Genomic DNA, 112,341 nt, shown 5'->3' with positions numbered 1-112,341 from the left:
CGAACATCGGCGTGCTCATCGCGGCTCGACTCCTGCAGGGCCTGGGCGGTGCGGCCGGCATGGTGATCAGCCGTGCGGTCATCTCCGATCTCGCGACCGGCAAGCCCGCAGCCCGCGCGTTCTCGCTCATGATGATCGTCGGCGGGGTCGCCCCCGTCGTCGCTCCGCTGCTCGGTGGCCTGCTCACCGGTCCGATCGGCTGGCGCGGCCTGCTGTCGATCGTGCTCGGTCTGTCCGTGGTCATGCTCGTCGCGGTGCTCGCCGTCATCCGTGAGACCCACCTGAAGGCGCACCGCGACGTGCTGCGCGAGGAGCGGAAGGGCTCCGGTTCGCCGCCCGCGCGCTGCGCTCCCGCACCTTCCTCGGCTACATCGCCGTGTTCGGCTTCGCGTTCGCCGTGATGATGGCGTACATCTCCGCCTCGCCGTTCCTGTACCAGGACATGATCGGGCTCGGCACCGTCGGCTACGGCCTGGCGTTCGGGCTGAACGCGCTGGCCCTGATGGGTGTGAGCATCGTGTCCGCCAAGCTCACCGAGACGCGTTCGGTCACCGGGGTGCTGTCGCTCGGCATCGCCCTGGTGTTCGCCTCGACGGTCGCGTTCGCGCTGCTCGTCGTCTTCGCGGCGCCCGTGTTCTGGCTCGCGGTCCCGCTGTTCACCGCGGTCGGGTCGCTCGGACTGGTGCTCGGCAACGCCACGGCACTGGCCCTCGGCGCGGTCCCCGCCGCTGCCGGCAGCGCGTCGGCCGTACTCGGTGCGCTGCAGTTCGGGCTCGCGGCGCTGGTGTCCCCGCTCGTCAGCATCGGCGGCTCGGTGACGGCGGCACCGCTGGCGATCGTGATGCTCGCGTCCGCCGTGGTGGCCGTCGTGGCGCTGCTCGTCGCCCGGGGACGCACCCGCCTGGCCTGACCCGGTACGACGTCCTCGACGTCGTACGACATCGAGGACGTCGTACCGAGTCGGTCACCGACCCCGCAGGAACGGGATCCGCGGCATGAGCCAGTCGACCCACACCACCCGCACCCCCGGGGCCACGGCGAGCGCCCACAGGATCGAGGCCACCGCGTCGGTCGGGTAGTGCACCGCGTCGATCGACACCGAGAAGAACACCACCACGATCGCGACGACCCCGAGCGTCCGTGCGAGTCGGTGCCACCGGGTCTCGCGCAGCAGCCAGATCAGCGCGATCACGAACGCCGTGATGTAGACGGTGTGCCCGCTCGGGTACCCGGGGTCGGGCTGCACCGGGAACGGGTGCGGCAGCACCGCGACGTCGGGCCTGGCGCGGTGGACGATCTCCTTCACGACCGCGGACGGCACCCACGTGATGGCGATCGTGCCGCCGAAGGCCAGGGCCGGGCGGAGACTCCGGGTGCGCCACCAGATCACGGCCACGACGACGACGGTGATCCCGATCGCCGGGCCCGGACTGATGACGTGGTAGACGGCGGTGGTGAACGCCCCGATCGCGCCGGTGTGCAGGGCGTTCAGGGCCTTCGACAGTCCGAGGTCGACCGTGCCGAGGGCGAACCCGACGAGCGTGATGACGACCACGGCGATGACCGCGATCGCGACGGAGACGAGCGGGTAGGGCGACGGCTCGAGGATCCCGGTGCCGTCGGACTCCGGTCGGCGGGGGCGGAGCAGCGGCGCGTCGGTCATCCGACCATCGTCCCAGCCCCGACTCCGACCACGGGCCCGGCGAGCCTCTGAAAGCACTCAGCGCAGCCGCCCGCGAGTAGACAGGAAGCATGCCAACCGTTGCCGAGAACATCGTCGCCACCCTCCGCAAGAACGACGTCGCCCGCGTCTACGGCCTGCCGGGGGACTCCCTCAACGGCTTCACCGACGCCCTGCGCAAGGACGGCACGATCCGGTGGGAGCACGTCCGCCACGAGGAGGCCGCTGCGTTCGCCGCGAGCGCCGAGGCCGAACTGACCGGCGAGCTCGCGGTCTGCGCCGGCAGCTGCGGTCCCGGCAACCTGCACCTCATCAACGGGCTGTTCGACGCCAACCGGTCGCGCGTCCCGGTCCTCGCGATCGCCGCGCACATCCCCACCGCCGAGATCGGCTCCGGCTACTTCCAGGAGACCCACCCGCAGGAGCTGTTCCGCGAGTGCTCGGTCTACGTCGAGTACGTCGCCGACCCGACCCAGATGCCCCGCCTGCTCGAGATCGCGATGCGCGAAGCCGTCGAGAAGCGCGGGGTCGCGGTGCTCGTGATCCCCGGCGACGTCCTGCTCGCCGAGGCGAAGGACGACCGCACCACCCGCATCGAGCGCACGACGCCGCGCATCGTGCCGAGCGAGGCCGAGCTGCTCCGCACCGCCGAGCTGCTGAACGGCGCCGACAAGGTCACAATCCTGGCCGGCGCCGGTGTCGCCGGGGCCCACGACGAGGTCATCGCGCTGGCCGAGCGCCTGCAGGCCCCGATCGTGCACGCCCTGCGCGGCAAGGAGCACATCGAGTGGGACAACCCCTACGACGTCGGCATGACGGGTCTGCTCGGCTTCGCGTCCGGGTACCGCGCGATGGAGGACGCCGACGTCGTGCTCATGCTCGGCACCGACTTCCCGTACCAGCAGTTCTTCCCCGCCAAGGCGAAGCACGTGCAGGTCGACATCCGCGGGTCGCAGCTCGGCCGGCGACACCCCGTCGACATCGGCCTGGTCGGCACCGTCAAGGACACCGCCCTCGCGCTCATCCCGCTGCTGACCGGTTCGCACCCGACGAAGCACCTCGAGGAATCGCTGAAGCGCTACCGGAAGACCCGCGAGAAGCTCGACGACCTGGCCGTCCCCGCCGGCAAGAAGAAGCCGCTGCACCCGCAGTACGTCGCCCGGGTGCTCGACCGGATCGCCGCGCAGGACGCCGTGTTCATCCCGGACGTCGGCTCCCCCGTGGTGTGGGCGTCGCGCTACCTCACGATGAACGGCAAGCGTCGTCTGATCGGCTCGTTCGTGCACGGCACGATGGCGAACGCCGTCCCGCAGGCGATCGGTGCGCAGACGGCGTTCCCGGACCGCCAGGTGATCGCCCTCGCGGGTGACGGCGGGCTGACGATGCTGCTCGGCGAGCTCATCACGATCGTGCAGAACAAGCTGCCCGTGAAGATCGTCGTGTTCGACAACTCGTCGCTGAACTTCGTGGAGCTCGAGATGAAGGCCGCCGGGTTCGTGAACTACGGCACCGAGCTGCAGAACCCGGACTTCGCCGCGGTCGCCGAGGCGATCGGCATCAAGGGCTTCAAGGTCGACGTGTCCGACGACTTCGAGGACGCGATGGCCGCCGCGCTCGCGCACGACGGCCCCGCGCTCGTGTCCGTCCGCGCGAACCGGCAGGAGCTCTCGATGCCCCCGGCGGTCACGCTCGAGCAGGCGAAGGGCTTCACGCTCTACGCCATCCGCACGGTGCTGTCCGGTCGCGGCGACGAGCTGCTGGACCTCGCGTCGACCAACGCGCGCCAGCTGCTGTAGACGCGACCGCACGGCGGACGGGAGGCACGGTGCCAGCTGGCACCGTGCCTCCCGTCCGTCACGACGTCACCACCCGAGCGGCTGTCCGTCCTCCAGGAACACGCCGGTCGGGCCCTCCGGGCCCACGCTCGCCGCAGCCGCGACGGTCGCGGCGCTCACCTCGACGGGGCGACCGTGCGGGTTCGGCACCCCGCCGAGCTCGGTCGCCGTGTAGCCGGGCTCGAGGACGACGAAGCGCACCTCGGGTGCGATGCGGGCGTACTGCACCGTGAGCATCGAGACGGCCGATTTGCTCGCGCCGTAGACCGCGGCCTGCACGGTCGACGCCGCGCTGTCCGGGTCGTGGACCGCCGTGAACGAGCCGAGCGCGCTGCCGACGTTGACGACGAGGGGGCTGGTCGATCGGCGCAGGATCGGCAGCGCGGCCTCGGTCGTGCGGACGATGCCGACGGCGTTCGTGTCGAAGACGGCGAGCGCGTCCGGTCCGTTCAGACCCCACATCGCGATGCCGGCGTTGTTGACCAGGACGTCCAGGCCGCCGTTCGCGGCGATGTGCGTGAAGGCTGCGGCGACCGAGTCGTCGTCGCGGACGTCGAGCTGCACGGAGCGTGCGCCGATCTCGGCGGCGACGGCCGCGCCCTGGTCGGCGTCGCGAGCGCCGATCCAGACGGTGTGGCCGGCTGCGACGAGCTGGCGGGCGGTTTCCTTGCCGAGGCCACGGGTGGCGCCGGTGATGAGTGTCGTTGTCATGGGTCCAGCGTCGCGCTCGACGCGGGTCGGCAGGGAGTCGCCCGGTTGTCGTAGGACTGGTGGGGCCAGGACGGGGCCGCGACGTGCGCGCAGACTGGTGGCATGGCGGACACGGACTTCGGGCACACCCTGCGACGGCTCCGCGACCACGTCACCCCCGCGGCCGCCGGCATGACCGTCGGGCCGCGGCGTCGCGCGGCGGGGCTGCGGCGTGAGGAACTCGCGGGCCTCGCGGGGATCTCCGCCGACTACCTGACGCGCTTGGAACAGGGTCGCGCGACGTCGCCGTCCGCCCAGGTGGTCGAGGCGCTGACGCGTGCCCTCAGGGTTCCGGACGCCGAACGGGAGCTGCTGTACCGGCTCGCCGGGCACGCGACGCCGGGCGCGGACGTCGTACCGTCGCGGATCCCGCCGAGCGTGCAGCGGTTGCTCGACCGGCTCGCCGACACCCCCGTCGCGGTGCTCGACGCCGCCGGCAACCTGCTCGTCGCAAACGCTCCGCACGAAGCCCTGATGGGGCCGATCGGCGGGATGCGCGGGAACGAGCGGAACACCGCATGGCGGCACCTGGTCGGCTCCGGCAGCCGCGCCGTGCACACACCCGCGGAACAGGCGGCGTTCGAGGAGAACCTGGTCGCCGGACTCCGCATGACCGCGGCCCGCTACCCGCTCGACCGGCAGTTGCAGCGGCTCGTGCAGGACCTCCGGGCGGCGAGCCCGCGGTTCGTCGAGCTGTGGGACTCGGGTGCGACGACCCTGGGCGAGACGGCCCGCCGCAAGGTGATCGACCACCCCGACGTCGGGCTCGTCACGCTCGACTGCGACACCCTGGTGGTCGGGCCCGAGGACCTGCGGATCCTGGCGTACACGGCCGTGCCGGGGTCGGTGGACGCCGAGCGGTTGGCGCTGGCGATCGTGCTGGGGACGCAGTCGTTGGTGGAGTGACCGCTCGCCCCCAATTCGTGGGGGATGCTCGCGACGTGGCCCTCAGCCCGTTCCAAGGTTGGCTACGATCCGAGAGCGCCGGCTTCCGGCGATCTCAGACGTCCGGTCTCCTGCCGGACTGCACACCCGAGGGGACCCACCCGTGCAGCACAGCACTGCAACACTTCGACGCGCCTGCGCGATCGCCGCAACCATCGCCGTGATCGGCCTGAGCACCGGCTTCGGCGCGTTGACGGCCACGACCGCCTTCGCCGACGAGCAGCCCGTCGCACCGACGACGACCGCGACCGCGTCCCCGGCGCAGGGCACTGACAGCACGGCCGACGGCGCTGACGAGTCGGCTCCGCCGGTTCCCGGGGCGACGTCCACGCCGACGGCCGAGGCGACAGCTGATCCCACCGCGGAATCGTCCCTGCCGGTCAGCACGTCGGCCGCGACTGCGACTCCCGATCCCACCGCGCCCGTCGCAGCCGAACCGGCCGCTTCGCCGACCGCGACGATCACCGGGGACGCGACCGTCGGCAGCACCCTGACCGCGATCGGGCACGACTTCACCGGCGACCTGGCCTACGCGTGGACCAGCGGTGACACGTCCTTGCCGGTCACCGCCGACTCGTACGTCGTCGCTGCCTCGGACGCCGGCAAGACCATCCGCGTCACGATCACCAGCGACACCGACGAGTCCGCGACGACCACGACGGCCGTCGTCACGCAGGAGGCGACCTTCCCGGAGGCCTCGACCGAAGACGACCCGATCACGTTCTCCGCGGTCGCCGGTGAACGCTTCACCCACACGTTCGCCGCCGAGGGCTTCCCCACACCGACGTACTCGGCTGCGTACTACTCGCTCGACGATCCGTACGCGAGCGAGGACGACGGTGACGAGTCCGGGTACCTGCCGTACGGCCTGTCCCTGGACCACGCCACCGGCGCGCTCTCCGGGACGCCCCGCTACTCCGGCACGTACGCGTTCCGCATCGTCGCGACGAGCGGCACCACGACCGCGTCGCAGTACGTCAACATCACGATCGACGCCGCCGCACCGCTCGGCGTGGAGGTCAACGCCGAGGACAAGGACACCTTCCTCACCGCGCACTCCACCAGCTGGGTCATCGAACGCGACGGCACCGTCTGGACGTTCGAGAACGAGACCACCCGTCAGCCCGACGGTGGGTACATCGGGTTCGGGGTCGGGTTCGAGGGCGGCCAGCCCACCATCGACCAGGGCGGGACCCTGCTCGTCAGCGGCCACCTGGTCGACCGCTTCGGCAACGAGGTCGACGACGCCGACGGCTACCCGGTGCCGTTCACGGTGACCTCGGATCACCCTTCCGACGTCATCACGCCGAGCCGCGATCCGTGGGTCGCGACCGACGTCACGTTCCCCGAGGCGTCGACGCACTCCTCGAGGTCGCCTCGAGCGGGTTCGCGACCGCCTTCACGGTCGTGGTCCAGCCCACCGCCGCTCTGGCTGTCTCCCCCACGGGCACGGTCGCCACCCCGACCGCCACCACCGGCGAGCTCGCCTACACGGGCTCCGACGCGATGCACCTGCTCCCCTGGGCCGGCGGGCTCGCCGTCACCGGAGCAGCGGTCATCGCGCTGCAGGCCTCCCGCCGCCGGAAGCAGCACTGACGTGGGCGCGAAGAACCTCATCCCCGAAGCCACGCTCGTCGCCTACCTGGTCGGCGTGCCCCTGGCCGTGATGGGTGCGATCGCGGCGTTGATCCTCGGTGGCGTCGAAGGTGCCGTGGTCGGAGCGTCGGCGTTCGTCGGCGGCATCCTGTTCGTGTGCACCGGCATGATCGTCAGCACGATCGACCGGCGCTGATCCGTCGTCCGGCGCTGCCGGCTACGCGGCGTCCTCGACGTCGAAGACCACGACCCGGGCACTCGCCCCGCCGATGAACTCGGCTACCGGCCGGTGCTCCGGGTGCGGCAGGTACCCGGCGAGCGCCTCGCGGTCGCGGAACCGGACCACGAGCATCCAGTGGAACCCGCCCTCCAGCCCCTCGGTGCTCACGCTCGTGCCCGACTGCACGGACTCGACACCGTCGATCCGTGGCAGGTGCTCACGCGAAAGCGCCGAAGCGTCGGAGGACCGGTCGGCCCCGTCCCACGCCACCAGCACGGTGTGCGTCACTGCGGACATGTCAGTACCTCCGAATCTCAGAACGCGGGCGTTCCGCCGGCGATCGTGATCGTGGACCCCGACTGGTAGCTCGACTCCGGGCTCACCAGGTGCACGTACGCGGCACCGAGCTCGGCGGGCTGACCGGGCCGGCCGAACGGCGAGGTCTCGCCGAAGTGCGACACCGTCTCGGCATCGTCAGAGCCCGGCTGCAGCGGCGTCCACACCGGCCCCGGTGCGACGGAGTTCACGCGGATGCCCTTCGGCGCGAGCTGCTGGGCGACGGCCTCGGTGAAGAGCTTGATCGCGCCCTTCGACACGGCGTAGTCGATCTTGTCGGCCGACGGCGTCGACGCCTGGATCGAACCGGTCGTCACGATGGTGGAGCCCGGCTCGAGGTGCGGCACCGCTGCCTTGGTCAGCCAGAACAGCGAGTAGATGTTGGTCTTGAACGTCGAGTCGAACATCGACGTGTCGAGGGTCAGGATGTCCTCGTTGCTGTCCATGCGGCCGGCGACCATGACCAGGGTGTCGAGACCGCCGAACTCGTCGACGCCCTTCTGCACCAGGTCGATGCAGTACTGCTCGTCGGAGATGTCCCCGGGGAAGAGCAAGGCGCGACGTCCCTCGGATCTCGAGCAGGTCGCGGACCTCTTCGGCGTCCTCCTGCTCGTCCGGCAGGTAGGACAGCACCAGGTCGGCTCCCTCACGCGAGAGGGCGATGGCGGCGGCGCGACCGATGCCGGAGTCGGCGCCGGTGATGATGCCGCGGTATCCGGTCAGCCGCTCCCGGCCGACGTAGCTCTCCTCGCCGTGGTCGGGCTTCGGGTCCATCTTCCACGCGGCACCGGGCAGCGACTGCTCCTGCTTCGGGTACGGCGGGGCCGGGTAGAGGGTGTTCGGATCGCGCTTGTCGTACTGACTCATGCGTTCCACTGTCGTCGTCGCGCGTGGACGCGCGTTCAGCCGCTGCGGTCCTGGGACACGGCTGATGACGGACGGGAGGCCCGTGGCGGCGTCGCCACGGGCCTCCCGTCCGTCACGTGGTTCAGACGCCGGCCGTGGTCCGGATCCAGGACGAGGCCTGCGACAGCAGGGCGTAGTTCGAGCCGGCCTTGGTGTCGGCGCCGGGGTCGGCGCTGTCACCGGTGGAGCAGACGGCGACGACCTTGCCGTTCACGAGCAGCGGGCCGCCGGAGTCGCCGTGGTTCGAGGCACCGGTCACGCCAGTGAGGTGCTGAGCACGACCGCTGTACGCGTCGGTGCTCGCACCGGTGAGCGAGACGGTGGCCTGGTAGAGCCCGTCGGACTGGGTCGCGTTCGCGCGCAGGCCGTAGCCCTGGATGGTGCCGGTCCCGCTCGACTTGGCGGTCGCGGTGAGGTCGAGGGGCGCGTAGGTGGACAGCGAGTAGGCGGTCCGCAGGTGCACGAGTGCGATGTCGCCCGCGGGCGAGGCGCTGACGCGGTCGACGGCGACGGCGGTGCCCCGGTTGGTCGTGGAGTTGGAGTGGTAGACGTTCATCGCACCGATGCCGTCGATGCAGTGACGGGCGGTGAGGATCCACGAGGCGTTGATCTGCTCGCCGGTGCAGTTGCTGACGTAGCCCGACGGGATGGAGCCGCCCGACGCTTCGAGCTGGACCGCCCACGAGGTGGTGGGGGCCTTCTCGCCACCGACGACCTTCGTGCTGGCCGGCAGTGCCGAGGCGGGTGACGCGGCGAACACGCCCGCGGTGATGACGGCCGCGGCGGCGAACGCGGCTGCGATGGACTTCTTCATGACGACTCCTCTGTCGGGGAAGCACCTGACCCGTTGCGCTGTGCAACTAGGCAGCATCCTGACCCTCGTTCGAGGGCCGCACCAGTCCGCACTTCGACGGACCCGGTCGCCCTAGGATCGTGTCGACCGGGAAACCGAAGGGGCGACATGAGCACGAACACCGCGCGGAAGACGCGCCCGACCGTCGTCACCATCGCGTCCGGCATCTGGTGCGCCGTGGTGCTCGTCCGCCTCGGGTTCCTGGTCGTCGCGGTGGTGCACACCGACGGTGGGCTCGCCGTCGCACTGGTCGGCTCCTTCATCGGCCTCGCCTTCGCGGCCTTGTTCGTCTGGCTGGCGATCCGGATGGCCCGCGGATCGGCGTCCGCACGGCTCTGGCTCGCGATCGTCGCCGGCTTCGCCGTGGTGAACACCGTGGTCGGGCTCGTGCTCGGCGCGGGGGCCGCAGGCTTCCTCTACCCGACCGCCCTCGTCGCCGCGACGGTCCTGAGCTACCTGCCGTCCACGCGAGGGTTCTTCCCGAAGACCGAGCGCCGCGATCGCCCCGCCGAACCCCGCACGATCGGGTGGGACCCGGCGACCGGTGAGCGGATCACCGAGCCGGCACCCACCGACGGACCCGCCGGCTGACGGATCAGCGGTCCCGTCAGCGGGTGCTCCAGAACGAGATCGACCGACTCTCGTCGCGGATGACGATCGTGTGCGACGCCGCACGGTCCGCGACGGGCCGGTTGCCCTCGCCGCCGTACCAGTACGAGACGTACCGGCGCTGGCTCGGCGACCAGCCGACGACCTCGACCTTGTAGCGTCCGGGGCTCAGCACCGCGCCGAAGGTCCCGCCCCGACCGGGTGACCAGTAGCTCAGGTGTGTGTCGAACGTGCTGCCGATCGACTCGCCGTACACGTGGACCGTGGCGCCGGTGAAGTCGGTGTCGAGCTGTGGGTTGAGGATCCCGGTGAGGGTCACGCCCCGGGTCGAACTCGCATCGATGCCGTCCACGACCGTCTCGGTGCGAACCCCGGCCTGGTGCGCGACCCGGACGTACGAGCGCTCCGCGGTGGAGCCGGGTTCGCGGTGGAAGCTTCGACAGCGACAGCGGGGTGGCGGACGGGCGGGGACGGTAGGCCTCGTCGTACGTGAAGGTGGTGTTGCCGGTGGCGTTCATCTCGAAGGCACCGACCGGCTCGCCGTCGAGGAACGCGCGGAGCTCACTCATCCGCAGCCGCAGCCTCTGCGTCGAGGACCAAGCCGAGCACGGTGAGCGCATCGAGAGCGAGTCGGAGCTGCGCGGTGCCCTTGCCGTTCTCGAACTCGTTCACCCACCGGCGACTCACACCCATGCGCTGCGCCAGCTCCCCCTGGGACCACCCGAGCTCCACCCGGCGCTCGTGGACGGCATCGCCCAGCGCCAGGACACTGTCTACACGCACGGGGCACCTCCGGAGCAACTGATCGCGGCAACTCAACTGTAACCGATCGATTACACAGTCGCACTGTAACCGATCGATTACAACTGACTCGTGTAACCGATCGGTGACAGCCTCCACTCGGAGATCACACGCACGAAGCCCTAGACCGACTCGGCCTCCGGCACCAACGCCCGCACCTGCGACGCAGCACCGAGCGCCACGGCGTCCGACCCGAGGGTGGACTGCGCCAGCCGGATCGTCGCGCCGCTCACCGGGGGCTCGGCCGCGATCGCCGCGGTGATGGCCGGTTCGAGCAGATCCCACGACCGCGCGATGCCGCCGCCGATCACGATCGTCGTGACGTCGAGGATCCCCGCGGTGAGCAGGGCGGCGCGCGCCAGTCCCCAGCCCGCGGCCTCGAAGACGGCAGCGGCGTCCGTGTCACCGGCACGCGCGGCGACCGCGACGTCGCGCGCCGACAGCCGCCGGCCGGACCGTTCGGCGTACCGGTCGGCGATGCCCCGCGCGCCCGCGATGGTCTCGAGGTGCCCGATCTGTCCGCAGGTGCACAGCGCGTCACCGAAGCCCGGCACGTGGCCGATCTCACCGGCGGCCCCGCGCGGCCCCGCGAACAGCCGTCCGCCGAGCACGAACGCACCGCCGACCCCGGTGCCGAGGGTCATCCCGAGCACGTCGGACTCCCCCGCGACGGCACCCGTGGCGATCTCGCCGAGCAGGAACGCGTTCACGTCGTTGTCGAGCGTCGCCGGCACGCCGAGGGCGTCGTTGACCGCGCGGGTCACGCCGTAACCGGCCCAGCCGGTGAACGAGTTGCCCGTCACCAGGACGGTGCCCGTGGCCGCGTCGACCACGCCGGCCGCGCCCACCCCGACACCCGTCAAGGAGGCCCGGTGCCGGACGAGCAGGCCCGTCACCGCCCCGACGGCGGCCGTCACGATCGCCGCCCCGCCCGCGTGGGCGGGCGTCGGCAGGTCGACGCGGTCGATGACCTCGAGGTCCGGGGTCGTCAGCACGACCTTGGTGTTCGTGCCGCCGACGTCGACGCCGGCGATCACCCGGTTCACGCGGTCACCGCCGCGAGCGAGGCGAGACGCTCCGTCCGACGCTGCCGTTGCAGGACGGGGTCCGGCACGGGTACGGCGGCGAGCAGGCGTCGCGTGTAGTCGGTGGTGGGGTGGAGCAGCGTCGTGCCGGTGGTGCCCTGTTCCTCGACGACGCCCTGGCGCATCACGACGACGCGCTCGGCGAAGTGCTGCACCACGGCCAGGTCGTGCGAGACGAACAGGCACGCGAAGCCCAGGTCGTCCTGCAGTTCGCCGAGGACCTCGAGGACGGTCTCCTGCACGCTGACGTCGAGCGCCGAGGTCGGTTCGTCGGCGACGAGCAACCGCGGCTCGAGCACCAGGGCGCGGGCGAGTGACACCCGCTGGCGCTGGCCGCCGGAGAGCTCACGGGGTGCACGCGAGGCGAGCGACCGCGGCAACCGGACGGCGTCGAGCACCTCGTCGATCCGCCGACGACGGTCCGCCGACGACATCCCACGGCGGTGCACGGCGAGCGGTTCGGCGATGCACTCCGCCACGGACATCCGGGCGTCGAGCGAGGCCACCGGGTCCTGCAGCACGACGCCGATGCCGGACCGGAGCGCCCGACGATCACGGCCACGGGCGCTGCGCAGGTCCTGCCCGAACAGCGACACGGTGCCGGACGTCGGCGTGATGAGCCCGAGCGCCACCCGGGCAGCGGTGGACTTGCCGGAGCCGGACTCGCCGACCAGGCCGACCGTCTCGCCCGCGTGCACGGCGATGTCGATCCCCTGCAACGCGTGGACGGCGCGCGCCCCGCGCCCGAACGTCACCGTGACGTTCCGCAGGTCGACCACCGGGGCTGCACCGGGCCTCCCGGCCGCCGCGTCAGCGGACCCCGCGTCGACCGCAGCGGCGGGACGGTCGCCCGCCACGTCGAGCCGCGGCACCGCGGCGAGCAGCCGCTTCGTGTACTCGTGCTCCGGACGGAGCAGGACGTCCTCGACGCTGCCGGTCTCGACGATCTCGCCCTGCAGCATGACCGCGACGCGGTCTGCGAAGTCCGCGACGACGCCCATGTTGTGCGTCACGAGCAGCACGCCCGTGCCGGTGTCGACAGCGAGCTTCCGGAGCAGTTCCAGGATCTCGGCCTGCACGGTCACGTCGAGGGCGGTCGTCGGCTCGTCCGCGATGAGCAGCTTCGGCGAGTTCGCGATCGCCATCGCGATCACCACGCGCTGGCGTTGCCCACCCGAGAGCTGGAACGGGAACGACCGGCCCGCTGCTCCGGCGACGGGATCCCGACGCGACGGAGCAGGTCGACGGCCTCGGCCGCGGCCTGCGCGGCGGTGACCGTTCGGTGGTTCCGGATCACCTCGGCGATCTGCGCGCCGACCCGGGTGAGCGGGTCGAGGGCCGTCGCGGGCTCCTGGAAGACCATCGACACCGTCGAGCCCCGCAGGGCACGGAGCGACGGTTCGGGAGCGCCCACCACCTGGTGCCCGGCGACGAGCGCGCTGCCCGTCGCGGTCGCGTTGCCGGAGAGCAGCCCCATCGCGGCGAGCGCCACCGTGGACTTGCCGGAGCCGGACTCGCCGACCAGGGCGAGCGTCTCGCCCGGCGCGACCGAGAGGGACACGCCCCGGACGGCCGACACGGTGCCGGACTCGGTGCTGAACGAGACGCCGAGGTCGGTCGTCCGCAGGATCGGTTCGGTGGTCATCAGCGGCCCCTCACGTCGAAGGCGTCCCGGAGTCCGTCGCCCACGGCGTTGAACGCGCAGACGATCAGGATCACGGCCAGACCCGGCGGCACGATGAGCCACCAGTGTCCGGAGTACGCGGCGGTGAGTCCCGCCGAGAGCATGCCGCCCCAGTCCGTCGCGGGCGGCTGCACGCCGAGCCCGAGGTACGAGACGTAGGCGACGAGCAGGATCGCGTCGGCGACCTGGAAGGTCGCGGCGACGACGATCGTGGACACCGAGTTCGGCAGCAGGTGCTTGCCGATGGCGCGGGCGTGCGAGCCACCGATCGCGCGCAGGGTGAGCACGTAGTCGCGGTTCTTCAGCGTCAGGGTCTCGGCGCGGATCAGGCGGGACGGCACCAGCCACGACACCAGCCCGAGGATCAGGATGAGCCCGGCGACACCAGGGTCGTGATGGCCGAGATGACGAGCAGGATGAACAGCGCCGGGATCGCGATGCCCGCGTCGACGACGCGCATCATCAGCGCGTCGACCCAGCCGCCGACGTAGCCCGCGACGGAACCCCACAGGGTGCCGACGACGGTGGCCAGGACCCCGGCGGCGATGCCGACCATGAGCGAGACCTTGCCGCCGTACATCAGCCGGCCGAGCACGTCGTGGCCGACGGCGTCGGTGCCGAGCCAGTGCGCCGCGCTCGGACCCTGGTTGGCCTGCTCGAGCAGGGTGTGGGTCTGGTCGGTCGGGTACAGGAACGGCCCGACGAAGCAGAACAGGACGATGACGACGATCACGGCCAGGCCGATCACGGCGAGCGTGTTGCCGCGGAACCGGCGGGCGGCGAGTCGGAACCCGGTGGCCGCGACGGTGACGGGGGCGCCCGGGGCCTCGGGTGCCAGTTGTACGGCGCTCATGCGCGGCTCGCCTTCACTCGCGGATCGATGAGGGACTGGGCGACGTCGGCGAGCAGGGTGCCGATGACGGTCGCGATGGAGATGACGAGGACGCAGCCGAGCAGCGTCGGGTAGTCCGACGACTGCGCCGCGTTCCAGAACAGGAGCCCCATGCCGGGGTAGTTGAACAGCTGCTCCGTGACGAGGGCGCCGCCGAACAGCACGGGCAGGTAGTAGCCGAGCATCGCGACGACGGGCGTCAGCGAGTTCCGGAACACGTGCCGGCGCAGGATCGTCATCGTCGAGGCGCCACCGGCGCGGGCGGTGCGGACGTAGTCCTCCTGCAGGTTCTCGAGGGTCGAGGCCCGCATGTAGCGGCTGAACACGGCGATCATCGCGAGCGCTCCGGTGACGACCGGCAGGACGAGCCCGGCGGGGTCCTGGAACACCTCGGCGAGCGTGGTGCCGCTCGGCGCCTGCGACGGCAGCCACGGCAGCTGCTGGCTGAACACGATGATCAGGATGAGGCCGAGGAAGAAGGCCGGCGTCGAGTAGAAGACGAAGGCCAGCGCGGTGGCGGCGTAGTCGACCGCGCCGTTGCGGCGGGCGGCCTGGAGCATGCCGACCGGGATCGCGACGACGAGGCCGAGGACGGCGGAGATGCCGGTGAGGACGAGGGTCTTCGGCAGGCGCTCGGCGATGAGCTGCGACACCGGCTCGTTGAGCGTGTACGAGGTGCCGAGGTCACCGGTGAGCAGGCGGCCGAGGAACCGCAGGTACTGCACCGGCAGGGCCTGGTCGAGTCCCTGCGCCTGGTTGAACGCGGTGATCTGCGCGGGCGTCGCGGAGACGCCGAGGACACCGCGGGCGGGCCCGCCGGGCAGCGCGTGCAGCAGGCAGAACACCACGATCGTGACGATGAGGATCACCGCGAGCGCCTGCAGGACGCGCCTGGTGAGGTAGAGAGCTGTGGTCATGCGGCTTCCGATGGTCGGATTGGAGACGTGCGAGGGACGGGAGGCGCGGTGCGCGTCGGACGCGCACCGCGCCTCCCGTCCGTGGTCACGGTCTTACTTGTTCCACTTCCACTGGGCCGGGTGGAAGTTGGCGAGCGAGTCCTGGTCGAACCCGGACAGGCCCTTCTTGACGACCGAGATCTGGTAGTCGGGGCTCGGCAGCCAGATCACCGGCAGGTCCTTCGCGACCGCGGCGCTGTAGTCCTGCACGGCGGTGGCGTCGGTCGAGGTGGTGGTCGCGTCGATGAGGTCGTCGACCTGCTTGTTCGAGTAGCTGCCGAAGTTCGCCGAACCACCGGTCTGGAAGAGCGACTCACCGGTCGGGTAGGCCGGGAAGTACCAGCTGCCCGCGGTGCCGAAGAACGACAGGTCCCAGTCACAGCTGGCCTCGTCGCTCGTGCAGGTCGGGGTCTGCGACAGCACGCTCGACACCGGCGCGGTCTTGATCGTGAAGCCGATGCCGGTCTTCGCGAGCGAGGACTGGATCGCGCTCATCATGTTGTCGGTCACGGTCGAACCGGACTGCGACAGCACACCCATGGTGAACTTCGTGCCGTCCCGCACACCCTCGCCGCACTGATCCGCCGACGTGCCGGGGTCGGTGCAGACCATCGTGCCGCCCTGCTCCTCCCAGCCGTGGCTGGTCAGCAGGTCCTTGGCCTTCGACGTGCTGAACGGGTACGGGTTGTCCTGCTGCACGTCGGAGACGTAGTCGGACTCCTGCGCCTGCGGGATCGGGCCGTAGGTCGAGGTGGCGGTGCCGTTGAAGACGACCTTCGACAGGGACTTCTGGTCGATCGACATCTGCACGGCCTGGCGGGCGTACAGCTGCTTGAAGACGGCGCCCATGTCCGGGTTGTTGAAGTTGTACGGCATGTAGGTGATGGCCCAGCCGGTCCACGGCTCGACCTCGTAGCCCTTCGCCGTGAACGAGGACTCCTGGTCCATGTCCGTGGCGTTGATGTAGCCGTAGTCGACCTCGCCGGAGCGGACCGCGTTCACCTCGGCGTCGGCCGTCGTGAACGGCAGCAGGTTGACGGTCGTGATCGAGGGCTTCTCGCCACCGTCGTACTTCGTGTTCGCCGTGAGGGTGACCTTGCCGGCGGTGGTGAACGCCTTGACGCCGTACGGACCGGAGATGGTCTTCCACAGGTCGTCGGTGGCGTAGTCCGAGATCTTGCCCGCCGCGGTGTTCAGGTACTTCCAGACCTGCTTCGCGCCGGCGGTGGTCTCGTCGGCGTCGGTGACCTTCGCGCTCGCGCTCGTCTTGTCCCAGGCGTGCTGCGGCAGCGGGATGATGTGGCTCAGCTGGTTGGCGAGCATCCAGTCCGAGTTGTACGCCTTGTCGAACGTGATCGTGAAGTGGGTGTCGTCGACCGCCTTGAACGACGTCCAGTTGTCCGGCGCCTTGCCCTTCGAGTACGAGCCCCACTGGTCCTTGTTCGCCTTGATCAGGTTGAACCAGAACTCGACGTCGCGGCTCGTGATCGCCTCGCCGTCGGACCAGTGCCGGTCACCGAGGGTGATCTCGACGCTCTTGCCGTCGTCGGCGAACTCCGCGTCCGTGGCGACGGACCCGTCCTTGTTCCACGCGATCTTGCCGGTGGAGCCGTCGTACGCGACGAGCGGCTCGTACAGCGACTGCGCGATGGAGCCGTTGTTCGTGTTGAGGTGCGCGGCGGTGCCGATCGGCAGGATCCAGTTGGGCGTGAAGTTCGCAGGAAGGGCGTAGTCGATCTCGTCCGGATTCGCGTTCGAGGTGGCGGAACCGCCCCCGGAACATCCGGCGAGCAGGGCGCTCACGGCGATCGCTGCTCCGGTGAGGAGCGCCCAGCGGCGGGGCTTGGTCATGTGTGTCTCCTGGTGCGTGGGAGTTCTGGGGAGGTGGAGCACGCGTGCCGAGCGGCACGGACACAGTCAATGGCCAAAGCCGTTGGAAAAACAAACATCTTCGTGTAAAAACTGCGTTTCTGCCGTTTGGACGAAAGGGTGAACGGGCCGTTCCGCCGGTTAGGCTCCGGGTGTTCGGTCGGTTCGGCCGTCGTTTCCCCCGGATTGGAGAAAGTCGTGACGGACCTCTCTGCTCGCGTCCTCGAACTCGTCGCGTCGGGTCAGGCCGCGAGTCGCACCGAGATCGCCACACTGCTCGGCGCCGCTCCGTCGACGGTGTCGCACGTGGTCACCCAGCTGCTGTCGCACGGGCTGCTCGCGGAAGAGGGCACCGACGTCTCGACCGGCGGCCGTCCCCGCAAGGTGCTCCGCATCGGCGGCGTCGACGAGTACGCGGTCGCCGCCGACGTCGGCGGTGGGCACGCGCGGGTCGGGATCGTGCTGCCGGGAGGCGCGCTCGAGTCCGTCGCGAACGTCCCGTTCGCGCTCTCCGACGGTCCGACCGCCGGCCTGCAGCGGTTGGCCGGCCTGCTCGAGCGGCTCGCCGACGACCGGGGCCGCGCCGGTCTGCGCGGGGTCGGTCTCAGTCTGCCCGGACCCGTCGACGTCGAGGCCGGTGTCGTCGACCTGCCGAGTCGGATGCCGGGCTGGAACGGGTTCCCGGTGGCCGCCTGGTTGTCCGACCGCTTCGGCCTGCCGGCGATCGTCGACAACGACGCGAACTGCATGGCCGCCGGCGAGCAGAGCGTGCAGCCTCCAGGACGCCGGCAGACCATCACGATCAAGGCCGGGTCGGCGATCGGCGCGGGCATCGTCATCGACGGCCGCCTGTACCGCGGGTCCACGGGCTCGGCCGGGGACATCACCCACGTGCGGATCGACGCCGCCGGTGACACCCCGTGCTCGTGCGGGAACACTGGGTGCCTCGAGACCGTCGCGTCCGGAGCTGCCCTGGTGCGGATCCTGTCGGGCGCCGGGGTCGACGTCTCCTCGACCGCCGACGTCGTCCGACTCGCCTCGGACGCCCACCCCGAGGCCACCCGTGCCGTGCGCCTGGCCGGTCGGTACCTCGGCGAGGTGCTCGCGGCCAACGTGAACTTCTTCAACCCGGACGCCGTCTACCTGGGCGGCATCCTCTCCACCCTCGACCCGTTCATCGCGGCCGTGCGCAGTCAGCTCTACGAGAGCTGCCACCCGCTCATGACGCAGCACCTGGCCATCGAGCCGGTGTCGCTCGGTGCCGATGCCGGGCTCGTCGGTGCCGGCCAGTTCGCACTGCAGCGGGGCCTCGCCGCCTCGCTCGAGGAGCTGTCCACCCCCATCCCGCAGTCCACCACCAGGAACAGGAGCGTCCGTGTCTGAGACCGTGTCCGCCACCCCCGCCGTCCCCGCCGGTGCCCGTCGTCCGGTCGTCGCCATCGCCGGGCTGGCGATCGAGACGTCGACCTTCACCCCCACCCGCACCCACGCGCCGGCGTTCCACCCGGACCGTGGCGACGAGGTCGTGGCGCGGTACCCGTTCCTGTCCGCGATGTCGGACACGGCGGACTTCCGCGGGGCGCTCATCGGGCACGCGCTGCCCGGCGGCATCGTGGACCGCGACTCGTACGAGGAACTCGCGTCGGAGATCGTCACGCGACTGCGCGCGATCGTCGACGCCGAGCACGTGGACGGCCTCTGGTACGACATCCACGGCGCGATGGTCGTCGAGGGGCTCGACGACGCCGAGGCGGACCTGCTCGGCCGGATCCGTGCGGTGATCGGCCCGGACGTCATCGTGTCGGCGTCGATGGACCTGCACGGCAACGTCACGCGCGAGCTCGCCCACCAGGTCGACCTCGTCACCTGCTACCGGATGGCCCCGCACGAGGACGCCATGGAGACCAAGGAACGTGCCGTCCGGAACCTGGTCGACGTGCTCACCACGCGTCCTGCCGGAGCGCAGCGCCCCGTGAAGGCCTGGATCCCGATCCCCGTCCTGCTGCCCGGGGAGCAGACCTCGACCCGCCTCGAACCCGCCGCCTCGCTGTACGCCCAGGTGCCGCTCGTCGAGCAGACCGACGGCGTGCTCGACGCCGCGATCTGGGTCGGCTACGCCTGGGCGGACCAGCCCCGCGACCAGGCCGTCACCGTCGTCACCGGGTGGGACGAAGCCGCCGTCGCCGCCGGGGCCGAGCGCCTCGCCCGTGCCTTCTGGGACGTCCGTGAGGACTTCGTCTTCGTCGCCCCCACCGGCACGTTCGACGAATGCCTGGCCGCCGCGCTCACGCCCGGCGCCGCACACCCGTACTTCGTGTCCGACTCCGGCGACAACCCCACCGCGGGCGGCTCCGGCGACATGACCTGGGGGCTGACCCAGGTGCTCGCGAACCCGGCCTTCGCGAGCGCCGACGGCCCCACCCTGATCTACGCGAGTGTCCCCGGCGCCGCCGCCGTGGCGACCGCAGTCGAGGCCGGTGTGGGTGCGACCGTCACGGTGACCGCCGGTGCGTCGGTCGATGCCGTGCACGCCGGACCGATCACCATGACCGGCCGGGTCCACGCGATCAAGCACGGCGACCGCGACGCCGAGACCGAGGTCGTGCTGCAGGTCGGCAGCGTCTTCGCGATCCTGACGAAGCTGCGCAAGCCGTACCACCACGAGCACGACTTCACCGACCTCGACCTGGCACCACGGCAGGCCGACGTCGTCGTGGTGAAGATCGGGTACCTCGAGCCGGAGCTGTTCGACATGGCCGCCGACTGGATGCTCGCGCTCACCCCGGGCGGTGTCGACCAGGACCTGCTGCGCCTCGGGCACCACAGGATCGAGCGGCCGATGTTCCCCTACGATCGAGTGTTCCCCGAGGCCCCGGACCTGACCGCCAGGATCATCCCGGCCTCGGACCAGCCACTCGGAGCCTCTGCATGACCCCTTCGCCCGTTGCACTCGAGATCGCGGTCACGTCGCCGCAGGGTGCGGTCGTCGCACGGGACGGCGGGGCCGACCGGGTCGAGCTCTGCGTCGGGCTCGAGCTCGGCGGGCTGACTCCGTCGCAGGCCCTGGTCGAGACGACCCACGAGACCGGGATCCCGGCGCACGCGCTGATCCGGTGCCGCCCCGGCGGGTTCGTGCACACCCCCGACGAGGTCGAGCTCATGGTGCGCGAGGTCCGGACGGTCCTGCGCTCCGGTGCCGCCGGCGTCGTCGTCGGTGCGCTGCGCCCGGACCGGACCCTCGACGAGGACGCCCTGCGCCGCTTCGTCGACGCCGCCCGCTCGGTCAGCACGACCGCCGAGATCACCCTGCACCGGGCGATCGACCACGCGGTGGACCCCGTCGCGGCAGCAGCCACGCTCGCGGCGCTCGGCTTCACCCGCGTGCTGACCTCCGGCGGCGCTCCCACCGCAGGAGCCGGCGCTGCCACGATCGCGCGGATGGTCGACGCCGCCGGGCCGGTGCAGGTCATGGCCGGTGCCGGTGTCACCCCGGCCGACGTCCCGGCGTTGGTCGCGACGGGTGCCGCCGCCGTGCACCTGTCGGCCAAGCGTGCCGCGCCGGACAGCGCGCACGCCGGGGTCCCGATGGGCGGGGCCGACGACGGTTCCGCGCACTTCGTGACCGATGCCGAGGTCGTCGCGGCCGCCCGACGCGCCCTCGACGCCTGACACCGAGCCCGCGTCAGCCGCGACGCCCCGCTCGGTAGCATGGCGTCGTCCCCGTCACCGTCGACCGGTCCACCCCGCGAAGGAGCCCCCGATGCCCCCGACCCCTCCCCGGATCGGCCTCGTCGGCGCCGGCGGCATCGCCCACGCGCACATGCCCGGCCTGCTCCGCCTCGGCCCGGTCGTCGTGTACGCGCAGGACGGTGCGCAAGACCTGGCCGCCGCGTTCGCCCCGGCCGCAGCCGCCGCGGGCTCGTCGATCACCGTCGTCGACTCGCTCGACGACCTGTTCGCGGTCGTCGACGTCGTGGAGGTGGTGACGCCGACCTTCGCCCACGCCGAGGTCGTGCGCGCCGCCCTCGCCGCCGGCAAGGACGTCGTGTCGGAGAAGCCGCTCGCCCGGACCGACGCCGACGCTGCCGACCTGGTGGCCCGTGCGCAGGACGCCGGCCGACAGCTCTTCCCGGCCCACGTGGTGCGCTTCTTCCCCGCCTACGTGCGCCTGCACGACGCCGTCACCACGGGCCTCCTGGGCGACCTGGCCGTCCTGCGGTTCGTGCGCTCCGGGGCCTTCCCGACCCGCACCGCGTGGTTCGCCGACCGGGCGCTGTCCGGCGGCATCGTGATGGACCAGATGATCCACGACCTCGACATCGCGCGGTGGGTCGCCGGACCCGTCACCACGGTGTCGGCGGTCGGCGTCCGTGCCGGCACCGAGGCCGAGCCGGTGGAGGCAGCACACGTCCTGCTCACGCACGAGTCCGGGGCGATCAGCCACGTCGCCGGGATCTGGGGACCGCAGCACCTCGCGTTCTCGACCGAGTACTCGGTGACGGGCACGCACGGCAGCCTGGCGCACCGGTCGCTCGACGAACAGGACTACGTCGCCGACCTCGCGGTGCCCGACGCCGCGGACGGCTTCCTGCCCGAGGTCGACCCCGCCGACGACCCGTACGGGCTCGAGCTCGCCGAGTTCCTCGGGGCGTTCGCCGGCGGTTCCGCTCCGCGGGTGACGGCTGCGGACGGCGCCGAGGCGGTCCGGATCGCGAACGCGGCACTCGAGTCGATGGACACCGGGCAGCCGGTGTCCCTGACGACGGGGGCTCGCGCGTGACCGCCCTGAAGATCGCCGTGATGTCGTTCGCCCACACCCACGCGATCGGCTACCTCACCGCCCTCACCGCGATGCCCGGGGTCGAGGTCCGCGGTGCCGACCCGGGCGGCGTCAGCACGGGCGAGACGATCGTCGAGCTGCGCGGCCGCGACCTGGCCGACGAGCTCGGGGTCGACTACGCGGAGACGTACGACGAGCTGCTCGCCTGGGGCCCGGACGCCGTCGTCGTCACGAGCGAGAACGCCCGGCACCGCGAGCTCGTCGAGGCCGCCGCCACCGCCGGTGCACACGTCCTGTGCGAGAAGCCGCTCGCGACCACGTGGGAGGACGGCCTCGCGATCCGCGACGCCGTCGAGGCAGCGGGCGTCGTGCTCATGGTGGCGTTCCCGGTGCGGTTCACCTCGGCGTTCGACAAGCTCCGTGCGGCGCACGACTCCGGAGCGCTCGGGCAGCTGTTCTCGGTCCGTGGCGCGAACAACGGCATGCTCCCCCTGACCCGGTCGTGGTTCACCGAGCCGGAGCTGTCCGGCGGCGGCGCGATCGTCGACCACGTCGTGCACATCGCGGACCTGCTCGAGGGCCTGATGGGGTCGGCACCCGTCACCGTGACCGCGGTGGCGAACCGCACGCTGCACGCGGCCCGGGCGCAGGCGGAGACCGCCGGACTCGTCACGATCACGTACGCGAACGGCGTCGTCGCCGCGATCGACTGCTCGTGGAGCAAGCCGGACACCTCAGCGGTGTGGGGTGGGCTGACGCTCGACGTCGCCGGGACGGGCGGCACGGTGTCGCTCGACTTCTTCGGGGCGGCTGCTCGCGGGATCGTCGCGGAGACCGGGCTGCCGATCGAGTCCCGCACCGGTGCCGACCCCGACGCGGCGATGCTCCGGACGTTCGTCGACGCCGTCCGGGCGGGCGTGCAGCCGCAGCCGGACGTGCACGTCGGGCTGCGGACCCTGTCGATCGTGCTCGCCGCGCAGGAGTCGGTGGTGTCGGGCCGCACCGTGTCGGTAGCCAGCGAGTAGCGACACGACTCGCGGGAATGGCCCGCGACCGGCGCTGCTTGACGACCCCATGACCTCGTCAGCAGAGCGCCGCGGGTGGCTCGGTGTCACGTCCGTCGCACTCGGATCCTTCGTCCTCGTGCTCTCCGAGTTCCTGCCGATCGGGCTCCTGCCCGCCATCGCCGCCGACCTCGACGTCGGGATCGGCGCGGCCGGGCTCATGGTCGTCGCCACCGGGCTGGTCGGTGCCGTCGCGGCGCCGGTCGTCACGGTCCTGACCTCGCGGGTGGACCGCCGTGTCGTGCTCGTCTCGCTGACCGTGCTGCTCGTGGTGGCGGACGGGCTCGCAGCCATCGCGCCCTCGTTCGGTGTGCTGCTCGTGGCCCGGATGCTCCTGGGCGTCGGCATCGGCGGGTTCTGGGCGATCGGCGCCGGCATCGCCGGTCGACTGGTCCGGCCGGCCGCCACGATCCGGGCGACCTCGCTCATCACCGCCGGCGTCTCGGTCGCGACGGTCGTGAGCCTGCCGCTCGGCGCCCTCGTCTCGTCGCTTGCCACCTGGCGGCTCGCGTTCGTCATCGGCGGTGTGCTCGGTCTGGTCGCGCTCGTCCTGCAGCTCGCGATGCTGCCGCGCATCCCCGCGCAGCAGCAGGTCCGGTTCGCGACGCTCGCCTCGCTGCTCCGCGTCCCCCGCGCCCGTGTCGGTCTGATCGCCGCCGCGTTCCTGTTCGCCGCACAGTTCGCCGCGTACACGTACATCGCCCCGTACCTGCAGGACCTGGTCGGGGTCGGACCGGACACCGTCACGCTCGCGCTCCTGGTGTTCGGCGTCGCGGGGATCGTCGGGAACTTCGCCGCCGGCTTCACCCTGGGACGGAGCGTGCTCGGGACCATCAGCGTGTCCAAGGTCGCCCTCGCGGTCGCCGTGGTCCTGCTCCCCCTGCTCGCGCACTCCGTCGTCGGGGTGTTCGTGCTGCTCGTGGTGTGGGGGCTGGTCTGGGGCGCGTTGCCGCTCGGCATGCAGACGTGGATGTCCACGGCCTCGCCCGCCGGGTCCGAGACCGGGCTCGCGCTGTTCGTCACGACCATCCAGCTCGCGATCGCCGCGGGGTCGGTGCTCGGCGGCGCAGCGGTGTCGTCGTTCGGTCTCGCTGCGGACTTCTGGTTGTCCGGAGGGGTCGCCGTCGTGGGTGCGATCGTGCTCGTCTCCCTCAGGCTGCGCCGCTCGAGCGCAGCGCCGGTCGCCGACGAGGCTCCGGCACCGGTGCCGGTGACGACCTCGACGGGTTCCGTCGCCGTCGCCTGCCCCTGACCGCCACCCGCGCCGTCAGGGCGCGGGGAGCGTGACCACGGCGTCGGCTGCGGTGATCGCCACCGGATCGTGTGCGGCGTGCACGACCACGACGCCGTCGGCGGCCTCGGCGGCGAGCGCCGCCACCACGAGCGCAGCGGATGCCGAGTCGACGCCGGCCGTCGGTTCGTCGACGAGCAGCACGCGCGCCCGCTGCGCCAGCCCGAGTGCCACGAGGGTGCGCTGCCGCTGGCCGCCGGACAACGCGTCGAGCGGGCGGTCGGCCAGTTCGGTGATCGCCATCCGCTCGAGCTGCGCGTCGACGACGGCGCGGTCGTCGCGTCCGAGCGGTCGCCACCAGGCCCGGTGACGCCACCGGCCCATCGTGACGGCCGCGCGGACCGTGAGCGGGAGCGTGGTCGGCGGGACGGACTGGCTCACGTGGGCGACGCCGCCTGACGGGAGGCCCGTGATGCGCCCGGCGGTCGGCCGCAGCACGCCCGCCACCACGTTGAGCAGCGTCGACTTGCCGGACCCGTTGGGTCCGGTCAGCGCGGTGACCCGGCCGGCCGGGAAGGCCGCGTCGAGGCCGTCGAGGACGGTCCGCTCCCCGCGGACGGCGGTCACCTGCTCAAGGCGGACGGCGGGCATCGGATCGGTCGTGGGCACCTGAGCACGCTATCAGTATCGATACTCGTTTTCATGTAGCGTCTCGGATCGTGACCTGGCTGACCGATCCCTTCACCGTCGACTTCATGGTGCGTGCCCTGACCGGTGGCGCCCTGGCCGCGGTGCTGTGCGCCGTCGTCGGGACGTGGGTGCTCGTGCGTGGGATGGCGTTCCTGGGCGAGGCGCTGTCGCACGGCATGCTGCCCGGCGTCGCGATCGCAGCGCTCACCGGCGTGCCCGCAGTGCTCGGCGCCGCCGTGAGCGCCGGCGTGATGGTGTTCGGCGTCGGGGCGCTCCGACGACGCGGTGGCTTGTCCTACGACACCTCGATCGGGCTGCTCTTCGTCGGGATGCTCGCCCTCGGGGTCATCATCGTGTCGGCATCACGGTCCTTCGCCACCGACGTCACCGCGATCCTGTTCGGCGACGTGCTGGCCGTGACCCGCACCGACCTCGTCGGCCTGGCGATCGCGGTCGCCGTCGCCCTGCTCGTCGCAGCCGTGTTCCACCGACCGTTCACGGCACTGGCCTTCGACGTCCGCAAGGCCGCGACGCTCGGCCTGCATCCCCGGCTCGCCGAGGTGGTCCTCATCGGCCTGGTCACGCTCGCCGTCGTCGCCTCGTACCGCGCGGTGGGGACCCTGCTGGTCGTCGGACTGCTGCTCGCGCCCGCCGCCGCGGCCCGCGCCTGGACGAAGCACGTGGCCTCGACGATGCTCCTCGGCGCGGTGCTCGGTGTCGTCGCCGTCCTGGTCGGCCTGCTCGTCTCGTGGCACGCCGGCACCGCCGCCGGCGCCAGCATCGCGGCCGTCGCCGTCGCCGGGGTCGCCCTGTCCCACGGGCTGGCAGCCATCGCACGCAGCACCGCGCGCGCGACCACCAGGCCCGTCGAACACCCTGTCCGAGCACCAGCACGAGAGGCACCATGAACCACGACCCGACCACCGACCGCCCCCACGCACGCGCACGACGCACGCGACTCCTGGGTGCCCTGGGCCTGACGACCAGCCTCGCGCTCACCGTCACGGCGTGCTCCACCGCGTCGACACCGCCGGCCGACGACGCCAGCGCGACCACGGCCCCGCACGGCTACGTCGCGGGCGCGACCGAGTCCCAGGAACCACAGCTGGGCCTCCTGGCCGTCTCCGCGACCGGCGAGACGGCGCTGCACGACCTGCTCACCGGCGAGACGACCGACCTGGACCGCATCGGCGCAGCCGAGCACTCCGCGACCGACGGTCGGTTCCTGGTGACGAGCGACGGCGACCGCACCACGGTCGTCGACGGGGGATCCTGGACCGTCGACCACGGCGACCACACGCACTACTACGCCGCCGAGCCGCGCGTCGTCGGGACGCTCGAGGGCGGCGGTCCGGTCCAGGTGCACTCGTCGGAGACGATGACCACGATCGCCTGGCCGGAGCGCGGCGAAGCGGTGGTGCTCGACCGCGCGGCACTCGGGCAGGGCGAGCTCGACGAGACCGCACGACTCGACGCGACCGTGCTGCTCCCGCTCGGCGAGCACCTGGTCGCCGCCGAGGGCGACACCGTCCGCGTCCTCGACACCGACGGAGAACAGACCGAGTCGGCCGGGTCGACCAGCGCCGGACAGGCCTGCACCGACCCCGCTGGTGGCATCGTCACCCGCGCGGGCGCCGTGGTGGGCTGCGCCGACGGAGCGGTCGTCGTCGACGATGCCGGTGCGACCTCGTTCGTCGCACTGCCGGACGACGCCGAGCGTCCGACCGCCTTCGCCGCGCGGGCCGGCCGCCCCACGGTCGCCGGACTCGCGGGCGACAGCGGCTTCTGGTTGCTCGACGTCCGACAGGGCTCCTGGCGGCACGTGCCGACCGAACGGCCGCTGCGTGCGGTGGTCGCCGTCGACGACCAGGACGAGCACGTGGTCGGGGTCGACGACGCGGGTCGGGTGGTCGTGGTGACCGCCTCGACCGGGAAGGTCGCGACGACTGATCCCCTGGTCGACGGCGACACCGACACCGACACCGCGCCGCTGCTGCAGCTCGACGCGCAGCGCGCCTACGTGGCCGACCCCACGGCCGCCGTCGTGCACGAGGTCGACTTCGCGGACGGCGCCCGCGTGGCCCGGACCATCGAGCTCCTGTTCGCGCCCGTCGCGTTCGCCGAGGTGGGACGGTGAGCGGAACCTTGCCGGTCGGGCGCACCGCGCGTGCGGTGGCAGCGGCCCTCGTCGTCGCAGCCGTTGCCGTCACGACAGCCGGCTGCAACACGACCGGGTCGGACCGTCCGCTCGTCGCCGTGACGACGAACATCCTGGGCGACGTCGTGACCGAGGTCGTCGGCGACGACGTCGACGTCATGGTGCTCATGCCCCTGGCGGCGACCCGCACTCGTTCGAGGTCTCCGCGCAGCAGGCGGCGCGACTCCGGAGCGCGGACCTGGTGGTCGAGAACGGCCTCGGGCTCGAGGAAGGCGTGGCCCACCACGTCCGCGCCGCGGCCGACGACGGCGTGGCCGTCTTCACCGCGGGTGACGCGATCGACGCCCTGGAGTGGACCACCGACGACGACAGCGGCCCGGACCCGCACTTCTGGACGGACCCGGCGCGCATGGTCGACGTGGTCGAGGCCCTCGACGAGGAGCTGGACGCCGTCGGCATCGACACTCCCGGCGCCGAGGCCTACACCGACCGGCTCGATGCCCTCGACGACGACCTGACCGCCGCGTTCGACACCATCCCCGCCGATCGCAAGGCCCTGGTGACGAACCACCACGTGTTCGGCTACCTCGCCGACCGCTACGGCTTCCGGGTGGTGGGTGCCGTGATCCCGAGCGGCACGACGCTGGCGTCCCTGAGTGCCGCCGACCTGCGTGACCTGGCGAACGCGATCGAGCAGGCCGGCGTCCCGACGATCTTCGCCGACGCCTCGCAACCCGCACGCCTGGCCGAGGTCCTGGCGGACGAGGTCGACGTGCAGGTGTCGATCCGCTCGCTGGCGACCGAGTCCCTGACCGAGGACGGCGCCGCGTCGACCTACCTCGGGATGATGCGCTCGAACACCGAGTCGATCGTCGACGGCCTGACGGCTCCGATTTCTTGATGAGAATGAGAATCAGTACAGTGTTGCCCATGACCAGAACCAAGACCCTCCGCGCCGCGGCACTGCCGGCCGCGCTGCTCGGCACCGTTGCCCTGGCCCTGACCGGGTGCGCCACGAACGCCGCCGATGCCGAGAGCACCTCGGCCCCGAAGGCCGACAGCACCCGCATCACGCTGACCTACGACGGCGGCCTGCTCGTGCTCGACCAGGATCTGCAGGTCGTGGCCGACGACGCCGTCGACGGCTTCACCCGCGTGAACCCCGCCGGCGACGGCCGCCACGTGCTCGTCACGGTGCCCGAGGGCTTCCGGGTGCTCGACACCGCAGCGGACCCGGCCCTCACCGCCGCGGTCTTCCCGGCCGACACCGGTGGGCACGCCGTCGTGCACGGCGACCGCACCGCCCTGTTCGCCGACGGCACCGGCGACGTGACGACCTTCGACAACACCGACCTCGACGGCGACGCCCTGCCCGACGCCCGGACCACCGAGTCCGAGGCGGCGCACCACGGCGTCGCGATCGAGCTCGAGGACGGCACGCTCCTGACCACCATCGGCACCGAGGAGAGCCGGAGTGGCGTCCGAGCCCTGGACGCCGACGGCGAGGAACTCACCTGCTCCGAATCGTGCCCGGACGTGCACGGCGAAGGTGCGGTCCAGGACGAGGTCGCGGTCTTCGGCTGCACCGACGGCGCGCTCGTCTACGCCGACGGCGCGTTCGAGAAGCTCGACGCCCCGACCGAGTACGGCCGCACCGGCAACCTGTTCACCACGGACACGTCGTCGGTCGCGGTCGGTGACTACAACGACGACCCGGACAGCGAGGGCTACCTGCTCGACCAGATCGCGCTGATCGACGCGGCTTCGGGGAAGTACACCGTCGCGGACCTGCCCGACGGCGTCGGCTTCACGTTCCGCGACCTCGCACGCGGCCCTGGCGACGAAGCGGTGGTCCTCGGTGACGACGGCGCCCTGCACACCTTCGACGAGACCAGCGGGGAGCAGCTCGACTCGTTCCCCGTGCTCGACGCGTGGGAGGGCCCGGCCGAGTGGCAGGACGCCCACCCCGCCGTGAAGGTCTCCGGCGACATCGCCTACGTCACCGACCCCGCCGAGCGGAAGGTCCACGCCGTCGACCTGACCACCGGGAAGGTCGTCGCCTCCAGCGACGCACTGCCGGGCGTGCCCAACGAGATCGCGGTCGCGTAGCGCTCTGCAGGCGACCACGCGCAGACGGGCGCGCCCCGCTCAGCGGCAACGCGAAGCGTTGCGCGGGGCGCGCCGACCGAGCCTGCGAGGGAGGCGTGGCGACACCGCACCGGGCCTCCCGTCCGTCCTGGGGTCGCGTCAGCCCTGCGGCGGCGCGTAGAACTGCAGGTCGTTGCCCTCGCTGTCCTTGAACGGCACGATCTTGCCCCACGGGTGCTCACTGATCTCGCCCTGCACGTCCGCACCACGCTCGCGGATGCTGGCCAACTCGTCCTCGATCGACCCGTCCGGCTGGAACGTGATGACCGCTCCCCGCCGCTCGACGAGCTCGCCGACTCACGGCCGTTCAGGCCGATCATCAGGCCGTTCGCGTCGATCTCGCTCCAGTCGTCGGACTCGTCCGTGACCGTCAGGCCGAGGGTGTCGCGGTAGAACGCGACCGCCCGCTGCATGTCGGTGACCGGGACCCATACCGCTGCGACTCCGCTTGCCATGGTGCTGCCTTCCGTCGGTGTTGCCGTGCTGCGGAGCGTAGGCAGCACGCGATGCGCACCGACTCAGCGGTCCCTCGTGCGTTCGGAAATCGGATGACACCTGCAATCCGACTGCGCATCGGCCTCGAATGCCCTGTGCGTCACATCCGCGACGCGCACGAAATGAGAGGTCCCACCATGACCAGCAACGCAGCAACCGCTCGCAACCGCACCGGCTCGACGTGGACCCAGAAGGGTGCGCTCCTCTTCGGTGTCGTCTTCCTGATCGTCGGCATCGCCGGCTTCATCCCCGGACTCACGATGGACATGGGGTCGATGTCGATGGCCGGCCACGGTTCCATGGCCCTGCTCCTGGGCCTGTTCCAGGTGTCCGTCCTGCACAACATCGTGCACCTGCTCTTCGGCATCGTCGGACTCATCGCAGCCCGTTCGGCATCCGGCGCTCGCCTCTACCTGGTCGTCGGCGGCATCGTCTACGCGGTCCTGTTCGTCTACGGTCTGTTCACGGCCGGCATGGCGGACCCCGCGAACTTCGTCCCCCTGAACAGCGCGGACAACGTGCTGCACGCGTTCCTCGCCGTCGCGATGATCGTCCTCGGCTTCGTGCTGCCGCGCATCGGCGCTCGCACGCGCTGACAGTCGCCCGTCGTCTGACGCGTTCGCGCCCCCTGGCGGGCATCGCGCCCATGTGAGTCGGGGCGCGATGCCCGTTCCGGGGCGCGGTACGCGGCGGCGGCGCTCCACACGTCCACCAACCCGCGGCGTACTGTCCGACGCATGCCCGCTCTCACCGACACGTTCACCCTGTCCAACGGCCTGCACATCCCGAAGATCGGCTTCGGCACCTGGCAGATCCCGTCCGGCGACGACGCCTACGACGCCACGAAGACCGCCCTGGACGCCGGCTACCGCCACATCGACACCGCCCTGGCCTACGGCAACGAGGCCAGCGTCGGCCAGGCCATCCGTGACAGCGCCGTCCCCCGCGACGAGGTCTTCGTCACGACGAAGCTGCCCGCCGAGATCAAGACCGCCGACGGCGCCCGTGAGGCCTTCGAGACCTCGAGCCGCAACCTCGACGTCGGCGTCATCGACCTGTACCTCGTGCACGCACCGTGGCCCTGGGACGCCATCGGCTCCGACCACCGCGACGGCAACGTCGAGGTGTGGAAGGTGCTGGAAGAGGTCTACGACGCCGGCAGGACCCGCTCGATCGGTGTCTCGAACTTCGCCGTCGCCGACCTCGAGGACCTGCTCGGCCGCACCGACGTCGTCCCGCACGCCAACCAGATCCGCTGGTTCATCGGCAACACCCAGGACGAGACCACCGCGTTCGACCGCGAGCACGACATCCTGACCGAGGGCTACTCGCCGCTCGCCACCGGTGGCCTGCTCGAGAACACGCAGATCGCCGAGATCGCGGCGAAGTACGACAAGACCGTCGCCCAGGTCGCGATCCGCTACCTGCTCGAGAAGGACGTCCTGCCCCTGCCGAAGTCCACGACCCCGTCGCGCATCGCCGCGAACGCCGACGTCGACTTCGTGCTGTCGGCCGACGACGTGGCCGCGCTCGACGCGCTCGAGGACACCACGAACTGACGCGATCGGACATCGGGCGACGCGGGAACACCGCAGCCCCGTTGCCGGTTGCACCACACGGTGCCGCAGCCAGCGGCACGACAACCTCAGGAGGCCACCATGACCACCACCGAAACCGCCATCCTCGCCGGCGGCTGCTTCTGGGGAGCGCAGCAGCTCCTCCGCCGCCGACCCGGCATCATCAGCACCCGCGTCGGCTACTCGGGTGGCGACACCCCGAACGCGACGTACCGCAACCACGGTGACCACGCCGAGGCGGTCGAGATCGTCTTCGACCCGTCGGTGATCTCGTACCGTGACCTGCTCGAGTTCTTCTTCCAGATCCACGACCCGTCGACGAAGGACCGCCAGGGCAACGACGTCGGACGCGCCTACCGTTCGGCGATCTTCTTCACCTCGCCGGAGCAGGAACAGGTCGCGCGCGACACCATCGCCGACGTGGACGCCTCCGGCATCTGGCCCGGCAAGGTCGTCACCGAGGTCGAGCCCGCGGGCGACTTCTGGCAGGCCGAAGAGGAGCACCAGGACTACCTGGAGAAGTACCCGGCCGGGTACACGTGCCACTTCGTGCGCCCGGGGTGGAAGCTCCCGCACCGCGACGAGGCGACCGCGGCGGTCTAGGGCAACCCACCAAGCGACGGGAGGCACGGTGCCAGCTGGCACCGTGCCTCCCGTCCGTCCAGGGTCACGCCCACTGCATCCGGCGTGCGTCAGCCGCGTGGCACCAGTGCGTCGATCGCCGCGAGCTCCTCGTCAGTGAGCGGGGCACCCGCGAGGGAGTCGAGCGTGCCGTCCAGCTGACGAACGCTCGATGCCCCGACCAGCGCCGACGTGACGGCGGGCTGCCGGAGCACCCACGTGATCGCGAGCTGCGCGAGCGTCTGCCCGCGGGCAGCCGCGATGTCGTTGAGTGCGCGCGCTGTGGTCAGGTACTCGTCGTCGATGCGGTCCGCACCGAACCAGCGGCCCTCGGCCGCACGCGACCCGACCGGCACCGAACCGTCCAGGTAGCGGTCCGTCAACAGCCCACCGGCCAACGGCGAGAACACGATCGCACCGGTGCCGAGACGCGTGAGCTCGTCGAAGAGCCCGTCCTCGGGGACCCGGTCGAACATGTTGTAGCGCGGCTGGTGGATGAGCAGGTGCATGTTCTCGGCGGCGAGCGCCTCGGCTGCCGCGGCGGTCTGCGCCGGGTCGTAGTTCGAGATGCCCGCGTAGAGCGCCTTGCCCGAACGGACCGCGGTCACGAGCGCGCTGACCGTCTCCTCGATGGGGGTCTCGGGGTCGGGACGGTGCGAGTAGAAGACGTCGACGTAGTCCAGCCCGAGGCGCCCGAGCGACTGGTCGAGCGACGCGAGCATGTACTTGCGCGAGCCCCGGTCGCCGTACGGGCCCGGCCACATGTCGTAGCCGGCCTTCGTCGACACCACGATCTCGTCACGGTACGGACGCAGGTCCGACTCGAGGATGCGGCCGAACTGCTCCTCGGCCGACCCGGCAGGCGGACCGTAGTTGTTCGCCAGGTCGAAGTGGGTGATCCCGCGGTCGAAGGCGTGCAGCACGACGTCGCGCTGCGTGGCGAGTGCGCGGTCGGCGCCGAAGTTGTTCCACAGGCCGAGGGAGATGCGCGGCAGCATGAGGCCGCTCCTCCCCACGCGCTGGTACGGGAGCTGCTCGTAGCGGTCGGCGGCAGGCAGGTGGACGTCAGGCATCGTTGCTCGATCCGGGGTCGGGGACAGGCCATCGAGAACGCTACCGCTTCGGATCACGCAGCCGCTTGGTCACCTGAGGGACACGTCCGGTTGGGCAGTTGTCGGGTCACACAGGACAGGATGGGACCAGCCGACCGATCGGCGGGCAGAGGAGACACCGTGGACACAGCGCCGTACTCGCAACCACTCCGGGAGTACATCGAGCAGCTCCGGACCGAGGGCTACAGCGTCGCCGACGGGCACACTGCTGACCCGGACCTCATCGACCCGCACGGCAACCCCGTCCTGACGTGGCGCGACGACTACCCGTACGACGAGCGGCTGCCGCGCGAGGAGTACGAGTACGCGAAGTACCAGCTGCAGATCGAGCTCCTGAAGTGCCAGTACTGGCTCGAGGACACCGGGCAGAAGGTCGTCGTGCTGTTCGAGGGCCGTGACGCCGCGGGCAAGGGCGGCACCATCAAGCGGTTCACGGAGCACCTCAACCCCCGCACCTCGCGCGTGGTGGCGCTCAGCAAGCCGAGCGAGCGGGAACGCGGCGAGTGGTACTTCCAGCGCTACGTGCAGCACCTGCCGTCGGCCGGCGAGATGGTCCTGTTCGACCGCTCCTGGTACAACCGCGCCGGCGTCGAGCGGGTCATGGGGTTCTGCGACGACGCCGAGTACGAGTCGTTCATGACCCAGGTGCCGCAGTTCGAGCGGATGCTCGTCGACTCCGGCGTCCACCTGACGAAGTTCTGGTTCTCGGTCACCCGCCGCGAGCAGCGCACCCGGTTCGCGATGCGGCAGCTCGACCCCGTGCGCCGGTGGAAGCTGTCCGACATCGACCTGCTGTCCCTCGACCGTTGGGAGGACTACACCGAGGCGAAGATGGCGATGTTCACGCGCACCGACAAGCGGTACGCGCCGTGGACCATCGTGCGGTCGAACGACAAGAAGCGCGCCCGACTCAACGCGATGCGGTACTTCCTGACGCAGTTCGACTACCCGGACAAGGCGGTCGACGTGATCGGCAAGCCGGACCCGCTCATCGTGCGGCGCGGCAAGCGGGACGTCGACATCGAGTGAGTGGACCGTCAGGAGTCGGCACTCGGGCGTAGGGGTTCCGTCAGGGCGCCTTCCCCTTGCCCGTCCGCGCGGGAACGTGTCCGGTGTGACACTGACAGCGATCATGCCGACGCTCCGCGCGTCCCTGCCGGATCCCATGGACCCGGTCCTGTGGCCGGCCCACACCGTGGCGACCACCAACGACCTGGTGGTCGCCGCGATCTCGATGGTCCGGCTCGCCGACCTGACCGGCACCCCGAGCGTCCACACCGCGGAGCAGTCGCCGCCGCGCTACCGCCCCCGCGGCTGGACCCTCGTGACGTGAGCGTCGCGGTCGCGTCGGTCACCCGTGTCCGACGGCCGCGCACCGGGGTGGTGCTCCTGGAACTGGACGCGGTCCTGCCGACCTGCGCCGTGCTCGACCAGGTGCGTCTGATCGGACGCCGGAGCACCGCTCCCTCGCCACGATGTACGTCGTGTCCCGATGTGACGGTCAGGCCGACGGCCCGTTCCACCGCCTCCCGGCTCCGCTGCCGGCCGATGTCCGCGATGGTGACCTGGTCTGCTTCCCCTGCCTCACGACGGTTCGGCACCGGGACGTCGTCAGCACGGCCGTGCCCGTCCGCGCCGAGCTCCTGCCGGTGGAGCGGTGACCACGGCGACGTCGGTCCGCGACCGCCTGATCGACGGGCCGCACCTGTGGGGCCGGTACACGATCCGGCCGGTGGGGCGCACGCTGTGGGCCTCGCGGACGCTCGTCGTGTTCCCGCCCGGTACCAGCAGGAGTGAACGCCTGCTGCTCCGGGCGTGGCACGTCTGGCCCGCCGTCGGGGCGTTCACCGCGCTCGTGGTCGTGGTCGTCGCCGTCTCGGTACCGGCGGCGGGCATGCCCGTCGGACTCGCGCTGTACGCCGCGGGGTTCGCGGTGCTCGCGCGGGCCACCAGACGACTGCGGCCACGGGTGCGCTCGATCACCGTGACCACGTTCCTGGGCAACGGTCGGCCGGAGGTGTACGGCGACGAGCGGCTCCTCGCCGGCTCGCTCGACGCGCTCGATCCTGGAGCGGGCGGTGCGGGCGCACCGGCTCGCGCCCGTCGACTTCGAGCTCATCTGGGCGGATGTGTGGGCCGCGCTGCCGGAGCAACCACCGCGGGCAGGGTGACCCATCCCGAGCGCGGTGCTCCACTGGCCGGACCCGCCGGCTCAGCGCCGCCAGGCTGCCCACTCGGGGTCGTGCCCGGGCCAGACCTCGACGCCGGGCTCGGCGGCCATGTCCGCCAGTCGGTCGATCGAACGCTGCGCCTCGAGCTCGTCCCCGGCCCTCCCCACCCACCCACACGGAGTCCGCTCGGTGAGGTTCCGCTCGAGGTCGGCGGCGTCGCACGCGAGCACCACGGTCCGAGCCGGCAGGTCGACGCGGAACGACTGGTGCCCCGGCGTGTGTCCGCGGGTGTCGAGTGCGGTCAGGCCGGGTGCCAGTTCCGTGTCCCCGTCGAGCAGGAACACCCGGACGTCGGCGTCGAGCACGTCGTCGACGACGACCGTCTCCTGCCGACCGATGCCGCTCTGCAACCAGTCCCACTCCCGTCGCTGCAGCGCGACCGGGGTGCCCGGTGGGACGAGCCGCAGGCCGCCCGTGTGGTCGAGGTGCACGTGCGAGATCGCGCAGAGCGCCAGGTCGTCCCACGCCAGTCCCGCAGCCGCGACCCCCTCGGCGAGCGCGTCGCCGGGCGGTACGACCGCCGTGTAGCTCTCGTACTCGTAGTGCGCGGCCCGCTCCTCGGGGTCGCGCACGCGGTCGACGTTGAACCCGCCGTCGAGGAGCACCCAGCCGTGGTCGAAGACGACGGCTGCGGCGGTGACGGGTTCGAGCAGGAAGCGTGCGGGATCGCCGCCCCGCAGGGAGATCGACTCGGGGATCGGTTCCCACCCGAGCACGAGCGGCACGAGCCCACGTGGCCGGCCCCCGAGCGCAGCTCCGGTCCGCACCGCCCCGTCGAACGTCTTCGCCATGCCTTGCACCTCCGGCTTGATTGGATACAATTTGAACCAATCCGAATCCATTGTGCCGGAGTTCCGGGAGGACGCCATGACCGACGCGATCGACATCAACATCCCGATCCACACCAAGATGTTGCACTGGGGCCGGCGCCCCACCTTCGAGATGGTCGAGGAGATCGCGGACGGGTACCCGTCGGACGTCTCCCGCTGGCTGATCGGTGCGCACACGGGCACGCACGTCGACGCCCCGTCGCACTTCGTGCCCGGTGCGACGACCGTCGACGAGATCGCGCTCGAGAGCGTGGTCGGCCCGGTCCGCGTCCTCGACCTACGACACGTCGTCGAGGAGATCACCGCCGACGACCTCGAGGAGGCGGGTGCGGCCGGCGCCGAGCGCGTGCTGTTCCGCACGCGCAACTCGACCGACGCGCTGACCCGGAACGAGCGGTCGGAGACGTGGGTCGGCCTCGGCCCGAGCGGCGCGCAGTGGCTGGTCGACCGCGGGGTCCGGTTCGCCGGCATCGACTACATGACGATGGAGGCCCCGGCGCACACGGAGGCGTGGCCGACACACGTCGCCCTGTGCGGCGCCGGCGTCGTGATCCTCGAGAACGCGGACCTGTCCGAGGTCGAGCCCGGCGACTACCTGATGGTCTGCCAGCCGGTGCCGTTCGCGGGGCGCGAGGCCGCTCCCGCTCCGACCGTCCTGCTCCCCCTCGCCGTGGCGACCCACGCATGAGCGTCCACGTGGTCCTGGTCCACGGCGCCGGCGGTTCGCCGTCCACCTGGTCGTCCGTCGCCCCGCTCCTGCGCGACCGCCGCATCCCGTACACGCTCGCCGACAACGCGATGACCTCGCTCCGCGACGACGAGGCCTCGGTCCGCGCCCTGGTCGACGGCATCGACGGCCCGGTCCTGCTCGTCGGCCACTCCTACGGCGGCGCCGTCATCACGAACGCGGGCACGCACGACCGCGTCGTCGGACTGGTCTACGTCGCGGCCTTCGCTCCGGACGCGGGCGAGTCGGTCTCCGGGATCGTCGAGACCCGGGAACCCGCTCTCGTCTCGCAGTACATGCACCGCGGCCCGGCCGGCGAGTGGATCGCACAGGACGACGAGGAGTCGCGGCTGGCGCTCGCTTGGGACGTGCCCGAGGACGTGCTCCGGGCCGCACGTGCGGAGGGTCGTGTCACCGCCGACGCCGCCTTCCAGCAGCCCACGGCAGAGCCCGCCTGGCGGACCCGCCCGAGCTGGTACCTGGTCGCCACGAGCGACCGGCACCTGCTGCCCGCGATCCAGCGCGACTTCGTCGCCCGGATGGGAGCAGTGGTCGACGAGGTCGACACGAGTCACGCCGTCGCGCACGCCGCTCCGGACCGGGTCGTCGCCGTCATCGAGCGCGCGGTGGCCGCGCTGCGCTGACCACCGCCGGCTGCGCGGGTGGCGCCTCGGTCAGGAGGCCGTGGTCACCAGTCCGTCCAGGTCCTTGACCACACGACCCGCCTGCATGACCGCGCGCACGCTGGCAGCGTCGGCCAGCGCGCCGACGTCGGCGAGCGGGTCGACGCCCGAGACGACCAGGTCACCGGCCTTGCCGGGCTCGACGGAGCCGAGCCGGGCCTCCAGACCGAGCAGCCGGGCACCCTGCAGCGTGCCGGCCGTGATCGCGGCGAGCGGCGAGAGCCCGACCTGCACGAGGCGGGCGAGTTCGGCGAGGTTCCGACCGTGCGGGTGCACACCCGCGTCGGTGCCGAGCGCGACGGGCACGCCGGCGGCGACGGCACGTCGCACGCTGTCGAGGCCGCGAGCGTGCAGTGCCGCGCGCTGTGCGAGGCGTTCCGCAGAGGCGGTGGACGGGTCGAGTTCGCGCAGGAGCGTGCTGAGGGTGGGGACGAGCACCGTGCCGCGTTCGACCATGAGCGCGATGGTGTCGTCGTGCAGGTCGTAGCCGTGTTCGATGCTGGCGGCTCCGCCGAGCACGGCGGCGCGGGCCGCGGCGTCGGTGAGCGCGTGGGCGGTGACCGGGCGGCCGCCGCGTTCGCCGACCAGGTGGACGACGAGCCGCACGTGGTCCTCGGTGATGCCGACGTCGTCCGGGTCGTCGGTCGGCGAACCGACCCCACCGGACGTGGAGACCTTGATCGCGTCGGCGCCGGTGCGGAGCAGCGAGCGGACCGTCCGGACGACGTCCTCGTCGGTGTCGACGACGCCCGGCGCGGGCATGCCCGGCCGGACGGCCCAGGCCGGCAGCGATCCGTTCGGCCGGACCGGGTCGGCGTGGCCACCGGTCGGCGAGAGCATGGCGATCGCGAGGTGCAGGCGCGGACCGACGACGGTGCCCCGGGCGACGGCGTCGCGGTAGCCGGGGGTCAGCCCGTCCAGGTCCCGCGCGGTCGTGACGCCGGCGTGCAGGGTGCTCCGGAGCACCTCGGCGACCTCGAGCACGTGCTCCTCCGGGAACCGTGCCCGCTGCTCCTCGGGCGTCGTCGGCACCATGCTGAGGTGCACGTGGGCGTCGACGAAGCCGGGCAGCAGCCACCGGCCGGACAGGTCGACCGTCGGCACGTCCGCAGCCGGGGCGCGCCGTGGACCGACGTAGGTGACGTCGCCGTCACGCAGCTCGACCTCGGCGTCGGCGCGGGGCGGCGCACCCGTGCCGTCGACCAGGGTCGCGCCGACCAGTCGGAGCACGCCGTCGGCGTGCGGGGTCGTCGGGAGTCGTGCCGCCACAGCGGGCCTTCCGGGTCGGTCAGCCGGCCAGGCTGAAACGGGCGGAACCGGGGTCCGCGTCGAGGAGACGACGCGTGTACCAGTGCTGCGGATCGGCGTAGATCTGCTCGACCGGACCGGCCTCGACGACCTCACCCTGGTACAGCACGACGACCTCGTCGCTCACACGCTGCACGACCGCCAGGTTGTGCGAGATGAACATCATCGTCAGGCCGAGGGACTCCTTGATGTCGGCGAGCAGCTCCAGGATCTGCGCCTGCACCGAGACGTCGAGCGCCGAGGTGATTTCGTCGGCGATGACCAGGTGCGGGTCGATGACGAGGCCGCGGGCGATGGCGATGCGCTGCCGTTGCCCGCCGGAGAACTCGTGCGGGTAGCGGTGCATCATGTCCCGTGACAGCCCGACCCGCTCGAGCCAGCCGCCGATGCGGTCCTCGTGGGTGGCGACCCGGGGGCGGATGGGGTCGATCGCCTCGGCCAGGGTCTGCGCGACGGTCCGTCGCGGCGAGAGCGACGAGTACGGGTCCTGCGGGATCATCTGGATCCGACGGCGGTACCCGCGCAGGGTCGACCGGTCGGCCGCGGTCAGGTCGACGCCGTCCACCGCGGCGCTGCCCGAGGCGGGCTTCACGGTGCCGACCAGGACCTTGGCGAGGGTGGACTTGCCCGAGCCGGACTCGCCGACGACGCCGACGGTGCGACCTCGCTCGAGGCGGAGGTCGACGCCGTGCAGGACGGTCGTCGAGCCGAACGCGACGTCGAGGGCGCGGACGTCGATCATGGGGGCCGTGCCGGTGTCGGTTGCGCGGCGTTCGCGCGTCGTCGTGGTGTCGGTCATGCGTGTGCCTCCGCCTGCTCGGTGCGCGTGGACTCCGTGGGCACCGTCACGACCGGAGTGGCCGCCAGGAGCTGCTTCGTGTACGGGTGGTCGACGGTGTCCGGGGAGAGCCCGGCGACGTCGTCGATGCGCTCGACGATCTCGCCGTTCCGCATCACCAGGACCCGGTCGCACAGTGCTCGGACGACGCCGAGGTCGTGGGAGATGAACAGCACGGCGGTGCCGGAGTCCTCGTTCATCCGCTTCAGCACCGTCAGCACCTCACGCTGGACGGTGACGTCGAGGGCGGTGGTCGGTTCGTCCGCGATGAGCAGGTCGGGCTTCGTGCTCATCGCCGACGCGATCATCGCGCGCTGCTTCATGCCGCCGGAGAGCTGGTGCGGGTACTGGCGCAGTCGACCCTCGGGATCGGTGAGCATCACGGCGCGGAAGCCCTGCGTCAGGAGTCGGATCGCGTCACGTCGGCTGTGTCGCAGCCGCATCCGCAGCACGTCGGACAACTGGATGCCGAGCACCATGGCCGGGTTCAGCGCGGTGCCCGGGTCCTGGTAGACCAGGCCGATGCGGGATGCGAGCACGCGGTCCGGCACACGACCGAGCAGGTCGACGCCGCCGAGTTCGAGCCGCCGCGCGGAGCCCTCGAGCCCCTCGCCCAGCAGCTTGGCGACGAGCGAGGCCGTCAACGACTTGCCCGAACCGGACTCGCCGACGATCCCGAGCACCTCGCCCCGCCGGATGGTGAACGAGACGTCCTTGACCAGGGCGCGTCCGCTCGCTGCGTGCTGCACCGAGATGCCGTCCGCGACGAGCACGGCGTCGTCCTCGACCGCGAGCGTCCACGGGCCGGTCGCGCGGGTGGTGCGGGACCGCGTGGTGTTCGACCGCGGGTTCGCGGCAGCGGCCAGTCCGTCCCCGACGAGCAGGGCGGCGAGGGAGGCGAAGGTCAGCGCGACCGCGGGGCCGACGATGACGACGGGGTTCACGACGATCCGGTCGAGTCCGTCGTTGAGCAGGGTGCCCCAGTCGAACGCGGGGGTCTGCGCGCCGAGGCCGATGAAGGACAGTCCGGAGATCTCGACGAGCGATCCGGAGAAGGCGCCGGCGATCAGGATCAGCGTCGGCTCGGCCATGTTCGGCAGGACGTGCCGCATCGCGACGCGGTGCGCCGGGACCCCCATCAGGCGTGCCGTCGTGACGTACTCGCTGGTGGAGATCTTCGCCGCCAGGTTGGCGGTCAGACGGGCGAAGCCGGCGATGTTCGCGACGGCGATGGCCACGACGACCTGCACCATGCCCTGCCCGAGGATCGCTGCGACGATGATCGCGACGAGCATCGTCGGGTAGCTGACCGCGAACTCGATCCCGCGCAGCCCGAGCTCGCGCACCCGGCGGGGGGCGAGCCAGACGCCGATGCCGAGCGCGATGCCCACGATCGCGGACAGGGCCGTGGCGGCGAGCGCCATCAGGACCGTGGCCCGGGTGGCGACCAGGGTGCGCGCGAGCATGTCGCGGCCGAGGGTGTCGGTACCGAGCGGGTGCTCGGCGGTGGACCCCAGCCCAGAGGTACCGCCGATACCCGTGGCCTGGGCGCCGAACACGAACGGGGCGACGACCGCCACGATCAGGATCAGCCCGAACATCGCCAAGCCGACGATCAGCCCGCCGTTCCACGCGAAGGTCCGGGGACGCGATGCCGGGTCGGTCGTGGCGGCCCGGACGGTGGTGATGGTGTCAGCCACGCTTCTCCCCGAGGGTGCGCGGGTCGATGAGACCCAGGATGATGTCGATGACCAGGGTGATCACGAGCGAGATGAGCCCGATCACGAAGACCGCGGCGCGGATCACGGGGTAGTCCTTGTCCACCGCGATCGCCTGCACGATGACGCCGCCCAGACCCGGCCACGCGAAGACCGCCTCGGTGATGAGTGCCGAGCCGAGCAGGGCCGTCAGGATGATCCCGGACAGCGTCAGTGCGGTGGTGAGCAGGTTCGGCAGCATGTGCTTGGCGTAGATCGACAGCGCCGGCAGCCGCCACCCGCGGGCGGTGCGCATGTAGTCCTGCTCGAGGATGACGGCGGTCTCACGGCGGACGATGCGGGCCACCGAGCACGTGCCGCCCACGGTGAGCGAGGCGATCGGCAGGACCGCCGCCGCGCCGAAGTCGTAGGCCGGCGAGTACGCGGGCGGCAGCACGTGCAGCAGGACCGCGAAGACGACGACGAACCCGGTGGCGAGCACGTACGTGGGGATCGACGAGATCAGGCCGGTGACCGCCGAGAACGAGACGTCGAGCCAGCGGTGCCGGTCGCCGCGGGTGAGGACACCGACGGTCATGCCGAGTGCGAGTCCGAGGACGAGCAGCAGCAGGACCGCGGCGATCGTGATCGTCAGCGTGTACGGCACGGCCGTCATGACGATGTCCATCGCCGGCGCGCGGTACTTGTACGAGTCACCGAAGTCGCCCTGCACGACGCCGGCGACGTAGTGCCACAGCTGGACGGGGATCGGCTGGTCGAGACCGAGTTGGTGCCGGACGAGCTCGACCTGGGCGAGCGTCGCGGTGTCGCCGGCGATGGCCGTTGCCGGGTCGCCGGGGATGAGCTGCACGATGAGGAACGTCACGAGGACGAGCAGCGCCAGGTTGATGACGAGTCCGACGGCACGGCGGAGCAGGAAGCGGCGCCATGCGCCACCGAGGCTCGCGGCCCGGGGTGCGGCGGCGGTCGGGGTTCCCGGAGACCCGGGGTGCCCGGACCGGGCACGGGGAGATGGTCGACGGTGGTGGTGCTCATCGCGGGTCCTCCTGGTGCTCCGGTCCGGGCTGGGGTGGTGCGGTGGTGCGCGTTGCGTGGTGCGTGGTGCTCGTTCGGTCAGGCGATCAGGAGACGATCCGCATCGCGGAGACGTCCCAGTAGCCCGAGAACACGTGGGTCTCGAAGCCCTTGCGGGCCACGTACCGGTGCGTGTCCGTGATGAGCGGGGTCATGTCGACGCGCTCGAGGATCGACTTCTGCGCGGTGGCGAAGTCCTCGCACTGCTGGTCGGCGTCCGACGTGGCCATCGCCGCCTGGTAGGCCGCGAGTCCCTCGGGGTTGTCGCTCGAGGACACGTTCGTGCCGCCCTCGGCGTAGGTCGGTCCGACGTAGCGCGCGATCGAGGTGTTGATCAGCCCGGTCTGCGCGTCCTCGGCCGCCACGGCGACGTCCCAGGTCTTGGGCTCGGTGCGCATCTGCTTGGTCCAGTCGGCAGGGTCCGGTGCCGAGACCTTCACGGTCGCACCGGCGTTCCGCAGCGACTCCGCCAGGAAGTCGGCGGCGGGGTCCCAGTTCGACATGATGAGCAGGCGGATCGTCTTGCCCGTGAGCTCCTTCGTCGCGGCCTTCGCGTCGTAGGACTGCACGAGCGACGAGTCGTCCACCGCGCAGCGGTAGCTCGCCGCGTTCACCGTGTTCTGCTCGACCCCGAGTCCGTCGAGACCGGCGTTGTTGAACCCCTTCGTGTCGATCGCCTGGGCGACCGCGGCACGGAGCGGCTGGTCGTCGGCGAACACCGAGCCGGAGCCCTCTGCCTCGTTGAACACGAGGTTGTAGGCCGAGCTGGCGAACTGCACGGTGGAGTAGTCGTCGCCGCTGAAGCGCTCGGCGTTCGAGTCGTAGAAGCGTGCGACGTCGACACCGCCGGACTGCAGCAGGTTGGCGCTCGTGTTCGAGTCGCCCTGCACGGTCAGGTTGATCGTCTTGGCCGGCTCACCGGTGACGGTCTTCCACGCCGGCCAGGCCTCGTAGTCGGACCGCAGCGCGTAGGAGACGCTCTTGCCGGCCGAGGACTTCGCGAGCGTGTACGGGCCGGACCAGGCGCCGTCGACGGTGCCGGCCGCGAGGCCCTTCGTGTCGGCGAGACCGGCCGGGCAGATGATCCCGGTACCGGGGCGGGTCAGGCCGCCGAGCAGCTGCGAGTACGGCTCGCTGAGCGAGATCGTCAGCGTGCCGGCGGCGTCGTCGGCGGTGAACTCCGGGTCACCCGAGCCGAAGGCCTGGTTCTTCCAGGTCTGCGCACCCGAGTCGTCGAGCCCGACCAGGTACTCGAAGGACTTCTCGACGACCGTCGGCGTGATCTCGGTGCCGTCGGAGCACGTGGCGCCGTCGCGGATCGTGAACTCGTACTTCGACGCCGACTCGGCGTCCCACTTCGTCGCGAGCCCGCCGATGTAGCCGCCGTCGTCGCCCTCGCCCTGCCGGAGCAGGGTGTCGAAGCCGAGTCGTGCGACCTCGACGTCCGAGCTGGCCGAGGCCTTCGCGGGGTCGAAGGTCGCCGGGGCGTACCAGAGCTCTGCGTTGATCGTGTCGGTGCTCGACGAGCTGTCGCCGCCGTCAGCGGAGCCGGACGCGGTGCACGCGCTCAGGGAGAGTCCGACGGCGGTCGCCAACGCGACGCCGACGAGGATGCGCTTCCTCACCATGGTGCTGTCCTCCAGTGGGATTCGGGGTGATGCCAGGGAGTCAGTCCCAGGGCGGGTCCAACTTGGATCCAATTTAGAACAATCCGCATCCAACTGTGTTTCGAGTGGATTACATCTGCCCGGGACGAGCTGCGGCGTCGAAGACCGTCACGCCGCCGACGTCGGTGCGCAGGACCCGCGCCGCGGCGAACTCGTCGACCGTGCACGCGGCCGGGTCCACGTCGAGCAGCACCCAGTCCGCCAGGGCGCCGGCGCGCAGCACGCCGCGACGGTCCTCGGCGAAGGACGCGTGTGCCGCACCGCGCGTGTAGGCCTCGACCGCCTCGAGCACCGAGAGCGCCTGTGCCGGGCCGATCGGCTCGTCGAGGCCGCGCATCCGACGGGCCGCGGCGACGGGGACCACCTCACGCGGGTCGAAGGGGAAGTACGGCGCGTCCGAGCCCATGGCGACCGTGGCACCGGCGTCGGCCCAGGTCCGCATCGGGTTGACCTCGTCGACACGGCTGCCGAGCCGGCGCTGCAGCCCGGCGGCGTTCTTCCAGGCGATCGAGGGCTGCAGCGACGCCACGACACCGAGGCGTGCCGCACGGTCAGCGCTCGCGACGCTCGGCTCGAGGTACGCGTGGATGAGCTGGCAGCGGAGTCCGGCGACCGATCGCCCCGTGTCCCGTTCCGCTGCCTCGAGCCCGTCGAGCACCTCGGCGACCGCTCGGCTGCCCACCGCGTGGACACCGAGCCCCCACCCCGAGGCCACGCACGACGCGGCAAGGCGGGCGAAGTCAGCCGCCGAGATCCGCTGCACGCCGTGGTCGTCGCCGGTCCAGGGCCGTTCGAGCAGCGCCTGCCCCTTCATGCCCTCGCCGTCGTAGTAGACCTTGACCGGGCCGAGCCGGAGGCGGTCGTCGCCGTCACCGGTCACGCCGTCGATCGAGTCGAGCACCGCCAGGGCCGCATCGACGTCGGGAACCGCTGCACTGCCGAGCTCGGGGTAGGGCATCGCGACCACGCGCAGGGTCAGGAGTCCCTGCCGGTGCGCCTCCCGGTACCCCTCGAGCTCGGGCAGCGTGACGGCCGGGTCGACGACACCGGTGAACCCCATCGCGTGCAGCAGCGGCTGGATGCGGCGGATCGCGGCGAGCCGGTCCCCGAGCGTCGGCGGTGCGTCCCCGATCCAGTCCGGGGCGTCCGGGTCCGCGTCGCCGTCGGCGAGCATCGCGGCCGAGAACGTCGCTGCGTCGGCGTCGCCGTCCACGAGCTGCAGCGCTTTGAGTCCGGCGCGCTGCGCGTGCGCGTGCGCGTCGGTGAACCCCGGCAGGACGGTGCCCTCGACGTGGTCCTCGGCCGTGCCCTCCGGAGCCGCCGCCCGCACGTCATCGAGCGTCCCGACCGCCGCGATCCGGTCGCCGACGACGAGCAGGGCCTCGGCGGTCGGCACCCCGGGGTCCATCGTCCGGACGTGCCCGACGACGAGCCGCGCGGACCGGCCGGCCGCCTCACACACCGACGGGCTCCCGCTCGTCGAGCCAGGTGCGCACGTCCGCAGCGGTCACCAGGGCGTCCCGCTGCAGGTACCCGATCGCCTCCAGTGCCGCGTCGTGCGCGCGTTCGCTCGACCCGGCGACGCAGTCGGTGAGGACCCGGACGGCGTAGTCGTGCTGGTGGGCGTCGGCCGCCGTGTAGTGGATGCAGACGTCGGTGAGTCCGCCGACGAGCAGGACGGTGCCGGCCTTGTACGCCTTGAGCACGATCTCGAGCTCGGTGCCGAAGAACGCCGAGTAGCGCCGCTTGCGGATGACGAACTCCTCGGGCCGAGGGTCGATCCACGAGGCCAGCTCGGTCTGCTCCTCACCCTCGATGCAGTGCGGGCCCTCGGCGCCGTCGAGCTCACGGCCGATGTCGACGAGGTCCGGCTTGTGGACCTCCTGGATGAAGACGACGGGCACACCCGAGGAGCGGCAGTGCTCGATGAGGTCACGGACGCGCGGTGCGCGCTCGGCACGGCCGCCCATCACGGGGATGCCGGGCGTGGGCATCGTCGAGGCAGCTCCGCCCTGGATGTCGACGACGATCAGGACGGGGTTGCCGGAGACGGCGAGCATGCTGGTGGTTCCTTCCGGGACGGATCGTGCAGCGGGTGGGGACCGGTGCGCGCCGACGCCGTCATCCTCTGACGGGATCCGGCACCGCAGGGGTCCGGGGTGTTTCCGCGGTGTTAAACCTCAGGTGTCGCCGAACCGGGCGGTGTCGCCGAACCGGGCGGTGTCCCCGCGGGCGCCGTCACCGCTCCAGCCGCCGCCCGCGCGCTCCGCCGCCGCCGGAAGGGCAGCAGCTCGGCGACCCCGACCGGCCCGAACCCGTTCCCGACCGCGACCCACACCCGGGCGTCGGGCGCGTGGTCACCGAGCAGCTCCGCGCAGACCCCGCACGGCTCGATCAGGTGCATCGTCCCGCCCGGCCTGCGGAGCACACCCACGACCGACACCACCGGCGACCCGGCGACGACGGCCGCACTCAGCGCAGCGGACTCGGCGCAGACCGACGCGCGACCGGCCGATGCCTCGACGTGCAGCCCGGTGACCACACTGCCGTCGGCGAGCCGGAGTGCCGCGGCGACCTCGTGCACCCCCGTGCGGTACCGCCGGTCGAGCACGTCGGTCGCGATCCGGAGCAGCTCCTGGTCCGCGGCGCCCATCCCGGACGGCGGGCCGGCGAGCACCGGTCGGTCAGACGCGGGCGAGCCGCTGCTCACGACCAGCCCAGGATCCGCGCCATGTTGCCACCCTCGACCAGGGCCCGATCGGCCTCGTCCGGGATCGCCTTCGCGATCTTCATGCGCTCGAGGTCGAAGTCGCTGCCCGGCCACTCCGACCCGAGCAGGATCTTCTCCGCGCCGAGGCGCGCGTACGCCCGCTTGACGTCGGACATCAGGGTGGCCGAGGTCTCGAGGTAGACGTGCGGATTCCGCTCGGCGACGATGATCGCCTCGGGCACGTTCCACACCGCACCCATGTGGGCGATGATCGTCGGCACCGTCGGGAAGTTCCTCGCGATCTCCTCGATGGAGAACGGTGCACAGAACGCGTCGTCGAGTGCGTTGATCAGCACGGGCAGGCCGAGCTCGGCGCAGACCTCGAACAGCGGGTCGAGCAGGCCGTGGTCCGCGACGTGGTAGCCGTGCAGGCTGGGGTGCAGCTTCAGGCCGACCAGCCCGCCCTCGGCGAAGCGACGGATCTCGTCGGTCGCGTTCTCCCACTGCGGCATGACCTGGCCGAAGCCGAACAGCCGGTCCGGGTGCGCGGCGACCAGGTCCATCAGGAAGTCGTTCTCGATCCCCTGCGCGAGCGAGCAGACCATGGCGCGGTCGACCCCCGCGGCGTCCATGCGGTCGAGGATCCGGTTCGCGTCGAACGGCGTGTACGCCGGCGGCTCCTCGCCCGGGCGCACCCCGCTCAGGTAGTCACTGCGGCCGCGGCGGTCCTGCGTGGTGTTGTAGGCGTCGATGATCATCGTGGGCGTCTCCTCCTCGGCGGCTCGTGGGGCGGAACTCCCGCACATGTGATCCGATAATGCCAGAATTGGATCCAATTTGGTAGCACTGGGACGCGAGACACCCAGCCTGGAGGCGCGACGCACCCCCGCCGCGCCAGCTCAGTGCACGACGACCATCGCGCCCATGGCCAGCACGCTCACCAGTGACGCCGCCCGGCGCACGGACTCGACCCGCGGCACCCGGCCGCCGACGACGTTCCACAGCACCACACCGGCGTGCACCGCGACCGCCACCCCGACCGGCAGCAGCACTGCACCGTGGAGTGCCCTGCGCCGGCACCAGCACCGGCATGGCCACCTGCGAGCAGCACGAACACCGCGCCGAGGAGCATCCCGAGCGCGTGCAGATGGTCACCACCGGGGCGACTCCGGCGACGCCACCGGTCCACCGCAGCCGTCCCCATCGCGCATCCACCGAGCAGGAGTGCCCAGAACGGCGCCGGCACCACGTGGAGCGCCGGCACGTGGATGTCGAGCATCGCGACGAGCATCACCGCCTCGGCGACGAGTGCGACCGGCCCGACCCGTCGCCCGCCAGCGACGCCGAGCCCGAGCGCACCGACGGCTGCGACGAGCATGACGACGAGCAACACGGACATGATTGGATCCAATCACGAGCGAGTCGGATACGGCAACGGGATCCAACACCTGGCAGGATTGGATCCGCAGCGGGGGTTCGCTGTGACGACGTACCGAGGGAGACCACGACGTGACCACCAGCGACGGCAACGCACTCGTCGACGACCTCGCCGCCCGGATCCGCGCGAAGATCATGTCCGGCGAGATCCCCATCGGCGCACCGCTCCGCCAGGCCGACCTCGCCGCGCAGTTCGGCATCAGCCGCACGCCGGTCCGCGAAGCGCTCCGGCAGCTGCAGACCGGCGGCCTCATCGAGGTCGTGCCGAACCGTGGCGCGGTGGTCCGGGTGCCGGTGCCGTGGGAGGTCCGCGAGGCCTACGAGGTCCGCGCCGAGCTCGAGTCGCTCGCAGCCCGTCGGGCCGTCGACCGACTCGACGACGCCACGATCGCGCAGCTCCGCTCGGTGAACCAGGCGATGTACGAGCGCTCCCTGGCGGCGGCCGAGGGCGAGCAGCCGAAGCAGCGCGAGGGCAGCGACAACGACCAGTTCCACGGGCTCATCTACCAGGCCTCCGGCAACACCCGGCTGACCCGGATGCTCGTCGAGATCAACGACGCCTTCCCCCGGAACGTCTCGGCCCTGGTGCTCCGCGAGAACTCCCGGCACCGCGAGGAGAACTTCCGCGAGCACGAGGAGCTCATCGAGGCGCTCGTCGCCGGCGACCGCGAGCGCGCCGCCGAGCTCATGCGCGACCACGTCCTGCGCGCCGGCGAGCACCTGGCGCACTGGTACGAGCGCCGCTCGTCCACCGTCTTCACCGGCTGACCCGGCGCGACCAGCGAACGCGGCACGAGAGACCGGGCCGCTCAGCGCCGCACCGACGGGGCGGGGCCGACCCGCGCCTCCCGACCGGGCCACGCCGGCCGTCTACAGGACCGGCGCCCGCCGGATCCAGCCGGTGGCCTCCTCGATCGCGCGCGTCACCGCGAGCAGCTGGGCCTCGCGGCCGTACCGCCCGACGACCTGCACGCCGACCGGCAGCCCCTCGGGCGTGAACCCGGCCGCGGTCACCACGACCGGGTGCGCCGTCAACGTCAGCCGGTTCGCGAGCATCTGCCACGTGAAGTAGCGGTCGAAGCGGTGGCCGTCGACCTCGTCGACCCACTCGACCTCGGCCGGCGGTGCGACCACCGGCGTCGCCGGCAGCACGAGCACGTCGTGCCGGTCGAGCACCGCAGCCGTGTCCCGGTACATCCGGGTCCGACGCTCGTACGCATCGGCGAGCTGCGCCGCCGTGGTGGCGCGCCCCTGCTCGACGTTCCGGACGTAGTCCGGGCGGAACCCGGTGGCACCGGCGTCGACGGCGTGCCGGCCACCCAGGAAGAACTCGAACGTCTCGATGGTCTCCCACGCTTCGTCGGCACCCGCGAAGTCGGGCTCGTCCGCCTCGACGACCGCTCCGAGCCCGGCGAGCTGCTCGGCGAACGCCCGGTGCACGGCACGCACGGCCGGGTCGATCGGCAGGCCGCCGGCGTCGTCGCTCCACGCGACGCGCAGGCCGTCGAGGTCAACCGGTCGGACCGGGTGCTGGGTCATGGCGGACATCGGCCAGACGGTCTTCTCGACGGCGAGCGCCTGCATGAAGCGTGCGGCGTCGGCGGAGTCACGCGCCATCGGACCGGTGACGCCGTGCGGCGTCCAGGCGTTGCCGGTCCGGCCGCTCGGCACCCGGCCCGGGCTGGGCCGCACGCCGACGACGTTGCAGAACGCGGCCGGGTAGCGCAGGCTCCCGCCGCTGTCGGAGCCGTCGGCGATCGGCAGGATCCGCCCGGCGAGCGCCGATGCGGCACCACCACTGGACCCACCCGCGTGCCGCGAGGTGTCCCACGGGTTCACGGTCGTGCCGAACACCGGGTTGAAGGTCAGGACGCCCTGGCCCATCTCCGGCGTGTTCGTCTTGCCGATGATGATCGCGCCGGCGTCGCGGAGCAGCGTCGCGAGGACGCTGTCGTGCTCGGCGGGGCGCGCGTCGGCGAACGCCGCCGACCCGTTCGTGGTCGGCAGGCCGGCGACGTCCATCAGGTCCTTCACCGCGGTGGGCAGGCCGTGCAGGAGCGGGAGCGGTTCGCCCGCGGCGCGTGCCTCGGCGGTGCGGCGGTCCGCCGCTTCTGCCGCGGCCAACGAGACCGAGTCGGGCTGCTGGGAGACGACGGCCTGGAGGCGCGGGTTGCGTTCCTCGATCCGGTCCAGGTGGGCGCGCATCACCTCCACCGCCGACACCTCGCGGTTCGCGACGGCGTCGGCCAGGCGGACGGCGGACCAGTCGGCGAGGTGCTCCGCGGTGTGCTCGGGCGCGGGCATCAGCGGCCGCCCTCGTGGTCGTGCTGCTGCTCGGCGTGGACGTGCCCGTCGTGCGCGGCGTCGGCGTGGTGGTCGTGCACCGCGTGGTCGTGCGCCGCGTGGTCGTGGTCGTGGCCGGCGCCCGGCGCGCAGTGGTCGGTCGCCGACGGCGGGACGTCGAGCGAGGGGTTCCGGTCGAAGAAGCCGTCCGGTTCGAGCCGGAAGCCGATCGTGTCGACGGGCATGATCGGCCACTGCTCGGGCCGCGGGAAGTGGTGCACGCCGAGGACGGGCCACAGCACGAGGCGCTCGTTCTCGAGGGACCGGTCCGCCTGCTGCCAGACGTGCACCCCGTCGTCACCGAGCTCGCCCTGGTTCGGGTACTCGCCGGCGATGAAGCGCTCCTCGGGGTCGAAGACGCTCGCCCAGAGGTGCTTCGCGACGAACGGCGCCTTCCGCTCGACGATGCTGCCGGGGCGGACGTGCAGCTGCGCGGTGTTCTGGACCGCCAGGCGGTAGGCCGTGCTCTCGCCGTAGCGGTTCTGCGCGGACTCGCTCTCGATGCGCCAGTGCAGCGCGCGGGCCGGGTCGGTCATCCGGGCGCCGTCGGCCTCGGAACCGATCGGCGTCTCGACCGCGATGCAGGCGTTGCCGTAGGGGTTCAGGGCCTCGTCGGGCTCGGGCTCGGCGTGCACCTCGACCAGCCGGTTCAACGGCCCGTCGACGGCGGTGTCGAGCCGGACGGCGAAGTAGTGCTGGTGCGTCGGGGCCTGCACGTTCGGTGCGACCATCCGGCCGTACCGCGGGGTCTCGCCGTCGGCGATGCCGGACACCGACATCAGGCCGGTGAGCTTGACCTCGAGCTCGACGGAGCCGTCCTGGTACAGCGACCAGTAGAAGCCGTAGTCGTAGTTCGCCACGGTCGCGAAGCTCGAGATCACGAGTCGGCGGTTGCGACGGACCTCGGCGCTGCCGGTGCGGGTGTTGACGTGCTTCCAGAGGATCGAGTCGTCCTCCTCGTGCAGGCAGATGCCGTTGACGATGGTCTGCGGTTCGCCGTGGCCGTCCAGGAAGTCGACGTCGAAGTAGCGGATCTCCCCAGGCAGTCGCAACCGAGCTCGAGGCTCGCCGTGAGCGGGCCGGCGCCGTACTCGCCCCAGTCGAAGAAGTTCTTCCGGTACGCGGTCGGGTCGCTGTCCAGGTACGGTACGTACATCTCGTTGACGGCCGCACGGTGCAGCACCGGTCGCTCGACGTCGCCGTCACGGTAGGACAGGTCGTGCAGCACGAGCCCCTCGCGGTGCGAGAAGCCGACGCGGAACGTCCAGTTCTGCCAGCGGACCTCGTGCCCGTCGATCGTGAAGCCGGGACCGTTCGGCTGGACGATGTCGAGCGCGGAGACCTCGCGGTCGGGACCCCAGGTGCCGGAGGTGTAGACGCCGGTCTCGCTCGCCATCGGGATGACGCCGTGGTCCTCGATCCGGATGACCTCGAGGGTGTCGAGGTCGAGGATCGGGACGAGCCCGGCGACAGGCCGTGCGTAGCCGTTGTCCTCGGGGAACTCGCGGTACCAGACCGTGCCCCAGCTCAGGCGGCGGTCGGCGAGGTCCTCGGGCACGAAGCCCGTGATCGACTCCGGGTCGACCCAGACGAGCGACGTGTCGGTGATCCCGCGCTTCGCGAGCGCCTCGATGATGAGCGGCGACTTCCGTGCGGCCTGCGCGATGAGCCGTGCTTCGTCACTCGAGACGCCGGGGCGACGGTGGTCCACGTCGGTCCACAGCTCGACGATCGCGGGCGAGTCCGGGCCGGCGGTCCACCCGCGCACCTCCCACGCGGCGTGGGCGTCCGGGTCCATCACGACGATCCGCACCGGACGGGCGCCACCGGCGGTCGTGCCCCTGGCCTTCTCCTCGTCGAGCGCGATCCCCCAGAAGCGCGGCCGGTCCCCGATGCGCCCGGAGGCACGGACGGCGGTGACGAAGGAGGCGATCTCGACGGAGGTCAGCGGATCGAGGACGTGGGTGCTGCTCATGGGCTTCCTTCTCGGGTGGATCGTGCGGTCAGTGGGCGTCGAGGACGACGGCGCGGCCGTCCGCGCGGGGGTCGCTCGCGGCGTCGAGGTGTCCGTCGGCGTGCAGCCGGACGGTCTGGACGTGCCCGGCCTCGTCGACGGGGCCGTCGGTGCGGGCGACCGGCAGGCCGAGGGCTTCAGCCGCGGCGATCGCGTCCTCGGAGCCGGGTTCGGCGACGAGCGTCATTACCTCGTGCCCGAGGTCGCGCGCACCGATCACGAACCGCGGTCGGCCGAGGACCTCGTCGGGGTCGCTGCCCGCGGCGACCAGGTCACGGGCGAGCTGGGCGAGGATCCACGGCTGGGCGCTGCCGCCCTGGCAGCCGAGGCCGAGCACCAGGTCGTCCGTCTCGGCGATCACCGGCAACAGGGTGTGCGGCGGTCGCAGGCCCGGTCCGACGTGGGCGGGGTGTGCGGGGTCGGTGCTGAAGGCGGAGCCGCGGTTGTGCAGCACCACGCCCGTCCCCGGGTCGAGGATGCCGGAGCCGAAGAGCTGGTAGACGCTCTGGATGAGCGTGACGACGGTGCCGTCGCTGTCCGCAGCGGTCACCGCGACCGTGTCGCCGAGGGCACGGCCGGCGCGGGGCAGTGCTCCGACCCGACCGGAGTCGCGTGGGTCGAGCATGGCCGCGACGTCGATGGAGCCGCCGCGGGGGTCGCCGAGTTCCGCCTGACGGACGAGTGCGGCACGGTGCACGGCGTCGACGAGGTCGGCGGTCGCGGAGGTCGCGGTGCCGTGCTCACTGCCGCCAGCGAGTGCTTCCGGCAGGATCCCGAGCAGCACGACGCCCTGCGTGGGTGGCGGAGCGACCCACCATCGGGCACCGCCGATCGTCGTGCCGCGGGGCTCGACGAGCTCGGCGTCGTGCGCGGCGAAGTCGGCCTCGGTGTGTGCACCGCCGAGCTCCCGCAGCCGAGCGGTGATCGAGGCGGCGATCCGTCCCCGGTACATCGCGCCCGGGTCGGCAGCGAGTTCGGTCAGGGTCGCGGCGAGTGCCGGCTGCACGAGCGGGTCGCCTTCGGCCAGGAGCGCCCCGGTGTCGTCGGTGAAGACCTCGCGCATCCCGGGGTCGGCGTGGAGCTCGTCGGTCCGGACCGCGATCGCACGGCCGAGTCCGGCGGAGACGGGGACCCCGTCGGCCGCGAGTCGTGCTGCGCGGGTCAACGGGTCGGCGAGCCCGAGCCGGCCGCCGAGTGCGTCGATCGCCTGCCATCCCGCGACGACGCCGGGGACCGTGACGGTCTGGGCGCCCTGCCGGGGCATCCGGTCGTGCTGCGCGAGCGCCGCGACGTCGATGCCACCCGGTGCGGCGCCGGCGGAGACCACGGCGACGACGGGCCGTCCTGGCCGACGGACGAGGGCGACGAGGTCCCCGCCGATGCTGCACTGGTGCGGGTAGACGACGGTCAGTGCCGTGGCCGCCGCGAGCGCGGCGTCGATGGCGTCCCCGCCGGCCGCGACCGCCTCGGACGCAGCGTCGAGGGCGGCGGGGTGCGGTGCGGCGACGGCGACGCGTCGGGTGGAGGGTGCTGCTGGGGCGGTCATGCGGTGGTCACCATCCGTGCGGGGCTGAGGAACGCGAGGTCGGGGCGGTCGATGCCCTGCACCAGGTCGGCGACGGCCGCACCGATCGCCGGCCCGAACTTGAAGCCGTGGCCGGAGCAGGCCGCGGCGAGGAGCACCTCGGGCTGCTCGGGCAGGGCGCCGACGACGAACCGCTTGTCCGGGGTCATCGTGTACAGGCAGGCGACGGCCTGGGCACCGGCGGTGACGATGCCGGGGACGAACCCTTCGAGGAGCTCGGCCAGGTGCGCGACCTCGGCCTCGGTCGGCGGTGCGACGGGCACGTCCGGGTCCCACACGGGTCCGGCGTCGATGCCGATCTTCGCGCCGGATCCGGCGGTCTCCGGGAGCCCGAAGACGAGCCCCTCCGGCAGGTCGACCGAGAAGCACCCGAGCGCGGGCGGCTGCGCCACGGTCTGCCCCGTCGGCGCGGTGAGCGTGACGATGCGCCAGACCTCGAAGAACGCGGCGGCCTCGGGTACCAGCTGCGACGCCCAGGCGCCGCCGGCGAGCACGAGCCGTCGCGCGCGGACACTGCCGGCGTCGGTCCGGACGGTGACGACGCCGTCGTCGACCTGCCAGTCGAGCACGGTCTCGCCGTACCGCAGGTCGGCACCGGCCGCCGCGGCGGCGGACTGCGCGAAAGCGAGTGCCCGCGCGGCCTCGAGCACACCGGCGTCGGGGTCGTGGACCGCGCCGTACGACTCGGGCGGACGCAGCGAGGGCGCGAGCGTCGGCCAGGCTGCGCGGTCGACCGGGAGGCTCGCCCCACCCTGCATCGTCGGCTCGCCCCGGTGCGCGTACAGTCCACCGGTCCGGTGCAGGAAGGGCGCGCCGGCTGCGGTGCCCCAGCGGTCCCACCCGCGGTACGCACGGTCGACGAGGTCGTTCCACACCGGGTGTGGGTAGGCGCGGCGGATCATCCGGGTGGCGCCGTGCGACGAGCCGCGCTCGTGTCCCGGCGCGAAGCGCTCCACCGCGACGACGTCGAGGCCGCGGCGCGCGAGCTCGTACGTGGCGGCGGATCCGTGGATGCCGAGTCCGAGGACGACGACGTCGTGCACGGCCGTCACGCGCGGACCTCGGCGACGACGTCCGCGACGCCCTCGAGCAGGACCCGGACGTCCTCGTCGTCGTTGTACACGTGCGGCGAGACGCGGACGACGCTCGGCAGGCCGCGGGCGCCCAGGTCCCACTGCGCGTGGCTCGCGGGGACGGAGATCGAGTCGATGCGGCGCTGCCGGAGCCGGGCCGAGACCTCCTTGCCGGCGACGCCGTCGACCGTGAAGGTGACGATCGCGGACGCTGACGCGGACGGGTCCGCCACGGTGACGCCGTCCACGGCGTCGAGCGCGGTGCGCAGGTGGGCGCCGAGGCCGACCAGGTGCGCCTCGGTCGCCGACGGCCCGCGGTCGAGGGCCTCGCGCAGCGCCACTCCGAGGCCGAGCCGTGCGGCGACGGAGCACTCCCACGTCTCGAGCTGTCGCGCGGTGCCGTCCATCGTCCACTCATCCTCGCCGGTCCAGACGGCTCCGCGGACATCCGGCGCCCACGCACCGACGCCCTCGAGCATCCCGCGGCGCAGGTAGGCGATCCCGGTGCCGCGCGGCCCACGCAGGAACTTCCGGCCGGTGGTGACGAGGGCGTCGCAGTCGACGGCGCGCACGTCGATGTCGATCTGGCCGACTGACTGCGTGGCGTCGACGACGGTCAGGGCGCCGTGGCGACGAGCGACGGCGCTGATCTCAGCGATCGGTTCGACGAGGCCGGACGAGGTCGGCACGTGCACCGCGCTCACGACGACACGGCCGCTCGCTCCGGCGACGGCGCGATCCAGGGCCTCGAGGTCCATGGCACCGGTGGCGTCGCTCGGCACGACCTCGAGCCGTACGTCGTCGTGCCGCTGCATGGCCAACAACCGGAGCGCCTGGCTGACGTAGCTCGAGCGGGGTGCGACGACCGTGTCCCCGGCGCCGAGCCGCAACGCGTCGAAGACACCGCGCAGGCCGCTCGTGGCGCTGTCGAACAGGGCGATCTCGTCCGGCGCCGACCCGAGCAGGGTGGCGGCCGCGGTGTAGACGCCGGCGACCTCGTCGGCGACCTGGTTGGCGGCTTCGTACCCACCCACCCGCTGTTCCCGGCGCAGGTGGGTGACCACTGCCTCCAGGACGCCGTCGCTGACCAGGCCCGCGCCGGCCGCGTTGAAGTAGTGGCGCCCCGCGGTGCCGGCGGTGCGGGACCGCTCGGCGGCGACGTCGATCGCCGTCACTGCCTGGGCGGCCATCGTGCCGTCCTCGAGACCGATCGTCATGTCGCGGGTCCTTCCTCGTTCGCGTCACCCCCGGACGCTGAATGGATCCCATCATAAACAGGTTGTATCCATTACCGCCACCGCCGGATACTGTTGAGCCATGGAGCACTCCGCTGAAGCCCGCGCGCAGGAACTCGGACTCGTCATCCCGGACTACGCGAACCCGCCTTACGGTGGCCGGTACGGCAGCTCGCTCCGCGCGTTCCACCGCACCGGGGACCTGCTGGAGCTGAGCGGCATGACCCCGGAGTCACGGGACGGCACGATGCTGCACCCGGGGTCGGTCGGGGTCGACATCACCCTCGAGCAGGCTCGTGAAGCGGCCCGCTACACCGCGGTCAACGCCCTCGGCATGATCCGCTACGCCCTCGGCTCACTCGACGAGGTCACTGCGCTGTCCCGCGGGCTGTGCTTCGTCCTCTGCCCGCCCGGGTTCGAGCAGCTCAACCAGGTGTCGAACGCGGCCAGCGACCTGCTGTTCGACGTCTTCGGACCGGACGTCGGTCGGATGGGCCGCGCGTCGATCGGTGCGACCGCCCTGTCGCGGAGCGCCTGCTTCGAGCTCTGGCTCAGCCTGGAGTGCCGCCCCCGCCGAGCCGGGGAGTGAGACCGCTCGCCGAGACCGGCACGCGGGGGACCGCGTTCTGGCTCCTCGTCGTGGCGTCGACCGCCGGCTACGTCGTCAACGGTGCGAGCACCCCGGTGGTGCCACGGGTGGCGACGGACCAGCTCGGCGCCGACCCCGCCGTCGGTGGGCTGCTCGTGTCGCTCGCGGGGTTCGTGGCGATCGGCGCGATGCCACTCGCCGGCATCCTGAGCGACCGGCTCGGTCCACGACGCGTCCTCCTCGGTGCCGGGTTGCTGGCGGCGGCCGGACTCGGCATCGTGCTCGTCGCGCTGAGCGTCCCGAGCCTCGCGGTCAGCCGGCTCGTCTTCGGCGCCGGCAACGCGGCCACCGCCACCGCCCTGACTGCCTGGGTCGTCGCCGAGGTCCCGGTGACCCAGCGGAGCCGCGCACTCGGCCTGTTCGGGCTCGCCGTCTGGATCGGTCTCGCCCTGGGGCCCGTGGTCGGCGAGAACCTGTACCAGTCGGCCGGACACCGCATCGTGTGGGTCGTCACGATCGGCATCCAGCTCGCCGGGCTCGGAGTGGCACTGCTCACGCGGGGCGGATCGGCTCCGGTGCACCGCAGCCCGGCACGACCGGCCGGTGCGGGTCTCGCGGCGGTGCTGCGGGCCGTCGTACGACCGGGTGCGGCGGGACTCGTGGCCTGGGCGGCCGAGGGCTTCATGATCGCGTTCCTCATCCAGCACCTGGTCGGGCAGGGCGTCGGCGCGCAGGGACTGACCGGGGCCGCGAACGTCTTCACGGTCTTCGCAGCGAGCGTCGTCGGGGTGCGACTGCTCCTCGGCGGACTGCCGGACCGGATCGGGCCCGTCCGCACCGCACGAGGAGCCCTGGTCGTCCTCGCCACAGGGCTGGCCGTCCTCGCGGTCGCACACGACTTCCCGACCGCGGCCGCCGGTGCCGTCCTGGTCGGTGCCGGGTACTCGCCGCTCTTCCCGACGCTCACGATCCTGAGCACCCGGACGCTCGACGACCGCACCCGGGCCACCGGCGTCGGCGTCTTCTCGGCCGTCACCAGCGCGGGCTACGCCGTCGGCTCACTCGTGGGCGGGGTCCTGGTGTCGGCGGTCGGTTCCGGGTGGGCGCTCGTCGTCCTCGCCGCCCTGCAGCTCGCCGCGGTGCCCGCGCTCGGCAGGCACGACGGCGGCGGCACCGGTCGCGACCTCAGAGCGCGATGACGACGCTCTTCGACTCGCAGAACGCGCGCAGGGCCTCTTCGCCGAGGTCGCGGCCGAGGCCGGACTCGCCGACCCCGCCGAAGGACAGTGCCGGGTCGAACAGGTTGTAGGTGTTCACCCACACGGTGCCGGCGTGCAGCCGCTGGCCCATCCGGTGGGCGCGGGACAGGTCACGGGTCCAGACCCCGGCGGCGAGGCCGTACGTCTGGTCGTTCGCGATGGCGATCGCCTCGTCCTCGTCCTCGAACGGGATGACACCGACGACGGGCCCGAAGATCTCCTCGCGCGCGATGGTCATCGTGTTCGAGACGCCGGTGAAGAGCGTCGGCTCGACGTAGTAGCCCGGGCGCTCGGGCACGCCGCCGCCGACCGCGACCGTCGCCCCCTCGGCCTTGCCCTGCGCGATGTACCCGAGCACCTGCTGCCGCTGCTCCTCGGACACGAGCGGTCCGACGGTGATCCCGCCGTCGAGCCCGTCGCCGACGGGGACCTTCCGGACGGCGGCGACCAGGCGCTCGGTGACCTCGTCGAGGACCGACCGCTGCACGAGCAGGCGGCTGCCCGCGGTGCACATCTGGCCGGAGTGCCCGAACGACGCACGCATCGCGGTGAGCACGACGGCGTCGAGGTCGGCGTCCTCGAACACGATGTTCGGGCTCTTGCCGCCGAGCTCGAGGGTCAGGCGCTTGAAGTCCGCACTCGCGGCGGTCATCACCTTGCGGCCGACCTCGGTGCTGCCGGTGAACGAGACCTTGTCGACACCGGGGTGCGCGGTGAGCGCGGCACCGACCCGGCCGTCGCCGGTCAGGACGTTGACGACCCCGGCGGGCACACCGGCTTCCTCGCAGATCGCGGCGACCCGGAGCATCGTGAGCGGGGTCTGCTCGGCCGGCTTGACGACCACCGTGCAGCCCGCGGCGAGCGCCGGTGCGAGCTTGAACGCGCCGGTCATGATCGGGAAGTTCCAGGGCAGGATGAGCGCCGCGACGCCGACCGGTTCGAGGGTCGTGTACACGTGGTGCGCTCCGCCGTCGACGGGGACGACCGTGCCGGTCAGGCGCGAGGGAGCGCCGGCGTAGTAGCGGAACACCCGGGCCGAGGTCGCGGTGTCGGCGCGGGAGCGCTCGATCGGCTTGCCGTTGTCGCGGGTCTCGAGCACGGCGAGTTCTTCGAGCCGCTCCTCGATCAGGTCCGCGACCCGGTTCAGGATGCGGCTGCGGTCGTGCGGGCTCATCCCGCTCCACCGGCGGTCCTCGTGCGCCGGCGCGCGGCGGCCACGGCGTCGTCGACGTCGGCGGGACCGGCCTGGGGCACCCGGGTGAGCAGCACCTCGGTGGCGGGGTCGAGCACGTCGAGCAGTTCGGCGCCGTCGGGTGCAGTCCAGGTACCGTCGACGAGGAACGGCTCGAGCGGGGCCAGGGGTGCGAGCGTGTCTCTCATGACGGTTCCTCCGTGGGACGTGGGTGCGGTGGGTCGGGGTGCTCGGTCAGGGGCGGTCGAGCAGTCGAGCGGGCTCGTCGACCGTGATCCGGGTGAGGACCTCGTCGGGCACGCCGAGTGCGCGGAGGCCGGGGACGACCCGGGCGGTCAGGTGGTCGAGGCCGTGTCCGCCGTACCGGCGGAGCTGGCCCTTCGTCCAGGTGGCGTGACCGAAGACCCAGCGGGTGTCGGGGGCGCTCTCGCGCAGGGCCAGGAAGGCGTCGAGCCGTTGCGGATCGCTGGCGTTGCGGATGCGACCGACGTGCGAGCCCTCGTTGCCGAAGCAGAGCTCGAGCACGGCTCCTGCCTGGCCGAGGTCGCGCAGGTAGGGCAGGTCGAGGAACTCGTCGACGGTCGAGAACACGACCCGGCTCGGGTCGACCCCCTCGGCCACGACGTGCGCGAGCACCTCGAGGCCGTTCCGGGCGTCGGCGGCCAGCCGGACGACGACGGCCGCGCCGGTGGTCGCCGCCGCTCGTGCAGCCGCCGTGAGACTGCGGCGTTCCTCGAGTCCGTCGGCGGTCGCGAACGCCGTCGTCGTCCCCATCAGGCCGAGCAGCCCGGCGCGGTACGTGGTGCCGGGTACCGAGCCCGTCAGTGCCCGTTCGAAGAGCCCCTGTCGCCCGTCGGTGTCCAGGTCGAGGTACCACTCGGGCAGCAGTCGTGGCAGGTAGGCCCCGTAGCCGGCGACGATCCCGACGCCGCTCGCCCGTGACAGGTCGGGCAGCCGGGCGTGGTCGGGGCCGAAGCCGAGGGAGCTCAGGTCGACGGCGAGCCCGAGGCCGCTGCTCCGCGCGGTGCGGAGTTCGTCGGCGAGCAGGTCGACGTCGTCGAGGCGCAGGTTGTCCGCGAGTGCGAGCTGGCTCCACCGCAGGGCGGCAGCCAGGTCCGCGGTGACCGCGAGGCTCGGTTCCAGCGCTTCGACACCGGGCCGCTGCAGGGCGCTCGCGTCGGTCAGCAGGTGCTCGTGCATCGACACCGCACCGATCCCGGACGACTCGACGGGGCCGAGGACGGTCTGGATCACGACGTGCCTTTCGCGGTGGCGGACTTGACGGATCCAATCTACATCGGTTTGGATCCCTCTTGTCCACACGTGTCGCCGGGCTCCTCGCTCGACTCCGAACGTTTACACGCGAGCCCCTTCCGTCACGTGCCCGAAACAGCCGGGCAACGACGGCGACACGGGTCCGCACGACACTGGTCGCACTACCTGTCGCCCGACAGGTACTCCGCGAAAGGTCTGCAGCCATGCGCTCTCCAGAGTCACCGCTCCACGCACCGCGCGCCACGTCCAGCGTCGACCCCGTCGACACCCAGGGCTCCGCCCGACTCGGCTACGAGCAGGAACTCCACCGCGGGGTCGGCTCGTTCTCGTCGTTCGCGGCCGGGTTCTCGTTCGTCTCGATCCTGACCACCGTCTTCCAGCTGTTCGGCCTCGGGTTCGGACTCGGCGGTGCCGCGTTCTTCTGGGCCTGGCCGCTCGTCTTCGGCGGCCAGCTGCTCGTCGCGCTGAACTTCGCGCAGCTCGCCGCCCGGTGGCCGATCTCGGGCGCGATCTTCCAGTGGTCCAGTCGTCTGGCGGGCGCGCGCTTCGGGTGGTTCACCGGGTGGACGATGATCATCGGGCAGATCCTCACCGTGGCCGTCGCAGCCATCGCGGTGCAGGCCGTGCTCCCTGCGATCTGGAACGGGTTCCAGGTCGTCGGCGGCCCCGGAGCCGACCCTCCCTCGCCTCGTCGACCGGTGCTGCGAACGCGGTGGTGCTCGGCATCGTGATGCTCGTCGTGACGACCCTGGTGAACATCACGAGCGTCCGGCTGATGGCGCGGGTCACGAGCTTCGGCGTGCTGATCGAGATCATCGGCGTCGTCGTGCTCATCGGCGCGCTCTTCCTGCTGCCGCACCGCAGCCCTGCGGTGGTGTTCACGACCGCCGGCTCGACGAGCACCGAACCGTACGTCTGGGCGTTCCTGGCATCGTCCCTGATGGCTGCCTACGTGATGGTCGGCTTCGACTCCGCCGGTGAGCTCGCCGAGGAGACGCACAACCCCCGCCGGACCACCCCGAAGACCATCGTCCGCGCGCTCACCGTCTCCGGCCTCGGCGGCGGGCTGCTCATCATCGGCGCCCTGGTCGCCGCCCCGAGCCTGACCGACGGCAAGCTGGCGACGCAGGGACTCGCCTGGGTGATCACCTCGACGCTCGGCGACGTCTTCGGCCGGCTGCTGCTCTGCACCGTCGCGGTCGCCGTGTTCGCCTGCACCCTCGCCGTGCAGACCGCCGGTGCGCGCATGGTCTACTCGATGGCCCGCGAGAAGGCCCTGCCCTTCCACCGCACGCTCGCTCGGGTCTCGCCCCGGACCGGGACGCCGATCGCCGCGTCGATCGTCGTCGGTGTCGGTGCCGGCCTCGCACTCGCCGTCAACATCGGTCAGTCCGCGATCTTCACCGCCCTGTCCAGCCTGTGCATCGCGATGCTCTACCTGGCCTACCTCGGCGTCACCGGCCCCCTGCTGGTCCAACGCATCCGGCTCCGACGGTCCGGCTTCCCCGCCGGCGTGGACGAGGACGGCAAGCCGCTGTTCACACTCGGCCGGTGGGGCATCCCGCTCAACGCCCTCGCCGTCGCCTTCCAGATCGGCATGGCGGTCAACCTCATCTGGCCGCGCCCGGAGATCTACGACCTGACCGGGAACTCGTGGTGGCTGCAGTACAGCGCACTGCTGTTCATCGGCGCCGTCCTGCTCGTGGGTTGGGTGTGGTCGGCCCGGCGGCACCGTGCGCACGGACCGATCACCCTCGCCGAGGTCCCGTCCACCGCGTCGGTCCCCGCCGTCCAGGCACCCGCCTCCGCGACCGCGACCGCGACCGTCGAAGCCTGACCGAAGGAACCCCATGCGCGACCTCCACCAGACCGACAGCGTGCTCGCCTCGCGTTCCGATGCGCGCGCCCAGGCCGGGACGCAGTCCGAGTACATGCCGTACCTGCCGGCGTCGACGTCACCGTTCGCCCCCGACGGCGTGGACCGCGCACAGCTCGTCTGGGCAGAGACGGTGGCCCCCGGCGGGTACACGCACAAGGTCCTGGCCAGGGGCTCTCGTCTCCGCTTCGACGACCCGACGGGGCAGGCCTGCGCCAACCTCCTGGTGTTCAACGCGCTCGAACCGTGGGAGCGGTTGAACGTCGCCGACACGCAGAAGATCCCGTGGCAGGCCTACCTCGGCGTCGGCACGCCGCTGCTCAGCGGGGACGGCCGTGCCCTGGCGACGGTGGTCGAGGACACCTCGGGGCACCACGACGCCTTCTGCGGCACGTCGACCGACGCCTGGAACGAGCGGAAGTACGGCGGTGCGGCACCCGAGGGGCCCAGCCCGAGCGGCCGGTCGCTCTTCGCGAAGGCCGCCGCCAAGCACGGGCTGACGAGGCGTGACCTGCCGCCGAGCGTCTCGTTCTTCCAGGGCGTCCGGATCGACGACGAGGGGGCGATGACCTTTACGGGGTCGGCCGGTGCCGGGCACCACGTCACCCTCGTCGCCGAGCTGCCGCTGCTCGTGCTCGTCGCGAACGTCGCGCACCCCATCGACCCCCGGCCGGAGTACGCCGTCGGCCCGCTCCGGGTGCACGCCTGGCGTGGGGCACCGACGACCGACGCGGACGAGCGGTTCACGGCGACGCCCGAACTCACCCGCGCCTACCTGAACGCCATCGACTACGCGGAAGCACGAGGCCTCTGATGCCCGACACGACGACGCACACCCGCACCTCCACCGTCCCGGTCGGCGCCGTCCACGCCCCCGACGTCGCCCTGGACTGGAGCGAGTCCCTCGTGCCCGGCGACGTCGTCCGCGACGACCGGGTCGCCCCGCTCGCACCGTGGTCCGCCGTGGTCCGCGCCGGCGAGGTGCTCACCATCGTCGACGTCGGCGGCAACCAGAGCGCCGACTGCCTGGTCTACGACGCGCACGACCCGGACGAGCGCTACAGCGTCCCGGACACCCTCGCGGCCCAGGGGAACGCCTACGTCCGCACCGGCACCGTGCTGATGTCGAACGAGGGGCACCCGCTCATGACGGTCGTCGCCAACGAGATCGACCGGCAGGACACCATCGGCGGCGCGTGCTCGAAGGAGTCCAACACCCTGCGGTACGGCCACCACACCCAGTACCAGCACGGCTGCCGCGAGAACTTCCTGGCCGAGGCCGGACGGCACGGCCTCGGCGCCCGCGACATCGTCTCGAACCTCAACTGGTTCATGAACGTCCCGGTCGAGGCCGACGGCGCCCTCGGGATCGTCGACGGCATGAGCGCACCGGGCAAGCGCGTCGCCGTCCGGGCCGAACGCGACGTGCTCGTCATCGTGTCGAACTGCCCCCAGATGAACAACCCGTGCAACGACTTCTCCTGCACCCCGCTGCGCATGATCGTGGTCCAGCCGTGATCGCCGCACCCGACACGGAGGACACCGTGCCCCAGCCACCCGCGCTCTCCACCGACACCGTCCTCGTCGCCAACCGCGGCGAGATCGCCCGCCGGGTGATCCGCTCCGCCAAGGCCCTCGGCATGCGCACCGTCGCCGTCTACTCGGACGCCGACCGGGCCGCGCCGCACGTCCGCGAAGCCGACGTCGCCGTCCGCCTCGGCCCGGCGCCCGCCCGCGACTCCTACCTGCGCATCGACGCCGTGGTGCAGGCAGCGAAGGACACCGGCGCCGGCTTGGTCCACCCCGGCTACGGGTTCCTGTCGGAGAACACGGACTTCGCCCGCGCCTGCGAGGACGCCGGCATCCGGTTCGTCGGGCCGACCGCCGACCAGATCGTCCGCTTCGGCGCGAAGCACACCGCCCGCGAGCTCGCCGCCGCTGCCGGGGTCCCGATGCTCGCCGGCACCGGCCTGCTCGAGAACGTCGACGACGCCGTGGCCGAGGCCGAGCGCATCGGCCTGCCGGTGATGCTCAAGGCCACCGGTGGCGGCGGCGGCATCGGCATGCAGGCGTGCGCGACCCTCGACGAGGTGCGCGCGGCGTACACGAGCGTCACCCGCACGGCCACCGCGGCCTTCGGGTCCGCCGGCATCTTCCTCGAACGCCTGGTGCGACCGGCCCGGCACGTCGAGGTCCAGCTCTTCGGCGACGGCCAGGGGCGCGTCGCGGTGATCGGCGACCGGGACTGCTCGTTGCAGCGTCGGAACCAGAAGGTCATCGAGGAGGCCCCGGCGCCCGCGCTGCCCGAGCACGTCCGCAGCGAGCTGCACGAGTCCGCCCGTCGCCTGGCCGCGAGCGTCGGGTACCGCAGCGCCGGCACCGTCGAGTTCGTCTACGACCCGGTGCGCGAAGAGGCGTCGTTCCTCGAGGTGAACACCCGCCTGCAGGTCGAGCACCCGGTGACCGAGGAGGTGTTCGGAGTCGACCTCGTCGACCTCATGCTCCGCCTGGCCCGTGACGGCGCCGACGGCATCGGCGACGACGTCTTCGACCGCACCTGGACCCCGAACGGCCACGCCATCGAGGCCCGCGTCTACGCCGAGGACCCGGCGAAGGGTTCGTTGCCCTCCAGCGGCCTCGTCACCCAGGCGGTGTTCCCGAGCGCGACCACCGAGTCCGGCGACCCGAGCGGACTCCGCGTCGACGGCTGGGTCGAGACCGGCTCCGAGGTCTCGGCGTTCTACGATCCGATGCTCGCGAAGGTCATCGCCACCGGCGAGACCCGCGACGACGCCCTCGACCGGCTGCGCGACGGCCTCGCCGCCACGCGGATCGACGGCATCGTGACGAACGCCGGGCTGCTCCGTGCCCTGACCGACGACCTCGAGCTCCGCACCGCCACGCACTCCACCTCGACGCTCGACGAGACCGACGACCCGGACCCGCGCATCGACGTCATCGCCCCGGGCACCATGACGATGATCCAGGACCTGCCCGGCCGGGTCGGGTACTGGCAGGTCGGTGTCCCGCCGAGCGGACCGTTCGACGCCGCGTCGTTCGCCGAGGCGAACCGCGCCGTGGGCAACCCCGACGGCGCCCCCGCGCTCGAGATCACGGCGACGGGTCCGACGTTGCGCTTCTCGACCTCCGCCGTCGTCGCGCTCACCGGCGCACCGGCGCCCGCGACCCTCGACGGCGACCCCGTCCCGCTCTGGGAGCCGATCGACGTCGGCGCCGGACAGACCCTGGCGGTCGGGACGGCCCCGGGCCCGGCTTGCGCACCTACCTGGCCGTCCGCGGCGGCTTCGACGTCCCCACGTACCTCGGCTCCACCGCCACGTTCACGCTCGGTGGCTTCGGCGGCCACGCCGGTCGCGCGCTGCTCGCCGGCGACGTCCTGCGGCCGGGCTCCCCGGACTCCGACGCGGCGCACCCCGCCTTCCCCGGGGGCGCCCGCCTGGGCCTGGTCGGCGGTCCGACCCCGGCCGAGCACCGCACGGCACTCACCGACGCGTGGGAGATCGCCGTGACCGAGGGGCCGCACGCCGCCCCGGACTTCTTCACCCGCGCGGACCTGGACGTCTTCTACGCCACCGACTACGGCGTGCACCACAACTCGGCGCGCACCGGCATCCGGCTCATCGGGCCCCGACCCGAGTGGGCGCGGACGGACGGCGGCGAGGCCGGTCTGCACCCCTCGAACATCCACGACACCCCGTACGCGGTCGGTGCGATCGACTTCACCGGCGACACCCCGATCATCCTGGGTCCGGACGGGCCCTCGCTCGGCGGCTTCGTCTGCCCCGCCGTGGTCGCCAGCGGCGACCTGTGGAAGCTGGGCCAACTCCGACCAGGTGACACGGTCCGGTTCGTCCCCGTCCGCGAAGCCGACGCCGCCGCGCTCGAGGCGAACCGGGCCTCCCGGACCGTCCCCCGCACCGGGGGCGACGGCGACGACGGCGTGATCACCCGCCTGGAGGCGACCGACGTCCGTCCGAGCGTCGCCTACCGACGCGACGGCGACGACAACGTGCTCGTCGAGTACGGCGACATGACGCTCGACATCGCGCTGCGCATGCGCGTGCACGCGCTCATGACGAAGCTGCAGCAGGAGGCGCCGAAGGGCGTCCTCGACATCACCCCGGGCATCCGCTCGCTGCAAGTGCACACCGACGCGTCGGTCCTGAAGGCCCGTGACGTGGCCGGGCTCCTCCGCGAACTCGAGGACGAGATCCCGCCCACTGACCAGCTCGTCGTGCCGTCGCGCACCGTCAAGCTCCCGTTGTCGTGGGACGACCCCGCCACACGCCTCGCCATCGAGCGGTACATGAACGGCGTGCGGAACGACGCACCGTGGACCCCTGGAACATCGAGTTCATCCGGCGCATCAACGGTCTGGAGAGCGTCGACGACGTCTTCCGCACCGTCTTCGACGCGAGCTACCTCGTGCTCGGCCTGGGCGACGTGTACCTCGGCGCCCCGGTCGCGACGCCGCTCGACCCTCGGCACCGCCTGGTCACCACGAAGTACAACCCGGCCCGCACCTGGACCGCCGAGAACTCCGTCGGGATCGGCGGTGCGTACCTCTGCATTTACGGCATGGAGGGGCCGGGCGGCTACCAGTTCGTCGGGCGCACCGTGCAGATCTGGAACCGGTTCCGCCGCGGCGGGCTGTTCCAGGAGGACCCGTGGGCGCTGCGCTTCTTCGATCGCATCGAGTGGTACCCGGTCGGTGCCGACGAGCTGCTCGAGCTGCGGGCCGAGACCGACGCCGGACGGGGCTCGTTCGAGACCGTCGACGGCGAGTTCTCGATCGCGTCGTACAACCGCTTCCTCGAGGCGAACGCGGGCTCGATCGCGGACTTCCGGGCGCAGCAAGCGCGAGCGTTCGGCGAGGAGAAGGAGCGGTGGCGAGCCTCCGGCGAGTTCGACGTGCGCGACGAACCGGCCGCCGTCGTGGCGGACGAGGTCGTCCTGCCCGCCGGGGCGACGGCCGTGACCGCGCCCTTCACCTCGACGGTGTGGCAGGTGGACGTGCGACCGGGTGACCGGGTGGACGAGGGACAGAAGTTGTTGGCCGTGGAGGCGATGAAGATGGAGTCGATGGTGCACGCACCGGTGGAAGGCCACGTGTTGGAGGTCTACATCAAGCCGGGCGACCAGGTCGCACCGGGGCAGGTCCTGGCCGCGATCGGAGCGGGAGCGTGAGCGCGGCGAGCGCCGCTGCGGACCGCGTCCGCGACGCCTTCGACCGCATCGACGCCGCCGACCGGCCCGAGGTCTGGATCACCCTGCGCGACCGCGCCGCGGTCCTGCAGGAGGCCGAGGCCGTCGACCCGACGCTCCCCTCGCCGGCCTGCTGTTCGCCGTCAAGGACAACATCGACGTGGCCGGCTTGCCCACGACCGCCGCCGCCCGCTCCTACGCGTACGAACCCGCCGCCGACGCGACCGCCGTCGCCCGCCTGCGCGCCGCCGGCGCGGTCGTCGTCGGCAAGACGAACCTCGACCAGTTCGCCACCGGCTTGGTCGGCACCCGGTCGCCCTTCGGCGCGGTCCGGAACGCGTGGGACCCGACGCGGATCTCCGGCGGCTCGTCGAGCGGTTCCGCCACAGCCGTCGCGCTCGGCATCGTCGACTTCGCACTCGGCACGGACACCGCCGGGTCCGGCCGCGTGCCGGCGGCGCTCGGCAACCTGGTCGGTGTGAAGCCGACCAAGGGCCTGGTGCCGAACACCGGTGTCGTGCCGGCCTGCCGCTCGCAGGACTGCGTCACGGTCTTCGCCCGATCGCTCGACCTCGCCCGCACGGCGGCGGAGCTGATGGCTGGGCTGGACGACACCGACCCGCTCGCCCGCATCGACGTCGCCCTCGCCGACGTGCCCGCCGTCCCGCGGATCGCGATCCCGCTGCCGTCGCAGCTCGAGGGCCTCGCGCCGGGCTGGGCAGAGGCCTTCGCCGCCGCCGTCGAGCGCTTCCGCGCACTCGGCCACCAGGTGGTCGAGGTCGACATCGCACCCCTGCTCGACGCAGCGTCGCTGCTCTACGACGGCGCGTTCGTCGCCGAGCGGTACGCCGCCGTCGGCGCGCACGTCGAGGCGCACCGCGACCTGGTCGGCGACGACCTGGACCCGTCGGTCGCCACGATCGTCCTGGGTGGCGCCCGACCGACGGCAGCGGACCTCTTCGCGGACCAGGAACGCCTCGACGTGCTCGGCGCCGCGGGACGCGCCGCCCTCGCCGGCACCACAGCGCTCCTCACGCCCACCACGACATGGCACCCCACCCTCGACGAGGTCGCGGCCGATCCGATCGGCGCGAACAGCCGGATGGGTCGGTACACGAACTTCGCCAACCTGCTCGACATGGCCTCGCTCGCCGTCCCTGCCGGCTTCGTCGACGGCCTGCCGTTCGGGGTCATGCTGACCGGTCCCGCGTTCACCGACCGACGGCTCGCGGCGCTCGGCGCCGCGTTCCTCGCGCCCACCGTCGACCTGCTGGTCGTCGGAGCGCACCTCCGTGACCAGCCGCTGAACGGCCAGCTGGTCGCGTCCGGCGGATCGTTCGTCCGGGAGGCCCGCACCGCGTCCGACTACCGGCTGTACGCCCTCGACACGGTGCCGCCAAAGCCCGGGCTGGTCCGGGTGGGGCTGGTCGCGTCCGGCGCTTTCGCGCCGGGGTCGGGCTCGGGCTCGGGCTCCGGCTCGGCTTCGGGGTCGGGCTCCGGCTCGGGGTCGGGCTCGGGCATCGCCGGTGAGGTCTGGCGGCTGCCCGCCGCCGGGTTCGGCACCTTCGTGGCGTCCCTGCCCGCGCCGATGGCCATCGGCACCGTGACGCTCGAGGACGGCACCGACGTCACCGGGTTCCTGGTCGAACCCTTCGCCGTCGAGGGCGCACTCGACATCACGGCGTTCGGCGGCTGGCGGGCCTACCGCGAGCAGGCATGACGCCGCGCTGGGAGGATGACTCCATGTCCTCCGACGACCGACCGGCCAGGCCCGGTCGCCCGAGGGCCGTCCCGAACGCCGACTCGGCGCTCAGTCCCCGCGACCAGATCCTCGACGCCGCCGCCGCACTGTTCGTCGAGAACGGCATCAGCGCCACCTCGACCCGAGCCATCGCGGAGCGGGTCGGCATCCGCCAGGCCTCGCTGTACTACCACTTCGCCGGCAAGGACGACATGCTCGTCGAACTCCTGACGACCTCGGTCCGGCCGAGCCTCGGGGTCGTCCGCGAGCTCGAACAGCGGGTCCCGGCGTCCGCCACCGCAGCCGGCGCGCTGGCCGCGCTCGTCCTGATCGACGTGGAGACGCTCGCCCGCACCCCCCACAACATCGGCACGCTCTACCTGTTGCCCGAGGTGCAGGGCGAGCGCTACGACGGGTTCCGCGCCGAGCGGATCGAGCTGCGGGACGCCTACGGGCGCCTCGGGTCGCTCGCCGCCGACTCCGACGTCACCGTCGCGATCTCGCCGGCACGGCTCGGCGGGATCCTCATCCAGCTCGCCGAGACCGTCATCCAGCTCCGCCGCGTCGGAGGTGTCGAGGAGGCCGACCGCGACGCCATCGTCGCGACCTGCCTGCGGGCGTGCGGGCTCGACACCGCCGCGGTCGCGGATGCCCGGCGCGAGGCCGAGTCGTTGCTCGTCGCCGTCACCGTCTGACCCGCTGTTCCGTTCGTCTCTGTCGCCCCATCTGGAGGTTCTGCCATGACCGCGCTCTCCCCCACCGCACACCGTCCGCTCGCCGACGCCCTGCTCCCCGCACCGCGGTCGTGAGCACGGCACTCGTCCTCGGCGGCGCACTGCTCACTGCCGGCGCCGCACAGGTGTCCGTCCCGCTCTGGCCCGTCCCGATCACCGGGCAGACGCTCGCCGTCCTCCTGGTCGGCAGCGCCCTCGGTGCTCGCCGCGGTGCCCTGTCGATGCTCGTATACGCGCTGCTCGGAGTCATCGGGCTGCCGGTCTTCGCGGGTGGCTCCGCCGGGTTCGGCGTGCTCGTCAGTCCCTCCGGCGGGTACATCGTCGGGTTCATCGCCGCCGCTGCCCTGGTCGGGTGGATCGCCGAACGCTTCGGCGACCGCCCGCTGCGGAACTCGGTGCTGTCCTTCGCGCTCGGCACCGTCGTGACGTTCGCCATCGGCATGGGCTGGCTCGCGGTGTCGCTCGGGCTCGACCTGCAGCAGACGCTCGAGTTCGGGCTGTACCCGTTCGTCCTCGGCGGCGCGGTGAAGGCGCTGCTCGGTGCCGGTGCCATCTCGCTCGGGTGGACGGCGGCGGTTCGGCGACGCGTGGCTGCGCGGGACGCAGGCCGCTGAGGCGCATTCGGCGGGCCATCGTGTTAGGTTGTGCACAACATGATCGAGCACAACCGATGACCCGGACCGCCGGGATCCTCCTCGCCCTGCACGGAGCAGGCACGTCGATGACGCGACCCCTGCCGGTCCGGGCGCACCGGATGCAGGAACGCGGTTTCGTGCCCGGCCTCCCGCACGCACTCCTGGTGCCGCTGCTCGAGATCGCAGCCGGCGCAACCCTCGCGCGGGGCGCACGTCCGTGGACCACGGCTGCCGCAGCCGCAGCGACGGCACTCGGAGCAGTGCGCACCAGCATCGACCTCGAAGACCGCACCGTCACCGCGGGAACCGTCGCCGCCGCAGCACTGGCCGTCTCCGGCGCGACGGCGGTGGCCCGCGCGCATCGCGTCGGCCTCCTCGCGGCGACCGGTGCAGTGATCGTGTTCGAACTCACCCGCCGGCGTCGCATCCGCAGCGTCGGTCGACGCACCGCTCCACCATCCCCTGTGAAAGGCACGTGCCCCTGATGACCTCCCGCCGCCGCACTTCCCGCTCGACCAAGCCCCGCACCGTCGTCCGCATCCTGCTGGGTGCCGCCATGACCTGGGCCGGCATCAGCCACCTCACCGTCGCCCGTCAGGAGTTCCGGGCCCAGGTGCCGGAGTTCGTCCCGCTGGACCCGGACGTCACGGTCCTGGCCTCGGGCATCGCCGAGATCTCCCTCGGCGCCGCCCTCGTGCTGCTGGTCCGTCGGCAGGCCACCGTCGGGTGGGTCGCCGCGGTGTTCTTCACCGCCATCTTCCCCGGCAACATCGCCCAATGGATGCACCACCGTGACGGCTTCGGCCTGGACACCGACACCAAGCGGTTCGTCCGGCTCCTGTTCCAGCCCGTGCTGATCGCCGTCGCACTCTGGGCCACGAACGCGCTCCGCAAGCGGCGCTGAGGCGGCGGCAGAGCGCCCCGGTCGCTCACGTCCTCGAGGGCGATCGGTGCTGCATCTGGAGATGCAGGAAACCCCCGCGCGAACGGGGTTTTCTGAGAAGTGGGGGGCGATTCACGGATCTCCTCGCTTCGGCCTGGCGACGCGGATCCGCCGACCGCTTTAAGGGGACCGCTTCCTCCGGCCCTTCTCAAATTTTCCTCCGAGCCCGATCAGCAGCGCTCTGACCTGGCTTTGCCAATGGCACGCAGCGCCCTCTCACTCTGTCACACCCGATTCCCCGACCGCCACGCGGACGATGGAGACCTTCAGCCTCAGTTCGGTTCTGACTCGCCGCCCGTGCTGCGTCGAGTCGACGCTTGCAAAAGGACGGTGTCCAGTCGGTTCCCGATCGGATCGAGTCGGCGATGACCGCATATATCACTGAGAAGTCGCTTCTCACAGGTTCCGAGGCGGCCAGCGGGAGCGCTGCCGCCCACTCAGATGCGGCTGAAGGACCCGCTGCTTCAGCCGCCACCTACGCGCGCAATCCGCGCTGCCCGCACTGACGACCGTGGGTGTTGAGCCGTGCTCCGACGAGCTGTGCCACCGCGAACCTTCGCGACAGCGGGCCAAAAATACGCAGGATTACTAGGCCTGACTGTTTTGACTAATGTACGTAGACATAGCCTCCCACGCTGTGGCCTCTTGAATCGGCTCGTACGCCCCCTTGCCTTCAAGCGACAACGCGTTGAAAGGACGTGTCTGCGCCGGTACCTTCACCGTGAGTAGTCCGCTCTTGGTAATAGTCACCCAGTAGTAGAGCTCTCCTGCGCCCTCGGTCCACAGGTAACGCACGCGAAACTGCCACTCGTCCCGATCGCGCTCCCACCAGTTTCCCTCACGTCGATGAGTGAACGGCACCCTGCGACCACGGGCCTCCTCGGCGAACTTCCTTGCCAGCCGCTGCCACATCGCCCAGGCCGTTTCCGTTGTCATCTGAGCACCTTAGAATGGAGTGGGCGGTCGCGGCAAACCACACGGCAATTAAGCATCGCGATCCACCAGATGTTCCTAACTTGGGACAGTATCCGACGTCAATCCGGTGGTGGCGCGTGCAGCGCGTCTGCAAACGATGGTCCAGAGGGTGGTGCGGCGAGCATCCATGTCGACAGAGCCTCCCCCAAGGCGTAGAGACGCTCCTTCGTTCGCTCTTCGGCATCGTCAGCGGTCAAGCCGGTGTACGCGGTGATGGCGTCATCGATTGAGTCACCGGGACGAAGCTCTGAGGCGATGTCCTGCAACCCGAGATGAATCAAACCGTTCCGCAGCTTTGCATTCGACAGCACCCAGCGTGTGCGCTCGTCTTCAAGAAGGCTGGAAACTGCCGCTGGCACGGAGGTGGGTCGTTCGGTTCGTAGGTCTTCGAGCGCCTTCAGCCCTTGGTACAGAGCGACGAATCGGTGCTTTTTTGCCGCCTGAGCGCACCACCCGCATCCGATGCGGTCGCTACTGAATTCTGCTGATCTGACCACGCTTTGCACAGTGGCGAGAGCCATCGCGACTGCCGCGGGTAGTTCCCCGGCGAACAGCCGGGGAAGGGCTTCTGCGCTCGTTGCATCCCAAGCTACGTAGTCGAGTCGAGCAGCGTGATGGTGGCTTACGATGCCGGAGCTTTCAAGAAGCGCTCCGGCGATGTTCCCGGTGCCGACCGCGAGACGATATGCGGCGGGCCCTACTTGGTCAAGTGTCGCCGTCTGCTGCGGTTGCAGACCGATGAGGAAATGAGCACTAACTGATGTGATGTAGGGGCGCTGGTCGAGAGTGATTACGGAAAGATCGTCACGGAGGAAGTCGAACTGCGGACCGAGCCGGCCTGCAGGGAAGTAGGCTTCATGGTTCGCTTCGAGTAGCGCTTCGAAGTGGGCGATGACTCCTTGGAGGTGCCGCTTGTTGTCCGCAAAGAACTTTCCGCTCATGCGCGCAGCTTTCGCGGTGTCCGGATCCCACCGGGCTGGGAGATCGATGTTGAGGGTCCGTGCGAAGTGTGTCTGTGCTTCGTACGCTGCCATCACCCCGTACTGAACCAGGGCGAGTTCCGCGGCACCCGCTATGTCGTCGATGCCGATCAGTGAGCAGGCCACGTAGTGCATGTCGCAGCGCGCTATGGCGAGAGCGATCGTCTCTGCTGGGTCGAGTTCTGGCCACTCAACTGGTCCGTTCACGCCCCCAGCTCCTCGTAGTCGATTGCATTGAGCAGCGCCTGTAGTTCCGGTTCGTCTTCGAGCGGAAGCGGACTAAGCGTTCTAGCCGCGCCAACTTGCTTGAGCTGCAGTTCGCTGCTGACGTCGTTGATGATGCGGACGGACTCCGTTGTCTCCCACTGCACCCCGTCGAGCCGTTCCCGTTCGAATCGGGCGGCAATGAACACATCGGGGTGGCGGTTGCCGTACGCGTCGCGTTCCGGTGTCGTCGCGGCGACGATGCGGACCGAGTTCAGCCCGGGAGCGACGGCGAAGGCCTCCTTGACAGTGACGAGGATGCAGCCGGCGACGGCGGTGGCGTGCCAGGTTGCTGCTTCTTTCTTCGGCACAGCCTTGATGGTCGGTCGGCCGGTTGGGGTTACGTCGGGCTTCTTCTGCGGCATACCGGCGAGGGTGGGGACGATGACGACGAGGGTTGCTTCGTCGCCGCTGACTCCGAGCGGCGCGGCGGCCGCGTCGTTGTCTTCAAACGCAGCGGCTAGAGCCGCGATGACCGTGTCCGGTTCGTTCGTCCGCAGCCGGGCCCATTCGGTGTCAAGTTGCGTCTGCGCTGCGGTGAAACTTCGCATCCGCTCGAGTTCCTGGGCTTGAACTTCGAATTGTGCTGCCGCGGCTGCTTGCGTGAGGGCGTCGCGCCGGCGAGCCCTGGCGAAGATGCTGATGCCTTTGAGGCTTGCCTTCCGGTGGCGCTGCTCCACCTCGGCGGCATCGACGAGTGGCGGTTCCGGAGCAACGGGCGGCTCCGCAGGGGTGAAGTGCTCATGGTGCAAGCCCGCGATTCGTCGGTACACCTCGACGAGCTGGTCAGCAGCCTCTGCACGGCTTGACGCAGCTACGGACCGGGTCACCGCCCCGGAGGAGCTCCGCCGACTGACTCCAAGGCTTGTCGAGTAGTTCACGGGTCCGACGCCGGAGGAGAACCCGGGCGCCCCGCCGCCGACATGCACGCGAGCCGCCCGCGGGCCGATGCTCGTCCGTACACCCCGACTCGACACTCGCACTCGTACGCCAGGCGCCATACGCACTGAAAACCCCATGGGATCAGCCTAGGGGTGACGGTGACTCAACCTCAGACCCTGTTTGTGGGGGACGGTACTTCGGATCCGGTGGCTGAATGACGTGAGACATGCCCGGCGCCGACGCCCAAGCGATGTCCGCGGCTGCTGCGACGATGACGGCATCTACTGGTGGGCGGATCGGGCGACATGGGCTCAATTGGTTATTCCGGCGTTGGGGACGGTGGGAACGTTCGACGCTGCGGGTGCTGCATGGATTACGAGTCGGCAGGCGTTACCGATCGCTCGCGACGCCGACCGTCAAGCGCAGCGCGACGCAACACGTGGGGAAGCGGTGGAACAGGGTCGGCTGCTCGTCGAATGGGTGACGCTCGGTCGGAACCAGCAGTTTATTACTCGGCGGCTGGATGAGGCGGAGCCGGTGGAACCGCACCGTGTCGCCGTTGCTCGTGAGGCGAAGGCAGCGTTGCTGGTCAGTCGCGTCCCGGCGGCGCGGCAGCTGCTCGAGCTGACGGAGCACGACTTTGGGTACGACGCTCGGCTGCGAATTGAGGATGCGACGCTTGCCCGTCAGTATGACGACGCATGGCGGACCCGCACCTTGCAGCGAATCACGTCGTGGACACAGGATCCCTGGCGGCAGCAAACGCACATCCTGCAGCAGTACGCGATGATGCGCACTGCGCCGGGGGGGGGGGGGGGGGGACCGGCTCACCGCAGCGTTTGCGGACGCCCGAACGCATACCGAAACTGTCTGAAAGGCTCCCTCCAAACGTGGACGATGAACTCGCGACGCACATCGCTGACACTGTTGTCGGCATCTACCATCGGGAGCTTCGCGGTTTTGATGGGGTGGAGACCGCGCCGAAGGACGGGGACCGCGTCTACGAGATGCGTCTACCCGTCGCAGCTGTCGCGTACGCGCCGCTGTTCGACGTCATGCTTCGCGCCCTGCAGGCGCTGCCCGAACCGCCGTACGAAAAAACCGCCTGGCTGTACTCGTTCACGTTGCAGGGCAGGTTGGTCCGGCTGCGCTGGACAAGAAACGGACTCCGCCTGGACCTGTTCCGCAAGGATGACCTGCACCACGATGACGCAGCGGACGCCGACCGGATCGCGCGGAGGCTGCTCAGCGCAGCAAGGTCGTTCTACCGTCGTGTGGTGGAGCCGCAGATTGAACCCAGCATCGCAGCTGGCCGGGCAGTCGTCGTGAACCAGGTGCCCAGGTACCGCGGGATGGTCGACTTCCGCTACAGGACAATCGTCGACGCGCGAATGGACACGACAGACGACGGTATGCATGCCGGAAGCGAGGACCGTGCCGAAGCAGTCCGCCGGTTCTTCGCAGCCACGTTGCAGCCGAAGTTCCACAACCGGGAACAGTCGTACCGTGCGACGGCGCTGATCGCTGGCTACTTCTCCTGGGTGCAGCATCTGCTGGTGGTGCTCACTGCGTTCTCACCCACCGCCCTGCGCGACGAATTCTCGCTGCAGACGCTCCTGAAAGCAAAGTGGGCAGATCAGTTCGACGCGGCGTACCCGAAACCCCACGACGCAGTCACCACAAAACTGAAAGCCGGCCTAACAGACCTCGCCACAGAGTTCCGGAACCCGCTGCTCCATGGCGGCGGAGGACGATTCGAAGACGGGGTAGTCATCGAGTGGGCGCCAGGCAACCAAATCATGGCCCTCAACCCGGATGCCCTTACCGACCAGTACATGATCCTCGCCCCCGCGTTGACCGCTGCGCAGGTCGATGATCTCCTCGCCCGCATCGCCCGGATCGACAGGGCGTTCGAGGCGCACCCGTTCTTCGACTGGGCGGCGCAGGGGCTGGAAGCCGACTTCCGGCGGGACGCGATCACCCGTGCTCGCGCAGCGCTCCACGACGGCGTATTGGCCTCGTACACCAACGCAGCGAGTCGCGCCTACGACCCCTCGGTCAACTGGGACCGGTGAATATCGTCACGGCCACACGACGGTCTCGCCCATGAGGCCCAGGAACCGCTCGAATTGCGGCACCGTCAAGTTGCCCCGGACTGCAGCCTGATTGATGACGTCCCGCCGTGACCATAGTCGGGTGGCGCCGTCCGCACGCCGGCTGAGATGCACCGTCATGTCCAAGCGCGCGAGTTCCGCAACAACGTCTGCGTCCAGTGTTCGCGCACCACTGAGGATGCCGTCCACCTGCGCATACGCAGCGTCGAGGTCAGCTGCAGTGGCGTCGGTCCCGTCGACGTGGCCGCGGCCGCGCGGGTGGGTGGCGGCGATCATCATCGCGAAGGGGCTGAGTTCACCGCCGCCGATGCGGTTCAACGTGTACCGGGGGTCAGCAGCTCGTTCTGCTCGTTCCTCCAACCAGTGTCGGTTTCGGCTCCGCGCAGCAAAAACTCTGGTGTTGTCGAACGCACGGAACTCGTCCACGGGCAGGATCGATCGGTAGACGTCGCCGAACAGGAGGCGGTCAAAGCTCTTCCGGCCGGACCAGTGCGCGCGGATTCGTTTACGGATGTCTGACGACTGCCCGACGTACAACTGCTTGTAGTCATCGAAGATCATCACATATGCGCCATCAGCTTCCGCCCAATCGGCGAGGCGCTCTACCGGTTTCAAGGACTTCGCCTTCCCCAGGAGTTGCTCGAGCGACTCCTCGAACCCGCTCCGGTCCAGCGTCTCAAAGTAGCGAATCGACAAGTCGAAGTTCCGAAGCGCACGATCGCGTTGCACCAGCAGATACATGTCGGAGTGCTCCGCATGCGCTGCGTCGCGGTACGCCCATGCAACATCGTGCCAGAGCGTCTCGCCGAGCAGTTCGCGCCGCATCCGCTCGTGAGGTTTCCGGTTCGGGTAACCGTAGGTTGCTCGGCTCATCCGTTCACCAAACGGTGACGGGCGAAGTTGCTCACCGAAATGTTCGAATCCCACCGCTTGCCCCCCCTTCAGCTGTTCTCCCCGGTCAGCGTAGGGCCTACGGTTGTTGCTGCGGCTCCGGCGCGTGCCCCCACGCGTCGGAGTCGTTCGATGTCGGTACTGCGCCGTACCGTCTCCATCGTGAAGAACCGTCGTCGCGGACCATCCGCTGAGCAACGTGCGGAGTTGCAGGCGGTCCTCGACAACGCGGCGGCGATGACCGCGAAGCGGCAGGAGCCCCGCCGACACCACCTGGTGCCCCGCTTCTACCTGAATGAGTGGGCCGTCGAAGGACAAGTGCAAGTGACGGATCTATCGCAGCAGCGGAAAACATTCACAGTTCGGCCAGAGCAGGCTCTCGTGGAGACCGACTACTACCGCATCAACGAGGACATGGTCGACGGCGGGTCTCCCGTGGCTTGGGAGTCATGGCTGTCCAACGTTGAGGCCATCGCGGCGCCTCTTCTGCCGATCGTGCGAGACCACGGCCTGCACACGCTGCCATTGGAAGATCAGGGCCGGTTTCTGCAGTTCGTCGCGGTGCAGATGACACGCTCCCGCTACTACCGGCTACAGGGACGGTGGATGCTCGGCGCCGGTTACTACCGAATGTGGGAACTGGACCGGCCGGGTGCAATCGCTGCGCACCTGCGGGACCGCGGCACGGAACCAACACCGGAATTAGTTGCAGCGCTGCAGGAGTATTTCGACCGGGTCGTCCAAGACCCATGGAAAGCGATGTTCAGTCCGGAACTCGAGATGGACGCGTCGATGCGCGGCGCGAACGCGCTCCTGCCCGACCTTGCCGGACGAACCCCGGTGACGTTCACCTCCGCGGCACCGCTGCTCACCACAGACGAGCCGGTGACGTTACTTGCCGAACACCACGGGGATATGACATCACCACACTCGGGATGGCACGGAGCGCCAATCATCGCGATGCCACTCGGACCCCATCACGTGCTGGCGCTGTTCCGGCGGGATCTACCTGCCGTCGATGTCCAACGACCGCTCAGTCGCTCCGACTCACTGGAGCTGAACAGGGTTCTGCTGGGTAACGCACACCGCCACACTGTGTCCGTTCCCGGCGACAAACTCGCCGAACGGCTCTACGTCCCGGACGAGAAAGCACCGGTCCGGCTCCGCAAGGTCCGGACCGGCGATGGGTGCTCATTCCTCCAGACGATCCCGATGCGGCGCTGGTCAGGCGAACGTGACGCCCCGCAGCGACCGGTGTCGTTTTGGTGGCCGCCGGTGCTGCCGCCCGCTCCCACCGTGCCAAGCACTGCGGAGGGATGGGAAGCGGAACGGCTCCGGTACTACGACACCTGATTCGAGCCGTCGCATCAGCCAGACGACGCATCCGCGCGCGCGGATGAATAGACGAGCCTGGTTCTGCTGCCGCACTGGCAGTGGAAGCGGAGAGTTCGATGGCGACGACCGATAACCGTCACCGCGATCCGAGGCGACGGCACCGTCGTCATCTCGCAGCACTCCCCAGCTCGTCCTGCACGCGTGTGGGACGAACACGAGTATCACACGAAGCTCGTCAACCTTCGCGTATACGTCCTGCACATCACAGCTCGACTGACGCACGACGGGCCGGAACCACGCGTTCTGGCCCGTCGTGCCATGCCCCCGGAACACGAGTCAGGCGGGAACGCGGCGACACGACATCTCGCTCGCGGACAACGTCACGCTGCATCAATGCGAGACTTACCGAGTGACTCTCACTTCACCTGGATTGGCCGTGACGTTCCAAGACGCCGCCAATCACTACCGCATCGGCATCGGTCATGCCCACAATGTCGTGCAGGCCCACCGAGCGTCGGGCGGCCCGAAAGCAGGACCGCGGTTCACGGAAGTTTCCCTCAACCGCGCAATCGTGCTCATGGCGATCGCGAGCTGGCAGGCGCTTGTGGAAGACCTCGTCTACGCCTCGTTCCCGTACACGAGTGGGGTATCCAACACCGGTCGCATCGCAAAGTACCAGCACGAAGTGAAAGCATTCTCCACGCCCAACGCCGATCGGACCCGGCGACTCATCAGCGCGAACTTGGACGGCTTCGACGTGTTCCCTCATTGGACGTGGAGTTCCCACGGCGGACAGGGGCTGGGCTACATCGAAACACCCCCGCATGAAGCAGCGGCGCGCCTACAAGCCTGGATGCGGATTCGGCACGCCGTTGCCCACGGCGCTCGCGATCTCTACACGAGGTTCTCGGAACCGTTCGCCGTGGAGCGAACCGATGGAGTCGAGGAGCAGTACCCCGACATCCGCGGCTTCGCCTCGAAGAACTATCGTCAGGGCGGCCGGGCAACGCTGAGTCTGACCGACGCACGTCAGTGCTTGACGTTCATCAACAATCTTGCTCACGTTACGGGCACTGCTCTCACATCGCATTTTGGCGCGGCACCCGTGGTGTGGCGCCAACGCGGCGGCGTGGACGGTGTGTGGTGACGAACTAATAGTTCGCCCCCGATCCTCAGCCTTCGGCGTCGTGAATCGCGCCCCGTTCGTTGGGCTATCAGGTTGGTGTGCAGGAACGCGCTGGATTGCGGCAGGCTCGGATGCACTGGAAACGACGGCAACGCGGTCTCGGCAAGTTGACCCCGATCGAGTACGAGACGATCATCGACCCACAGGTCGCACTCGCGGCCTAAACCAGCGAGTCAACCAAACCTGCAGCAGTCCCACCCCACAGCCGGGGCCTGATGGCCGCTTTAGACATTCTTCGGCTGGAACGGATCGCAGGTAGCGCGAGGTCTCGCTCGTCCGGTACAGCCCGGTACATGGGCGCGGCGACCGCCGTCAACATCGGCGGGGCACTCCTGCTCGACCTCGGGCGGACCACGGACCGACACCTTGCCCCCGGGGTGCGAACGGCGCAGCAGGCGGGTCCGGACGTCTACGCGCGGAACGACCTCCACCGTGGCCAACTCGTTCCGCCGCCGTGACCCGCCGCCGTGACCCGGCGTCGGATCCCGACGCTGCGTAAGCAAATGAGGACCCCTCCGCTTACACCAACGCCGCCCCGCAGGCGGCGGCCTTCAACCAGCGTGAGTACCTCTGGGCCGGCGTCGAGAACCACATCCCAGGTTCCGCCCGAGTCAACCAACTGCTTCTGTCGGTCTTCACCGGCCCCGTCATTGCCGAAGCGCGGCGCTCCCCAGCCTCGCCCACGGACCTCGGACCGCGGGCCGCCGCGGACCGCGCTAAAGCGGACTGGGCGATCCGGGACACCGCACGCTGCCGCACGCCGAAACGAACGGCCGCCTTCCCGTCGCGAGATGTCGGCGGTTCGACGCGGCGCCGATCTCCGCCTTCCGGTCAGGAAAACCGCCTCGGTCGTTCAATCGACATAGAAGTCCTTCGTTTTAGTGTCGTCGCCATCCTTCCAACTGACGCGCAGAATACTCTGCCCGCCACCCATCGTGTAGAAGGTGTTGACCCGACGAGTCTGACCAGCATGAACGACCGTCGGATCGTCATAGTTCCCGAGGTGCATAGAAGTAGGCTGACCGGTTGATTCGAACGTCACCCCCTGGGCGTCCTCAGTACCAGTATTGGTGACTTCGAGCCAGTGGCGTGTCGCGTACTTTGGCTTGCCCTTGCTGTCCGCGCCGGTCATTTCGCGTTCCTGCTGGGGCTGGACGAGAAACTCAACGGCCCCCCGCTGCCCTTCAGCCGGCATCGAGGTTTCGATGGCAGCGATGTCGTGTTCAATCGCCTTCCAGATCTCGTGTTCGAGTTGACTCACATTGCTGTACTCGCCAAGTAGACCCTTCGATTGCATATCGCTCCGAAAAGCTCGCAGCGCGTCAAGTTGAGCAGTGTCGACGTCAGCCGGAAGCTGTGCGGTGGAGAAATAGAGGTGGACGGGTTTTCCAGCTTCGAGGGCGTGGTCAATCTCTTCTGCGGTCCCGGAGATGGCGTCCGGTGTAGCAGAACCAAGCCGCCCAGCAAACATCGCGATGACGACGTCTGACTGATCGACGCCTTGTGCGTTGATCAGACGTTGAGGGTGCGCTCCCAAAACGGGAACCGCGGAAGTCTCCCAGCGCCACGGGCGCAGAATTACGCCACGCTTTTCAGCGTTGGCGTCGTTCCAACTGTAGATGGCGCGTTCAACTGCATCTCGGTCTTCTTTGACATCTGATGGTGACGCGATCATCACGGTCAGGACGGTCGCAGCATAGCTCATGGGCGCACGATAACGCATGCAGGCGACGATGGCCCAGTACGCCCCGCGCGGTCGAGCACGATCACGAACTTCAGTCAACCAAGGGTCGGGACTGTTGGACACAGCACGTCCGCGGCGATGGGCGTTGCGCGGCGCTTCCAGGGCGATCCACATTGTGCCCGCGGCGACAGAATGCGAAGTCGGTGGTGATATGAGGGCTTACCCGGCGCTACCACTAGCCCTTCAATCATTGCCATCTCGGGGGCTTGCGGTCAGTCCGCCGACCCAGCTCCTCGCTGATCTACACGTCGGCAACGACTGGACACTGTCGTCCGCGTCGGCGGTCAGTGGCGGGCGCTGGGCCGAGATCGCAGAAGTGTTCGTCTACGACGTGGACAGCGTCGGCGCTTCAAGTTATTCGACGAGCCGTATGGCCGGTAGCCCACCGGCCACCGGCCAGCGGCCAGCGGCCAGCGGCCAGCGGCCAGCGGTAGTCAACCGACCTGCCGAGCACCCCCGCGTCGCAGCTAGCCAGCCCGCTTCAAGCCTCACGGATCCTCCCCAACGGAACGCCGGCGGCCTCGAACCTCGCAGCTCGGTCGGCCCGACAGGCTTCGCCATCAGCACGGATCAACGCGCTTCCGGACGAAGGTCCCCAAAGTGGGGAGACCTTCGCTTGGCCGCATCGGCACTGATCGTGTCGCGACACCCGAGCGCAACGAAGGCCCCCAGGGCATCCTGGGGGCCTTCGTTGCGGGCTTCACGAGTTCCGTGAATCTCTTCACCGAGTTCCGTGAATCGCCCAGTGGCGGTACCGGTGGGATTTGAACCCACGGTGGAGTTGCCCCCACACATGTTTTCGAGACATGATCCTTCGGCCGCTCGGACACGGTACCGGGAAAGAGTTTACACGATCCGGGAGGCCCGTCACGCCACCCGACGTCGGCTCGCCCTCCACAGGCGGTCACCTCCACAGCTCTTCCCACACCCACAGGGCGCCCACGTCGTCGACTCGGCCTGCGGGCGTACCGTCCACGACATGAAGACCCGCACGCTCATCGCACTCCTGACGTCCGTCCTCGGTGGGGCCGGTGTCCTCGGGGCAGCCGCCGTCGGGGCCCGGGCCGGCGTCAAGGGCCAGCGGGCGGCCGCGCAACGGGTGGTCGACATGCTGCCGATCCACGCCGACTGGTGGCACGAGCGACAGCAGCACGAGGGGCAGCTCCTGTACGTGGCGATCGGCGACTCGGCGGCCCAGGGCGTCGGCGCGACGGTGCCGTCGCGCGGGTACGTGGGTCTGTTGGCGCGCCGGATCCGGCACCGTTCTCACGAGTCGGTGCGGGTCGTGAACCTGAGCGTCTCGGGCTCGACGACCTGGGGTGCCAAGCGCGACCAGTTGCCGAAGCTCCGGCAGTACACACCCGACATCTGCACGGTGTCGATCGGGGCGAACGACATCGCGGACTTCGACCCGGACAAGTTCGAGCGGAACATCCGGGCGATCTACGGCGCGGTGCCGTCGCACGCCGTGGTGGCCGAGCTGCCGTGCATGTTCGTGCCGGACCGTGAGCGCAAGGTGGCGGTGGCGAACGAGATCGTGCACCGGGTCGCCGCCGAGTTCGGGCTGACCGTGGCGCCGCTGCACACGATCACGAAGCGGGTCGGGGTCCGCCGCACGTTCTTCAACAGCTACGGCGACCTGTTCCACCCGAACGACCGGGGGTACGAGGTCTGGGCGAGCGCGTTCGAGCCGGCGGTCGACGCCCGGGTGGACACGGTCGCGGCGATCCGGCACTACCTCTCGGCGCGTGAGGCGGAGAACCTCGGGCGTGAGGCCGGGGCGGTCGCGAACGCTCGTGCCGAGCAGGACACCGACGGTGCCGAGGCACTCGACCATGCCAACCGGCCGAGTCCCGTCGAGCGGTTGCGCAACCGGATGACGGGGTCGATCGCCCTGCCCGACGAGTCGGTGCACCGCTCCGGCGATGTCGGCGGCACGGCCTAGCCTCGACGACATGGCGCGCCCGCAGTCCCTCTACCGATGCACCGAGTGCGGCTGGACCAGTGTCAAGTGGGTCGGCCGGTGCGGCGAGTGCCAGACCTGGGGCACGGTCGAGGACTCCTCGGCGGTCTCGGCGAGTACTCGTGGCACCGCAGCTGTGGCCGTCACCGGCGCCCGAGCCGCGCGGCCCATCACCGAAGCCCGCGGCACGACGGTGCAGCGCTGGCAGACCGGCATCGGCGAGTTCGACCGCGTGCTCGGCGGCGGGGTCGTCCCCGGCGCAGCGGTCCTGCTGTCCGGCGAACCCGGCGTCGGCAAGTCCACGCTCCTGCTCGAAGTCGCTTCGCGCGCCGCGGCGTCCGGCAAACGCGTCCTCTACGTCAGCGCGGAAGAGTCCGTCGACCAGGTCCGGCTCCGCGCCGAGCGCACCGGGGCGATGCACGACGACCTCTACCTGGCGAGCGAGGTCGACCTCGGCGTCATCATCGGCCAGATCGACCAGGTCAAGCCAGACCTGCTCATCGCCGACTCCGTCCAGACCATCTCGTCCAGCTCGATCGACGGCATCGCGGGTGGGACGTCCCAGGTGCGCGAGGTCGCCTCGACCCTGATCCGCATCGCGAAGGACCGCGCCCTCCCCGTCCTGATCGTCGGCCACGTCACGAAGGACGGCACGATCGCCGGGCCGCGCCTGCTCGAGCACCTGGTCGACGTCGTCTGCCACTTCGAGGGCGACCGGCAGACCGCGCTCCGCTTCGTCCGGGCACTGAAGAACCGCTTCGGCCCCACGGACGAGGTCGGGTGCTTCGACATGGGCGGCGATGGCATCCACGAGGTCCCCGACCCCAGCGGCCTCTTCATGTCCAAGAACGCGACCCCGGTGTCCGGCACGTGCGTGACCGTGGCGCTCGAGGGGCGCCGGGCGCTCCCGGTGGAGGTCCAGGCGCTCATCGTCCCGAGCTCCGCACCGCAGCCCCGTCGGGTCGTGAACGGCGTCGATGCCTCACGCGTGGCGATGCTGCTCGCGGTGCTCGAACGCCGAGCCGGCCTCAAGCTCTCCGATGCCGACGTCTACGTCTCGACGGTGGGCGGCATGAAGCTCACCGAACCCGGAGCCGACCTCGCGATCGCTCTGGCCCTGGCGAGTGCGGCACGTGACCGCCCGTACCCGCACACGCTCGCGGCCGTCGGTGAGATCAGCCTCGCCGGCGAGATCCGTCCGGCCACGGGCACGAAGCAGCGGGTGAACGAGGCGAGCCGACTCGGCTTCACGACCGTCCTCGGCGCCGACTCCGGGCACCTGCGCGAAGCACTGCGGGTGGCGTTCTCGATGACGCAGTCAGCTCGCGAGCGCGAGCTCGACCGCGCGTTCTGATCGCCTAAGCGCGCAATGCGGCCAGTAGGTCGCCCGGGGTCGCCTGCATGGTGTTCGGCCCGGCGATGTCGAAGAACACGCCCTCGAGCATGTCGAGGTGGGCGGCGAGGAACTCTTCGAGTCGCGGTCCGTCGTAGACCATGACCTGTCGGATCTTCTCGTCCGGCACCATCGCCGTGTAGGCGTCCGCCGACGAGAACAGCAGCAGGATGCGCTGTTCAGAGCCTTCGCGCCCGAAGACCCGCACCTGCATGTCCTTCTTGCCGGTCACGAGCCGGGGGACGATCACGATGTCGTTGCGCAGCGCGAACGCCACCGCAGCGACGTCCTGCTTCGCGAGGGCTTCCTCGAGTTGTTCACTCCGGAAGCGCTGTTCCTTGTCTGCCATCTGAGCAATTCCACCAGATTTTCGTCGTTCAGTGACGCACGGGTAGCCAGTCGGCCCAGAGCACGCTAGCCTGATGGAACCGCTTCGGCGGCGCTCAACGTTCGAGCGAGGTGGTTTGCCCCTCAACTCGGACTACCAGGGTCACTGGCCATCAGGCCTGACCCCGAACCCGTCCCGCCGGCACCTGCCCGCGTGGCGCATCACCCCCGTCGACGTACGTCGGGGCTCCGCAGGTGCGATCGCACCATGGCGGAACGCAAGAAAGCTAAGGAAACGCCATCATGGCATCTACCGGTACCGTCAAGTGGTTCAACAACGAAAAGGGCTTCGGCTTCATCGCCCCGGACGACGGAAGCGCTGACGTCTTCGCGCACTTCTCCGCGATCGCCGGCAACGGCTACAAGTCGCTGGAGGAGAACCAGAAGGTGGAGTTCGACATCACCGAGGGCCGCAAGGGCCCGCAGGCGGAGAACATCACCGTCCTCGGCTGATCACATCAGCTTCGAACGGCCCCGTCGTCCTCTGGACGGTGGGGCCGTTTGCTGTCCACTGACATGTTGGACTGGTGCGCAGTGGATACATCGTCTACGTCGACGAAAGCGGAGATCACAGTCTCACGCGCATCAATCCGGACTACCCGATGTTCGTGCTCGCGTTCTGCATCTTCCTGGTCGACGTCTACGTCGACCGGATCGTTCCGCTCGTCCAACGCCTCAAGTTCGACTTCTTCAACCACGACATGGTCGTCCTCCACGAGCGGGAGATGCGTCAGTCAGCTCCGCCGTTCGACATCCTCCTGAACGCCTCCGTCCGCAGCGATTTCATGGCAAGAGTCGACGCCGTGTTCGATGAGCGCTTCGGGGTGGTTGCATCCGCCATCCGGAAGCACGAGTTCGTCCGCCGGGTCGGGGAGGACACGAGTCCGTACCACGTCGCGCTCGAGTTCGGGCTCGAACGGGTCTTCTTGCAGCTCCAGGATCGAGGAGCGTCCCGGTGCGAGACGTTCGTGGTCTTCGAGAGCCGGGGCCGCTCCGAGGACCGGGAGTTGGAGGCCGAGTTCGACCGAATCATGAGCACCACGAAGATGCGTGGGATGGCCGAGACCTTCCGTTTCAAGATCGCGAGCAAGCAGACGAACAGTGCCGGGCTCCAGATCGCCGATCTCGTCGCTCGTCCGATCGGCACACATCTCCTCAAGCCCGAGCAGCCCAACCGCGCGTGGGACCGGATCCTCGAGCGCATGCCGAAGTCGCCGTCTGGTTCGGTGAAGGGCTGGGGCCTGAAGGTGTACCCGTGAAAGCGAGAACCCCCGGGGTTCCGGGGGTTCGACGCCGATCGGGCATTCCCAATCCACTTGGATCGAGGCTACCAGCCCGCGCGGCGCCCGGGCTACTGCAGGATGAACTGCACCGAGGCCTTCGACTCGAGGTTCCCCACCTCGACCTGCAGGTGGTAGCTCGCCCCGTCGGCGGAGACCGCCGGGCGGGACGCATCGCACGTCGTGGTGGACGACCGGGTGCGGTCCCAGGCGATCGCGGGCGTGGTCAGGGTCTGCCCGGACTTGATCGTGACGTCCTGGTTCGTGCCGCCGGTCTGGCAGTCCTTCGACGACCAGTACTGCTCCTCGCCCGAGCTGATCGTCAGCACCTGCTGCGCTGACCCGAGGTCGAGGTGGCACGAGTTCGTGCCGGTGTTCTTGATCGACATGGCGATCTTCGGGTCCTCGGTGGGGCCGTACGCCTCCTTGTCGAGCACGGGCGTCAGGACGACCTGGTCCTTGCTGCACGTCGACCCGTCGGCAGCGCCCGACCCAGACGCCGACGCAGATGCCGACGCCGAACGGGACGGGACAGCGGACGACGCACCACCGGCCGAAGCGGAAGCCGAAGCGGACGGCGAGGACGTGGGCGCTGCCGTCGGGGTCGACGCGCTCCCCGTCCGACGACGATGAGCACGATCACCACGACGATGATCACGAGTGCGCCGAGCACGGCTGCACGACGGCGCCAGTACACGACCGGCTTCTCGGGCCCGACGGGGTGACGCAACGACGACATGCGCACAGGGTAGACAACCGCGGATGTCCGGTGCGGGACCCCGCCGGGTGCCGCGCGAAAGCGTCAGAGGATCTTCAGCATGCGGGTGTTGCCGAGGGTGTTCGGCTTGACCCGGGCGAGGTCGAGGAACTCCGCGACCCCTTCGTCCGACGATCGCACCAGCTCGGCGTAGACCGCCGGTTCGACGACCTGCTCGCCGATCTCCAGGTACCCGTGCTTCGCGAAGAAGTCGACCTCGAACGTCAGGCAGAAGATCCGCGCGACGCCGAGTTCGCGGCCGTCGTGTTCGAGCGCCTCGAGCATCCGGTGTCCGACGCGCTTGTGGATCCAGTCGGCGTCGAGGGCGAGCGTGCGCACCTCGGCGATGTCGTCCCAGAAGACGGCGAGGGCACCGCAGCCGATCGGGACGCCGTCGGGACCCTCGGCGATCCGGAACTGCTGGATCGAGCCGTACAGCGCGACGTTCTCCTTGCCGAGCAGGATGCGCCGGTCGACGTAGGGGGCGATGAGCCGCTGGATGTGCGGGACGTCCGAGGCGAGTGCCGGACGCACCAGGATCCCGTGCTCGTCACGTTCGTGGAACGCGTGCTTCCCGTGCTCTGTCATCCCGACAACCATAGCCGGGCGCGGACGAGCGGCACCCGACCGCTCCGGGGGACACCCCGCTGTGCTGCGCCCAGGCGTGGCCGCCTACCGTCCACTCCATGCCTCAGATCATCGAAACCGTCGACGTCAACGTCCCCGTCTCCGCAGCGTACGGTCAGTGGACCCGCTTCGAGGAGTTCCCGCACTTCCTCGACGAGGTCGAGAAGATCGTCCAGGTCGACGACAAGACCACCGACTGGACCGTGAAGGTCGCCGGCCAGGAGCGCGAGTTCCGCGCCGTCATCACCGAGCAGCACCCCGACGAGCGGGTCGCCTGGGCCGTCAAGGACGGCGAGACCGACCACGCCGGCGTCGTCACCTTCCACAAGCTGTCCGACAACGAGACGCGTGTGACCGCGCAGATCGACTGGGAGCCCTCCGGCTTCCTCGAGAAGCTCGGTGCAGCGGTCGGCGTCGGTGGCCACGCCATCAAGAAGGACCTGCAGAACTACAAGGAGCGCGTCGAGTCGGCTCCGACCGACACGGGCTGGCGCGGCGACGTGCAGGCGTGATCACGGCCTGACACGTCCGCACGCGGACAGACGGGAGGCCCGGTGCCAGCTGGCACCGGGCCTCCCGTCTGTCTGGTGTCGGGTCCTAGGACTCGATCTCACCCTGGGGCGCGTCGGTCGCGGTCTCGACCGCGGCTGCGCCGGCGAGGACCTCTTCGCGGCCCGGCTGACGCCCGGTCTCGAAGTGGAACGCACCGTCGACGAAGTCGACCTTGACGTGGTCACCGGCGGTGAGCTCACCCTGCAGGATGTGCTCGGACAGCTGGTCCTCGACCTCGTGCTGCATCGCGCGACGCAGCGGGCGTGCACCGAGGGACGGGTCGAACCCGACCTTGATGAGCTGCTCCTTGGCGGGGAGGGTCAGCTCCACCGTCATGTCGCGGTCGAGCAGACGGTCGGCCAGGCGCTTCACGAACAGGTCCACGATCTGCAGCAGCTCAGGCTGCGACAGCTGCGGGAACACGATCGTGTCGTCGACGCGGTTGAGGAACTCCGGCTTGAAGTGCTTCTTGAGCTCCTCGTTGACCTTGCCGCGCATGCGGTCGTAGCCGACGGCCGAGTCACCCTCGACCTGGAAGCCCACCGGGCCACCGGCGATGCCCTGCGAACCGAGGTTCGTGGTCATGATGATGACGGTGTTCTTGAAGTCGACCACGCGGCCCTGACCGTCGGTGAGACGGCCTTCCTCGAGCACCTGCAGCAGCGAGTTGAAGATGTCCGGGTGGGCCTTCTCGATCTCGTCGAACAAGACCACGGAGAACGGCTTGCGGCGCACCTTCTCGGTGAGCTGGCCGCCCTCCTCGAAGCCGACGAACCCGGGAGGGGCACCGAACAGACGCGAGACGGTGTGCTTCTCACCGAACTCCGACATGTCGAGGGAGATCAGTGCGCCCTCGTCGTCGAACAGGAACTCGGCGAGCGCCTTGGCGAGCTCGGTCTTGCCGACGCCCGTGGGCCCGGCGAAGATGAACGAGCCCGAGGGGCGGTTCGGGTCCTTCAGACCGGCACGGGTCCGGCGGATGGTCTTGGACAGGGCCGAGATGGCCTCTTCCTGACCGATGACCCGCTGGTGCAGTGCCTTCTCCATGAAGACGAGACGCGAGGTCTCCTCTTCGGTGAGCTTGAACACCGGGATGCCCGTGGCCTGCGCCAGGACCTCGGCGATGATGCCCTCGTCGACGGTGCCGGACGCGGCGACGTCACCGGCACGCCACTGCTTCTCGAGGCGGAGACGCTCACCCAGGAGCTTCTTCTCTTCGTCGCGCAGGCTGGCTGCCTTCTCGAAGTCCTGCTCCTCGATGGCGGCTTCCTTCGACCCGCGGACCGTCGAGATCTTCTCGTCGAACTCGCGGAGCTCCGGGGGCGCCGATAGGATCGAGAGGCGCAGGCGTGCGCCGGCCTCGTCGATCAGGTCGATGGCCTTGTCCGGCAGGAAGCGGTCCTGCACGTAGCGGTCCGCCAGGTTGGCGGCCGAGACGATCGCACCGTCGGTGATGGACACCTTGTGGAACGCCTCGTACTTGTCGCGCAGGCCCTTGAGGATGTTGATCGTGTGCGGCAGCGACGGCTCGTTGACCTGCACCGACTGGAAGCGACGCTCGAGTGCGGCGTCCTTCTCGAAGTGCTTGCGGTACTCGTCGAGCGTGGTGGCACCGATGGTCTGGAGCTCACCGCGGGCGAGGAGGGGCTTGAGGATCGACGCGGCGTCGATCGCACCTTCGGCAGCACCGGCACCGACGAGCGTGTGGATCTCGTCGATGAAGACGATGATGTCGCCGCGGGTGCGGATCTCCTTCGTGACCTTCTTCAGGCGCTCCTCGAAGTCACCGCGGTAGCGGGACCCGGCGATGAGCGAGCCGAGGTCGAGCGAGTAGAGCTGCTTGTCCTTCAGCGTCTCGGGCACGTCGCCCTTGACGATCGCCTGGGCGAGGCCCTCGACGACGGCGGTCTTGCCGACGCCGGGCTCACCGATCAGGACGGGGTTGTTCTTGGAGCGGCGGGAGAGGATCTGCATGACCCGCTCCATCTCCTTCTCGCGCCCGATGACGGGGTCGAGCTTGCCGTCGCGCGCGGCCTGGGTGAGGTTCCGACCGAACTGGTCGAGGACCTGCGAACCCTGCTGCGCGTTCTGCTGCTGCTCGCCGCCGACGGCGACCGCTTCCTTGCCCTGGTAGCCGGACAGGAGCTGGATGACCTGCTGGCGGACCCGGTTGAGGTCGGCGCCGAGCTTCACGAGCACCTGGGCTGCGACACCCTCGCCCTCGCGGATCAGGCCGAGCAGGATGTGCTCGGTCCCGATGTAGTTGTGGCCGAGCTGCAGCGCCTCGCGCAGGGACAGCTCGAGCACCTTCTTGGCACGCGGCGTGAACGGGATGTGCCCGGTCGGCTGCTGCTGACCCTGGCCGATGATGTCCTGGACCTGCTCGCGGACGGCGTCGAGCGAGATGCCGAGCGACTCCAGCGCCTTGGCAGCAACGCCCTCGCCCTCGTGGATCAGGCCGAGGAGGATGTGCTCGGTGCCGATGTAGTTGTGGTTGAGCATCTTCGCTTCTTCTTGAGCGAGGACGACAACACGACGGGCTCGGTCGGTGAATCTCTCGAACATGTGCTCTCCCTTGGCCCTTTCTGACGGAGCCGACAGCTGGTCCGGTCTCGTCTGAGTCCGGTCACGTACTCCGAGAGTAACCAGCGCTCCCCGTGCGGGCTGCCCCTGTTCGCCGTGGGCGTGACCTCACTGCGCGATGTGCGCAGTGAGCGAACGGAAGAGACGACGGGAGGCCCGTGGCGGCGTCCGCCACGGGCCTCCCGTCTGGTGTTCCGTCGCGCCTCAGGCGCGGCGCGCTGCCCGGCGCAGGGCGCGCCGGAAGCGGCGCGGCTCGACGCCCAGGGCGTCGAGGACGTCGTGCGCCGAGCCCATGAAGGGGTCGTCGACGCCGTCGAGGACGGCCAGCACGACGTGCACCGGGCGGACGCGCTCGGCCGGACCGGCGAGGACGGCTGCTCGTGCGAGGACCCTGGCGGCCGCCGGGGTGCAGGCGACCCGGTCGTGCTCGTCCGGGCACGCGGCCCGCGCACCGACGAAGACGCTGATCTCGGAGCGGACGGCCTCGGGGGTCACGCCGTGCGCGTCGATGATCGGGCGGAACCGGGGCATCCCGCTGCAGAGGGTGACGGCGGCGAGCAGGAGGTGCTCCGCGTCGACGAAGCCGAAGCCCGTCTCGTGGGACTCGAGGTCGGCGAGCAGCACGATCTCGCGACCCTGCCGGACGGTGGGGAGGGCGACGGACAGCTGAGCGATCTGCATGTATTCAGAATATCGCATGCAATGGCAATTGAACACCCCTCGGTTCAGCGCGGCTCGGTAGCATCCGGTCATGGATCAGCCCGTCGTCGGCCTCGTCGTCCACCCGACCAAGAACGTGCAGGAGTCCGTCACGACCCTGCAGCGATGGAACGCGTCCGGCCGGGGCGAACTCGTCGCCCGCCGAGCCGACGCGCAGCGGATCGGCGGGGGCATCACCGCGGTGGAGGACGACGACTTCACCGCACGCGTCGACCTCGTCGTGGCCCTCGGCGGCGACGGCACCATGCTCGGCGCCATGCGACTCGTGGCGAAGCGCCCGGTCCCCGTGCTCGGCGTGAACTACGGCAACGTCGGGTTCCTCGTGGAGATCGAACCGCCCGAGCTCGAGGCAGCGCTCGACCGACTGTCGGCCGGCGAGTACCAGCTCGAGCCGCACCACGCGCTCGAGGCCCGGCTGTCCTGGAGCGGCGCACGCACCGACTACCTGGCGTTCAACGACCTGACGATCGTGCGGCGCCCCGGTTCCGGTCAGGTGTCGGCGGACCTCAGTGTCGGCGGGCTCGGCTACGGCTACTACCGCGCCGACGCCATCGTCGCCGCGACCCCGGCCGGCTCCACCGCGTACAACTACGCCGCGGGTGGCCCGGTGCTCTCCCCCGCACTCTCCGGGTCCGTCGTCACCCCGGTCGCCCCGATGGCGGGCATCGACCGCGCCGTGGTGCTCGCCGCGCGCGAGCGCTACCGGTTCGACATCGCCGAGGGCACCAGGAGCGCCGCACTCGAGGTCGACGGGCTCGTCGTCGGCGAGGTCGCCACCGGCGCGCAGATCGACGTCCGACTCCGCAAGGACGCCGGCAGCGTCGTCCGACTCGACGCCGAGCGGCACGGACGCACCGGTCGGGTGAAGCTGAGCCTGCTCGACCTGCCGGTCCGGCCCGACCAGCTCATCGAGCTGATCCCGAGCGACCTGCGGCAGAAGCTCGGGCGCGAACTCGACCAGTAGCGGTCCGGCCGGCGTCCGGCGCCCACGAACGTGAATGGCCCGCTCGAGCAGTGCTCGAGCGGGCCTTCCCATCACCCCACCGGATCGTCTTCCCACAGACCGACCCGGGTTCCCCTGCCGACGCGAGCGCCGGCCGAAGCCTGCTGACCTCAGTCGGTCAGGTACAGCTGCATGTCCTGCGAGACCGCCTTGGCGAACAGGCGCAGCTTGGCGCGCGACTCCACCCGGCTGACGGCCTGGCGGGTCGTGTGCACGATCTTCGAGATCTCGTCGAGCGTCATCGGCTTGTCGTCGTCGAGGCCGTAGCGCATGCGGATCACGTTGGCTTCCTCGCTCGGCAGCTCGGCGACGATCGAACGGATGTCGCGGTGCAGGAGCGTGGTCTCGGTGAGCTCGTTCGGGGACGCAGCGTCCTCGTCCTCGATGAAGTCACCGAGCTCGCTGTCGTCCGAGTCGCCGACCACCGTGTGGATCGAGACCGGCTCGTGCGAGCGACCCTTGAGGTCGACGAGCTCTTCCACCGTCATGCTCAGCTCGGCGGCGACCTCGTCGGGCATCGGCGCGCGGCCGAGGTCGACGGTCAGGTCGCGCTCGGTGCGGGAGATCTTGTTGATCAGCTCGACGGTGTGGACCGGGATGCGGATCGTGCGGGCCTTGTCGGCGAGACCACGCGAGATCGCCTGGCGGATCCACCAGGTGGCGTAGGTCGAGAACTTGTAGCCCTGCGTGAAGTCGAACTTCTCGACCGCACGGACCAGGCCGAGGTTGCCCTCCTGGATGACGTCCATGAACGGCAGGCCACGCTGCGAGTAGCGCTTCGCGATGCTGACGACCAGGCGGAGGTTCGAGGTGATCATGCGCTCCTTGGCGCGCTCACCGTCGCGGACGAGCCAGCGGAGTTCACGCTGCAGGGTCTTCGCGAGGCCCTTCTCGGTCGCGAGCTTCTCTTCCGCGAACAGGCCGACCTCGATGCGACGGGCGATCTGCGCTTCTTCCTCGGCGGTGAGGAGCGAGAGGCGACCGATGTGGCGCAGGTAGTCGCCGACCTGGTCGACGGAGGCACCGCGGACGCCGGCGAGCTGCTCGTCGGCCTCGACCTCGGTGTCGAGGGAGGTCGTCGTGGACTCGGCGGCCTGGGTCTTCGATGCCGCTGCCTTCTTCGTGGTGGCGCGGCGGGTGGTGCTCGGTGCAGCCGGTGCGATCGTCATGGTGTTGCTCCCTGCGTTCGGCGGTGATGGCTTCGTGCGGTGGTGCTGGGGGTGTTGCTGGGGGTGTTGATGAGTAAAGCGGTCCGGAGGTGTACCCCACAAACCGATCGGAATGATTCTCAGGCTTCTCCGTGCTTCGCCATCGAAACCGTCCCCCGTGGGGTACAGCGATGCTGCCAGTGTGGTCCCCTGAACTGCCGCGGATCAAGGGTGTGACGTGATGTTTCCGGCGTTGCAGGAGTGTTTCTCACGCGTTTCCGAACCTGTACCCCGTGGCGCCGCGCCTTCCGGACATGCAAAAGGGGTACGTCCGGCCGGATCGATGCAATCCGGCGGTCGTACCCCGAAAACCGAGTGGGTGGGGGTCACCAGGAGGGTTCGAGCCACCCGTCCCGGCGCTTGGACGCCTCGAGGTCGGCGTCTCGGTCGAACTCGTCGTACTCGCTCTCGATGTCACCGACGAGGCTGCGGCCCGTGAAGGGATGTGTGGTTGCCATGCGGACGATGCTCACCCCAGCGCGCGACGGCGAGGTGAACGGCGTGTGACCGGTCGAGGGCGCACAGCCGTCGAGCGGGCACAGCCGTCGAGGGGGCGCGAACGATGAAGGCCGCCGTCCGCGGTGCGGACGACGGCCTTCGGACGGTACGTGGGTCGGGCGGCGCTACTCGGCCGAGGCCGGCGCCGGCGCGGGGACGCCGTGCTCCCGCTCGAACCGGGCACGCTCCTCGGCCTCGACCTTGGCGTACGCGGCACGCTCGGTGCGGTCGGCCCGCATGATGGCGCGCATCACGAACCAGAAGATGAGGCCGACGACGATGGTCGGCGTCAGGGCGAAGATGATCCCGGTCACGACTCCATGCGGCACCGGAGCATCGTACCCCGGGGAACCGGGTCTTACTTCACCAACGGGAACAGGATCGTCTCGCGGATGCCGAGGCCGGTGATCGCCATGAGCAGGCGGTCGACGCCCATGCCCATGCCACCCGACGGCGGCATCGCGTGCTCGAGGGCGCGCAGGAACTCCTCGTCGACGCGCATCGCCTCGGGGTCGCCGCCGGCTGCGAGCTTCGCCTGCTCGACGAAGCGCTCCCGCTGCACGACCGGGTCGACGAGCTCGGAGTACGCCGTCGCCAGCTCGAAGCCGCGGACGTACAGGTCCCACTTCTCGACGATGCCCGGACGGGTGCGGTGCTCGCGGGTGAGCGGCGAGGTGTCGACCGGGAAGTTCATCACGAACGTCGGGCGGTCGAGCGAGTCGATGACGAAGTGCTCCCAGAGCTCTTCGACGTACTTGCCGTGCGTGGCGTGCGCGACCTCGACGCCCTCGGCAGCGGCGAGCTCCTGCAGCTCGGACAGCGGGGTCTCCGGGGTGATCTCGCGACCGGCGGCCTCGGACAGCGAGCCGTACATGTCGATGCGCGGCCACTCGCCGCCGAGGTCGTACGTGCTGCCGTCGGGCAGGGTGACCTCGAGCGAGCCACCGGTCACGGCCCGCGCAGCGCGCTGCACGAGCTCCTGCGTCAGGTCGGCCATCTGCTCGTAGTTGCCGTACGCCTGGTACGCCTCGACCATCGCGAACTCGGGCGAGTGCGACGAGTCGGCACCCTCGTTGCGGAAGTTCCGGTTGATCTCGAACACCCGGTCGATGCCGCCGACCACGGCGCGCTTCAGGAAGAGCTCGGGCGCGATGCGCAGGAAGAGCTCGGTGTCGAAGGCGTTCGAGTGGGTCACGAACGGACGAGCCGAGGCGCCACCGTGCTGGGTCTGCAGCATCGGCGTCTCGACCTCGAGGTACTCGTGCTCGGTGAAGGTCTGGCGGAGCGAGGACATCACGGCGGCACGCGCGCGGACGGTGGCGCGTGCTTCGTCGCGGACGATGAGGTCGAGGTAACGCTGGCGGACCCGCGTCTCCTCGTTCAGTTCGTTGTGCAGGTTCGGCAGCGGCAGGATCGCCTTCGCCGCGATCGCCCACTCGTCGACCATGATCGACAGCTCACCGCGGCGCGAGGAGATCACACGGCCGTGCACGAACACGTGGTCGCCGAGGTCGACGAACTCCTTCCAGCGCGCGAGGGACTCGTCTCCGACCTCGGCGAGGGACACCATCGCCTGGATGCGGGACCCGTCGCCGGACTGCAACGACGCGAAGCAGAGCTTCCCGGTGTTGCGCGAGAACACGATGCGGCCGGCGACACCGACGACGTCCTGCGTCTCCTCGCCGGTCTCGAGGTGCGCGTACCGGTCGCGGACCGCCGGGATCGTCGTCGTGATCGGGAGCTCGGCGGGGTACGCCTCGATGCCGGACTCGAGCAGCTTCGCGCGCTTGTCGAGCCGGACCTGTCGCTGCTCGCTGGTCTCCTGCTCGGCCAGTGCGGCGGCGTCGGCGATCGCGGTGTCGGTGGTGGCGGTCTCGTCGGTCATGCGGGTGCGGCTCCGATGGTCGTGGGGGTCGGGGAAATGCTACCCGCGACGCGCGCCCGCCCCCGAACCGGCGGCCACCCTCGCTACAGCGTGGACTGCCCGTCGGCGGCCGTCAGTGCGTTGTCGACGGCGGAGCGGACGAGCGCACCGAGCACCCGGCCGGGGTGGTCCACACCGATGCCGGAGAGCGTGCCCGCCGACTGGTCCACGATCGCGGTCGAGAAGCTCACGGCGGCGCGGACGGCGTCGGCGTAGGCGGGCCGGTCCCCCTCGGCGATGACGAACGGCTCGGCGCCCATCTCGACCACCAGGGCCTGCGCGATGGGCAGCACGGGTGAGGAGCGGTGACCGCGCAGTAGGCGTCACGGAGCCGCGACAGGTCGACGCTGGTGCCGGTGAACGCCATCGCGGGGTGGATGGCGAGCGGGATCGCGCCGGCCGCCATCGCGGGGGCGAGGATGCCGACGCCGTGGTCCGGGCTGGTGTGCACGACGAGTTGTCCGGGCTGCCAGATGCCGGCGTCCGCCAGGCCCTGCACGAGCGAGGCCAGCTGGTCGTCCGGCACGGCGAGCAGCACGAGTTCGCTCCGCTCGACCAGGTCCGGCGTCGCGAGCACGGGAGCGCCGGGCAGCATCGCCTCGGCACGGTCACGGCTCTCGGCGGACACGGCGGTCACCCCGACGACCGCGTGTTCCGCGTTCGCGAGTGCGGCGCCGAGCACGGGTCCGACCCGTCCGGCACCGACGACGCCGACGCCGAGGCGCCCGGCCCTCATCGGACGGCCCCGGTGGGCGGGACGTCGCTCCACCCCGGGCCGGGAGGCACGGTGCCGGGCCGGTGGTCGGCGTCGGGTCCGGCAGGGGCTCCGGTCCCGGGCCACGGCACGTCCGCAGCGTGCCTGGCGGACGCGGGACGGGCCTCCCGTTCGCGCCACCGGTGGGACGTGTCGACCGCAGCGGCCTCGACGGCGCGCTGGGTCGTCTCGGACCACAGCCGCTGCGCGTCCCGTGCGTCGAGCGCACCGACGCGGGCCGAGACCGGCCCGGCGACAGTGTGCACGTGGACGGCGGCGAGCCGCAGGGCACGCTCGAGCGGACCCTGCTCGACCTTGACGCTCTGCACCCGGGGCAACGGCACGATGACGAGCGACCGCCAGACGGCGCCGAGCCGGAGCAGCACCGCGCCCTGCACGAACCGGTACCCGTTGCGCCGGAACGCGAACGGGCGGAGCCACGCGCCGCGGCGCGGGGAGTGCACGAAGCCGCCCTCGTCGCCGCTCGTGGTGAGGCTGTCGTCGACGACGCTGACGGCCTCGGCGGAGCCTTCCCGCAGGGCCTCCTGCGAGGCCTCGGGGCCCGCGACGGCAGTGCCGACCAGGCCGGGCAGGATGATGTCGAGGACCTCGCGGACGTCGGCCGCGGTGCCGACGGGCAGCACGATGGCGGAGGCCTGCTGGTTGCTCGATGCCCCGTTGCCGGCGTTCGTCGCACGGTTGATCCGGACGTCCCACCAGCCGAACGGTCGCCAGAGCAGCGGCTGCGCGACACTGACGGCGTGGATGCGGCCCGGGGGCAGCGTCTCGTTCGAGGTCGAGACGAGCCCGAACCCGATCCGGATGCCGTCGCGGGTCTCGGCGATCGTGTACTGCAGCGACCGCGAGAACTTGCGGACGTAGTAACTGCCCGCACCGATCACGGCGGGGAACAGGCCGAACAGGATGCCGTACTCGCCGGTGAGCGCGACACTGACGATCATCGCCGCCACGGCCAGCAGGATGAAGACGGTGGTGCCGGAGAGCAGCATCGACGCGATCAGCCGGCCGGGCTTCACCTTGACGATCCGGGTGGCCTGCACCGCGGCGGGGTCGAGCTCGGGCGAGAACATCTCGTCGACGCGGTCCTGCAGCACACCGTTCGACGCGCGCGCCGGACCACTGCCACGGTCGTCGTCCTTCGCACCCGAGGCGAGCACGAGGATGCGCAGCCGCAGGTCGTCGGCGGCCTTCACCCCGAGGTACGCGAGCTGCACGTTGGCGTCGTTGCCGGCCTGGGCGATCTCGAGCTTCGCCGTGCCGAACACCCGCGGGATGAGCGGACGCGAGATGTTGATGCCCTGGATCCGGTCGAGCCGGGCCTTGCGGTGGTTCCGGAACAGCACGCCCGAGCGGACCTCGACGATCTCGCCGGTGACCCGGAACTCGTGCATGCGCCAGGACAGGTAGAAGAGCCCGATCAGCACGAGCAGGAACACCGCGACGCCGAGCAGCACCCAGCCGACGACGCCGTGCTCGTAGACGTAGCGGACGGGGTCGCCGTCCTGCTGCTCGCCGCCGGGGATGAAGAACTCGACGAGCTGGTCGCGCAGGCTGTTCAGCACGTAACCGAGGATGACGATCAGGAAGATCCCGCCCTTGAGCAGCGGGGTCAGCGGGTGCAGGCGGTGCCACTCGCCGTCGGTCAGGGGCGCTGCGGCAGCGGCGTTCCCGCGCGTGGGCGGGGCGGGCGGCGGCGGGCCGGGTCGGAAGGTCACCGCGACCCCCTACAGCCCGGCGCGGCGGGACTCGGCGAGCTCGACGAGCCGGTCGCGCAGTTCGTCGGCGTCGGTCGCGGGGATGCCGGGGATGCGGACGTTCGTGGCGGCCGCGGCGGTCACGAACTTCAGCTCGCTCATGCCGAGCGCCCGGTCGAGCGGACCGCGCGCCACGTCGACGAGCTGCATGCGCCCGTACGGCACCGCCGTGAAGCGCTGCCACATCAGGCCGCGGCGGACCACCAGGTCGTCGTCGCGCAGGGCGTAGCCGATCGCACGGACCCGGCGGGGCGTCAGCGCCGCGGTGACGAGCGTGATGACGAGCACCACGATGCCGATGAGCAGCCAGACCGTTCCGGCGCCCGAGCCGAAGCCGTCGTTGACGACCCCGATCAGGACCAGGCCGGCGGTCACCACGAGGCCGATCACCAGGGTCGTGATGAGTTCGGTCCACACGAGCTTCGCGGACACCCTGGTCCAGTCGATGCCGGTCAGGCCGAGGCCCGGCTCGTCGAGTCGTTCACGCGCCATCGCGGGCCTCCAGTGGGTGTGCTCGGGTCAGTTCGCCGTCGTGCCGTTCCGGGGGTCGCCCGGCTCGTCGTCGTCACCCGGAGGAGCGATGCACATGCGCTCTGCCACGAGTGCGCAGACCGTCAGCACGATCCCGCCCCCGACGGCGACCACGTTCGGCAGGGTCGAGCCTAGCGAAGGCGTCACCGAGCGGGTCAGGAGGTACACGACCAGCCCGATCGCGAAGCCGCCGAACAGGACGCCGCAGATGCTCGAGGCCTTCGCCAGCACCACCACGCGCGTGGCGTAGAGCGGGTCGACCGGGCGCTGTCGGCCCGCGCCCTCGCGGGCGTGCCGGCGGACGGGTCGCGCCATGAGCACGACGGCGACGCCGATGAACGCGAGCGTGATGCCGAGCGGCACGGCGAGCAGCAGCGTCGGCGACTGTCGCGACGCGAGCACCGCGTCGAACGCGAAGCCCGCCACCGCGGTCACGACGGCGATGCTGAGCAGGGTGGAGGGACGGGTCGGCTTCACGGCTGGGTCACGTTCCCTTCGGTGGTGGCCCGGGAGGCGCGGGGCACGTCCGCGAACAAGCGCGGCTCGTCGACGCGCTCGGTGTCGTCCCCCACGGCGGCGAGCAGGTCGGCCACCGGTCCGGCGCCGGGCAGGACGGCCGCGGGGTCGGCGTCGAGCCACGGTGCGAGCACGAACGCGCGCTCGGCGGCACGGGGGTGCGGGACGGTGAGCGTGGCGGTGTCGATGCGCAGGTCGTCGACGGCGACGACGTCGAGGTCGAGGGTCCGGTCGCCCCAGCGGACGTCGCGGGTGCGGCCGTGCTCGTCCTCGATGCCGTGCAGCGCGTCGAGGAACGCCTGCGGCTCGAGGTCGGTGTCGACGACCACGACGGCGTTGCGGTACCGCGGCTTGGTGTCGTCGCGGCCGTCCAGGGTGACGGCGACCGACTCGACCTCGTGGCTCGACGCCACCGGGTGGACCCCGGGCAGCGCGGCGACCGCTCGGGCGGCGGCGCGGAGGGTGCTCCCCGGTCGCCGAGGTTGGCGCCGAGCGCGACGACGACGCGGCTCACTCTTCTTCCTCGTCCGGCACGGTCGCCCCGCGGGCACGGCGGATGGTGATCGAGACGTCGGAGAACGGCACGGTGATGGGCGCCTGCGGCTTGTGCACGGTGACCTCGGTCGCCAGGGCCGCACGGTGGGTGAGCACCGCGGCCGCGATGCGTTCGGCGAGGGTCTCGATCAGGTCCACCGGGTCGCGTTCGATCTCGGCGACGACCTGCTCGGCGAGCACGCCGTAGTGCACGGTGGCGTCGAGGTCGTCGCTGCCCGAGGCCGCGCGGGCGTCGAGCTCCACGGCGACGTCGACGACGAAGTCCTGACCGTCGGCACGTTCGTGGTCGAAGACCCCGTGGTGGCCGCGGGCACGGACCCCGACGAGGCGGATGGTGTCGTTCACGAGCGAGCTGCCCTCCAGGCGTCCCAGACGTCGAGCACGGCACGGGTCGGTGCCGGGTCGTGCACGCGCACCCCACGCGCCGCGTTCGGCGGCGAGCAGGCTGATGGCGGCGGTGGCGAGGTCGCGGTCCTTCGGCGGGGCACCCTCGGGGCTGCCCACTCCGTCCAGGAACCGCTTGCGTGATGCGGCGACGAGCACCGGCAGGCCGATCGAGGCGAACCGTTCGTAGCCGGCCAGGATCTCCCAGTTCTGCACGCCCTGCTTGGCGAAGCCGAGGCCCGGGTCGATCACGACCTGTTCCTGGCGCACCCCGAGGACGATGAGCTCGGCGACCCGCATCTCGACCTCGCGCCGGACCTCGTCGACGGCGTGCACGTACTCGGCGTTGCGGTACATCCGGTCACTGTGGCCACGCCAGTGCATGACCACGAACCCGGCCCCGGTCGACGCGACCACGCGGGCCATGTCCGGGTCGGCCAGGCCGCCGGACACGTCGTTGACGATCGCGGCGCCGAGTTCGACGGCCCGTTCGGCGGTCGAGGCGTTCATCGTGTCGACGCTGACCGGGATGCCCTCGGCGACGAGCTGCCGGACGACCGGCAGCACACGCTCCTGCTCGACCGGCACCGGCACGCGCTCCGAGCCCGGCCGGGTCGACTCCCCACCGACGTCGATGATGTCGGCGCCCGCGGCGACGAGGTCACGCGCGTGCTGCACGGCGGCGTCGTAGGCCTGGTGCAGCCCGCCGTCGCTGAACGAGTCCGGCGTCACGTTGAGGATGCCCAACACCCGCGTGCGGTCCGGTGCCGGACCGCCGCGGGTGTCGAGCCGACGAGCACGTCTCGTCGGCAGGTCGGTCATGCCGGCCCCCTACGCCGGGGCGATACCCGGGTTGCCGAAGGGGCGACGACGGGGCTTCGAGGTCGACTCGCTGTCCGACTGGTCCGCTGCGGTGGCGGCGGCCTGCCCGGGCACGTCGATCGCGGGCAGGTTGCTCACCGGACGCTTGTCGCTGGAGAGCCACTGCGGGCGCTCCGGCAGCTTGCGGACGTCCTTGAAGATCTCCACGAGCTCCGGGGCGTCGAGCGTCTCCTTCTCGAGGAGCTCACCGGCCAGGCGGTCGAGGATGTCGCGGTTGTCGTTGAGCACCTGGTAGGCCTCGTTGTGCGCGGCCTCGAGCAGCGCACGGGTCTCGGCGTCGACGGTCTGGGCGATGTTCTCCGAGTAGTCGCGCCCGGTCCCACCGCTCATGTCACGGCCGACGAACGGCTCGCTCGACCCGGAACCGAGCTTGACGGACCCGACGGCCTGGCTCATGCCGTACTCGGTGACCATCTTGCGAGCGGTGCCGGTGGCCTTCTCGATGTCGTTCGAGGCGCCGGTGGTGGGGTCGTGGAACACGATCTCCTCGGCGACGCGTCCACCCATGGCGTAGGTGAGCTGGTCGAGCAGCTCGTTGCGGGTGACCGAGTACTTGTCCTCGAGCGGGAGCACCATCGTGTACCCGAGGGCACGACCGCGCGGCAGGATCGTGATCTTCGTGACCGGGTCGGTGTGCCGCATCGCCGCTGCCGCCAGGGCGTGGCCGCCCTCGTGGTACGCGGTGATCAGGCGTTCCTGGTCGGACATGATCCGGGTCCGACGCTGCGGGCCCGCCATGACACGGTCGACGGCCTCGTCCAGCGCGCGGTTGTCGATGAGCTGCGCGTTCGACCGGGCGGTGAGCAGCGCGGCTTCGTTCAGGACGTTCGCCAGGTCGGCGCCGGTGAAGCCCGGCGTCTTGCGGGCGAGCAGCTCGAGGTCGACGCTCGCGGCGAGCGGCTTGCCCTTCGCGTGCACCTCGAGGATCTGCTTGCGGCCGGCCATGCCCGGGGCGTCGACACCGATCTGGCGGTCGAAGCGGCCCGGACGCAGGAAGCGCGGGGTCGAGCACGTCGGGGCGGTTCGTCGCGGCGATGAGGATGACGTTCGTCTTGCCGTCGAAGCCGTCCATCTCGACGAGCAGCTGGTTGAGCGTCTGCTCGCGCTCGTCGTTGCCGCCGCCGATGCCGGCACCACGGTGACGACCGACGGCGTCGATCTCGTCGATGAAGACGATGGCCGGCGAGTTCGCCTTGGCCTGCTCGAAGAGGTCACGGACACGGCTCGCACCGACACCGACGAACATCTCGACGAAGTCCGAACCGGAGATCGAGTAGAACGGCACACCCGCTTCGCCGGCGACGGCGCGGGCGAGCAGGGTCTTGCCGGTTCCGGGAGGGCCGTACAGCAGCACGCCCTTCGGGATCTTGGCGCCGACGGCCTGGAACTTCGCCGGCTCCTTCAGGAACTCCTTGATCTCGTGGAGTTCCTCGATCGCCTCGTCGGAGCCCGCGACGTCGGCGAACGACACCTGCGGGTTCTCCTTGTTGTTGATCTTGGCCTTCGACTTGCCGAACTGCATGACCTTCGAGCCGCCGCCCTGGGCGCTCGAGAGCAGGAACCAGAAGAGGGCACCGATGATCAGGAAGGGGAGCAGGACGCCGAGGAGCGACAGGAACCAGTTGCCCGTGTTCACGTGGTCGTCGTAGCCCTTGGGCAGGTTGGCGTCGTTGACGGCCTGGATGACCTCTTCGCCACGGGGCGTGGAGTAGTAGAACTGCTCCTGCTTGTCGCCGTCGCGGGTGATCATGTCGACCCGCTGCTCGGTGGAGTTGACGATGACGGACGAGATCTTGCCGTCGGCGAGCTGCTCGAGGCCCTTCTGGGTGCTGACCTCGGTCGTGCTGCCCTGGCTGATGACGCTCCAGCCGATGAAGATGCCCGCCAGCGCGATCAGCACGTAGAGGTACGGGCCGCGGAAGATGCGCTTGAAGTTCATGTGATCCGGGCGCGAGTGCCCGACACCTTTCTCTGCCGAAGTTGCGTGCAGGTCAGCATACGGCCGCGATTCTGTGGCGAGAATGGGTGTCCTCTGCGGGCGAACTCCACCCGAGGCATGTACCCCTGGACGGGTTACGAGTACACGTGCGGCGCCAGGACGCCGACACCGCGCAGGTTCCGGTAGCGCTCGTCGTAGTCCAGGCCGTACCCGACCACGAACTCGTCGGGGATGTCGAAGCCCACGTACTTGACGTCGACCTCGACCTTGGCGGCCTCGGGCTTGCGCAGCAGGGCGACGATCTCGACGCTCGCGGCACCGCGGGACTGCAGGTTCTGTTTGAGCCAGGACAGCGTCAGACCGGAGTCGATGATGTCCTCGACGATGAGGACGTCCCGGCCGTGCAGGTCGGTGTCGAGGTCCTTGAGGATCCGCACCACACCGGACGACTTCGTGCCGGAGCCGTACGACGACACCGCCATCCAGTCCATCCGCGCCTGCATCTTGAGGTGCCGCGAGAAGTCCGCCATCACCATGACGGCACCCTTCAGGACGCCGACGAGCAGGGGGTCGCGGCCCGCGTAGTCGGCGTCGACGACCGCCGCGAGTTCGGCGAGCTTGTCGTCGATCTGCTCGGGGGTGAAGAGGACTTCGGACAGGTCTGCCTGGACGTCGGAGAGTTCCACCGGTCCAGCCTAACCGGCACTGAACGACAGGCGGTCACCGGATCGCGACGCCCGGACGCCCGGCAGGTCGATCGGCCCCTGTCCGCTCCAGTCCGTGACGAGCCGGCAGACCTCGAGCGTCTGCACGCGCGACAGCGTCACGCCGAACTCGCTCTCCACCGCCAAGCGCACGAGTCGCTGCCGGAGCGCCGGCGGGTTCGCCCCGAGTGCCCGGACGGACAGGGAGATACCAGCCTCGGAGTGCTCGGCGATGTCCTCCGCCAGTTCCTCGGCGAAGTGGTCGAGTGCCGCCGAGTCCTCGCGCAGCTGGTCGGCCGTCCGCGCCAGCGCCTCGGGCACCCCGGCTCCGAGCTCGCGTTCGAGCACCGGCATGAGCGCGTTCCGGACCCGCACCCGGGTGTACGCCGGGTCGTCGTTCTGCGGGTCGTGCCACGGCGCCAGCCCGGTTGCGGCGCACGCCTGCCGTGTCGCGTGCCGACGCACGGTGAGCAGCGGGCGGCCGTACGCCGGCCCTGGTCGCGCCGTGCGAGCGGCAGCATGCCGGACAGGCTGTCCGGCCCGCTGCCGCGCAGCAGGCCCAGCAGCACCGTCTCGGCCTGGTCGTCCAGGGTGTGTCCCAGCAGCACGAGACGCGACCCGGTGGCGGAGGCGACCTCGGCGATCGACGCGTGGCGGGCCTCCCGGGCGGCGCCCTCCGGACCACCGTCGGAACCGACCGCGACCCTGCGGACCTCGACCGGGTCCAGACCCAGCTCGGATGCCTGCCGGGAGGCGCGGCTCGCGACCGCCTCGGAGCCCGCCTGGAGCGCGTGGTCGACGACCACTGCCCCGGCTCGGAGCCCCTGCTTGCCCGCCTCGAACGCGGTGGCCGCGGCGAGCGCGAGCGAGTCCGGTCCGCCGCTCAGCGCGACCAGCACGAGGTCACCCGCGATGACGACGCCGTCGTCGAGCGCGGTGGCGAGCAGGTCGCGGACCGCCAGGCGGGTCTCGGCGACGGCAGGGTCCAGCCGGGGACGCGGAGAGTTCACCCGGTAACGTTAGCCGCGCTCTCGGGACCACCGACAGCCCCACCGACACACCAGGAGTACAGACATGGCCGCGTACGACGTCGTCGTCGAGATCCCCAAGGGCAGCCGCAACAAGTACGAGGTGGACCACGAGACCGGTCGTGTCTACCTCGACCGCGTGCTGTTCACGTCGTTCGTCTACCCGACCGACTACGGCTTCTTCGAGAAGACCCTGGCTGACGACGGCGACCCCGTGGACGCGCTGCTGCTCCTCGAGTTCCCGACGTTCCCCGGCGTGGGCGTCAAGGTCCGTCCGGTCGGCGTCTTCAAGATGAGCGACGAGGCCGGCAAGGACGAGAAGGTCCTCGTGGTCCCCGCGAAGGACCCGCGCTGGACGCACATCCAGGACATCTCGGACGTCGACGAGCAGACGAAGGCCGAGATCGCGCACTTCTTCGAGCGCTACAAGGACCTCGAGCCGAACAAGTGGGTCAAGGCCGAGGGCTGGGGCGACGCCGCCGAGGCCGAGGCGATCGTGCAGGCCGGCCAGGCCGCGTACGTGCCCGCTGGTCACTGACGCTTCCGGACGCTTCCTGACGCTTCCGGACGCCGGACGGCGCCCGCTCTCCATCCGGAGGGCGGGCGCCGTTCTGCGTTCGTGGGGCTGTGCCGTGCGGGTTCAGGCGTACCTGGTGGGAACGGGCGTACCTGGTGCTCTGATCCGGGCAGGTACGCCCGATCCCGCTTGCTACCGCAGCCGTTCTGGGAAGGACCGGGCACACCGGGAAGGGGCTACAGGGAACCGCTCGGGCGGGCGACGTAGGGCAGGAGCTGGCTCGGCGTCCAGACCGCCCGCTCGACCACGCCGACGCCTGGTCGGGCTGCTTCGACCATCATCCCGTTGCCGGTGTAGATCGAGTCGTGGTAACCGCCGGAAGCGGTTCCGTTCGACGAGTAGAAGAGGATGTCGCCGGGCTGGCGCTGCGAGAGCGGCACGAGACGGCCGATCGAGCCGAAGTAGTTGTACTGCCAGACGACGTTGTGGCCGCCGGTCGCGATGCCCTGCGAGCTGTAGGCCATCATGACGAGGCCGGAGCAGTCCCAGCTGTTCGGGCCTGCGCCACCGATGAGGTACGGCTTGCCGAGTTGGGTGCGGGCGTAGGAGATGGCGCCGGCGGCCTTCGACGGGCTGCTCGGGACCGTCGGCTTCGGTGCCGGAGCGGGGGTGCTCGGCTTCGACGGGGTGGGCGTACTCGGCTTGGCGGGAGCGGGCGCTGGTGCCGGTGCCGGGGCGGGAGCCGCCGGCGTGCTCGGCTTCGACGGGGTGCTCGGGCGCGAGGGGTGGTCGATCCGCTGCCGGAGCCGACGCTCGGGTTCGTGGTGCTGCCGCTGCTCGTACCGGTGTCGGTGTCGCCACTGGTCGTGCTGGTGCCGTTGCTGCTCGTCTGGGCCGCCAGGGCGGTCTCGGCCGCCTTGGCCTGCTGCGCACTCCAGTACGCGCTCTCCGTCGCGACGCTCGTGCCCTTGAGGTACGCGAGCTGACGGAGGACCTCGCCCTGCTGGTCCTGCTGCTTCTGCACACGGGCCTGGGCGTCGGCCGAGACGTCGTTGGCGGTGGCGAAGGCGGTCTTCGTCGCCTCGGTCGCCTTGCTCAGCGCCGTCGTGGCGACGGCCTGCTGGTCGGCGAGCGAGTCCACGGTCTTCTGGTCGGAGCGGGCCTGGGCCAGGATCGTCGCCGACCGCTCGGACAGGTGCGACATCGTGCCGACGCGGTAGAGCAGGTCGCCGGAGTCCGAGGCGTCCGTGAGCATCGTCGTCGACCAGGTCGCCGCCGCCCGTGCGGGACAGCTCGACGACGAGCGCGGCCACCTGGCCCGCGGAGTCGTCCGCCTTGCCCTTCGCCCGCTTCGACTGCGCGGACAGGTCGGCGAGGGTGTCCTTCGCCTCCTGCTGCTGCGAGGCGGCGAGGGCGTACGCCTGCCCGGCCTGCTGCTCGACGATGCCGGCGCGGTCCGCGGTGGCCTGCAGCGAGGTCAGCCGGTCGCTCAGCTCGTCCACCGTCTGCTGCGCGTCGGCGGCATCCGACTTCGCGGCCTTGACGTCGTCCCAGGACGGCGCCGACGGCGCGGCCTGGGCGGGTCCTGCGACGACGACCGACAGTCCGATGCCGAGCACGGCGACGGTGGCGATCCCGCAGGAGAACGAGCGAGCGGACAGGGTCATGGCGGGGTCAACGCATCCCGGCTGCGCTGATGCTCATACCGAGATCCCCCGCGCTGCCATGAAGGGGACCGGGTCGACGGCAGCACCGTTGACCCGGGTCTCGAAGTGGAGGTGGCACCCGGTCGACCAGCCGGTCGAACCGATCTTGGCGATCTGCTGCCCGGCGGAGACGTGCTGGCCGTTCGCGACCATGATCCCGCCGTCGACGATGTGTCCGTAGGCCGTCGAGATGCCGCCGCCGTTGTCCAGGATGACCTCGTTGCCGTAGCCGCCGCCGTTGCCCGCGAAGGTCACGGTGCCGTCGTGGGCCGCGTAGATCGGGGCGTAGCAGGCGGGAGCGAGGTCGACCCCGGCGTGCAGTGCCGTGGAGTGCGTGTACGGGTCGACGCGGATGCCGTAGCCGCTGGTCTGGAAGCCGCCGGCCGGACGGACCCACCCGGCAGAGTTGGCCGTCCCACCGCCGGTGCCGCCCTGGCTCGTCGCCGCGGCCTTCGCGGCTGCCTTGGCCGCAGCAGCGGCGATGCGCGCCTGTCGGGCCTTCTCAGCGGCGACGCCCTTGCGGTAGTCGGCCTCGACACCGCGCTGCTTGGTGGTGAGGGCGGTCAGCTGTGCCTCGAGCCGCGACTCGTTGTCGTTCTGGGCGTCGACGGCGGTCTGCGCCGCGTCGGCAGCACCCTGCGCCTGCTGCATCTTCGACTGGGCTGCGTCGGCGAGGTCGCCCAACGCCGCCTTGGCCTTGTCCGCCTTGTCGGCCTGGGCCTGCGCAGTACCCCGGTCCTGCGACGCCTGCGAGTAGATGCCGTCGGCCTGCTCGCTCGAGCTTCGACATGGCGCCGAGCTCGTAGAGCAGGTCACCGGAGTCCGAGGGGTGCGTGAGGATGTCGGTCGTCACGTCGTTGGCGCTGGCCCGGCCGAGCTGCGCGGCGAGCTGACCGGCCTGCTCCTCGGACTGTGCGGCGGTCTGCTCGGCGTCGTCCGCCTGGGACTGGAGCGTCTTCTGCTCGAGGGTCGCCTCGTCGTACTTGTTCTGTGCAGCCTGGTAGGCCTCGCCAGCCGCCTGTGCGGCCTTCTGCTTCGCAGCGGCCTCGGACTTCAGGGTCGAGATGAGCGACTTGATCTCGGTGACCTTGGCCTGCTGGGCACTCGTCGAGGACTTGGCCTTCTGCACCTCGGACCAGCTCGGGTAGCTCGCGGCACTGGCCGACGTGGCCGGGGCGAGGACCGCGAGGGTGCTGCCGGCGAGCGCGACGGCGACCGCGGCGGCGACGAGGCGGCTGCGGTTGCGGAGGGAGAGCGAAGGTAGAGGTCGACATGTATCTCGATTTCGTAACAGCGCGGCAAGGCTCACGCACGTAACACTGTTAACAGACGCAACAGTAACAACAGGTGTCGCAGCCCCACAGCCCCTCGGACGAGGGGCGTGGAGCTGACGACGATGCTCGCACCGCAACCTCGACACCCGGTGCCGGGCGGGCGCGACACGCCGGGGATTCCGCGGGAACGCGGCCCGATTTGCGAACCCCGGGGGGCATCCGTATGCTTGTCCATCGGTAGCGCGAAGCACCACTTGCGGCCCTATCGTTTAGTGGCCTAGGACACCGCCCTTTCACGGCGGCGGCACGGGTTCGAATCCCGTTGGGGTCACTCTCCGAGTGAGCGAGCAAGTAGTACTGAGCAACACCACAGCAATTCAGCATGGCCCTGTAGCGCAGCTGGTTAGCGTGCCGCCCTGTCACGGCGGAGGTCGCGGGTTCAAGTCCCGTCAGGGTCGCCACGGCTGGATAGCTCAGTTGGTAGAGCGTTCGAGCTGAAAATCGAAAGGTCCACGGATCGATGCCGTGTCCAGCCACCGGTGAAGGCCCCTGCTTCGGCAGGGGGCCGTTTCCGTTGTCTGAGCCGTCTGGCCTGGGTCGGCGCTAGGCCTCGCGGGTCTTCGGGCTGCTGTCGTTCGTCTTCGCCGGGTCACGCTCGACCACGGCACCGAGGGCATCGTCGATCCGGCTGAGCAGCTCCGCGGGGATCGTGACACCGGCAGCGCCGGCGTTGTCGTGCACCTGCTCCGGACGCGATGCTCCGATGATGGCGCTCGCGACGTTCTCGTTCTGCAGCACCCAGGCGACGGCGAGCTGCGCCATCGACAGGTCGAGCTCCTTCGCGATCGGCTCGAGCTCCTGCACCGAGGACAGCACCTCGTCGCGCATGAATCAGCTTGATCATGTCCGCGCCACCCTTGTCGTCGGTGGCGCGTGAACCCTCGGGCAGCGGCTGACCCGGCTTGTACTTGCCGGTCAGGACACCCTGGGCGATCGGGGACCAGACGATCTGCGAGATGCCGAGCTCCTTCGAGGTCGGCACCACCTCTTCTTCGATGACCCGCCACAGCGCCGAGTACTGCGGCTGGTTCGAGATGAGTTGGAACCCGAGGTCCTTGGCCAGCGCGGCGCCGGCCCGGAGCTGCTCCGCGGTCCACTCGGCTCACGCCGACGTACAGGACCTTGCCCTGGCGCACGATGTCGGCGAACGCCTGCATCGTCTCCTCGAGCGGAGTCTCGTGGTCGAAGCGGTGTGCCTGGTACAGGTCGACGTAGTCGGTCTGTAGGCGGCCGAGCGAGCCGTCGATCGACTCGAGGATGTGCTTGCGGGACAGCCCGGTGTCGTTGTGCCCCTTCGGCCCGGTCGGCCCGAACACCTTCGTGGCGATCTCGAGCGACTGGCGCCGCTCCCCCTTGAGGGCTTCGCCGAGGACGGTCTCCGCGCCGGTGTTGGCGTAGACGTCGGCGGTGTCGAACGTCGAGATGCCCACCTCGAGGGCGGCCTTGACGCAGGCGACGGCCGCGTCGTTCTCGACCTGGGATGCGTGGGTGAGCCAGTTGCCGTAGGTGATCTCGGAGACCTTGAGGCCCGAGTTGCCGAGGTAGCGGTACTCCATGTGCGTGTCACTCCTGTCGTGGGGCGCGTCGGTGCGACCCGACCCGTGACGGTAGTCGGCCGGGACGGTGCAGGATCACATGGGACGACGGCGCAGGGCTGCGCCGCGGAGAGCGAGGGAGCATCCATGACCGGAGCGAGCGTGTTGTTCATCGGCGGGAGCGGCGTGATCAGCGCCTCCTGTGTGCGGGAGGCGACCGAACAGGGCAACGACGTCACGGTCCTGAACCGAGGGACCACCGGGGGCAGGCCGATCCCGGAGGGTGTGACGCGCCTCCAGGCCGACGTGTCGGACCGCAGCGCCCTGGCGGACGCACTCGGCGACCGCCACTTCGACGTGGTCGTGAACTGGATCGCCTTCACGCCGGACCAGGTGCAGGCCGACATCGACTTCTTCGCCGGACGGACGCGGCAGTACGTCTTCATCAGCTCGGCCTCGGCGTACCAGACGCCGGCGACGCACCTGCCGATCACGGAGTCCACGCCGCTGAAGAACCCCTACTGGCAGTACTCGCGCGACAAGATCGCGTGCGAGGAACTGCTGATGGAGGCGTACCGGGAGCAGGACTTCCCGGTGACGATCGTGCGGCCGTCGCACACCTACGACGAGACGAAGCTGCCGCTCACCGGCGGCTGGACCGCGGTGGCGCGGATGCGTGCTGGGAAGCCGATCATCATCACCGGTGACGGCACGTCGCTGTGGACGCTGACGCACAGTCGTGACTTCGCGGTCGGGTTCACCGGGCTGCTCGACAACGCGTCGGCGATCGGTGAGGCCTTCACGATCACGAGCGACGAGGCGCCGACGTGGAACGCCATCGCGCACGAGATCGCGGCGGCGGCGGGGGTGTCCGACCTGCAGATCGTGCACGTGCCGGCGGACGCCATCAACGCCGTGGACCCGGAGTGGGGTGCGGCGCTGCTCGGCGACAAGGCCAACAGCTCGGTGTTCGACAACAGCAAGGTCCGGTCGCTCGTGCCGTGGTACCGACCCCGGACGCCGTACCGGCAGGGTGTGCGCGAGGTCATCGCGTGGTTCGAGGCCAACCCCGAGGCGC

General features: G+C 70.6%; 102 protein-coding genes, 4 tRNA genes and 12 pseudogenes (2 of these 118 only partly in view). 52 read left to right on the top strand and 66 right to left on the bottom strand.

Annotated elements, in window-relative coordinates:
- Together ACZZ0J_RS13970 and ACZZ0J_RS13965 are read left to right on the top strand one after the other, a co-directional pair.
- Positions 1-401, top strand: the 3' portion of a protein-coding gene (locus ACZZ0J_RS13970; protein WP_463437435.1) for an MFS transporter. The gene continues 331 nt to the left of window position 1, outside the view; the window shows 401 of its 732 coding nt (coding positions 332-732); the start codon falls outside the window, past its left edge; the stop codon is at positions 399-401.
- A complete protein-coding gene (locus ACZZ0J_RS13965; protein ID WP_463437434.1) occupies positions 377-910 on the top strand; it encodes an MFS transporter in 534 nt (177 codons plus the stop codon). Before ACZZ0J_RS13970 ends, ACZZ0J_RS13965 begins: the two co-directional genes overlap by 25 nt.
- 54 nt (positions 911-964) lie before the next feature.
- On the opposite strand, the gene ACZZ0J_RS13960 is transcribed toward ACZZ0J_RS13965, so the two are convergent.
- A complete protein-coding gene (locus tag ACZZ0J_RS13960; protein ID WP_194648962.1) occupies positions 965-1,663 on the bottom strand; it encodes a phosphatase PAP2 family protein in 699 nt (232 codons plus the stop codon).
- A gap of 89 nt (positions 1,664-1,752) precedes the next feature.
- On the opposite strand from ACZZ0J_RS13960, the gene poxB reads away from it, so the two are divergent.
- Positions 1,753-3,477, top strand: a complete 1,725-nt coding sequence (gene poxB / locus ACZZ0J_RS13955) for a ubiquinone-dependent pyruvate dehydrogenase (protein WP_159570631.1) — start codon at positions 1,753-1,755, stop codon at positions 3,475-3,477.
- Positions 3,478-3,543: 66 nt separating this feature from the next.
- Here poxB and ACZZ0J_RS13950 read toward each other — a convergent pair whose 3' ends face one another.
- On the bottom strand, positions 3,544-4,227 hold the full coding sequence (locus ACZZ0J_RS13950) for an SDR family NAD(P)-dependent oxidoreductase (RefSeq protein ID WP_194648963.1): 684 nt from the start codon (positions 4,225-4,227) through the stop codon (positions 3,544-3,546).
- A 102-nt stretch (positions 4,228-4,329) separates the two neighbouring features.
- Between ACZZ0J_RS13950 and ACZZ0J_RS13945 the strand changes: the two genes are divergently transcribed.
- Positions 4,330-5,172, top strand: coding sequence for a helix-turn-helix transcriptional regulator (locus ACZZ0J_RS13945; RefSeq protein ID WP_463437433.1), 843 nt, complete (start codon positions 4,330-4,332; stop codon positions 5,170-5,172).
- A gap of 142 nt (positions 5,173-5,314) precedes the next feature.
- Positions 5,315-7,003 (top strand): putative Ig domain-containing protein, encoded by a 1,689-nt coding sequence (locus tag ACZZ0J_RS13940; protein WP_463437432.1) that lies wholly within the window; start codon positions 5,315-5,317, stop codon positions 7,001-7,003.
- 21 nt (positions 7,004-7,024) lie between these two features.
- Here ACZZ0J_RS13940 and ACZZ0J_RS13935 read toward each other — a convergent pair whose 3' ends face one another.
- From ACZZ0J_RS13935 to ACZZ0J_RS13925, 3 genes and pseudogenes are all read right to left on the bottom strand, one after another.
- A complete protein-coding gene (locus tag ACZZ0J_RS13935; protein WP_194648967.1) occupies positions 7,025-7,324 on the bottom strand; it encodes a Dabb family protein in 300 nt (99 codons plus the stop codon).
- Between the two features lie 17 nt (positions 7,325-7,341).
- Positions 7,342-8,230 (bottom strand): annotated as a pseudogene (locus ACZZ0J_RS13930) (SDR family oxidoreductase).
- Positions 8,231-8,351: 121 nt separating this feature from the next.
- A complete protein-coding gene (locus tag ACZZ0J_RS13925) occupies positions 8,352-9,083 on the bottom strand; it encodes a S1 family peptidase (protein ID WP_123671152.1) in 732 nt (243 codons plus the stop codon).
- A 147-nt stretch (positions 9,084-9,230) separates the two neighbouring features.
- Between ACZZ0J_RS13925 and ACZZ0J_RS13920 the strand changes: the two genes are divergently transcribed.
- The gene (locus ACZZ0J_RS13920) at positions 9,231-9,713 is read left to right on the top strand and encodes a hypothetical protein (RefSeq protein WP_463437431.1); all 483 of its coding nucleotides are present in this window, start codon (positions 9,231-9,233) and stop codon (positions 9,711-9,713) included.
- A gap of 16 nt (positions 9,714-9,729) precedes the next feature.
- Here ACZZ0J_RS13920 and ACZZ0J_RS13915 read toward each other — a convergent pair whose 3' ends face one another.
- From ACZZ0J_RS13915 to ACZZ0J_RS13870, 10 genes and pseudogenes are all read right to left on the bottom strand, one after another.
- Positions 9,730-10,083 carry a hypothetical protein gene (locus ACZZ0J_RS13915; protein WP_463437430.1) on the bottom strand — a complete coding sequence of 118 codons (354 nt, stop codon included), beginning with the start codon at positions 10,081-10,083 and terminating at the stop codon, positions 9,730-9,732.
- Positions 10,084-10,138: 55 nt separating this feature from the next.
- A pseudogene (locus tag ACZZ0J_RS13910) lies at positions 10,139-10,300 on the bottom strand (HipA N-terminal domain-containing protein); the annotation flags it as partial.
- Positions 10,293-10,514, bottom strand: a complete 222-nt coding sequence (locus ACZZ0J_RS13905) for a helix-turn-helix domain-containing protein (RefSeq protein WP_185002910.1) — start codon at positions 10,512-10,514, stop codon at positions 10,293-10,295. The gene ACZZ0J_RS13905 and the pseudogene ACZZ0J_RS13910, both read right to left, overlap by 8 nt.
- A gap of 140 nt (positions 10,515-10,654) precedes the next feature.
- Positions 10,655-11,578 carry an ROK family protein gene (locus ACZZ0J_RS13900; RefSeq protein WP_214547413.1) on the bottom strand — a complete coding sequence of 308 codons (924 nt, stop codon included), beginning with the start codon at positions 11,576-11,578 and terminating at the stop codon, positions 10,655-10,657.
- Positions 11,575-12,762 carry an ATP-binding cassette domain-containing protein gene (locus ACZZ0J_RS13895; protein WP_463437429.1) on the bottom strand — a complete coding sequence of 396 codons (1,188 nt, stop codon included), beginning with the start codon at positions 12,760-12,762 and terminating at the stop codon, positions 11,575-11,577. The genes ACZZ0J_RS13900 and ACZZ0J_RS13895 overlap by 4 nt, the downstream gene beginning before the upstream one ends.
- A 5-nt stretch (positions 12,763-12,767) precedes the next feature.
- Positions 12,768-13,262, bottom strand: a complete 495-nt coding sequence (locus ACZZ0J_RS13890; protein WP_463437428.1) for an ATP-binding cassette domain-containing protein — start codon at positions 13,260-13,262, stop codon at positions 12,768-12,770.
- Positions 13,262-13,654, bottom strand: coding sequence for an ABC transporter permease (locus tag ACZZ0J_RS13885; RefSeq protein WP_463437427.1), 393 nt, complete (start codon positions 13,652-13,654; stop codon positions 13,262-13,264). Before ACZZ0J_RS13885 ends, ACZZ0J_RS13890 begins: the two co-directional genes overlap by 1 nt.
- 11 nt (positions 13,655-13,665) lie before the next feature.
- Positions 13,666-14,154, bottom strand: a complete 489-nt coding sequence (locus ACZZ0J_RS13880; protein ID WP_463437426.1) for an ABC transporter permease — start codon at positions 14,152-14,154, stop codon at positions 13,666-13,668.
- The gene (locus ACZZ0J_RS13875; protein WP_131844871.1) at positions 14,151-15,110 is read right to left on the bottom strand and encodes an ABC transporter permease; all 960 of its coding nucleotides are present in this window, start codon (positions 15,108-15,110) and stop codon (positions 14,151-14,153) included. Before ACZZ0J_RS13875 ends, ACZZ0J_RS13880 begins: the two co-directional genes overlap by 4 nt.
- Before the next feature lie 93 nt (positions 15,111-15,203).
- Complete coding sequence (locus ACZZ0J_RS13870; RefSeq protein WP_463437425.1) at positions 15,204-17,000, bottom strand: peptide ABC transporter substrate-binding protein; 1,797 nt, start codon at positions 16,998-17,000, stop codon at positions 15,204-15,206.
- Between the two features lie 216 nt (positions 17,001-17,216).
- On the opposite strand from ACZZ0J_RS13870, the gene ACZZ0J_RS13865 reads away from it, so the two are divergent.
- The 6 genes from ACZZ0J_RS13865 (at position 17,217) to ACZZ0J_RS13840 (ending at position 24,114) form a co-directional block, all read left to right on the top strand.
- The gene (locus ACZZ0J_RS13865; protein ID WP_111085915.1) at positions 17,217-18,401 is read left to right on the top strand and encodes an ROK family protein; all 1,185 of its coding nucleotides are present in this window, start codon (positions 17,217-17,219) and stop codon (positions 18,399-18,401) included.
- The gene (locus ACZZ0J_RS13860) at positions 18,394-19,950 is read left to right on the top strand and encodes a M81 family metallopeptidase (protein ID WP_463437424.1); all 1,557 of its coding nucleotides are present in this window, start codon (positions 18,394-18,396) and stop codon (positions 19,948-19,950) included. The genes ACZZ0J_RS13865 and ACZZ0J_RS13860 overlap by 8 nt, the downstream gene beginning before the upstream one ends.
- Positions 19,947-20,687 (top strand): copper homeostasis protein CutC, encoded by a 741-nt coding sequence (locus tag ACZZ0J_RS13855; protein ID WP_463437423.1) that lies wholly within the window; start codon positions 19,947-19,949, stop codon positions 20,685-20,687. The genes ACZZ0J_RS13860 and ACZZ0J_RS13855 overlap by 4 nt, the downstream gene beginning before the upstream one ends.
- Positions 20,688-20,778: 91 nt before the next feature.
- Positions 20,779-21,798: a Gfo/Idh/MocA family protein gene (locus ACZZ0J_RS13850; protein ID WP_463437422.1), complete on the top strand. Its 1,020-nt coding sequence runs from the start codon at positions 20,779-20,781 to the stop codon at positions 21,796-21,798.
- Positions 21,795-22,823, top strand: coding sequence for a Gfo/Idh/MocA family protein (locus ACZZ0J_RS13845; RefSeq protein ID WP_463437421.1), 1,029 nt, complete (start codon positions 21,795-21,797; stop codon positions 22,821-22,823). The genes ACZZ0J_RS13850 and ACZZ0J_RS13845 overlap by 4 nt, the downstream gene beginning before the upstream one ends.
- A gap of 49 nt (positions 22,824-22,872) precedes the next feature.
- On the top strand, positions 22,873-24,114 hold the full coding sequence (locus ACZZ0J_RS13840; protein ID WP_463437420.1) for an MFS transporter: 1,242 nt from the start codon (positions 22,873-22,875) through the stop codon (positions 24,112-24,114).
- Positions 24,115-24,129: 15 nt separating this feature from the next.
- Here the strand turns inward: ACZZ0J_RS13840 and aztA are convergent, their stop codons facing one another.
- Positions 24,130-24,762 (bottom strand): zinc ABC transporter ATP-binding protein AztA, encoded by a 633-nt coding sequence (gene aztA / locus ACZZ0J_RS13835; protein ID WP_463437419.1) that lies wholly within the window; start codon positions 24,760-24,762, stop codon positions 24,130-24,132.
- Between the two features lie 50 nt (positions 24,763-24,812).
- On the opposite strand from aztA, the gene aztB reads away from it, so the two are divergent.
- From aztB to ACZZ0J_RS13815, 4 genes are all read left to right on the top strand, one after another.
- Positions 24,813-25,691: a zinc ABC transporter permease AztB gene (gene aztB / locus ACZZ0J_RS13830; RefSeq protein ID WP_123671168.1), complete on the top strand. Its 879-nt coding sequence runs from the start codon at positions 24,813-24,815 to the stop codon at positions 25,689-25,691.
- Positions 25,688-26,920, top strand: a complete 1,233-nt coding sequence (locus ACZZ0J_RS13825) for an ABC transporter (RefSeq protein WP_463437418.1) — start codon at positions 25,688-25,690, stop codon at positions 26,918-26,920. The genes aztB and ACZZ0J_RS13825 overlap by 4 nt, the downstream gene beginning before the upstream one ends.
- Before the next feature lie 82 nt (positions 26,921-27,002).
- The gene (locus ACZZ0J_RS13820) at positions 27,003-27,842 is read left to right on the top strand and encodes a metal ABC transporter solute-binding protein, Zn/Mn family (RefSeq protein WP_463438187.1); all 840 of its coding nucleotides are present in this window, start codon (positions 27,003-27,005) and stop codon (positions 27,840-27,842) included.
- 29 nt (positions 27,843-27,871) lie between these two features.
- The gene (locus ACZZ0J_RS13815; RefSeq protein WP_463437417.1) at positions 27,872-29,050 is read left to right on the top strand and encodes a hypothetical protein; all 1,179 of its coding nucleotides are present in this window, start codon (positions 27,872-27,874) and stop codon (positions 29,048-29,050) included.
- Between the two features lie 138 nt (positions 29,051-29,188).
- Here ACZZ0J_RS13815 and ACZZ0J_RS13810 read toward each other — a convergent pair whose 3' ends face one another.
- Together ACZZ0J_RS13810 and ACZZ0J_RS13805 are read right to left on the bottom strand one after the other, a co-directional pair.
- Positions 29,189-29,317 carry a VOC family protein gene (locus tag ACZZ0J_RS13810; protein WP_463438251.1) on the bottom strand — a complete coding sequence of 43 codons (129 nt, stop codon included), beginning with the start codon at positions 29,315-29,317 and terminating at the stop codon, positions 29,189-29,191.
- Positions 29,317-29,502: pseudogene (locus ACZZ0J_RS13805) on the bottom strand (VOC family protein); the annotation flags it as partial. The pseudogene ACZZ0J_RS13805 and the gene ACZZ0J_RS13810, both read right to left, overlap by 1 nt.
- A 219-nt stretch (positions 29,503-29,721) precedes the next feature.
- Between ACZZ0J_RS13805 and ACZZ0J_RS13800 the strand changes: the two are divergent.
- The 3 genes from ACZZ0J_RS13800 to msrA all read left to right on the top strand — a co-directional run bounded on the left by ACZZ0J_RS13800 (position 29,722) and on the right by msrA (position 31,764).
- A complete protein-coding gene (locus ACZZ0J_RS13800) occupies positions 29,722-30,180 on the top strand; it encodes a DUF4383 domain-containing protein (protein WP_123312179.1) in 459 nt (152 codons plus the stop codon).
- Between the two features lie 141 nt (positions 30,181-30,321).
- Complete coding sequence (locus ACZZ0J_RS13795; RefSeq protein ID WP_123937243.1) at positions 30,322-31,143, top strand: aldo/keto reductase; 822 nt, start codon at positions 30,322-30,324, stop codon at positions 31,141-31,143.
- Positions 31,144-31,242: 99 nt separating this feature from the next.
- Complete coding sequence (gene msrA, locus ACZZ0J_RS13790) at positions 31,243-31,764, top strand: peptide-methionine (S)-S-oxide reductase MsrA (RefSeq protein WP_111086459.1); 522 nt, start codon at positions 31,243-31,245, stop codon at positions 31,762-31,764.
- Positions 31,765-31,853: 89 nt separating this feature from the next.
- Here msrA and ACZZ0J_RS13785 read toward each other — a convergent pair whose 3' ends face one another.
- On the bottom strand, positions 31,854-32,855 hold the full coding sequence (locus ACZZ0J_RS13785) for an aldo/keto reductase (protein WP_463437416.1): 1,002 nt from the start codon (positions 32,853-32,855) through the stop codon (positions 31,854-31,856).
- A gap of 120 nt (positions 32,856-32,975) precedes the next feature.
- Here ACZZ0J_RS13785 and ppk2 point away from each other — a divergent pair, with 120 nt between their 5' ends.
- From ppk2 to ACZZ0J_RS13770, 3 genes and pseudogenes are all read left to right on the top strand, one after another.
- A complete protein-coding gene (ppk2, locus tag ACZZ0J_RS13780; RefSeq protein WP_463437415.1) occupies positions 32,976-33,923 on the top strand; it encodes a polyphosphate kinase 2 in 948 nt (315 codons plus the stop codon).
- An 85-nt stretch (positions 33,924-34,008) separates the two neighbouring features.
- The gene (locus tag ACZZ0J_RS13775; RefSeq protein ID WP_463437414.1) at positions 34,009-34,227 is read left to right on the top strand and encodes a hypothetical protein; all 219 of its coding nucleotides are present in this window, start codon (positions 34,009-34,011) and stop codon (positions 34,225-34,227) included.
- Between the two features lie 324 nt (positions 34,228-34,551).
- Positions 34,552-34,944: pseudogene (locus tag ACZZ0J_RS13770) on the top strand (DUF6611 family protein); the annotation flags it as partial.
- Between the two features lie 162 nt (positions 34,945-35,106).
- Here ACZZ0J_RS13770 and ACZZ0J_RS13765 read toward each other — a convergent pair.
- On the bottom strand, positions 35,107-35,916 hold the full coding sequence (locus ACZZ0J_RS13765; protein ID WP_463437413.1) for an N-acyl homoserine lactonase family protein: 810 nt from the start codon (positions 35,914-35,916) through the stop codon (positions 35,107-35,109).
- Between the two features lie 76 nt (positions 35,917-35,992).
- Between ACZZ0J_RS13765 and ACZZ0J_RS13760 the strand changes: the two genes are divergently transcribed.
- Positions 35,993-36,643, top strand: a complete 651-nt coding sequence (locus tag ACZZ0J_RS13760) for a cyclase family protein (protein ID WP_463437412.1) — start codon at positions 35,993-35,995, stop codon at positions 36,641-36,643.
- Positions 36,640-37,326 (top strand): alpha/beta fold hydrolase, encoded by a 687-nt coding sequence (locus ACZZ0J_RS13755; protein WP_209132759.1) that lies wholly within the window; start codon positions 36,640-36,642, stop codon positions 37,324-37,326. The genes ACZZ0J_RS13760 and ACZZ0J_RS13755 overlap by 4 nt, the downstream gene beginning before the upstream one ends.
- A 30-nt stretch (positions 37,327-37,356) precedes the next feature.
- On the opposite strand, the gene ACZZ0J_RS13750 is transcribed toward ACZZ0J_RS13755, so the two are convergent.
- The 10 genes from ACZZ0J_RS13750 to ACZZ0J_RS13705 form a co-directional block, all read right to left on the bottom strand.
- Positions 37,357-38,634, bottom strand: coding sequence for a metal-dependent hydrolase family protein (locus ACZZ0J_RS13750; protein ID WP_463437411.1), 1,278 nt, complete (start codon positions 38,632-38,634; stop codon positions 37,357-37,359).
- Positions 38,635-38,653: 19 nt separating this feature from the next.
- Positions 38,654-39,472: an ABC transporter ATP-binding protein gene (locus tag ACZZ0J_RS13745; RefSeq protein WP_463437410.1), complete on the bottom strand. Its 819-nt coding sequence runs from the start codon at positions 39,470-39,472 to the stop codon at positions 38,654-38,656.
- The gene (locus tag ACZZ0J_RS13740; protein ID WP_463437409.1) at positions 39,469-41,211 is read right to left on the bottom strand and encodes a dipeptide/oligopeptide/nickel ABC transporter permease/ATP-binding protein; all 1,743 of its coding nucleotides are present in this window, start codon (positions 41,209-41,211) and stop codon (positions 39,469-39,471) included. The genes ACZZ0J_RS13745 and ACZZ0J_RS13740 overlap by 4 nt, the downstream gene beginning before the upstream one ends.
- Positions 41,204-42,145 carry an ABC transporter permease gene (locus ACZZ0J_RS13735; RefSeq protein ID WP_463438186.1) on the bottom strand — a complete coding sequence of 314 codons (942 nt, stop codon included), beginning with the start codon at positions 42,143-42,145 and terminating at the stop codon, positions 41,204-41,206. The genes ACZZ0J_RS13740 and ACZZ0J_RS13735 overlap by 8 nt, the downstream gene beginning before the upstream one ends.
- 205 nt (positions 42,146-42,350) lie before the next feature.
- Positions 42,351-43,931, bottom strand: a complete 1,581-nt coding sequence (locus ACZZ0J_RS13730) for an ABC transporter substrate-binding protein (protein ID WP_463437408.1) — start codon at positions 43,929-43,931, stop codon at positions 42,351-42,353.
- A 109-nt stretch (positions 43,932-44,040) separates the two neighbouring features.
- Positions 44,041-45,432: an amidohydrolase gene (locus tag ACZZ0J_RS13725; protein ID WP_463437407.1), complete on the bottom strand. Its 1,392-nt coding sequence runs from the start codon at positions 45,430-45,432 to the stop codon at positions 44,041-44,043.
- Positions 45,425-46,030, bottom strand: coding sequence for a cysteine hydrolase family protein (locus ACZZ0J_RS13720; RefSeq protein ID WP_111086471.1), 606 nt, complete (start codon positions 46,028-46,030; stop codon positions 45,425-45,427). The genes ACZZ0J_RS13725 and ACZZ0J_RS13720 overlap by 8 nt, the downstream gene beginning before the upstream one ends.
- 113 nt (positions 46,031-46,143) lie before the next feature.
- Positions 46,144-46,680, bottom strand: a complete 537-nt coding sequence (locus ACZZ0J_RS13715) for a cytidine/deoxycytidylate deaminase family protein (protein ID WP_463437404.1) — start codon at positions 46,678-46,680, stop codon at positions 46,144-46,146.
- Positions 46,677-47,438, bottom strand: coding sequence for an amidohydrolase family protein (locus ACZZ0J_RS13710; protein ID WP_133938734.1), 762 nt, complete (start codon positions 47,436-47,438; stop codon positions 46,677-46,679). Before ACZZ0J_RS13710 ends, ACZZ0J_RS13715 begins: the two co-directional genes overlap by 4 nt.
- A 179-nt stretch (positions 47,439-47,617) precedes the next feature.
- The gene (locus ACZZ0J_RS13705) at positions 47,618-48,079 is read right to left on the bottom strand and encodes a hypothetical protein (protein ID WP_463437401.1); all 462 of its coding nucleotides are present in this window, start codon (positions 48,077-48,079) and stop codon (positions 47,618-47,620) included.
- A 110-nt stretch (positions 48,080-48,189) separates the two neighbouring features.
- On the opposite strand from ACZZ0J_RS13705, the gene ACZZ0J_RS13700 reads away from it, so the two are divergent.
- Positions 48,190-48,885: a GntR family transcriptional regulator gene (locus ACZZ0J_RS13700; protein ID WP_263054853.1), complete on the top strand. Its 696-nt coding sequence runs from the start codon at positions 48,190-48,192 to the stop codon at positions 48,883-48,885.
- Positions 48,886-48,987: 102 nt separating this feature from the next.
- On the opposite strand, the gene ACZZ0J_RS13695 is transcribed toward ACZZ0J_RS13700, so the two are convergent.
- The 5 genes and pseudogenes from ACZZ0J_RS13695 to ACZZ0J_RS13675 form a co-directional block, all read right to left on the bottom strand.
- Positions 48,988-50,421, bottom strand: coding sequence for an amidase (locus tag ACZZ0J_RS13695; protein ID WP_463437398.1), 1,434 nt, complete (start codon positions 50,419-50,421; stop codon positions 48,988-48,990).
- Positions 50,421-52,258: pseudogene (locus ACZZ0J_RS13690) on the bottom strand (primary-amine oxidase). Before ACZZ0J_RS13690 ends, ACZZ0J_RS13695 begins: the two are co-directional and overlap by 1 nt.
- A 205-nt stretch (positions 52,259-52,463) precedes the next feature.
- Positions 52,464-54,020 (bottom strand): gamma-glutamyltransferase, encoded by a 1,557-nt coding sequence (locus ACZZ0J_RS13685; RefSeq protein WP_463437397.1) that lies wholly within the window; start codon positions 54,018-54,020, stop codon positions 52,464-52,466.
- Positions 54,017-55,111: an FAD-dependent oxidoreductase gene (locus ACZZ0J_RS13680; RefSeq protein ID WP_463437395.1), complete on the bottom strand. Its 1,095-nt coding sequence runs from the start codon at positions 55,109-55,111 to the stop codon at positions 54,017-54,019. The genes ACZZ0J_RS13685 and ACZZ0J_RS13680 overlap by 4 nt, the downstream gene beginning before the upstream one ends.
- Entirely contained in the window at positions 55,108-56,349 is a 1,242-nt protein-coding gene (locus ACZZ0J_RS13675) for an aminotransferase class V-fold PLP-dependent enzyme (RefSeq protein ID WP_463437393.1), read from the bottom strand. Before ACZZ0J_RS13675 ends, ACZZ0J_RS13680 begins: the two co-directional genes overlap by 4 nt.
- Positions 56,350-56,449: 100 nt before the next feature.
- Between ACZZ0J_RS13675 and ACZZ0J_RS13670 the strand changes: the two genes are divergently transcribed.
- Positions 56,450-56,956: a RidA family protein gene (locus ACZZ0J_RS13670; RefSeq protein WP_131844897.1), complete on the top strand. Its 507-nt coding sequence runs from the start codon at positions 56,450-56,452 to the stop codon at positions 56,954-56,956.
- Positions 56,953-58,155 carry an MFS transporter gene (locus ACZZ0J_RS13665; protein ID WP_463437391.1) on the top strand — a complete coding sequence of 401 codons (1,203 nt, stop codon included), beginning with the start codon at positions 56,953-56,955 and terminating at the stop codon, positions 58,153-58,155. The genes ACZZ0J_RS13670 and ACZZ0J_RS13665 overlap by 4 nt, the downstream gene beginning before the upstream one ends.
- Here ACZZ0J_RS13665 and ACZZ0J_RS13660 read toward each other — a convergent pair.
- From ACZZ0J_RS13660 to ACZZ0J_RS13650, 3 genes are read right to left on the bottom strand one after another with little or no spacing between them, the layout of a single operon-like run.
- The gene (locus ACZZ0J_RS13660) at positions 58,142-59,389 is read right to left on the bottom strand and encodes an aldehyde dehydrogenase family protein (protein ID WP_463437389.1); all 1,248 of its coding nucleotides are present in this window, start codon (positions 59,387-59,389) and stop codon (positions 58,142-58,144) included. The two genes, ACZZ0J_RS13665 and ACZZ0J_RS13660, sit on opposite strands and share 14 nt — an antisense overlap.
- Positions 59,386-59,595, bottom strand: coding sequence for a hypothetical protein (locus ACZZ0J_RS13655; protein ID WP_463437388.1), 210 nt, complete (start codon positions 59,593-59,595; stop codon positions 59,386-59,388). Before ACZZ0J_RS13655 ends, ACZZ0J_RS13660 begins: the two co-directional genes overlap by 4 nt.
- Before the next feature lie 46 nt (positions 59,596-59,641).
- Positions 59,642-60,661, bottom strand: a complete 1,020-nt coding sequence (locus tag ACZZ0J_RS13650; protein ID WP_463437386.1) for a phosphotriesterase family protein — start codon at positions 60,659-60,661, stop codon at positions 59,642-59,644.
- A gap of 224 nt (positions 60,662-60,885) precedes the next feature.
- Between ACZZ0J_RS13650 and ACZZ0J_RS13645 the strand changes: the two are divergent.
- The 9 genes and pseudogenes from ACZZ0J_RS13645 (at position 60,886) to ACZZ0J_RS13605 (ending at position 71,798) form a co-directional block, all read left to right on the top strand.
- A pseudogene (locus tag ACZZ0J_RS13645) lies at positions 60,886-62,519 on the top strand (APC family permease).
- 13 nt (positions 62,520-62,532) lie between these two features.
- Positions 62,533-63,372: an urea amidolyase associated protein UAAP1 gene (locus ACZZ0J_RS13640; RefSeq protein WP_463437384.1), complete on the top strand. Its 840-nt coding sequence runs from the start codon at positions 62,533-62,535 to the stop codon at positions 63,370-63,372.
- Complete coding sequence (locus ACZZ0J_RS13635) at positions 63,372-64,076, top strand: urea amidolyase associated protein UAAP2 (RefSeq protein WP_463437383.1); 705 nt, start codon at positions 63,372-63,374, stop codon at positions 64,074-64,076. The genes ACZZ0J_RS13640 and ACZZ0J_RS13635 overlap by 1 nt, the downstream gene beginning before the upstream one ends.
- Positions 64,073-67,766 (top strand): annotated as a pseudogene (gene uca, locus ACZZ0J_RS13630) (urea carboxylase). The gene ACZZ0J_RS13635 and the pseudogene uca overlap by 4 nt, the downstream one beginning before the upstream one ends.
- A gap of 178 nt (positions 67,767-67,944) precedes the next feature.
- Positions 67,945-69,504, top strand: coding sequence for an allophanate hydrolase (atzF, locus tag ACZZ0J_RS13625; protein ID WP_463437381.1), 1,560 nt, complete (start codon positions 67,945-67,947; stop codon positions 69,502-69,504).
- A 23-nt stretch (positions 69,505-69,527) separates the two neighbouring features.
- Complete coding sequence (locus tag ACZZ0J_RS13620) at positions 69,528-70,220, top strand: TetR/AcrR family transcriptional regulator (protein ID WP_463437379.1); 693 nt, start codon at positions 69,528-69,530, stop codon at positions 70,218-70,220.
- Positions 70,221-70,330: 110 nt separating this feature from the next.
- Positions 70,331-70,873, top strand: a complete 543-nt coding sequence (locus ACZZ0J_RS13615) for a biotin transporter BioY (RefSeq protein ID WP_463437378.1) — start codon at positions 70,331-70,333, stop codon at positions 70,871-70,873.
- 56 nt (positions 70,874-70,929) lie between these two features.
- Positions 70,930-71,379, top strand: a complete 450-nt coding sequence (locus ACZZ0J_RS13610; protein WP_463437376.1) for a hypothetical protein — start codon at positions 70,930-70,932, stop codon at positions 71,377-71,379.
- Positions 71,379-71,798, top strand: a complete 420-nt coding sequence (locus ACZZ0J_RS13605; RefSeq protein WP_131844908.1) for a DoxX family protein — start codon at positions 71,379-71,381, stop codon at positions 71,796-71,798. Before ACZZ0J_RS13610 ends, ACZZ0J_RS13605 begins: the two co-directional genes overlap by 1 nt.
- Before the next feature lie 627 nt (positions 71,799-72,425).
- On the opposite strand, the gene ACZZ0J_RS13600 is transcribed toward ACZZ0J_RS13605, so the two are convergent.
- The 3 genes from ACZZ0J_RS13600 to ACZZ0J_RS13590 form a co-directional block, all read right to left on the bottom strand.
- Positions 72,426-72,773 (bottom strand): hypothetical protein, encoded by a 348-nt coding sequence (locus ACZZ0J_RS13600; RefSeq protein WP_463437375.1) that lies wholly within the window; start codon positions 72,771-72,773, stop codon positions 72,426-72,428.
- Between the two features lie 98 nt (positions 72,774-72,871).
- On the bottom strand, positions 72,872-73,999 hold the full coding sequence (locus tag ACZZ0J_RS13595; RefSeq protein WP_463437373.1) for a hypothetical protein: 1,128 nt from the start codon (positions 73,997-73,999) through the stop codon (positions 72,872-72,874).
- Positions 73,996-74,808: a hypothetical protein gene (locus ACZZ0J_RS13590; RefSeq protein ID WP_463437371.1), complete on the bottom strand. Its 813-nt coding sequence runs from the start codon at positions 74,806-74,808 to the stop codon at positions 73,996-73,998. The genes ACZZ0J_RS13595 and ACZZ0J_RS13590 overlap by 4 nt, the downstream gene beginning before the upstream one ends.
- Before the next feature lie 1,020 nt (positions 74,809-75,828).
- Between ACZZ0J_RS13590 and ACZZ0J_RS13585 the strand changes: the two genes are divergently transcribed.
- Entirely contained in the window at positions 75,829-77,013 is a 1,185-nt protein-coding gene (locus ACZZ0J_RS13585) for a hypothetical protein (RefSeq protein ID WP_463437370.1), read from the top strand.
- A gap of 6 nt (positions 77,014-77,019) precedes the next feature.
- Here the strand turns inward: ACZZ0J_RS13585 and ACZZ0J_RS13580 are convergent, their stop codons facing one another.
- On the bottom strand, positions 77,020-77,979 hold the full coding sequence (locus tag ACZZ0J_RS13580) for a GIY-YIG nuclease family protein (protein WP_463437368.1): 960 nt from the start codon (positions 77,977-77,979) through the stop codon (positions 77,020-77,022).
- 96 nt (positions 77,980-78,075) lie between these two features.
- Here ACZZ0J_RS13580 and ACZZ0J_RS13575 point away from each other — a divergent pair, with 96 nt between their 5' ends.
- From ACZZ0J_RS13575 to ACZZ0J_RS13565, 3 genes and pseudogenes are all read left to right on the top strand, one after another.
- Entirely contained in the window at positions 78,076-79,296 is a 1,221-nt protein-coding gene (locus tag ACZZ0J_RS13575) for a DUF4238 domain-containing protein (RefSeq protein ID WP_463437367.1), read from the top strand.
- 418 nt (positions 79,297-79,714) lie between these two features.
- Entirely contained in the window at positions 79,715-80,425 is a 711-nt protein-coding gene (locus ACZZ0J_RS13570; RefSeq protein WP_463437366.1) for a hypothetical protein, read from the top strand.
- A 553-nt stretch (positions 80,426-80,978) separates the two neighbouring features.
- Positions 80,979-81,116 (top strand): annotated as a pseudogene (locus tag ACZZ0J_RS13565) (DNA/RNA non-specific endonuclease); the annotation flags it as partial.
- Between the two features lie 201 nt (positions 81,117-81,317).
- Here ACZZ0J_RS13565 and ACZZ0J_RS13560 read toward each other — a convergent pair.
- Positions 81,318-82,169 (bottom strand): DUF4062 domain-containing protein, encoded by an 852-nt coding sequence (locus ACZZ0J_RS13560; protein ID WP_463437364.1) that lies wholly within the window; start codon positions 82,167-82,169, stop codon positions 81,318-81,320.
- A gap of 785 nt (positions 82,170-82,954) precedes the next feature.
- Positions 82,955-83,044: transfer RNA gene (locus ACZZ0J_RS13555), tRNA-Ser, on the bottom strand.
- A gap of 143 nt (positions 83,045-83,187) precedes the next feature.
- On the opposite strand from ACZZ0J_RS13555, the gene ACZZ0J_RS13550 reads away from it, so the two are divergent.
- Positions 83,188-84,153, top strand: coding sequence for an SGNH/GDSL hydrolase family protein (locus ACZZ0J_RS13550; RefSeq protein WP_463437363.1), 966 nt, complete (start codon positions 83,188-83,190; stop codon positions 84,151-84,153).
- A 10-nt stretch (positions 84,154-84,163) separates the two neighbouring features.
- A complete protein-coding gene (gene radA, locus ACZZ0J_RS13545; RefSeq protein WP_185021261.1) occupies positions 84,164-85,525 on the top strand; it encodes a DNA repair protein RadA in 1,362 nt (453 codons plus the stop codon).
- 4 nt (positions 85,526-85,529) lie between these two features.
- On the opposite strand, the gene ACZZ0J_RS13540 is transcribed toward radA, so the two are convergent.
- Positions 85,530-85,913 carry an SseB family protein gene (locus ACZZ0J_RS13540; RefSeq protein WP_131922013.1) on the bottom strand — a complete coding sequence of 128 codons (384 nt, stop codon included), beginning with the start codon at positions 85,911-85,913 and terminating at the stop codon, positions 85,530-85,532.
- 281 nt (positions 85,914-86,194) lie between these two features.
- Here ACZZ0J_RS13540 and cspE point away from each other — a divergent pair, with 281 nt between their 5' ends.
- Entirely contained in the window at positions 86,195-86,404 is a 210-nt protein-coding gene (cspE, locus tag ACZZ0J_RS13535; protein WP_017887662.1) for a transcription antiterminator/RNA stability regulator CspE, read from the top strand.
- A 74-nt stretch (positions 86,405-86,478) separates the two neighbouring features.
- Positions 86,479-87,210, top strand: a complete 732-nt coding sequence (locus tag ACZZ0J_RS13530; protein ID WP_463437355.1) for a DUF3800 domain-containing protein — start codon at positions 86,479-86,481, stop codon at positions 87,208-87,210.
- A 92-nt stretch (positions 87,211-87,302) separates the two neighbouring features.
- On the opposite strand, the gene ACZZ0J_RS13525 is transcribed toward ACZZ0J_RS13530, so the two are convergent.
- Together ACZZ0J_RS13525 and ACZZ0J_RS13520 are read right to left on the bottom strand one after the other, a co-directional pair.
- A complete protein-coding gene (locus ACZZ0J_RS13525) occupies positions 87,303-87,668 on the bottom strand; it encodes a hypothetical protein (protein WP_123671227.1) in 366 nt (121 codons plus the stop codon).
- Between the two features lie 365 nt (positions 87,669-88,033).
- On the bottom strand, positions 88,034-88,576 hold the full coding sequence (locus ACZZ0J_RS13520) for an amino-acid N-acetyltransferase (protein ID WP_173170102.1): 543 nt from the start codon (positions 88,574-88,576) through the stop codon (positions 88,034-88,036).
- A gap of 98 nt (positions 88,577-88,674) precedes the next feature.
- Between ACZZ0J_RS13520 and ACZZ0J_RS13515 the strand changes: the two genes are divergently transcribed.
- On the top strand, positions 88,675-89,127 hold the full coding sequence (locus tag ACZZ0J_RS13515) for an SRPBCC family protein (protein ID WP_123339192.1): 453 nt from the start codon (positions 88,675-88,677) through the stop codon (positions 89,125-89,127).
- Positions 89,128-89,212: 85 nt separating this feature from the next.
- Here ACZZ0J_RS13515 and ACZZ0J_RS13510 read toward each other — a convergent pair whose 3' ends face one another.
- Positions 89,213-91,732, bottom strand: a complete 2,520-nt coding sequence (locus ACZZ0J_RS13510; protein WP_123294552.1) for an ATP-dependent Clp protease ATP-binding subunit — start codon at positions 91,730-91,732, stop codon at positions 89,213-89,215.
- Between the two features lie 222 nt (positions 91,733-91,954).
- Positions 91,955-92,431, bottom strand: coding sequence for a Clp protease N-terminal domain-containing protein (locus tag ACZZ0J_RS13505; RefSeq protein WP_463437352.1), 477 nt, complete (start codon positions 92,429-92,431; stop codon positions 91,955-91,957).
- 70 nt (positions 92,432-92,501) lie between these two features.
- Here ACZZ0J_RS13505 and ACZZ0J_RS13500 point away from each other — a divergent pair, with 70 nt between their 5' ends.
- Positions 92,502-93,434: an NAD(+)/NADH kinase gene (locus tag ACZZ0J_RS13500; protein WP_111086944.1), complete on the top strand. Its 933-nt coding sequence runs from the start codon at positions 92,502-92,504 to the stop codon at positions 93,432-93,434.
- Positions 93,435-93,583: 149 nt separating this feature from the next.
- Here ACZZ0J_RS13500 and ACZZ0J_RS13495 read toward each other — a convergent pair whose 3' ends face one another.
- From ACZZ0J_RS13495 to tilS, 13 genes and pseudogenes are all read right to left on the bottom strand, one after another.
- Positions 93,584-94,642 (bottom strand): sigma-70 family RNA polymerase sigma factor, encoded by a 1,059-nt coding sequence (locus ACZZ0J_RS13495; protein ID WP_123671230.1) that lies wholly within the window; start codon positions 94,640-94,642, stop codon positions 93,584-93,586.
- Between the two features lie 365 nt (positions 94,643-95,007).
- Positions 95,008-95,139 carry a hypothetical protein gene (locus ACZZ0J_RS13490; protein WP_258373406.1) on the bottom strand — a complete coding sequence of 44 codons (132 nt, stop codon included), beginning with the start codon at positions 95,137-95,139 and terminating at the stop codon, positions 95,008-95,010.
- A gap of 165 nt (positions 95,140-95,304) precedes the next feature.
- Entirely contained in the window at positions 95,305-95,508 is a 204-nt protein-coding gene (locus ACZZ0J_RS13485) for a hypothetical protein (RefSeq protein ID WP_111086942.1), read from the bottom strand.
- A 29-nt stretch (positions 95,509-95,537) separates the two neighbouring features.
- Positions 95,538-97,064, bottom strand: a complete 1,527-nt coding sequence (gene lysS / locus ACZZ0J_RS13480) for a lysine--tRNA ligase (RefSeq protein ID WP_463437347.1) — start codon at positions 97,062-97,064, stop codon at positions 95,538-95,540.
- A gap of 83 nt (positions 97,065-97,147) precedes the next feature.
- Positions 97,148-97,839: pseudogene (locus ACZZ0J_RS13475) on the bottom strand (Rossmann-like and DUF2520 domain-containing protein).
- Positions 97,836-99,593: a PH domain-containing protein gene (locus ACZZ0J_RS13470; protein WP_131844944.1), complete on the bottom strand. Its 1,758-nt coding sequence runs from the start codon at positions 99,591-99,593 to the stop codon at positions 97,836-97,838. Before ACZZ0J_RS13470 ends, ACZZ0J_RS13475 begins: the two are co-directional and overlap by 4 nt.
- A 9-nt stretch (positions 99,594-99,602) precedes the next feature.
- Positions 99,603-100,124: a PH domain-containing protein gene (locus tag ACZZ0J_RS13465; RefSeq protein ID WP_123937224.1), complete on the bottom strand. Its 522-nt coding sequence runs from the start codon at positions 100,122-100,124 to the stop codon at positions 99,603-99,605.
- A gap of 27 nt (positions 100,125-100,151) precedes the next feature.
- Positions 100,152-100,640, bottom strand: a complete 489-nt coding sequence (locus tag ACZZ0J_RS13460) for a DUF3180 domain-containing protein (RefSeq protein ID WP_111086937.1) — start codon at positions 100,638-100,640, stop codon at positions 100,152-100,154.
- On the bottom strand, positions 100,637-101,092 hold the full coding sequence (folK, locus tag ACZZ0J_RS13455) for a 2-amino-4-hydroxy-6-hydroxymethyldihydropteridine diphosphokinase (RefSeq protein WP_463437344.1): 456 nt from the start codon (positions 101,090-101,092) through the stop codon (positions 100,637-100,639). Before folK ends, ACZZ0J_RS13460 begins: the two co-directional genes overlap by 4 nt.
- 97 nt (positions 101,093-101,189) lie before the next feature.
- The gene (gene folP, locus ACZZ0J_RS13450) at positions 101,190-102,440 is read right to left on the bottom strand and encodes a dihydropteroate synthase (protein ID WP_463437343.1); all 1,251 of its coding nucleotides are present in this window, start codon (positions 102,438-102,440) and stop codon (positions 101,190-101,192) included.
- 9 nt (positions 102,441-102,449) lie between these two features.
- Positions 102,450-104,439, bottom strand: a pseudogene (ftsH, locus tag ACZZ0J_RS13445) (ATP-dependent zinc metalloprotease FtsH).
- 134 nt (positions 104,440-104,573) lie between these two features.
- Positions 104,574-105,125 (bottom strand): hypoxanthine phosphoribosyltransferase, encoded by a 552-nt coding sequence (gene hpt / locus ACZZ0J_RS13440; protein WP_111086933.1) that lies wholly within the window; start codon positions 105,123-105,125, stop codon positions 104,574-104,576.
- 9 nt (positions 105,126-105,134) lie between these two features.
- Positions 105,135-106,153, bottom strand: a pseudogene (tilS, locus tag ACZZ0J_RS13435) (tRNA lysidine(34) synthetase TilS).
- A gap of 64 nt (positions 106,154-106,217) precedes the next feature.
- On the opposite strand from tilS, the gene ACZZ0J_RS13430 reads away from it, so the two are divergent.
- Positions 106,218-106,709 (top strand): inorganic diphosphatase, encoded by a 492-nt coding sequence (locus ACZZ0J_RS13430; RefSeq protein ID WP_111086931.1) that lies wholly within the window; start codon positions 106,218-106,220, stop codon positions 106,707-106,709.
- 215 nt (positions 106,710-106,924) lie between these two features.
- Here the strand turns inward: ACZZ0J_RS13430 and ACZZ0J_RS13425 are convergent, their stop codons facing one another.
- Together ACZZ0J_RS13425 and ACZZ0J_RS13420 are read right to left on the bottom strand one after the other, a co-directional pair.
- Positions 106,925-107,215 (bottom strand): NlpC/P60 family protein, encoded by a 291-nt coding sequence (locus ACZZ0J_RS13425; protein WP_284179984.1) that lies wholly within the window; start codon positions 107,213-107,215, stop codon positions 106,925-106,927.
- Positions 107,212-107,943: a hypothetical protein gene (locus ACZZ0J_RS13420; RefSeq protein ID WP_463437339.1), complete on the bottom strand. Its 732-nt coding sequence runs from the start codon at positions 107,941-107,943 to the stop codon at positions 107,212-107,214. Before ACZZ0J_RS13420 ends, ACZZ0J_RS13425 begins: the two co-directional genes overlap by 4 nt.
- Between ACZZ0J_RS13420 and ACZZ0J_RS13415 the strand changes: the two genes are divergently transcribed.
- Positions 107,936-108,385, top strand: a complete 450-nt coding sequence (locus ACZZ0J_RS13415; RefSeq protein ID WP_463437337.1) for a hypothetical protein — start codon at positions 107,936-107,938, stop codon at positions 108,383-108,385. The two genes, ACZZ0J_RS13420 and ACZZ0J_RS13415, sit on opposite strands and share 8 nt — an antisense overlap.
- A gap of 3 nt (positions 108,386-108,388) precedes the next feature.
- Here ACZZ0J_RS13415 and ACZZ0J_RS13410 read toward each other — a convergent pair whose 3' ends face one another.
- Positions 108,389-109,210: a M23 family metallopeptidase gene (locus ACZZ0J_RS13410; protein ID WP_463437335.1), complete on the bottom strand. Its 822-nt coding sequence runs from the start codon at positions 109,208-109,210 to the stop codon at positions 108,389-108,391.
- A 716-nt stretch (positions 109,211-109,926) separates the two neighbouring features.
- On the opposite strand from ACZZ0J_RS13410, the gene ACZZ0J_RS13405 reads away from it, so the two are divergent.
- The 3 genes from ACZZ0J_RS13405 (at position 109,927) to ACZZ0J_RS13395 (ending at position 110,204) form a co-directional block, all read left to right on the top strand.
- Positions 109,927-109,999: transfer RNA gene (locus ACZZ0J_RS13405), tRNA-Glu, on the top strand.
- Positions 110,000-110,052: 53 nt separating this feature from the next.
- A tRNA-Asp gene (locus ACZZ0J_RS13400) sits at positions 110,053-110,129 on the top strand.
- 1 nt (position 110,130) lies between these two features.
- Positions 110,131-110,204 (top strand) — tRNA-Phe (locus ACZZ0J_RS13395).
- 67 nt (positions 110,205-110,271) lie between these two features.
- Here the strand turns inward: ACZZ0J_RS13395 and ACZZ0J_RS13390 are convergent.
- Positions 110,272-111,284, bottom strand: a pseudogene (locus tag ACZZ0J_RS13390) (aldo/keto reductase family protein).
- A 126-nt stretch (positions 111,285-111,410) separates the two neighbouring features.
- Between ACZZ0J_RS13390 and ACZZ0J_RS13385 the strand changes: the two are divergent.
- A protein-coding gene (locus ACZZ0J_RS13385) for an SDR family oxidoreductase (RefSeq protein WP_463437334.1) crosses the window boundary here: on the top strand, positions 111,411-112,341 show its 5' portion. The gene runs 62 nt beyond the window's last position; only the first 931 of its 993 coding nucleotides appear in the window; its start codon is at positions 111,411-111,413; its stop codon lies off the right edge, out of view.

Source organism: Curtobacterium sp. AC272 (genome assembly GCF_979258155.1).
The sequence above is the reverse complement of the archived record's forward strand: the minus strand, read 5'-3'. Positions and strand labels throughout refer to the sequence as shown.

Excerpts from the sequence above, each read along its gene's own strand:
- ACZZ0J_RS13550 (WP_463437363.1), top strand. The coding sequence starts at position 83,188 with ATGAAGACCCGCACGCTCATCGCACTCCTGACGTCCGTCCTCGGTGGG.
- ACZZ0J_RS13895 (WP_463437429.1), bottom strand. The coding sequence starts at position 12,762 with ATGGCGATCGCGAACTCGCCGAAGCTGCTCATCGCGGACGAGCCGACG.
- ACZZ0J_RS13670 (WP_131844897.1), top strand. The coding sequence starts at position 56,450 with ATGGAGCACTCCGCTGAAGCCCGCGCGCAGGAACTCGGACTCGTCATC.
- ACZZ0J_RS13655 (WP_463437388.1), bottom strand. The coding sequence starts at position 59,595 with ATGAGAGACACGCTCGCACCCCTGGCCCCGCTCGAGCCGTTCCTCGTC.
- cspE (WP_017887662.1), top strand. The coding sequence starts at position 86,195 with ATGGCATCTACCGGTACCGTCAAGTGGTTCAACAACGAAAAGGGCTTC.
- ACZZ0J_RS13430 (WP_111086931.1), top strand. The coding sequence starts at position 106,218 with ATGGCCGCGTACGACGTCGTCGTCGAGATCCCCAAGGGCAGCCGCAAC.
- ACZZ0J_RS13695 (WP_463437398.1), bottom strand. The coding sequence starts at position 50,421 with ATGCCCGCGCCCGAGCACACCGCGGAGCACCTCGCCGACTGGTCCGCC.
- ACZZ0J_RS13660 (WP_463437389.1), bottom strand. The coding sequence starts at position 59,389 with ATGAGCCCGCACGACCGCAGCCGCATCCTGAACCGGGTCGCGGACCTG.
- ACZZ0J_RS13745 (WP_463437410.1), bottom strand. The coding sequence starts at position 39,472 with ATGACCGACACCACGACGACGCGCGAACGCCGCGCAACCGACACCGGC.
- ACZZ0J_RS13840 (WP_463437420.1), top strand. The coding sequence starts at position 22,873 with ATGACCTCGTCAGCAGAGCGCCGCGGGTGGCTCGGTGTCACGTCCGTC.
- ACZZ0J_RS13795 (WP_123937243.1), top strand. The coding sequence starts at position 30,322 with ATGCCCGCTCTCACCGACACGTTCACCCTGTCCAACGGCCTGCACATC.
- ACZZ0J_RS13600 (WP_463437375.1), bottom strand. The coding sequence starts at position 72,773 with ATGACAACGGAAACGGCCTGGGCGATGTGGCAGCGGCTGGCAAGGAAG.
- ACZZ0J_RS13640 (WP_463437384.1), top strand. The coding sequence starts at position 62,533 with ATGCGCGACCTCCACCAGACCGACAGCGTGCTCGCCTCGCGTTCCGAT.
- ACZZ0J_RS13765 (WP_463437413.1), bottom strand. The coding sequence starts at position 35,916 with ATGGCGAAGACGTTCGACGGGGCGGTGCGGACCGGAGCTGCGCTCGGG.
- msrA (WP_111086459.1), top strand. The coding sequence starts at position 31,243 with ATGACCACCACCGAAACCGCCATCCTCGCCGGCGGCTGCTTCTGGGGA.
- ACZZ0J_RS13815 (WP_463437417.1), top strand. The coding sequence starts at position 27,872 with ATGACCAGAACCAAGACCCTCCGCGCCGCGGCACTGCCGGCCGCGCTG.
- ACZZ0J_RS13755 (WP_209132759.1), top strand. The coding sequence starts at position 36,640 with ATGAGCGTCCACGTGGTCCTGGTCCACGGCGCCGGCGGTTCGCCGTCC.
- ACZZ0J_RS13875 (WP_131844871.1), bottom strand. The coding sequence starts at position 15,110 with ATGACCACAGCTCTCTACCTCACCAGGCGCGTCCTGCAGGCGCTCGCG.
- ACZZ0J_RS13850 (WP_463437422.1), top strand. The coding sequence starts at position 20,779 with ATGCCCCCGACCCCTCCCCGGATCGGCCTCGTCGGCGCCGGCGGCATC.
- ACZZ0J_RS13945 (WP_463437433.1), top strand. The coding sequence starts at position 4,330 with ATGGCGGACACGGACTTCGGGCACACCCTGCGACGGCTCCGCGACCAC.
- ACZZ0J_RS13610 (WP_463437376.1), top strand. The coding sequence starts at position 70,930 with ATGACCCGGACCGCCGGGATCCTCCTCGCCCTGCACGGAGCAGGCACG.
- ACZZ0J_RS13510 (WP_123294552.1), bottom strand. The coding sequence starts at position 91,732 with ATGTTCGAGAGATTCACCGACCGAGCCCGTCGTGTTGTCGTCCTCGCT.
- ACZZ0J_RS13730 (WP_463437408.1), bottom strand. The coding sequence starts at position 43,931 with ATGGTGAGGAAGCGCATCCTCGTCGGCGTCGCGTTGGCGACCGCCGTC.
- ACZZ0J_RS13685 (WP_463437397.1), bottom strand. The coding sequence starts at position 54,020 with ATGACCGCCCCAGCAGCACCCTCCACCCGACGCGTCGCCGTCGCCGCA.
- ACZZ0J_RS13675 (WP_463437393.1), bottom strand. The coding sequence starts at position 56,349 with ATGACGATCGGTCTCGAGGACGGCACGATGGCCGCCCAGGCAGTGACG.
- ACZZ0J_RS13425 (WP_284179984.1), bottom strand. The coding sequence starts at position 107,215 with ATGATGGCCTACAGCTCGCAGGGCATCGCGACCGGCGGCCACAACGTC.
- ACZZ0J_RS13880 (WP_463437426.1), bottom strand. The coding sequence starts at position 14,154 with ATGAGCGCCGTACAACTGGCACCCGAGGCCCCGGGCGCCCCCGTCACC.
- ACZZ0J_RS13575 (WP_463437367.1), top strand. The coding sequence starts at position 78,076 with ATGTCGGTACTGCGCCGTACCGTCTCCATCGTGAAGAACCGTCGTCGC.
- ACZZ0J_RS13520 (WP_173170102.1), bottom strand. The coding sequence starts at position 88,576 with ATGACAGAGCACGGGAAGCACGCGTTCCACGAACGTGACGAGCACGGG.
- ACZZ0J_RS13800 (WP_123312179.1), top strand. The coding sequence starts at position 29,722 with ATGACCAGCAACGCAGCAACCGCTCGCAACCGCACCGGCTCGACGTGG.
- folP (WP_463437343.1), bottom strand. The coding sequence starts at position 102,440 with ATGACCGACCTGCCGACGAGACGTGCTCGTCGGCTCGACACCCGCGGC.
- ACZZ0J_RS13890 (WP_463437428.1), bottom strand. The coding sequence starts at position 13,262 with ATGACCACCGAACCGATCCTGCGGACGACCGACCTCGGCGTCTCGTTC.
- ACZZ0J_RS13620 (WP_463437379.1), top strand. The coding sequence starts at position 69,528 with ATGTCCTCCGACGACCGACCGGCCAGGCCCGGTCGCCCGAGGGCCGTC.
- ACZZ0J_RS13420 (WP_463437339.1), bottom strand. The coding sequence starts at position 107,943 with ATGCTCACGGACGCCTCGGACTCCGGCGACCTGCTCTACCGCGTCGGC.
- ACZZ0J_RS13705 (WP_463437401.1), bottom strand. The coding sequence starts at position 48,079 with ATGTCCGTGTTGCTCGTCGTCATGCTCGTCGCAGCCGTCGGTGCGCTC.
- ACZZ0J_RS13855 (WP_463437423.1), top strand. The coding sequence starts at position 19,947 with ATGACCCCTTCGCCCGTTGCACTCGAGATCGCGGTCACGTCGCCGCAG.
- radA (WP_185021261.1), top strand. The coding sequence starts at position 84,164 with ATGGCGCGCCCGCAGTCCCTCTACCGATGCACCGAGTGCGGCTGGACC.
- ACZZ0J_RS13720 (WP_111086471.1), bottom strand. The coding sequence starts at position 46,030 with ATGCTCGCCGTCTCCGGCAACCCCGTCCTGATCGTCGTCGACATCCAG.
- ACZZ0J_RS13935 (WP_194648967.1), bottom strand. The coding sequence starts at position 7,324 with ATGTCCGCAGTGACGCACACCGTGCTGGTGGCGTGGGACGGGGCCGAC.
- ACZZ0J_RS13495 (WP_123671230.1), bottom strand. The coding sequence starts at position 94,642 with ATGACGATCGCACCGGCTGCACCGAGCACCACCCGCCGCGCCACCACG.
- ACZZ0J_RS13960 (WP_194648962.1), bottom strand. The coding sequence starts at position 1,663 with ATGACCGACGCGCCGCTGCTCCGCCCCCGCCGACCGGAGTCCGACGGC.
- ppk2 (WP_463437415.1), top strand. The coding sequence starts at position 32,976 with ATGGGACCAGCCGACCGATCGGCGGGCAGAGGAGACACCGTGGACACA.
- ACZZ0J_RS13540 (WP_131922013.1), bottom strand. The coding sequence starts at position 85,913 with ATGGCAGACAAGGAACAGCGCTTCCGGAGTGAACAACTCGAGGAAGCC.
- ACZZ0J_RS13950 (WP_194648963.1), bottom strand. The coding sequence starts at position 4,227 with ATGACAACGACACTCATCACCGGCGCCACCCGTGGCCTCGGCAAGGAA.
- ACZZ0J_RS13505 (WP_463437352.1), bottom strand. The coding sequence starts at position 92,431 with ATGCAGATCGCTCAGCTGTCCGTCGCCCTCCCCACCGTCCGGCAGGGT.
- lysS (WP_463437347.1), bottom strand. The coding sequence starts at position 97,064 with ATGACCGACGAGACCGCCACCACCGACACCGCGATCGCCGACGCCGCC.
- ACZZ0J_RS13490 (WP_258373406.1), bottom strand. The coding sequence starts at position 95,139 with ATGGCAACCACACATCCCTTCACGGGCCGCAGCCTCGTCGGTGACATC.
- ACZZ0J_RS13500 (WP_111086944.1), top strand. The coding sequence starts at position 92,502 with ATGGATCAGCCCGTCGTCGGCCTCGTCGTCCACCCGACCAAGAACGTG.
- ACZZ0J_RS13465 (WP_123937224.1), bottom strand. The coding sequence starts at position 100,124 with ATGGCGCGTGAACGACTCGACGAGCCGGGCCTCGGCCTGACCGGCATC.
- ACZZ0J_RS13605 (WP_131844908.1), top strand. The coding sequence starts at position 71,379 with ATGACCTCCCGCCGCCGCACTTCCCGCTCGACCAAGCCCCGCACCGTC.
- ACZZ0J_RS13925 (WP_123671152.1), bottom strand. The coding sequence starts at position 9,083 with ATGAAGAAGTCCATCGCAGCCGCGTTCGCCGCCGCGGCCGTCATCACC.
- ACZZ0J_RS13870 (WP_463437425.1), bottom strand. The coding sequence starts at position 17,000 with ATGACCAAGCCCCGCCGCTGGGCGCTCCTCACCGGAGCAGCGATCGCC.
- ACZZ0J_RS13635 (WP_463437383.1), top strand. The coding sequence starts at position 63,372 with ATGCCCGACACGACGACGCACACCCGCACCTCCACCGTCCCGGTCGGC.
- ACZZ0J_RS13760 (WP_463437412.1), top strand. The coding sequence starts at position 35,993 with ATGACCGACGCGATCGACATCAACATCCCGATCCACACCAAGATGTTG.
- ACZZ0J_RS13785 (WP_463437416.1), bottom strand. The coding sequence starts at position 32,855 with ATGCCTGACGTCCACCTGCCTGCCGCCGACCGCTACGAGCAGCTCCCG.
- ACZZ0J_RS13560 (WP_463437364.1), bottom strand. The coding sequence starts at position 82,169 with ATGAGCTATGCTGCGACCGTCCTGACCGTGATGATCGCGTCACCATCA.
- ACZZ0J_RS13920 (WP_463437431.1), top strand. The coding sequence starts at position 9,231 with ATGAGCACGAACACCGCGCGGAAGACGCGCCCGACCGTCGTCACCATC.
- poxB (WP_159570631.1), top strand. The coding sequence starts at position 1,753 with ATGCCAACCGTTGCCGAGAACATCGTCGCCACCCTCCGCAAGAACGAC.
- ACZZ0J_RS13515 (WP_123339192.1), top strand. The coding sequence starts at position 88,675 with ATGCCTCAGATCATCGAAACCGTCGACGTCAACGTCCCCGTCTCCGCA.
- ACZZ0J_RS13710 (WP_133938734.1), bottom strand. The coding sequence starts at position 47,438 with ATGATCATCGACGCCTACAACACCACGCAGGACCGCCGCGGCCGCAGT.
- ACZZ0J_RS13825 (WP_463437418.1), top strand. The coding sequence starts at position 25,688 with ATGAACCACGACCCGACCACCGACCGCCCCCACGCACGCGCACGACGC.